The sequence below is a fragment of the Hymenobacter sp. HD11105 genome, assembly GCF_054051685.1.
In genome coordinates, this window is the sequence record NZ_JBSWBR010000011.1 from 57,672 (window position 1) to 144,350 (window position 86,679).

Consider the following 86,679-nt stretch of genomic DNA (forward strand, 5'->3'; position numbering starts at 1 on the left):
CCTGACTAAAGACCGAGCGTTTGCGCTAGTGCCTACTTCTAATATCCAAGACGCCGGGGTCTGCGTACATAGTAATATGAAATCTACTATACTTCTCCTAATTCGCGCCGTAGCAGGCTCGGCGGCAGTACTAAGCTTAAATTTTCTGTTGACAAGTTGCGACACCACGCCCCGCGAACGGCAGGAAATAGTTCGGCAGGAAGCGCGCAAGCTAGACACCCTAGCCGACCGGGCTGGCGACAAAATTGATCGGGCTAGCAGCCGCGCCGCTGATTACACGGCCACAGCCCGCGCCCGCAACCGTCAGCCTCTCGACTCGGTGGCGCTAAGGCAATTCACGAATGAATTGCTCGGCACTTATGCCAGCGTGGAGAAACTCACGCCGCTAAGCATTGAGCCCGCTTACACCCAACTTCTTCGCCAGACCCGCGCCAAGCGTCGCGAGTGGACCCAGCGCGACTGGGACTATGCTACCGGCGTGTATAAGCGCCTCAATGACCGATTCAAAGCAATTCGCTTGGACGTAGTAGGGCGCGACGAGCTTCGCATTCGGGGCTTGCAGGCCGAGTTCGTGGCTATGGAAGCGGGCCGCGACGTGAAGGATCTGGGAGAGGCGATGAAGGACTCTAACTCAAACTAACCTTACGAATTGCAACGACGCATAGCAGATTTCTCCGTCATCTTAGGGGGCATTTTTGTGCGTCGCTGCAGACTTTCAGGGACCTTCCTTGCATGAAAGCCCAGGCAGTGAATGATTGTCCATACATCACTGTTCAATACCTTGCATCAGCGCTCCTAGCCTGTTAGTGCATCATGTGAGCTGCCTCGCTCCGCTTCCCCACACTATTGCCTCCATTCCTACCTATGTCTATCTCTCCGCTAACGCCGGACTCATCTATGCTACGCGAAATCGGTGAATTCTCCACCGTGCTACAGCAACAAGGGACGCATGCTGCGCTCAAATATTTGAATGGCCGCACGCCTCACCGCTACACCGGCGTATTTCGGTTCGATGGGGACAAGCTCCGCAATGAGGTGTTATTCGACCGATACGAGCCTAACGTAGAGCAGGGCGAAGACGCGCCGATGGAGGCTACCTACTGTTCTTTGGTAGGTCGGCAGCAGGCTCCTTTAGAAATCAACGACGCTACCACTGATCAGCGCGTCATGGGTCTTATTGATACGCCCGTCATATCGTATTGTGGAGTGCTCATCCGCGACGACCAGGGTACGGCATTCGGTACTCTCTGCCACTACGATATGCAGCGTTGCCAAGAGCGCACCACCGATTTGCCTTTGCTGGAAGCAGCTGCCGCTCTACTGTACAATAAGTTGCACCCGGCTGGCGCTAAGTAGCATCAGAAAGCGACCGTGGCGCGTAGCCGCATAGCGGGGCCAGTGCTTGGTTGTGGTTTCCTGATCGGTAGGGACACTGTCGGTGTGGTTGTCCCGCGGCGTCATTCTCTTTCTGATCTCATGTTCTCTGCTAAACTTCTGCTCAGGCTACTTCTGCTATTTCAAGTCACAGTAACCTTCGCGCAAGCCCCGCTTATCGAAACCGTCGAAACGGTGCCCGCTGCTGACCAATGGCTGCTGCCCGGCGACCAGTTGAAAGTGCATCTCAAAGGCCAGCCTGGCGCTACCGCTACGTTTCTGGGGGGCAAATTAATGACGGAGCTGGCGCCTACTCTTACCGGCGGGCAGTCAGGTATCTACCAGGGCACCTACGTGGTGCAGCCCGGCGATACGCTATTTGATCGGCCTATTTCCTTTGAGCTACTCACTGCGGATAGCATACGCACGGTGGCTTTAAGCCAGAATAAAGTGCGTTTTCTAAATCAAAATGCCCCCCAGCTAGCTGTTACCAAGGGCCCGTTGACTTATCTGAATTACGGCTTGGGTGAAGATCGTCTGGGTGGCGCCAAAATGGGCTACCTCGACTCGTTGGTGGTGCTGCACATTAGCGGAAAGGTAGGCAACCAATACCGCGTGCGCCTGGCCGAAAACCAGACCGCTTGGGTGCCAGAGGATATCGTGCGTTTTTTGCCCCCCGGTGGCTTTGCGCCCGCTTCGCTCACCGGCTCCTGGAGCGTGCAGGGCGACTCGCTCTACGACTACGTGCGTGTGCCGCTTACCGCGCGTTTGCCTTACCGCTCCCAGATCCTATCGAATCCTACGCGCCTGGTCATCGACGTATTTGGGGCTACTTCCAATACCAACTGGATAACCCAGCGCGATGGACTGCAAGCGCTCGGCGACGTGCACTACGAGCAGGTGCAGCCCGACGTATTTCGGCTAGTGCTACACCTGCGCCACCCCCAGAGTTGGGGCTACAGCGTTGGCTATCAAAAGAATGTGCTGACAATCCGGGTAAAACGCCCCCCAGCCAAAATGCGCCTGCGCAATCTGACCGTAGCCGTAGATGCGGGCCACGGCGGCTCCAACACCGGCGCCGTAGGAGCTAGCGGCGCCCGCGAAAAAGACCTTACCCTAGCTATTGCCCAGCAATTGAAACGAGAGTTAGAGCGCAAAGGGGCCCGCGTACTCATGACCCGCGACGCGGACGTGAGCGTAGATAACGGCGACCGAATTCTGCGCTTGCGTCAGGATAGTCCCCATTTGCTGGTGAGTATTCACGTAAACTCCTCCGGCAATAAAACGGTACGCGGCACCAGCACTTACTACCGCTACGTAGGATTCCGACCCCTATCAACTGCTTTGTATGAGCAGATGCTGCGTACCGGTCTGCCCGGCTTTGGCAACGTAGGCAACTTCAACTTCGGCCTGAACGGACCGACCGAATACCCAAATGCTTTGGTCGAAACCGCCTTCGTCTCCAACCCCGACGATGAGCGCCTGCTCACTTCCCCCGACTTTCAGCAGCAAATGGCGAAGCGCATGACCAAGGGACTGGCAAATTTTCTGCGTGCTAGCCGCCAGCCGGGGCTGCGGGGGTGGCTCAGCCGTAAACCCGCCAAATAGTAGCGCTCTGGCATCAGCGCGCAGCTATAGCTGTTTAGCAACATTTATAGGTGGAAGGTTGATAATCTGCTACAAAAGATTCTACCTTCCTGATTCTCAACCCCCGAGACGAAGCTGTAGCCTTTGTGGCGGCCTACGTCCGCGTCAGCCTACCTATTTCCCACCAATTCCCTTTACAGCATGGCAACCTCTACTTCGTGGCTGGATCGCAGCCGTACCATTGCCGGGCCGGGCTTCAATCGCTGGCTGATTCCGCCGGCGGCCCTGGCTATTCACCTTGCCATTGGGCAGGCCTACGCTTTTAGCGTGTTCAAGAAGCCAATGGGAGCCCTTATCAGCGGAGATGTGAACGCGCCAGCCCCTACCGACTGGACACCCGGTCAGCTGGCAGTTATTTTCTCCATTGCCATTGTGCTACTGGGTTTATCGGCGGCGGTATTTGGTAAATGGCTCGAACGGGTTGGGCCGCGCAAGGCCATGCTAGCTTCGGCTTTATGCTTTGCGGGGGGCTTTTTTATCTCGGCCCTGGGCGTATCCATGCACAACATCTGGCTCGTGTATTTCGGGTATGGCTTTGTGGGCGGCATTGGGCTTGGTATCGGATACATTTCGCCGGTGAGCACGCTTATCAAGTGGTTTCCCGACAGGCCGGGGGTAGCGACGGGTATGGCCATTATGGGCTTCGGCGGGGGCGCCATGATTGGCTCGCCGCTAGCCGTAGCTCTGATGGCTTATTTCAAAGATTCGGCCCCTATGGGAGTAGCCCCTACCATGCTCACGATGGGCGCTATTTATCTGGTATTCATGATGTTTGGGGTATTCACCATTCGGGTGCCAGCGGAAGGGTGGAAACCGGAAGGCTATGTGCCCAACACCCAACAATCAACTCTTATTACGACGGCCAACGTAGATGCCGATACCGCTATTAAGACCCCGCAGTTTTGGCTCTTATGGGTGGTATTACTCACCAATGTGACGGCTGGTATTGGCGTGCTCGAAACAGCCTCTCCACTTATTCAGGAAACCTTCTCCGATACCTCTATGGGGGTGGGCTTGGGCGTAACGGCGGCCGCGGCGGCTGGCTTTGTGGGGCTGCTGAGTTTGTTCAATTTGCTGGGGCGCTTTTTTTGGTCGTCGGCCTCGGATAAGATGGGCCGCAAGCCTACCTACATGATTTACTTTGGATTAGGCATTGCACTCTATGCATTAGTACCCACGCTGGCGGCCAACCACTCGCTGGCGTTGTTCGTCATCGTGTGCTGCGTGATTCTGAGTATGTATGGGGGCGGATTTGCTACTGTTCCTGCTTACTTACGCGACTTGTTCGGCACGATGCAAGTAGGTGCCATCCACGGGCGCCTACTTACGGCCTGGTCTACGGCTGGTATCTTGGGTCCCTTGATTGTTAACTATTTACACCAAAGTCAGAAAGACAAAGGCCTGACCGGTGCTGAAGCCTACCAAACGGTATTTTATGTGATGGCTGGCGTGCTGGTAGTCGGTTTGATTGCCAATATGCTCGTGACGGCTGTAAACGAGAAATATCACTACAAAGAAGCTGCTGCCAAGAAAGTAGCTGCTTAGTGCTCGCGCTTTTCTGTATCTAATCGTTAAAAATCTTCCGCATGGATAATCGTATAAATCCTACAATTCCCGACGCCGCGCCTTCTTCTACCTTACAAACGGTGCTAGCTTGGCTCTACGTTGGCGTGCCGCTGCTTTGGGGCGTCTCTCAAACGTTTATTAAGGCACTGGACTTGTTTAAATAAGTTAGTAAGCGGCTTCCGTGACGAAGCCTGCGTATAGTTTTTACCACAAGAAGCACCTAATGGGGTGCTTCTTGTGTTTTAGTTGAAACCCTTATCCTATGTTTACCGAGCCCACCGACGGTACAGTTGTGCTGCTAGAATCGTTTGCCAACTCTATTTCAGCCCACCTAGCCAAGAATCAGCTGGAAGCGGCTGGTATTGCTTGCTTTATAAGCAACGAAAACCGACCCTACGGACCTATTTCGGGCGGCGTACGGCTGCACGTACGACAGCAGGATTTGGAGGCTGCCCAACGAGTTCTTTCCGAGCAAGCCGCCCTCATGACGGCAGTATATGATGATGACCAAGATGCCTCAACGGATGCTGCTACAGCTACTGCCTCTACTTCATCGGGTAGCTTACTTACCCGACTGCGGGCTTGGCTACTTTCGTAAGTTTTAGCTTAAATATATAAGCCAAGCGTAAGCTAATTCATCTGCATTCCACTAGGATTTGGAATATTAGGAAGCGAGTTGGTACATTTGTGCTACCAATTCTTTCCCATCAAAGGATTGTTTTTATACAGAGGCGCAGAGAGACAGGCTCCGTGAAGCGCCGGCAACCCCCACTCCCCGTGGAACGGTGCCAAGTCCTGACCATATAAAAACAAGTTACCGTGGACCTTTTCAACACCTCCGCTTTCTCTCTACCCCTCGTTGCTTCGCAACAGTGCTGTTATGCGCAGTCTGCACAGGCCGGCTGTTGTATGTGCTCGGTAGGACAAGGTTGTTGTTGATTTGCGCTTTCCCTTTCCTGCCGGCAACTTAGTCTGACGCTTTTTATAAGCGACTAGTATGCCCCTGTTCATTTCCGTTACCCACCCGTAGTTAGCCAGTTAAGCTAACTCGTGCTTGGGCTGACGGTCCGAACCTACTCCACTTTCTGCTTTTCAGCTTCTTGCTTGCAGCTACGCCTCACCGAAGCGCGTCGTGCTTGCTTCAGTTGAAAAAAGCCCCCCAGCCGAGCCAAGGGCTCCAGTTTTCACCTCACTTCCTGTTTTTTAGCGCAGACTCATAAGTGCCATGAGTGCGCAAATTCCAACCGTTTTCACTTCCATATTACATCACCTAACATGTCTGATTTACAGAAGCCTATCGGCATTTATTATGAACACCCCGAATGGTTTAAGCCGCTGTTTGCGGAGTTGGACCGCCGCGGTTTGCCCTACGAAAAAATTGACGCCGCTCACCACCTGTTTGACCCAGCCGAAAAGGAAAGCCGCTATAGTCTGGTAGTAAACCGAATGAGTTCTTCGGCTTATCTGCGCGGACACGGTCAAGGCATTTTTCATACCGCTGGCTTCGCTACTCACTTGGAGCGGCTCGGCGTGCGTATCATCAACGGCTCGGCAGCTACGGCCATTGAGACTAATAAGGCTCGCCAACTCTCGCTGTTCGAGTCGCTGGGACTGAGCTACCCGAAGTCATTCGTGATAAACCACGCCTCGCGGGCCGTGGATGCGGCTCAGCAGCTGCGCTTTCCGATTGTGGTGAAAGTGAACATTGGCGGCAGCGGCGCGGGCATTATCCGCTTCGATACACCCGAAGGCCTACAAGCGGCCGTTGACGCCAATCAAATTGACCTAGGCATCGACCAAACGGCGCTGGTTCAAGAATACGTGACGCCGCGTGGGGGGCATATTACCCGCGTAGAAACGCTGGATGGCAAGTTTTTATACGCCATGAAGGTGTACACCACCGGCGAAAGCTTTAACCTCTGCCCCGCCGAAATCTGCCAGATTCCGGACGAGCCTACAGCCGGCGACTTCTGCCTGACTGAAGCACCAAAAAAAGGAATTCAGGTAGAAGTTACTACGCCGCCCGATGAGATAATTGAGGCCGTGGAGCGCATCGTAGCTGCTGCCAAAATAGACGTGGGGGGCATTGAGTATCTGATAGATGACCGAACCGGCGAGGCGCTGTTTTACGACATCAATGCCTTGTCCAACTTCGTGGCCGACGCCGTGAACGTGGTAGGTTTTGACCCCTACGCCCGCTTTGTGGATTACCTGGAACAACAACTTGAATTGACCACTGCTAACGCTCTTACGATATGAAATTCGGGTATTGGCTTCCCATTTTTGGCGGTTGGCTCCGCAACGTTCCCGATGAGCAAATGCCTACGTCGTGGGACTATGTAAAACAGTTGGCTCAACGCAGCGAAGACTGGGGCTATAGCCTCACGCTCATTGCTGAGTTGTATTTAAATGATATAAAAGGTCAGGAAGAGCCTGCCCTAGAGGCGTGGAGCACGGCGGCAGCACTGGCAGCGGTTACCAAGGAGCTGGAAATTATGGTGGCTGTGCGGCCTACTTTCCATAACCCAGCCTTGCTGGCTAAGCAGGCCGCCAACATCGACCTGATTGCTCCGGGCCGCTTGTCCTTGAACGTGGTATCGTCGTGGTGGCGTGATGAGGCGACCAAATACGGCTTGCACTTCGAGCAGCACGACGACCGCTATGCCCGCACCAAGGAGTGGCTGGATGTTGTGACCAACGTGTGGGAGAAAGACCATTTCTCATACGAGGGCAAGTATTATCAGCTGACAGACAACGTATTGCAGCCCAAGCCAGCCAAGAAGCCGTTCCTGTACGCAGGCGGTGAATCGGAAGCGGCGAAGGACCTTATTTCGTCGCAGTGCGACGGCTATGTGATGCACGGCGACTCGCCCGAGCAAATCGGCCAACGCATTGCCGACATGCGCCGCCGCCGCGAGCAGAAGAATTTGCCCCCCATGAAGTTTGGGGTAGCTGGATACAGCATCGTGCGTGATAATGAGCAGGAAGTGAAGCGCGAACTAGACCGCATTACCAACGTGCAAGCTTCGGCCGCGGGCTACAGCAATTACCAGCAGTGGCTGGCCGGCACGCAATTGGAACAGCAAGTGTCGCTGCATGATTACTCGGTATCAAACCGTGGCTTGCGCACAGGCCTCACCGGTACGCCTGCTCAGATTCAGGACCGCATCGGAGCTTATGAGGCCGTAGGTGTTGATTTCTTCCTTTTGCAGTGCAGCCCGCAGCTGGAGGAAATGGAGCGGTTCTCTGACTCGGTAATTAGTGTATTGGCTTAATTAAGACTACCACACTAAGCTGATTACCTATTTATTTGGCGGTCATGCAGAGGCAAAGCCGAAGCATCTCGCGTGCTGATGTTGAGTTACTCACCTAACGGCGCGAGCGAGATGCTTCGGCTTTGCCTCTGCATGACCACCTTTTTGCTTAGCTTTTGAATTTTTTAATTCCGAAACCGCAGTAGTGGCCACGCTTCGCCGGCTGAGAATTCGGTTTGGTCGGGAGGCAATTCCAGGAAACCGTCGCAGTGAAGCAGGCTGGCTAAGTCGCCGGAGCCACCGGCTCGTTGGGGGTGCGCTAGCAAGCGGCCATCTGTGGCCATTTCGAGGCGGACGGGCAGGAAATAGGTGAGGCGCGGGCGGAAGCTTACTTCAGTAGCTAACACTGCATAGGCCGCTGCGGGGGGCAATTCTGACAATTGGCAGGCGTGCAGCCAGGGCTGCACGTAGCGGTAATAATTCACGAAAGTAGACACTGGGTTACCCGGCAAAGCAAAGACCACTGCCCCATTAGCTTTTTGCCCAAACCAAAACGGCTTACCTGGCCGCTGATTTACTTCGTGAAAAATCTGCTCAACGCCCAACTCGCGCAACACGCCAGGCAAAAAATCGGCCTGCCCTTTTGAAACGCCACCACTGAGCACTACTGCATCGAAGCTGCTTAGCAGTTGCGGAAGGCCTTGGCGTAGAACATCCTGATTATCATTAAAATGAAAAGCCTCGCTGATGGCACCTGTAAGGCTGGCAGCGGCATGGAGCATGGCAGCATTAGAGCGTCGAATCTGATGGGGCAGGGGTGTTTGAGTGATATCAACTAGCTCGTCGCCGGTGCTCACGATGGCTAGACGGGCCGGGCGTGCGACGGCTAATGTAGCCGCGCCGATGGTAGCGGCTACAGCAATTTCGGCGGGGCCAAGGCGCGTACCGGCGGGCACCAACAAATCGCCTTGGCGACGGTCGGCCGCCTGGGCGTGCACGTTGTGGCCTATGTGTTCGGGCAGCACTTGCACGGTGGCTACGCGTTGGCCATTCACTTCTTGAAAAGTCACATCTTCATAGCGTATCACGGTATCGGTGCCTGGCGGCAACACGGCACCCGTCATGATCTCAATGGCGGCTGTGGAATTATGCAACGGCTGCGGTGGGGCACCCGCGAACTGTGTGGCTTCAATAGGAAAGTCAATTTGCCCCCCAGCTATGGCCGCGTACGCCAACGCAATTCCATCCATAGCCACGCGGTTGAAAGGCGGGAAGTCGCGGTCTGCAGTCAGGTCTTGATGCAACACCCGGCCGGTAGCGGCGAGCAAAGGCACGTTTTCGGTCGGTAGCGTGCGGGCGGTGGCCAAGACAAGACGAGTAGCTTCGGCAACTGAAATCATAGAATGGAGGTTTTGGCAGGAACGAACCGCGGCGCGTTCCTGGTTGGGAAACGTATAAATTGCGTGTGGCAGCTAGGTTGCCAGCAAAGGTGTTATACTATTGTTCACCTTGTTTGGCGACAACCTCGGTGCGCCTTTCTGGTTTTGAGCCGAACGCACTGGAGCGCATCCCTACGATTTTCTTATGTTCAATCCTTCCCGCTCGCTCACCCATCTTAATGCCGCTGGTCAACCTGCCATGGTTGATGTGGGGGGCAAAATTCCTACCCGCCGTGTGGCCCGCGCCCGGAGCCGCGTGTTACTAGGAGCCGAAATTGTGCAGCTAGTGCAGGCCGGCGACTTACCCACCAAGAAAGGACCGGTGTTTCAGACGGCTATCCTGGCTGGGGTGATGGCCGCTAAGAAAACAGCTGACCTTATTCCCCTCTGCCATCCGCTGGGACTCGACGACTGCCAGGTTCACATTGAAGTAGCTGGCCCAGATGCTATAGTTATAGAATGCACCGCTACCGTAACGGGCAAGACCGGTGTAGAAATGGAAGCCCTCATGGGCGCTTCCGTAGCTGCCCTTACGGTATATGACATGTGTAAGGCGCTGTCCCACAACATTGTTATCAGTGAAACCCGCCTGATCGAGAAAACGGGCGGTAAGAAAGATTTTTACCATGTCGATGAATAATACGCCCGCCAATTTGCCCTCCAAGCCCCGCACCAAGCACGCCGCGCTGGCCCGTCCAAATATCGGCGAGTTTGGTCGGCACGAGCTGGCTATTCTGGGTGCGCCTTGTGGTAAGATAAAGGACCTGGTGGCTCGCCTGCTGCCCCACTTAACGCCCGCGCTGAGCATAGGCTACGTGGATGCCGACCACGCCACCGCCGATGCCGACGAGGCGGCCGGGGCTAGCCCTATTCTGCAAGCCGGCGCTGCGGCTGAGCTGACCGATAAAATTCAGTTTCGCCGGCTGGATCAGCCTAAGGCGATGGATAAGTTTAGTCAGCAGGAGTGGCTGGCTCACCAGAGCTTGGTGCTGGTCAACGGCAATCACTTCCGGGCCAAGCAGCAAATTATCATCCTCAACCCGGCCAAGCCCCTAGACCGCAAGCTCGACCGTCTGACTGATGTCCAGCTTATTTTGCGTCTAAACCAAGATCAGGAGTTGCCCGAATACTTGCGAGCACATTTGCCGCAGGCTGAGCTCATTCCGGTTCTTGACATAGCTGATGGAGCCGGTATTGCCGCTTTTATTATGCAATGGTGGCAAGCCAGTGCCCCACCGCTGCGAGGTTTAGTGCTGGCTGGGGGGCAAAGTCAGCGCATGCAGGCCGACAAAGGTCGTTTGCAGTACCACGGCCGGGAGCAACGCGAATACGCCGCCGACCTGCTCGCCGCCGTGTGCACCGACGTGCACGTATCCTGCCGCCCCGATCAAGCCGCCGAGTTACCTGCCACCCTACAGCCCCTCCCCGACCGCTTCCTCGACCTTGGCCCGCTGGGGGGCATTTTGTCCGCTTTCCAATCTGATCCTAACGCCGCCTGGCTAGTCGTAGCCTGCGACCTGCCCTTCCTCTCCGCCAACACGCTGCGGCACCTCGTAGCGCACCGCCAGCCGGACAAGATGGCCACGGCCTTCCAAAGCCCTCACAACGACTTCCCAGAGCCTCTCATCACCATCTGGGAGCCTAACAGCTACGCTACGCTACTCCGGTTTCTGAGTTTAGGCTACTCCTGCCCACGCAAAGCCCTCATCAACTCCGATGTGGCGGTACTCAAAGCGCCAGATGCGCGGGAGTTGCGCAACGTAAATACTCCTGAGGAGCGGGATGCAGCACAACGAGAATTAGCCTTACCCGTCGTTGCGCAAGCCAAAGAGTAAGGTCTACGGATGCGCGGCTACCCATACTTGCCCATCTTCAAATTCTTCCTTCTTCCAAATCGGCACTACCTTCTTAATCGTGTCGATAATAAACTGGCAGGCGGCAAACGACTCCGCCCGGTGGGGGGTGGATACGGCCACTACTACGGCCACATGGCCGATTTCCAGGGTGCCTTTGCGGTGTACGACGGCTATTTGCTGGAGCATGGGCCATTTCTCTTGGGCCTGCTCGGCTACAAGACGCATCTGGTGCAGAGCCATAGCATCGTAGGCCTCGTAGTGCAGGCGCACCACGGCCCGCCCCGTCGATTGGTTGCGGACGGTGCCGATAAAGGCATTGACGGCGCCGGCGCCATCAGCTTCCACGGCGGCAATAGTAGCGGCCACGTCGATGGGCTGGTCGGTGAGTTCGATGAGCATCAGAAGGAGGTTGCGGAAGAGAAAATCAATAGCGGAGCGAGGCTAGGGGCATTTTAACCGCCGCTAACGGGCGGAATAAGCGCTATTTCGTCGCGCTCGTGCAATTCGTACTCATCCGGGGCGTACTCGTTATTCACGGCTACGGCAAAGCTGGTTAGCTCGCCGAGCTGCGGATACTGAGCGCGGAGCTGCTCCATCAGGCCGCCTACCGACTGAGTATCAGGTGCGGTTAGCTCTACTTCTGAGCTGCCGACGATTTCTTTTGTGATGCCGAAAAGAGAAAGTTTAAGTTTCATTTGTTGAGGAGTGTCAAGGCGTGGGGCTGCTGTGCGCGATACTGCATACGCAAAGTACATCGAACCATTTTTGTTCGGAAGCCGTCCTGTTTGCGGCGCCAAACGTTATACATTGCCGCGGCTCTTTTGCTAGCTAGTTTATGTCCGTTGCTTCTTCTGTATTGTACGATAACCACGGCCGGCCGCTCGAATACGTGCGCGTGGCCGTTACAGATCGTTGCAACCTGCGCTGCTTTTACTGCATGCCCGCTGAAGGCATCGAATACGTGCCCAAGCGGGATCTTTTAAGCTACGAAGAAATGGAGCGCGTGGTCGGGATTCTGGCGGGCCTGGGCGTGCGCAAAGTGCGCCTCACCGGTGGCGAGCCTTTCGTGCGCCGCGACCTGGTGCCTTTCATGGGCCGCCTCAGCCAGATTCCAGGCATCGACGACATCAGCCTGACTACCAACGGCGTACTCACGGCGCCCCACGTGCCCGAGCTGGTGCGCCTGGGCGTGCGCAGCGTCAATCTGAGCCTCGACACGTTGGACCGCGCCCGTTTCCTGCGCATCACCCGCCGCGACGAGCTGCCGCGCGTGCTCGATACTCTGCACGCCCTGCTGGCGACCAACATCACGGTGAAGATCAACGCCGTGGTGATGGACGGGCAAAACATTGAAGATCTGATTCCGCTGGCCGAGCTTACCCGCGAGCTGCCCGTTGATGTGCGTTTTATCGAGGAGATGCCCTTCAACGGCGGCAGCCACGGCGCTATAGCGCTGCCTTGGAACCACGTGCGCATTCGGGAGCATCTGCGGGGGGCATTTCCGGGCTTGCATGCCCTGCCTACGCCCGCCGGTGCTACGGCTACAGCCTACGCCATTCCGGGCCATATGGGCCAGGTCGGGATTATTGCCGCTTACTCGCGCACGTTTTGCGGCACCTGCAACCGCATCCGCCTCACGGCGGAGGGTGGCCTCAAAACCTGCCTCTACGATCAGGGCGTGCTGGATGTGCGGGCATTATTGCGCACCGGCAGCTCCGACGAGGAAGTACGCGCAGCCCTAGTGCACGCTTTCCGGCACCGCGCCGCCGATGGCTTCGAGGCCGAGCGCCAACGGCCGGTACACCAACTCAGCTTCGAGTCGATGTCGACGATTGGGGGCTAGTTCTGAGATTTTTAAGTCGAGCTTACGAAGAATAAGCCATTAATCCGTAAGGATAAAAATTGTTTTAATTTAGATTTAATCGCTTTTTGAATCGCTTTTTGAATCGCTTTTTGAATCGCTTTTTGAATCGCTTTTTTCAACTAAAAGCTGCGATTAAGCAAGTATTTACACGTATTATGTGGGTCGGCTGAGCTTCAAAATTCAGTATTTTTTCTAGGGAAGTTGCTTTCTGATCAGCTTGTAGAAATGCAAAAGCTGACGGAGATTGCAATATGAAACCTCTACACACCTCTGACCTTAACCGCCGAGATGGTCGTGAGCGCGCCGTAGCCTGGGCCCTCACCATTACGCGTAACACACCTTTAGCCCCTAGAGACCACGAACAGCAGCTTCTGGAAAAGTTCGTGCTGGGAGAGATGTCGCTGGATGAAGTTATTAGTTCTCTGGAAGGGGACGCAAACTAGCCTGTGACAGTCCGGGGCGCTGGTAGCCTTCGTTGAGCAACGAGCAGAATACACATGGGGGCCGGTTTAGGCCCGTGCCGGGCAAACGGTATGCCTCCTCAATGCTCCGTGCGATGGGGCAAGCGTCATTGGTGTGGTATACATCTGCTACTCCGATACCTCGCACCTGTGAATGAAAAGGCAGCTCGCGCTTCATACTAAGTCCAACGGTAAACGCAGGCTTTGGTTTAGCTTGCTGATGGCTGAATACGCTCCAAGCGCTGGAGAATACTTTAACGCTTATTTGCTGACAGAGAAAAACTTACAGTAGGTTGCCGGCAGATCTGGGAGCCCGCAGCCGACCATGCTGCGTAACTTGCCGTAGTATTGGAAAGTGTACATACTCGGCCACCAGAAAATAGGCGCAAGCCTATGCCATGAAAATCATCCTCATTGCAATTGGCGTAGCTCTCGTGCTGTATGCGGCGGTATGCTGGTTGCTGTATCTCAAGCAGGAGAGCCTGTTGTTCTTTCCGCAAAAATTGCCCCCCAACTACCGGTTTACCTTCCCCGACCCGTTTGAGGAGCGCTGGATAACTACCGACGACGGCACCCGTCTGCACGGCTTGCTCTTTACTACCGACGACCCCAAAGGGCTCATCTTTTACTTGCACGGCAACGCTGGCTCATTGGCTGGTTGGGGCGATGTGGCCGCCGTGTACACGCGCCTTGGCTACGATGTGTTTATGCTCGATTACCGCGGCTACGGGAAGAGCGGAGGCGCTATCAGCAGCGAAAAACAGCTACTCAGCGACGCCGAGGCGGCTTATGAAGTTATTAGAAAGCAGTACCCAGAAGAGCAGATCGTTGTGCTGGGGTACTCGCTGGGCACGGGGCTGGCAGCTTGGCTGGCAGCGCATTATCAGCCGCGGCTACTCATTCTGCAAGCGCCCTACTACAGCTTTCAAGACTTGGCTACGCACTTTTATCCTTTGATACCGGGTGTATTGCTGCGCTATCCGATGCGTACTCACAACCTGCTGCCGCAGATAAAAGCGCCGATAGTCCTCATCCACGGTGACCAGGATGAAGTAGTGTACTACGGCTCATCCCTCAAGCTTAAGCCTCTGCTCAAACCCACCGACCGACTGATTACGCTGCCCGGAATCGGGCATAATGGCATGACGGAAACCTCCGTCTACCAAATTCTAATCCGGAATGTCCTGGGCACGCAGTAGGGGCTAAAACATGCTGTTGCCGTTTTTCGACTCTAGAGGCACGATTTGCAGCACGTCCCAGTGCTCTACGATTTTGCCCTCCTCATCGAAGCGAAAAATATCGATGCCGGCGTAGTCGTGGTCGCCGGGCCAGTGCTGATGGCAGTGCAGAATAACGTGGTGGCCGTCGGCGAAGGCGCGCTTTACTTCCACGTGCTTGCCGGGGTACTCACGCTCCATCCGCTCGAAATACTCGATGAAGCCTTGCTTGCCATCGGCCACGTGCGGGTTGTGCTGGATGTATTCATCGCCCACGTAGCGGGCGATGGCGGCCGCGGGCTGGCAGTCATTGAACATCAGTTCGTAGAAAGCAATGGCGTTGCGCTTGTTCCGGTCTTGGGTGAGCATAGGGTTCTGTGTGCTAGTGGCTACTACAACGATACGTTTTGGGCGAGCAATGCGAAGGCTACTAACAAGTGAGGCTCCGTAAAGCCGCCTTACTTGCCTAGTCCAGCCCAACCCCGCTGCATGGCATAATATACCGCCGTGCCCACCACCAGTCCCACCAGGTAGCCGTAAGGCAGTCCGCCGCAGAGCAAACCTACTAGTAAAGCTACCAGCAGATCGGCGCGGGAGTTGGTCAGGTCGCGGATGAGGGTAGCCAGAGTCAGGGCTTCAAACAGAAGCAGAATACCAAGGATAGGCAAGGGAAATATCTGCACAATCTGGGCGAAGCCTTGGCTGAAAAACAGCCCCAATACCAGAAAAAGCCCCCCATACAGAATAACCGAGCCGCCGGAGCGCGCCCCAAACGCATGGTGCCCCACTAATCCGCCTGAGCCGTGACACACCGGAATACCGCCAAAAAATGGGTTTACTAGATTCATCAGCGAATAAGTAAAGCTGATTTGCCGCACCGTGATGCGACGCTCAGGGAAGAAGTCAGTTAGTACTTGGTTGGTAGCCAAAATAGAATTGCCCAAGGACAGCGGAATCTGGGGCAGGGCCAGCAGCAGGGCACCGGTGAGAACATCGACTCGATTGGGCGTGTGCCAAGTAGGCAAATGAAAACCCAGCGCGCCGTAGGCAGAAGACAAATTGAGCTTGAAAGCCAGCGCATAAATGCCCCCCAGCGCAATAATGACCAGCGCCGCCGGCCAACGCCGGTTGCCGAGCAGCACCACCGTAACGGCAAAGGCCGCGGCGGCCAATACGTAGCCTCCCAGTCCATCGGCGGGCACGTATTCTTTAAGCGCCAGCGAAGCCAGCTGCAACGCCAGCCCCAGCTGAATGCCGCGCACCACGGGCTTAGGTACCAGCCGAGCCAGCCTATCAATCAGCCCCAGCACTGAGAGCAAAAACATAACGACTCCGATAGCCAAGCCGCCACCAAAAATCACGTTGCCGGGTAGCTTTTGGGCAATAACCAGCGCTGCAAACGCTTTCAGCGGCTGCACCGGCATCGGCAGCCCGTACCAGAACCCCGAAAACAGCTGCATAAGTCCAAACATGATGAGCACGCTGGCGCTATCCACGCCCGAGGCGGCGATGATGCCAATCAATAGCGGCAGATCGGTGCCTAAATCCCCGAAAGCTCCTGCCAACTCATTGCGGTCAAAACGGATACGGCGGGGCGGGGAAGCGACGCTGGGGGGCATTTTAATGGCAGAATGGTCATCCTAAAGGTAGCGCAGAAAGTGGGGTTGAGGGGAGCAAAAGCTACACGCCTTGCACCCGACTCGGCAGGCCAGCTTTGCCCACGTACCCCAAGTGAGTATGCTGAAAGCTGGTGGCGTACTTCAGGCCATAGCCCATTAGCCGGTCGAAGGCGGCGTGGAAGAGCAGCACCGAGCCAGCCAATAGCAACATAGGCAGGCTCAGCCACCAGCCTGCTACCCCCGCGGCTACGGCCAGGGCTTTGTGGTGAAGCAAGTTGTAGCTGAATGCCCCGGCGCGTGGTCCAATCAGGTAGCCCAACATGCCTAGATCAGGGAGTAAAAACAGTGTAGGCAGCCACCACCAAGCGTAAGGCAGCTGAGAGAAAATAACAACGGCCAATATTGCTTCGGCCAGCTCTTCAAGTTTCAGGAGGTTTTTCATGGGTTGAAGCAATTAGGTAGATGATGCTCCAAAGGTCAGTCCTGACCAGCCTTCAACTCGTTAACAAAAGCTAAGAAAAATGCCCGTCTTCCTCCGCCACCCGCGCCCGAATCCGGCTCAGCGACACGGGCGTTACGCCCAGATACGAGGCAATGTAGTGCTGCGGAATGCGCTCCATTATTTTGGTTTTGTGGCTCCCCAGTAGCGTCCGGTAGCGCTCCTCAGGGCTTTGCAGTAGCAATTCCGTCAGGCGCTGATCGGTGCCAATAAGGTTGTACTCGGCAATGAGGCGCCCAAACCGTTCGTATACCGGCCACTCATCGTAGAGGCGACGCAAGGCAGCGTACGGAAACACTAGTAACTCGGTGGCTTGCAGAGCCTGAATGCTCAGGCCGCTTGCCTGCCCGGTCAGGCAGCTGGGATAAGAAGCCATCAGATGATTTTCAAAGAAAAAATAGGTGGTTTTCTCTTCGCCATCGGGGCGGGTGTAAAACAGACGGCAGGCGCCTTCCAGCACTAGGGCAATGTCGTGGTTGGTCTGGCCTTGTTCCACAAAATACGCTTTGCGAGCCAGGTGCTGGGGGCGTAGCTCGGCGGCTAGCGGGTTCCACTCCGTATCGGTGAGGGGCGTAAAGCGGTGAATATATTGGCGGAGTGGGTGCATGGGCGCAATTGGGCTAGGCTAGCGCCGTCTGCGCGATACGGCCGGCTCTACGTTTTCCACCCAAGCTTCTAAGCCACCTTCCAGGTTTTGGAGGTTAGTGAAGCCAGCCTGCAACTGCAGCTGCGTAATCGCCTTCGCGCTACGGTTGCCCCGATGGCAGTACACCACAATGGGATGATGACGGGGCAGCAAACCTGCTCGCGCTACCACTTGGCTCAGCGGAATAAGTGTTGCTCCGGGCAAATGACCGCGGTAGTATTCTTCCGGCTCGCGCACGTCAAGCAAAAACGGCGGCGCCTCCGAGGCCAGCAGCGTCGCTAGCTCCGTGGCCGTGATGGATATCGGTGTGGGCGAGCACAGGTCGGCGTAGTCGGCTTGGGGGGCCGTGCGCAGGTTGAGCAGGGCGCGCTCGGGGTGGCGCGGAAACCGCAGAATGCGTGTCTGAAAGCTTAGCGCATCGAACATCCACAGGCGTCCGCGCAGCACTTCGCCCAGACCCAGAATCACCTTCAGCGTCTCGGTGGCTTGGGCGCAGCCGATGAGGCCAGGCAATACGCCCAGCACGCCGGTAGTATCACAGTTGGGTGCTTCGGCGGCCGAGGGAGCCGTTGGGAAAAGGCAGCGGTAGGTGGGGCCACCCTGATAATTGAAGACTGAAACCTGGCCTTCGAACTTATAAATGGCCCCCGACACCAACGGCCGCCCCACGCTCACGCAGGCGTCGTTGAGTAGGTAGCGGGTAGCAAAGTTGTCAGTGCCGTCCACCACCACATCGTAGGCGGCCACCAGATTTTCTACGCTGATACGGTCGACGCGGCGGGCGTGGACTTCGCAGCTAATCGCAGGATTGATGCGCCGGATGGCACGGGCCGCGGCTTCGGCTTTTAGCTCGCCTACGTCAGCGTTGCCAAACAGTACCTGGCGCTGCAGATTGCTGAGTTCGACGCGGTCGGAGTCGGCGATGCCGAGCGTGCCGACGCCGGCGGCGGCCAAATATTGCAAGACGGGGCAGCCCAAGCCGCCGGCCCCTACTACCAGCACCCGGGCCGCCAGCAGCCGGGCTTGGCCCTCTTCGCCAATTTCGGGGAGTTGCAGGTGGCGTTGGTAGCGTTGACGATCTTCGGGAGTGAGCATACGTAAATATAAGAACCAGACGAAAGCCTGTTGTAAGTACCCAAACTAACTTAAGGTCCTTAGAGTTAATTACCAGCGGCAAGGGTGCTTAAACTAGCTTATCTTATCAGTCGAATGTGGTAGAGACACATATTTGTGTCTCGTCGTTGAACGACAATCGTCTGCGTTTGCCAGTCTGGCATCTTGAGCCCGCGAAGGACCTTCTCACCAATGAAGGAATTCGGCAACTGGCAAAAGCTCCTTTAGCCGGATGACGGGTTTATAAGATGGTAAACAACCTTAGCATCCACACATCAGCGGAGCTACCGCAATACTCGTCTTCAAATTACTATGACAGCACCCGTTTTTTTGCCCCCCACCAGCTACGATTATGTCACTGTGCACAAAGTGCAGGGCGAAGAAATAACGGTAGCCTCCGATGTGCTGGCTGCTGAGGAGCCCCTGGAAATTCGGATCGGCTACGGGCCTAGCGGGCAGCGCGAGCATCGCACCTTGTCCATTACCATGCGCACGCCGGGCCATGACTTTGAGCTTGCCGCTGGCTTCCTGCTTACCGAAGGCATTATTCGCGGCCGCCAGGACTTGCAGGGTGTCATTTATTGCCCGGATGTAGAAAAAGAGGAAGAGCGCGAAAACGTAGTGCGGGCCGAGCTTTCCCCCACGGCCACGCCCGATTTGCCCCGCTTGGAGCGTCACTTTTACACCAGCAGCAGCTGCGGCGTCTGCGGCAAGACCAGCATCGACGCGGTGCACGCGGCTTCGTGCCCGGTGCTACCCAAAAATGCCCCCCACGTAGCTGCGGCCGTTATTCATAAGCTACCAGAGCGGCAGCGGGCGGCGCAGGCCTTATTTGAGCAAACAGGAGGCTTGCACGCGGCGGCTTTATTTTCACCCGAAGGAGAATTGCTGCTGCTGCGCGAGGATGTGGGCCGACACAATGCTTTGGATAAAGTAATTGGCGCGGCTCTGCTGCAAGAACAGTTGCCTTTGCACAACACGATATTGCTGGTGAGCGGGCGGGCGTCGTTTGAGCTGGTGCAGAAGGCCGCCGTGGCGGGCATCCCCATTATGGCTGCGGTAGGGGCCCCTAGCTCCTTGGCCGTGCAAGCCGCCCAAAACTTTGGAATGACACTCTGCGGATTCGTTCGTCAGGGTCGTTATAACGTATATTGTGGGGAATGGCGCATCCTGCCCGGCCTTAGCAATGCGGGCCAGGTTGCGCTTGGCTCTGTAAATCCGGCTCCCCATGAAACTTCGCATTGAGGATAACTCCCTTCGCCTTCGTCTGTCGGAAGCCGAGGTCCAACAGTTTGCTGATGCGGGAAGGGTGGCGGCGGTGCTGCCGCTGGGCCCTGCCACCACCGATAGCCTAACGTATGCGCTGGAGCGCGTCGAAACTGAGGATTTTCGGGTCAGCTACGGCGCCGGGGCCCTCACCGTAAAAGTGCCCGCCACCCTGGCTACCCACTGGACCAGCACCGATCAAAATGGCTTCTCGGCCACCCTGTTGCTTTCCGACACCCAATCCCTTAAAGTCTTAATTGAAAAAGACTTGGACTGCCGCCACTAAGTAGCAGGAGCTCAGCCATCATTGCTTCTGTCCTCGTAAAAAGATATCTACCGATTAAGCTCCAGGTATAGGCCTTGGTTTGATGCCTGAAAATGATTGAAAACCAAGGTTTGCCTAATTTGGTTGACTAAGAACTGAGGGCTGACTTTCAGCTAGTTCGGGCCTTTGCCTCCCCACCGATTTCACCCATATTCTTTCATTCTGCTATGGAAAAATCCTCCGCCGAAGACCCCAGCAAAGCCGGCCACACCCACCAGCAAACGGCTCAGGATAACGTGCCAAAAAGCGGGGAGCGACCTGACCAGGGTGCGGCGCCCACCAACGACCACTACAACCCTGAAGGACAGTTGAAGAAGGAAGAAGAACATATTCCGGCTCCCGAAGTAGCTCGCGCCAAGTACCTGTTTCCGGTGCTGGCCCAGCCCGTCGAAACCCTGACCGGTCTGAAGCTGGAGGAGCGCATGAAGGTGGCGGCCGGCGTCACGGCCGTTATCAAGTCCATGCAGTTTAGCTGGAGTGAGGGCGGCATGAACCGCGGCACCCGCGGCCTGCTGAAGATGAACCAAAAGGATGGCTTCGATTGCTCTAGCTGCGCTTGGCCCGACCCCGACGACCATCGCTCAGTAGCCGAATTCTGCGAGAACGGCGCCAAAGCCACCGCATCCGACGCCGACGACAAAAGCTGCGGCCCCGAATTCTTTGCTAAGCATAGCCTCGCCGACCTGTCGCGCATGACCGATCGCGACCAGAACAACGCCGGCCGTCTCACCCACCCGCTGATCAAACGTCCAGGCGGCACGCACTACGAGCCCGTGGCGTGGACCGAAGCCTTCCAGATCATTGGCCGGGAGCTGAATGCTCTGTCTTCGCCCGATGAAGCGGCATTTTATACTTCGGGCAAAGTGCCCAACGAGCCAGCTTTCCTGTACCAGCTTTTCGTGCGCGAGTTTGGCACCAACAACCTGCCCGACTGCTCCAATATGTGCCACGAGAGCAGCGGCTCGGCCCTCAGCCCCACGCTAGGCCTAGGCAAAGGCTCCGTCACGCTCAACGACATTCACGAAGCCGAAGTCATTTTGATTATTGGTCAGAACCCCGGCACCAACCACCCCCGCATGCTCACGGCTTTGCAGAAAGCCAAGCGCAACGGCGCCAAAATCATCAGCGTGAATCCCCTGATTGAAGCGGGCCTGAATCACTTTAAAAACCCCCAGGATTTTATGAATCCGGTGCGGGCTCTGGGCGCATTGATGGGCGACGGCACGCAGATTACGGACGTGTACTTGCAAGTGCGCGTGGATGGCGACATGGCGTTGCTACGCGGCATCATGAAGCATTTGTTTGAAGCCGAAGACCGCAACCCCGGCCAAGTCGTGGACCGCGCTTTCGTAGCCGAATACACTACTGGATTCGAGTCTTTTGAGCAAAACATTCGCAACACAAGCTGGGAGGATATTGAAGAAATCAGCGGCGTTTCGCGCGCCGAACTGCTGGAAGCGGCCAACCTCATTGCCAACAAGCAGAAGATCATCACCTGTTGGGCTATGGGCGTTACGCAGCAGCGTAAGGGTGTGGAAACCATCCAGGAAATCATCAACCTGCAACTCATGAAGGGCGCCATCGGCAAGCCCGGCGCGGGCACTTGCCCGGTGCGCGGACACTCCAACGTGCAGGGCGACCGGACCATGGGCATCTGGGAAAAGCCCCACAAGAACTTCCTCGATGCGCTGGAAAAGGAATTTGGCTTCTCGCCCCCTCGCGAGCAAGGCTTAGATACCGTGGAAAGCATCAAGGCTATGGTGCTGGGCAAAATCAAGGTGTACGTGAGTCTGGGGGGCAATTTACTAGCCGCCGGCCCTGATACCGAGCTGATTGCCGAAGGCATGCGCAAGCAGAAGCTGACCGTGTACATCGGCACCAAGCTTAACCGCGGCCATCTCGTAACCGGCGAAACCAGCTTGCTGCTGCCCACTTTCACTCACCTGGATATAGACATGCAGAAAGCAGGACACCAGATGACGTCTTGCGAGAACTCCATGGGTGTGGTAAGTCAGAACAAAGGCATTCTGGTACCGCTAGACGGGCAGATGCTAAGCGAAGTGGCTATTATCAGCGGAATGGCCCTGGCCACCATCGGGCACCGTACTAAAGTAGATTGGGTGGCTATGACCCAGAACTACGACAACATCCGCGACCATATCGCCCGCGTGATTCCGGGCTTCGAGAACTTCAACGAGAAGCTGCGCCGTCCGGGGGGCTTTTATCTACCGAATGGCCCTCGTGAGCGGAAGTTCACGACCGAAAATGGCAAGGCTAACTTCACCACCACTACGTTGGAAAAGCCCCACCTGGAGCCCGACCAGTTGGTGTTGATGACCGTGCGCAGCCACGACCAGTTCAACACCACCATTTACGAGTACAACGATCGTTACCGCGGCATCCACGGCGAGCGACGCGTGCTATTCATGAACAAGCAGGACATGGCCGACCGCAACATCAAGGCCAAGGACCTTATCGACATCACCAGCCACTACGAAGGCGAGCAGCGCACGGTAGAGAAGTTCGTAGCTGTACCCTACGACATTCCGAAAGGCAATGTGTGCGCGTACTTCCCCGAGGCCAATCCGCTGGTGCCCATTTCCAGCGTAGCCAAAGTGAGCAACACGCCTACCTCCAAATACGTGGTAGTGACGGTGGTATTGGCTGAGGCCTCTAATGGTGCTTCGGAAAAGGTTATGGCCCACGAAGCAATGGAAGCGTAAGCTGCTCCTTAAAGTAAAAAAGCCCCCCAGATTATTTCTGGGGGGCTTTTTTATGCAATTACAATAGCTCTAAATTAAAACGGATAGCCAATAGCAATATTCAGTCGCGTGGCTTTAAAGCCCGAGCCACGAGCCTCATAGTTGCCAACGGCAGGGCTAGGAGCCGGGAACTCCACGTTCTCGAAGGGGTATACCAAAGGATAGGCAGCATCCAAGCGAATGACGAAGAACTGCACGTCGATGCGGATACCAGCGCCGGCGCCTACAGCAAGCTCTTTCATGAATCGGTTGAACTTGAACTGTCCATTCCTGCCATCAGGTTGGCCGTTGCCATCGAAGGTGGGGCGGCTGGGGTCGGCGTTGATGAGCCAGATATTACCAGCATCCACAAACAGGGCACCTTTCACGTAGGGAAACAAATCTTGGCGGTATTCCACGTTGGCTTCCAGGCGCATATCGCCTACTTGGTCGTAGAAGCCGTTGACGTCATTTTCCGTTTGGGCCCGGTATGTGCCCGGCCCGATACCGCGGGCCGCGAAAGCACGCACGCTATTGGGGCCACCAATGCCGTACTGTTTCAGGTAAGGCAGCACCTCGGAGTTCTTATAGGGCAAGCCCACTCCGATAAGCAGACGGGTAGCAAAGCGGTTGCCGCTGGTGGGGTTGGGCGAGATGCGGAAATAGTCGCGAAACTCCAAATTGACCTTTGTGTATTGAGCGAACTCCTGTCCAAATAGCTCATAGTCGCCCTGTTCGTTCTGGGGCGCGCTGCGCAAACTTTGCAGCAGGTAAGCCAAGTTGCCCGCCAGCTCAATACCGCCATTGAAGTAAATCTGATTACGCTTCTGCTCCAGCACTTGCTGATTGTACGTGTAGCTGTAGTTGCTACCCAGGATAAACTGTTGACGGAAGCTATTTCTCAGGAAAGGCCGCTGATCCAGAAGGTCCTGAAACCGCTGTTGCACATTAGCTAAGCGCAGATACTGAATATCAATAGGCTGAAACTGCTGCTCGTTGGTAAGCTTGGTTTTCCAGCTGTACCCATACCCCAGATTGAATACATCCTGCTGGAAAAAGTTGGTGCGCAGCACATAGGTATAGCCTGCATTGAAGAAGGTGCGGGGCTGAAAGTCGGAGTTGACTAAGCGAATATTAAAAGGCGGCGTAATCAGGCGGGGCACCAGCAGTTGGGCATCTACGCCAATATTAGTGGAGGTAACACCCGATTGCACTCCGTTGCCGGTTTCAAAGGAAGCTCGTCCATTAATCAGCAGCTGCTCGGCGCCGCGTAGGGCAGAGCGGTTGCGAAACTGCACGACAAAACCCGGCCCGGTGAAAATGTTGGACGTATTCATCTGCACCTCCGCCCTGAGCGACTTCTTGGGCACCTGCGTCATGCGCACGAGCGAGTTGAGCTGCCCATATCCACCCGAATCCGGCTGGTTGGCGGCCCGGTAGCGAATGTCCACAAACTTAAACGTGCCAAGGCTCATCAGGCGGCTCAGGGTTTGGTCGGAGCGGCGGCGGCGGTAAATGCTGTCGGGATAGATGAAGGTAGCATTGGTGATAGCCTTGGCCTTGAATACCTCCTCGTCGGGGAAGTAGCGGTATCCCCGATACATGAAAGGTCCTTTAGTACCTTCCGTGGTATCCGAAAGGGTATAGTTGGTGTTCAGCGTAACGCGGTTAAGAACGTAGGGCTTGGCTGCCTGCGGTGGAATCGTGCCTTTTATTTTCAGATAAACATTGGCCTCATTATCCAGTGTGCTATCTACCTGAAACAGAATATAATCGGGAGAGAAGTAGTAATAGCCCCGGTTCTTCAGCGCCGCGTCGATACGCACTCGCTCGTTGATAAGCGTTTGTAGGTTGTAGGGGTCGCCAACTTTCAGCAGTGAGTTAGCCTCCGTGGCGCGGATGTCGCGGTCGAGCAGGGTGTCGCGGTCGGGAAAATGAATTTCCTTGATCCGGTATGGCTTGCCGACTGTAGCCAGGTAATTCACTGAGGCCGTATTGTCCTTTACCACCACCTTACTGCTCACCGCCGGCTTGAAATAGCCATTGTTATACAAGCGGTTGGTCATCAGACCTTTTACAGTGTTCGTGTCTACGGCGCTCAGCAGCACGGGCGCTTCACCGTATTTGTCGGCTAGCCACTTGCCCAAACCTTTGGTTTTGCCCTCGCCCATATGCCAGAAATACAGCTTGGGACGCAGCCCCAGAATAGAAGTGTTGGGCTTGGGCGTAATCACCGATTCCAGCTCCGTCGTTAGCACCGATTCGTTAGGAATGGGGCTATCCGACTTCACCTTGACTGTGCTGCCCGTGTATAGCTTGCTGCCTTCGGGCACGAACTTGGTGCCCGAGCAACCGGCCAAGGTCAACAGCAGGACCAAAAAGCCCCCCAGCCGCCGGTGGGGGGCTTTTTTTAGAAAAGAATGAAGCGTATAGGTGGTAGAAGGCACGGAGTAATGCTGGAATGAATACATACTGACTAATAGAACATCATGCTGAGCAGAGCCGGAGCATTACTACTGCATTGGTGACTTCAAGGAAGCGAGGTGGATAACCTCGCTTTGCTTGATGTGCGAAATGCTCAACATGACGGTCAAACCAAACTAAAAATTATCGACCCGCAGTAGTCGTGCGCCGGGCAAAGCGTCCGCCTTCACGCCGGGGCGTCGCTGCCGTTTGCACAGTGTCTTTGGCCGCTTTTTCTTCTTGTTTCTCGCGTTTGCGATTCTGCTTGCGCTCTTCTTTTACGTCCTTGTCGATGCCTTGGAAAAGCTCGGCCAGGGTCTTGTAGTCGCGCTGGTAGATAAGTGAAGCGCCATTGCGCACGTACTGCCCATCAATGTCGCCGTAGGCATTGTTGCGGTAAGCACGCAAACGTAGGCGGCCGTTTGCCAGAACATCATATTCCACGCTCACGTCGCCAGCGAAGTTGCTTACGCTTTGCTGCCCACCCGACGCCTGATTGCCACCTGCTAGGGGCACATCGGTACCCAGCCGTACGGTCACCCGGTCATTGAAAAGCTGACGGCGCACGGCCACGTTCAGGTCGGTACGGGTTTTTTCCGAGCCTGACGAGAAGTCGGCCTGAGAATTTACGCCCAGCTCCACGCCCAGGTTAGACAGGTAGCTGCCCGTGAGCTTGTTGAGCTGCGAGGTAAGCACCTGACTGGCACTGCCCCGCAGCTGGTCGGCCACTAGGCTACCCCCGCTCGACTCAAAGGGGTTGGAAGCCAGGAAGCGCTCCAGCACCAGCAGCGAGAATACTTGCTTGTTCAACTCGTCGGTTTGGGTAGGCTGGCGAAGCTGGGCCAAGCGGTTTTCAATCTGGGGCCGCAACTGAGTGCGGGCCTCTTCGGGTAATTGAATGTCAAAGCTGATAACGGGCTTGAGCAAGTCGCCATTCACCTTCAGCAGCACCTCAAATGGAAGCTGGTTGCGCCCAATGGTTTTTAGGCTTTCGTCAGCCTCACCCTGGGCTGACAGCAGTTCGGCGGGCGCCGTGCGCACATTATAGATTGCCGTTACGTTGGCCTGGGCGTTGTATGGGTCACCGCTCCAGACGATGTTGCTGCCTTCGGCAATTTCGAATTCGCGCGAAGCAAGGTCATAAAGCGACATTGCGTACTTACCCTCGGACACATCGAGGCGGCCGCTGAGCGTAATGGTGCCGGCCTGGTCAATGGCTGTGTTCAGCGTACCCTCAGCCCTAACTTGCAGGTTGTCACCCGAAGCCTGATCGATGACAATGGTGAACGGCGTTTCATCGGTTACCGTGATAGTTGCGGCAATATCGAAGCCGGACGCCGCCTGTGCCGAATCGACGCGTACCTGGCGAGCTAGCATGGTATCAAGCGGAGCACTTAGGTCAATAAACTCCACGATTCCTTCGCGCCCCACTTCTACTGGTTCGTCATTAGGCACCGCCACAGTCAGGTTGGAACCTTCCACCACCGTAGCCGTGGTGCGAATACGTGGTAGGTTCAAGTCACCAGTTATGCGCGTATCCGAATCAACGAGCAGCTTACCATAGAAAAGCTCATTGTCCCGCTGGGTGCTTTGAATGGCCAGGAAATCGTTGGTCACAGCCCGCAGGTCGAAGCGGTAGTCGTCCACGTAGTTTTGGGTGAACACGTAGCCATTGATTTCAGCCTTGTTATTCAAAGAATCCAGAATGGTGAAGTCCTGGAAGCGAATGCCGCGGTCGTCGAAGGTTAAGCTTTCGTTGGGCAAGGTGAAAGGCGCCCCAAGCTGGGTGAGGGTGAAGCCCGCATCGTTGGTATTCAGAGTGCCGCGCACCTGGGGGGCATTTGTGGTACCCTGCACCGTGAACTGGCCCGTGAGGAAGCCTTTCATTTCTTTTACTTCACCAGCGGCGAAGGGCTCGGCCGTGTTCAGATTGAGTCGAACTACGTTGATGCCCATATCCAAGGTGCCAGCAGCCAAATAGTAGCCCGTAGCGCGTACCTCGTTGTTGTTTGGGCCGCCCGTCAGGCGGGCGTCCACGTTGTAGCGGTCGGCGGTGGGATTGGTAGCTTGCAGCGACAAATCCCCAATTAATGACTTATTGTAGGCAAAGCTAGTCAGGGCCATATCGGCTGTGAAAGCCTGCCGTGGCTGGCCTAAGGCACGTACTATAGCCTGGCCGTTGAGAGTACCGCCCACGAGCGAATCCTGCAAGCCGCCAGCTTGCGCCAGCATATTCAGGTCGAGGTTGCCCAGGCGAGCCTGTAAGGGATATTCTGCGCCCGGTAAGGTTTGTAGCTCAATAAACTGCTGACCTTGGCTTAGCCGCACGTTTTCGGCCCGCACTGCGCCCGAAGCCAGCGTGTATTGCACCTGATTATCGGGGGCCACGGTCCAGCGCTGGTTGCTTACCACCAGGTTTTCGCCAAAGCTAAACGCATACGCATCACCCTGATTTAGGACTTGAAGCACGCCGGCTAGGTTGAGCAGTTGATTGTTGTCGGACTCAGCAATGCGCGCATTGAGCGCCACCTGATTGTTTGCAATATTGCCCGTCACGCTAGGGTTAGGCAAGCGCAGGCTGGTGTCCTGGCTAGCCTGGCGCATGCGCAGCGCATACTCCATCTTTTGCGCATCCGACGACAGGTTGAGCTGCGTGGAGTCGAGGCGGAAGCCGCTGTATATAATAAGAGGAATCTGGCTGTTGAGTGTCAGATTCGAGGCTTCGCTGTTGAAGCTGCCCGTGAGGCTGAAGGGCGAAATTTTGGTCAGATCCGGCACTAAGGCGGCTATGGGGCGGGGCTCGAGCACGCTCACATCGAAGGTGAAGTTGCGAGCCGGGCCGCCAGCCACGTAGCGCACATCAGGCAGATCGAAGTAACGGTCGATGTGCTGTTGCAGTACCGTAGCCAAGTCGCCCAGGGGCGTGTTGCCGTCCAGCTTCACCGTGAAAATATCCGAAGTGACATCTACGGCCGAGCGGCCGGGCTGCTGGACAATGCTACCTTGCAGCACGCCAAAAGAGAAGGGTTGGTTGTCGCGCACAATCACCACATTCTGCCCTGAGAAGGTGCCGTTGATGGAGTTGGCATCGGCCCCGCTTAAGTTGGCTGTCAGCTCGCCTTGCACTCGCAGGTCGCCGCCGGTATAGAAGCCCAGAGCCGTCAAATTTGCCCCCCGGATGTTCAGGGAAGATACTTCATAGCTGGGGTTCTTGGCATCGCGCAGGTTCACAGTGGCCAACACGTCCAAATTTAGGTTGGGATCGGTCTTGCTCTCGGCGGCAATCACATAGCGGTTGCGGTCAATGTCGACGGTGGCTGCAATGTCGCGATACGTATAGTTATTGTACTCAGCCCGCTGCACATTAGCCACCAAGCGTCCTTGCATAGTCGCTGGGTCGAGGCCCCGCGCGTTCAGACGCCCGGTAGTAATAACTCGCCCGATAGTTGGATCGCGTAAAATGGCCCCCACGTTGAAGTTTTGCACCGAGAACCGGGCCGTTACGGGCTCGCGGCCCACGGGGCCGGGCTGCATATCCACCACGGCCGTAGCATTGCCGAAGCTGGTATTTACTTTCAGATTAGTGTCAAACACCATAGCTGTCGGGCGGCCCCGAAACGTGCCGCTTACGGCTATGCGCGGGGGCAAACGGTATTCGGGTGGAATAGTACCGGCCGGCGCCAGCGTCTTAATGTCGGCGTCGGTGGTGGTAAACTGGGCGATGTTGAGGTCGGTGTATAGGCGGCGGTCAACTTCGGGCAGGCCTTGAATGCGGCCGCTGGCCCGCAGCACAGTATTGCGGAAGCCGACCACATCCAGGTTCTGCACCCGGAAGTCACCCACGCGGCCATCCACTCGCCCACTGACGAGCACCGACTGATTGCGGCCAGTTGTGAAAGGCGGCGTATCGGCCAAGTCAGGAGCGAGGTAAAGAATGTCGCGGAAGCCCAGGCGAGTCTCGCGCAGGTCACCTTCAATTCGCAATTGGCCCAACTTCTCGGTATCGGCCAGAGCATCCAGGCTTTCGTAGCCCATGGCCAGGGTGCGGCGGATACGGGTATGGGGCGTAATCAGGTCGAGGTTATCGAGACGGGTTTGCACCGAGTCGAACACGATATCAGCTGTGGCACTTTCAATCTGGAAGCCACTTTGCTCTTTGCCCGCCAGGTTCACAAGGCGAGCGGTGGTGCGGTTTTCGGAGTAAAACAGGTTCTCCGTGTTCAGGATCAGATCCGTGAACTTGAGGTGGTTGTAGTCCATGCCCGGCACGCGGGTACGCTGCTTGGGCTCGTTGAAATTATCGAAGGCCACATCCACGCCATTAATCTCGGAGCGCTTCAGCGTTACCACCCAACTAGCTTCTTGGCCCGTAGCTTTTTCCACCGACTCGTTCAGGTCGCGTACTGCCTCGGCTGGGTTTATAATGCGCTGCTCGGTGGGCACCTCTTCGTTCTGAGCGTAGGCAAACGAAGTATTGGTTAGGCGCAAGGTGTTTAAAGCTATGCGCGAATTGCGTAAATCGATGTTATCGGCCGTTACCTCAGCCTGCCCAATGCGGGTGTTGATGTACTGAGCCGAGGGACCATTTTTATAAGCCAAGCTCACATTTTCAAGTAAGGCTTTATTCAAGCCCAACTCCAACTCCAGTGGCTCACTCGTGGCCGTATCCGGGGGGGCATTTTTGCTCTGTACAATGTCGATGGCGGTATTGCGCAGGGCGGCCTCATCGATGCGGTAGGTGGAGGCGTCTACGTCCACGGCATCCATGTTCACGGCAAGCTCGCCTACCCTCGTTTTCACGGCCATGCCTTCCACCTGATCGTCGTAGGTGAGGCGGATATTGGTGAGGCGGGCATCACCAATATTATATTGAAAGCCCGCGCTGGCCGTGTCTACGGGGGCCGCGGTGGTAGTATCGCCGGCCCCGAAAGCTGCCGCGATGTAGTCGAAGTTGAAGGTGCTGTCGGGCAGGGTGCGCGTGATGCCCACGGTGCCATCATTGAGCTCAACCGACTTCACATTAATCTGCGATTTGGTGAGAGCCCACAAGTCGATATTAACACCTAAGTGCCCCACTGACAGCAGAGTATCACCTTTCTGGTCTTCTAGATACACACCATCCAGGGAAATAGCATGGCGCCAGTCGGTGCGGAACTTCCCAATGCGTACTTCGGTGCCAATCTTATCTTGCAGATAGCCGCTGGCTTTGCGGGCGGCAAAATCTTGCGCAGCCGGGAATTGCAGAGCCACCACTACCAGGATTACCAGTAGGATGACAAAAGCCAGCAGCCCCAAAATACCGTAGAGGATGCGGCGAACGTATGTTGGTAAGGATTTGATAACTCAGTTGTGCTTAAAGTGTTCAGTATCACCCAACGAAAAAAAAGGGTGCTAGGTTGGCTGGGGGGCATTTTTGATTCTAGAACACTCTATATATCCCAACTCATGCAGCGTGAAGCACTAAACCTGCAAAAAGATATCTAGGAGAGGGTAGGCTCAGGTAACATAAAAGCCCCAGCGCTAGCGCTGGGGCTTTATCTTAAGGGTATGGAAGCAAGCTGCCTTAGAAGCCTAGACCCAGAGCAAAGCCCGTGAGTGAATAGGAAGTCGTTCCAACAGTAGTTCCAGAAACAGGAAAGCCGAAGTCTCCTAGGTCTGTTGCCGCGCCAGTGGCCAAATCGATGGACCATAGATGTTCGATCCTATTAAAGCTATTCCTGGCAGAAGTGCTTAAGACAGCATAACCCTTGTTGCTGGTTCCACCGATATCAAAGCCAGCTGCTCCCTGGTTGACGCCGAGCGGGCCAATAGGGATTATTGTGCCCGCATTGGGCGGGCTTAGGAGCAGCAGCCGGTCAACATTCGTATCCATGACATATAAGTTGGTAGTAGCGGCTCCTACCACGTTGTTATCGTAAGCGGCTCCATTAATTGTAGCACCAATAACGCGGCCATCCTCAATAGCCACCCCATCCGTGGGATTCACCCGCAGGTTTTGACCTTCACTGCCTATCACGCGAATGCGGTCAGCCATAGGATTGAAGTCAAACCCAAAGACGAAACCATTTAGGGGCACACTTAATGCGGCAACCAAGGTGGCGGCACCCGTAGCTGAATTAATTGTGTACATACGGCCATTACTAGCTCTATAACGAGCGATAACCGGATCGTAGGTTCTCGTTCCCACCAGGGCATAGAGTTGACCGGTGGCCGGCCGGAAGTCTATGTCATACACGTAATCAGACGTGGCGCTCAACCCCGTAATAGGCATTTGCGCAGTAGTGGTAAGTGTGCTAGGATTAAAAATTAATAAACTGTTTAGAAAAGTATTTTGTCGATTCTCGACGGCATAAGTAGTGTAAGCTACGGGCTGGGTAGGAATGGCAATGGCTTTGTACTTCTCGGTATACTGTGCCAGGGTAGTGGCTGCCCCCGTTGTCAAGTCGACGGTGAAGAGGGTGGGAGTCAAATTGGGGGTTGTTTGAAAGAGCCCCAGCGCGGTACCAGTTTTGGCGTCTATATCCATGCCGCCCCAATTGGCTATGGGTAAATTGAGCTTACCAATAGCTTCTACAACTCCCTCCTTAGCAGAAATAACACGGTAAAGTTGTTGGTCCATTCCATTAATGGCGTACAGCGTCGTAGAACTTGTGCCAGCCACGTTGTTACTAAAGGCCATTGCTGTAATGGGGGAGAAGCTAAGGGTAGGCCGTGGACTAATGGGAGCGTCAATTGATTCAACTAAACCGGTTTCCGGATTCATCAAGCGGTTACGACCGTTGAACGCCACTACTCGAATTCGATCTGTTGTCGGGTCGAAATCTATACTGAGCGGGTCAGCGCAGATACACGCTTCTGTTTTCTCTGTTTCAGCTGACCCAATCAGACGAGCTACGCCTGTTTGGGGATTAATCACATACACGCGACTTGTTGCCGATACACCATAAAGTTGGCCCGTAGCAGGTCGAAAGTCTATTCCCAAGATTTTATCACTTGGCCGGTCACCCGTAGTCGTAATGACTACGGAGCCAGTAGGGGCTGTTGGATTTTTAGTAGAAAAAGCATCAAGTCGGCGCCCATTTTCGGCGAGAGCATAGAAGGGAATATCTAGCGTAGTTGTTGGCGGGGGAGTGGGCTTGGGGAAGTACTGTTCCAGAATGTCTTCGCAGCTACTCAGCGACGACATGAGCAACACAGCCACGCCCCATTTGGCGAGGGAAGAAGTTTTTAGCATAGAAATGATATAATAGGATGGAAGAAAGAATCGATTGAACCAAATCAATGGCCCCTCTACGCAATCCTGCCGTATTTAGATGTTACTATTTTCTTTTTTGGCCAGTAAGTATGTTCATGCTCAGTATAGTAGAAACAAAGCTCAACAGGCAGTGACAAGAGCTGAGGAATGAAGGATATCTCATTGAAAAAGCCCCCCAGACCGTTTCTGGAGGGCTTTTCAAGTAATGAATGTGAACTTGAGCTAACGAGACTTAGAAACCTAAGCCAACAGTAAATCCCCTCGGTCCCGGGACTATTAGATTGTAGTTAGTGCCCATATTCAGTTTCGTGGCCGTACCTGTAGCCAAGTCAATAGAATATAAGTCTGTGGAGCCGAAAATATTGAGAATGGCATAGCCCTTATTGCTAATGCCACCAATGTCAAAGCTACCACTCGCTAGGGCCGGTATTCCTAAATCACCAATGCTTACCAAGGTGCCCTCATTAGGAGGTGTCTGCTGGTAAAGCGTCGCGACGGAGGTAAACCGCCCGCTTGGTACTTGGCCCATAGCATATAAGGTAGTGGCCGTTGTGCCTGCAAAGTTATTGGAATAGGCAGCCGTATAGATACCCTTGCCGCTTGGATTGAGCATGGCATCTTCGATGACTGTACCATCTATGGGATTGACCCGTAGGTTCTGACCCGAACTACTCACAATGCGAATGCGGTCCGCGACAGGATTGAAGTCAAAGCCTGGATCGTTGGAATCAACTCGGACATTTAAGGTCGCTACCAGCGTAGCAGCGCCCGTTGCCGCGTTGATTGTGTATAGCCGGTTATCACCCTGCGGATTCGGAAAAGGCCTCGTTTGCACGGACAAAGCATAGAGCTGCCCATTGGCCGGCCGAAAGTCAAGTGCAATAAACAATTCATCTGGCCCCAACCCTGTGATTGGTTTATTAAGAATAGCCGAGGCAGCAGGATTCGTAAGATCAATTGTGGACAATGTGCCCGTACCTGGGTTGCTACCACCAGCCAAAGCATAGGCCACAGCTCGCGTAGGAATCGCAATTCCCAAGTAGTTCAAGCTGGCACTGTATTGGGCCAGAGCCCGCGCCGCGCCCGTGGCTAAGTCGAGGGTAAAGAGCGTTGGTTTTCCTTGTACTACATACAATCCTAAAGCTGTACCGGTCTTAGCATCAATGTCAAAGCCGCCATTCCCACTCATGGGCAAGTTCAGTGCGCCTACCGGAACTAGGGTGCCATCGTTGGGCAGGTTTACCAGATAAAGCTGCTGATTCTGCGTATTGATGGCGTACAGGGCTGTGGTGGTAGCGCCCGCTGTGTTGTTCGTGTAAGCCACGCTAGTCAAGGTCGCGCCCGCCGCTCCATTGATGACGCCATCAGTATTGGAGACAGTACCCGTCTCTGGATTGAGACGTAGATTCTGACCCGTCGAGGTCACGAGGCGAATCCGGTCGACGGTGGGGTTGAAGTCGAAGCCTACCAAATTGTCCCCCAGAGCCGGCGTAAAAGGCCCTGTCCCAATAGCGCGGGCTGCGCCGGTATTTTGATTGATTACATAGAGGCGACTGGCGCTGCTCACCCCGTAGAGCTGCCCGGTGGCAGGCCGGAAGTCAATGGCTAATAAGGTTTCGCCACTGCCTAGGCCCGTAATAGCGACGGAACCGGTGCGAGTAGCCGGGTCCTTGGTGGAGTATGCATCGAGCTTCGTGCCGCCCGCTAAGGCATAAAATGGAATTTCTTGCCCTAGTGAAGGAAATGTAGGAGTATGCTTGGGGAAATACTGCTCCAAGATGTCCTCGCAGCTAGTCAGTGACGACAACATAAGAACAGCCATACCCAACTTGGCAAAGGTGGAATTTTTTATCATTATGAATATAGTTTATGATTTAAGGAATAAATAATGTGACTTAGTTAATGAATATATTTAAGCAAATAGATTCAGATTGTCAAGCTTTTGTGAAAGCTCCAAGACTTTAAAAACCGTATTCGCTTAAATAGGTATCTATCAAAGCACGCAGACATAAACCGAGTACAACCTATCTTTCGCGCCCATCCCAATTCCCGTCAATGATCATTCGCTTCTCTCTCCCTTACTACACTGAGTTTGGGCAACGCCTGGTGGTCTGTGGCTCCGAGCCTAGCCTGGGCCAGTGGAACCTCGACCACGCTCTCCAACTGACCTTTGATGCTTCCACGGGCCAGTGGAACCAAGAAATTAGCGTACCCACCGAACACCCCGGCCCGGTAGAATACAAGTATGTTCTGCTGGATGAGCGCGACGGCGGCAAGCACTGGGAGTGGGGCCCAAATCGGGTCGTGCCGCTGACTGGGGGGCATTTTACGCGCCTTACACTGGAGGACTACTGGCGCGCCCCCGCTGAGCCCGACAACGAGCTGCACACAGCAGCCTTTACCAAGGCGCTGCTGCGCCGGCCCTCGCAGTCGGCACCGGCCGATATGGAGGCTTCCACTTCCACGCGCACTATTCTGGACGCTGGTACCGAGCCGACGGGAGCTATTCGCTTCCAGCTGGTTGCCCCGCGGGTAGCGTCTCACCACCAGCTCTGCGTGATGGGCTCTGACCCAGCGCTGGGCGCCTGGGACGCCAGTCAGGCCGTGGTGCTCTCCGATGAGGCGTATCCTACCTGGACCGCCGTCGTGACCCTACAGCAGCCCGAGCAGCCTACTCAGTATAAATATGCCGTCCGCGACCCGCAAACCGGACAAATCATTCACCTTGAAGCCGGCGACGACCGGGTGATTTTGCCCCCCACGCCGGCCAATACCCTGCGCGTGCGGGCTGACGAGGGCTTTCGCTACCCCGCCGGCAACTGGCGCGGGGCGGGCGTGGCCCTGCCAGTATTCTCCCTGCGCACCAAGCAAGGCCTGGGCGTGGGCGAGTTCTCCGACCTGAAGCAGCTGGCCGATTGGTCGGCTGAGGCGGGCCTGAAGCTCATGCAGATTCTGCCCATCAACGACACCACCGCCACGCATACCTGGGTCGATTCGTATCCATACGCGGCTATTTCGGTGTTTGCCCTGCACCCGCTCTACCTGCATTTGGGCGGCATTGCCGAGCTAAGGGAAGCCGGCGACCGCGAGGAGTTGACTCGTCTGCGTGAGGAGTTGAACGCGCGCGACTTCGTGGACTACGAGCCGGTGATGCAGGCTAAGTGGAAATATATTAAGCTGCTTTACAAGCAGGAAAAAGCCGCTTTCCTGGCCGATTCAGCCTTTCAGCAATTCTTAGAGGAGCAAAAAGAGTGGCTGGTACCATACGCCGCCTTCTCGGCGTTGCGTGATAGGTTTGGTACGGCCGACTTTCAGCAGTGGCCTAACGAGTTTCAAACGCCGCAAAACCTCAACCAGCTCACGGCCCCCGATCAGCCCGACTTTGATGAATTCGGCCTGCACTTCTTTACCCAGTTTCACCTGGATAAGCAGCTGCGCGAAGCCGTAGAGTACGCTCGCCAGCGGGGTGTAGTACTCAAAGGCGACTTGCCTATTGGTATCTATCGGCACTCTGTGGATGCCTGGACTCAGCCGGAACTCTACCACATGGACCGCCAGGCCGGTGCCCCACCGGATGATTTCTCCGTGACGGGCCAGAATTGGCGCTTCCCTACCTATAACTGGGAGCGTATGGCCGAGGATAATTATCAGTGGTGGCGCAACCGCCTCAGCCACTTAGCCCGCTACTTCGACGTGCTGCGCATCGACCATATTCTGGGCTTCTTCCGCATTTGGGAGATTCCGGGACACTCGGTAGAAGGCTTGCTAGGCCACTTTGCGCCCGCCTTGCCTATGCCCCGCCACGAGATTGAGCAGCGCTTAGGTTGGTTCGACTATGGACGCCTATGCGAGCCATATATCCGTTGGCACATGCTCCAGCAGATCTTTCATGCCCAGGCGCAGGCGGTGTTCGATGAGTTTATGGAAGACGCCGGCTACGGTGCCATCCGTCTCAAAGACTATGTGCGCACCCAGCGTCAGATAGAAGCGGTATTCGACCAAAAGATTGCCGCCGACCAGCAGAATGCCGAACACTTGAGCTGGCTGCGCACCGGCCTGTACCGGTTGGTAAATGAGGTGCTATTTGTGCCCGCCGATGAGCCTGACCACTACCATCCGCGCATCACGGTGTATCTGAGCACTTCGTTCAAAGAGTTAGATGAGCAAAATCGCCACCGCCTCCAGGAAATATACAATGACTTCTTCTTCCGTCGTCACGAGGAATTCTGGCGGCAGCAAGGCTTGGTCAAATTGCCCCCCGTGCGCTACGCCACCGACATGCTCATCTGCGGCGAAGACTTGGGCATGGTGCCCGCCTCTGTACCCGGCGTAATGCGAGAGTTGGGCATGTTGGGGCTCAATATCCAGCGTATGCCCTCCGACCCTAAGGTGGAGTTTGGCCACCCTGGCCACGCGCCTTACCTCTCCGTCGTCAGTCCTGGCTCGCATGATATGAGCACGGTGCGCGGCTGGTGGGAGGAAGACCGCGAGAAAACGCAGCGCTTTTTCGAGCATCTGCTAGGCCACTGGGGCCAATTTGCCCCCCAGCACTGCGAGCCGTGGGTGGCCCGCGAAATACTAGTGCAACACCTGCATTCGCCAGCCATGTGGGCCATCTTCCCGATTCAGGATCTGCTGGCTATTGATGCCCAGTTGCGGCGCGAAAACCCACAGGACGAGCAAATCAATGTACCTTCCAACCCGCAGCATTTCTGGAAATACCGTTTGCACTTGAACTTGGAAGATCTAACGGCTGAAACCAACTTCAGGCAGGAAGTACAGGACTTAGTGGCGAGCAGCGGACGTAGTCAAGTATACTAGTTCAGTACAAATCTCCGGTATTAGTATTAATAGCACTCAGCGCTTTATAAAACGGGACTAGCGTATTACTACTCATTTTTTTACGTAAAAAAGCCCCCCAGCCTAACCGCTAGGGGGCTTTTTGGGTATATGGCTTCTCAACTTTACACTTATGCCTGCTTCACCTCCTCTTCCGAAGGCCGCCCGTCGTCTTCGGCCGAATACCGATTATGATGTACTTATTGTAGGAGCGGGAAGTGCCGGGCTCAGTGCCGCCCTGGTGCTAGGCCGGTGCCTGCGGCGGGTGTTGGTGTGCGATGGTGGGGCGCCCCGCAACAATCCTTCTCCCGCTGTTTGGGGCTTTTTCACGCGCGACGGGGTGCAGCCCCAAGAATTACTCCGCTTGGGACTAGAGCAGCTCGTCGCATATCCCAGCGTAGAAGTTAGCTCCTTGCGCGTAACCGACCTTGCCATAAGCGAGCAGTGCTTTACAGTAACGGCCGAAACGGATGCTAATCGCACTAGGAGTATAACGTCTCGAAAGGTGCTGCTGGCTACGGGAGTCGAGGACGAATTGCCCCCCCTGGATGGTATGCGCGACTTCTGGGGTCGGGGTGTGTTGCATTGCCCTTATTGCCACGGTTGGGAAGTGCGCGACCGCCCCCTGGCCGTGTACGGACGAGGCAAAGGCGTTACGGGCCTGTCATTGCTCGTCAGTCGGTGGTCGAAGGACGTAGTGGTGTGCACAGATGGGCCCGGGGGCTTATCGGAGAACGCTCGCCGCCGCCTCCAAAACCAAGATATTAAAGTGCGAGAAGAGCCAATTGCTCGCCTGGAAGGCGTCAAGGATGGGCAACTGCAGCGCATCATGTTCAAAAACGGCGATACACTGGAGCGGGAGGCGCTATTTGTGCACCCCCACCAACATCAACGCACCAGCATCGCGGAGCAGTTGGGTTGTCGTCTAACCAGCAAAGGGGCCGTGTGGACTGATAAGAAACAACAAACGTCCATTCCTGGCCTCTATGCCGCCGGCGACACCACCGCGGGTATGCAACAGGCTATTCTGGCAGCTGCCGAAGGCTCGCTGGCGGCTATCATGATGAATGAAAAGCTAACAAAAGAGGAATGCACTTTATAAGCTGCTGCCGACCAAACAGATGCTAAAAAAGAGCCTTGTTCGACTACGGCCTGCTGAACAGGCGAAACAGCTACAAATCAGCCTGGCAGGCAGATAGTGAACTCCGTAAATTCTCCCTCCTGACTTTCCACGGTGAGCGTACCGCCGTGCCCTTTAGTAACGATGTCGTAGCTCAGAGAAAGGCCCAAGCCCGTGCCCTCACCGGTTGGTTTGGTCGTGAAAAACGGCTGAAATATTCTCTCCTTTACGTAGGCGGGCATGCCCATGCCGTTGTCGCGCACTCGCACCTCTATTTCGCCCTTAGGCGTGCGACGGGTTGTCACACTTACCGTCGGCACGTAGCCCTCGGGGTAGCATTCTTTCTTTTTATGCACTGCGTAGAATGCGTTGGTGAACAAGTTCAACAGCACGCGGCCAATATCCTGCGAAATCACGTTGACCATCCCTAAGTCGGAGGCCAGATTGGTGTAAAGAGTGGCGTTGAATGACTTGTCCTTCGCACGCAGGCCGTGGTAAGCTAAGCGCAGATACTCGTCGGCAAGAGTGTTCAAATCGGTGGGCTGCGGCTCGCCGCTGCTGGCCCGACTATGCTCGAGCATGCCCTTCACAATGGAGGCAGCCCGCTGACCGTGGTGGGTTATCTTCTGCAGATTCTGTTTAAGATCAATCAGCAGTTCTGTCTCTAGCTCCACGTCGCGCTTGGGCTTGCGTTGTTCTTCTGCTAACTCGTCGATCAGCTCGGCGCTTACGTCGGAGAAGTTGGTGACGAAGTTCAAGGGGTTCTGAATCTCGTGGGCAATGCCGGCCGTCAGCTCGCCCAGCGAGGCCATCTTTTCACTTTGAATCAGCTGCGCTTGCATCGTTTTTAGGTCGGTAAGCGCTTGCCGCAGTTCTTCCGTTTGCTGAGTAAGCGTAGCAGTTCGTTCGGCTACCTGGCGCTCCAACTCGGCGTTCTGTTCCGCTATACGCTTCTTTTCGAGTTCTTCCTCCTGCCGTACCAGCAGCTCTTTTTCCAGATTTCTCTTCTGATTGCGCGCGATTAGAAGAAAAGTAATAAGCCAGATGACTGCAAAGCCTTGGGAGGAATCGAAGGCATCATCATATCGTTTAGAGAGCTTCCATCCCGATACCTCCAGCAGCAACTCAAGAGCCGAATAAGCCACAAAAGGCACCATGGCCAAGAGCACCGTCCGGGCCGGGCGGTAGTCGCGAATAGCCACCAAGACCGCGATAATCACACTATAAACGAAGAGCATGTACACTTCGTCTAACTGGTCGCTGTGCAGCCTGAAAATCAAGGCCATAAAACCCAGCCCTACCCCCGGCACCCAAATCCACTTCAGGAATTTACCCCAGTACGGCAGGCGCACAGGTAAATTGAAGAATCGGCCCAACATCCTTACAAAGAATAAGGACAGCAGAATACTGATTACGATTTGGGCATCAAACTTCATAGGTAAAGTCTGTTCAGGCGAAGCAAAGTATACCAGAAGAAAGCATATGCAGGGATAGGTAAGCTACTGCAAAACTTGTCTTTGCCTTATTTATAGGCACATAACAAGCCAGCTGAGTTAATTTATTTATTTTCCTTAAGCAGTTTTCTAGTTATCCAATTCTTCGGAATTGGCATTGAAAAAACAAGCGTCGGATTACTAGTTCTGGGGCGTCGTCGGGTGGTTAGCTTTTTAAGCTTATCGTCTTCTTTGGAGAACAAGATCTCCGCGTAATCTCCAATAAGCCCAACGGTAGTGGGCAAAACCACACGCACCGTGAGTTCTTGGTTAGGGGAGGTAGTTGGCTTAACGCTAGTAGGTGTCTGGGCGCGGGCATGCGCCGTAGGAAGTAGCAGAGCAAGACATAAAATAAGCAATTTGGCACTAGACATTGAAGCTAATAGTAGTACACAGATGCCGCCACGTATTTATAAACGTTACTTGGAGTTTACCCTTGAATTTGTGAACAAATCTACTGGGTTTGCTTTCCGAAGCAAGCGCCTTTATAGTAGCAGGCGGTCTGTATATTGGCTTCTAACTAGTAGGGCCAGCAATATGAGTGGAAAACAACATTGTAGCTACTTCCCTAATCGCTTCTCCATACTCGGTCTGGCTGCTAAGGCAGCTAGTTTAAGCCGTATTGCTTAATTGGCACTACGTTCCACTTTGTATAGCTAGACCAAAGACGCAGCCACTGCTCGTACTCACCCAAAACGCAGATAATCTGGCCGCTCTGTAGGTAGATTCGCGTTTTGGGCTCCTGATTTTTCCACTCTATTGGGCCGGCTTCATCGGGCTCCATATCCTGTACATTTTCCCAGAGGAAGGAGCGGCGCGTTTCGTGTTCCTGGCCTAGCATATCTTGCCAGAGCCGCATAGCATGAGCGATAGGAGAAGCGGACATTTTGTGTTCGTGGGCTAATAGGGTTACTATTTGACGGTATTTTCCCAATAATTGAGCCTGATTAGAAGTTTGTGAGAGAGCTCCTTTATAATCCTAAAATATTCTAGAAATCACTCTATTTTAAGCTGTTGAAGCAAAATGTCACATAAATTTAAATTTAAAGCTTATGATTGAGGAGCTCCTTCCATATAAGGTTTAAATAATAATGTTTGCGAAATAATGACCTAATCAAGGTCGTTTTGAAATATCTGATTGCCAAAGAATTAGTAATCAATGGAGAGGCTTGTAAAGAGCCAAGAAATGCCCTCAGAAGTGGCTGCCCCACCAAATTTGATCAAAAAGACTTTGGGGCTATAACGGTCACAATTTTAGCGCGGGCATGAAAAATCAGCTTAGCGACGCTGAAACGATGACTAACAAAATTATATAGTAGCAAGTATATTTTTATGTAGCAATAACCATAAAAATTACCTGTATAATTAAAGAATATTCTACTGCGAAGTAGTACCCATCTCCCCCTCACTCAAACCCCCAACAAACATGAGAAACCGCTACATTCAAACCGGTGGGCTGTTCGGCCTGCTACTGCTGGCCAGTCCCGTATTCGGCCAGAATTATGAGCAGATCGCCAAGCAGATCGTCACCACTTCCGCCGGCGTGAAGCCCGGAGATCTGGTGATGATTACGGGCGGTAAGCATACCATGCCGCTTATGGAAGCCATTGCCGTGGAAGTAGCCCGCGCGGGTGGCCAGCCGAATATGCTAGTGAATACGGATAAGGTAACGCACGCCACTAGCGTGGAAATGCCGGAATCAGCGATTCAAGCCTCGAAATCCAGCAATTGGCTCTTAGGGGCAGATGTCCTCATCTCCCTGCCCAGCCTTGAAGACGCCAAGACCGCGCTCGCCGGCATGACGCCGGAACGCGATGCTAAATTCAGTAAAGTAGCGGCCGAAGCTGGGCTAAGCAAAAAGCTGGATGCCACCAAGCTGCGGGGCGTCTCAGTGAGCTACCCTAGTAAAAGCTTTGCGGCGAATCAGCAGCTAGACTACGCTGGCTATGAACAGATGATTTGGGCGGGCATTGGCGCCGATTATACCGCCATTGCCACGAAGGCCCAGCAAATGAAACAGCTGTTAGCGACGGGCAAAAAAGTCCATATTACCTCCCCTTCGGGCACTGACCTGACCTTTCAGCTCGCAGCGCGGCCCGTGTTTGTCGACGATGGCGTGCTGACGGCCGCCGATCAGCAAGAGAAGATGATTCTTAACCGTACCGCGGCCCTACCCGGAGGACGGGTATATGGGACCTGCCTAGAGACCTCTGGCACGGGCCGGTTAGTAGCTTCCCCCAGCACGTGGAATGGCAAACCTTTTCAAGGCTTCAAGGCCGACTTCAAAGGTGGGCAGATGGCGAACGCGAAGGCTGAGGTAGGGGACCAAGATTTTCAGAAGTGGCTGGCGTCGAATGATGCTAGCCTGATGAAGCTCGGCTACTTCTCTATAGGCTTGAACCCAGCCATGAAGGTGCAGGAACAGAAAGGCTATACCCCAGCTACAGCCGCGGGCATGGTATTAGTGGGAGCTGGGGGCAATGAACTGCAAGGCGGGCAAAACAATGGTGGGATTGGTATCAACCTCGCCATCGCTAACGCGACCGTAGAAGTCGATGGTACTGTAATTGTGCGCAATGGACAACTCGTGGCGCCAACCACGGCCAAAGCCGCCACTGGGGGCAAGAAAGCCGGGAAATAGATTGCTTCATCTGTAGACCAGATGAAAAAGTTGCCCATACGTTGATAATGCAAACCTGAAAAGGTGCGTTTTATGATAAAGCCTCGCGCTCTCGATTGAGGAACGCGGGGCTTTTGCCGTAGGTAGAGTTATCTTTTATAACGTTATGGGCTACGGATAACTCCAGCAGAAACACAAGTATAAGAAGGCGGCTTCGCAGTGGCGCTGATGAATTAGCGCTGTCCCACGCTGCCCTTAGGTGCTTCTGCGGCTTTAGGTACAGGCGTGGCGCGTGAGAGGCTTTCGGGTGGCCCCAGGTAGCTAGGCTTCACGCCTCCGCGGTCTATTACCAGCTTTTGCAACACCACACCGGGGTCAACGAGCCAGAACTTCAGCACATGCTCGCCAGGTTTTGCGAGTGTATGAGTAGAGGTTTTGATGATAATATTATTCGCCACTGCCTGCTCCCAAGGGCGGTTGCCATTATCTGGATTCAAGCCTGTGTGTAGGTTAACAAGTTGCGGTGCTTCGTCGTCGAACGATACAGCGTAGCGTAAGCCTGTGGTGTTGGTGAAATCCAATGTGGGGGACAAATATGCCTGCACTGTCACGGGGCCGCTGCCCGCCAGCTGCACTCGGTACTCTAAGTGCGGACTGTTGCCACCGGGCGTTAGGCTTGGAATAGCGCGGGGAAAAGCCGTTACGCCCGAAAGCGTGCGACCTAAATCGGGGATGGTTTGCCACTTTGCGGTACTTCCATTCACGGCTTGGCTGTAGTGCGCGGCTTCTATCGACACATAGTCATCGGTTTCTACAAAGCCTTTCGCTAGGTTAGACTTGCCAGCGGCATTATCCACTACTGCTTGCACTACGACCTTCTTGTTATTCGGGCCGCTGATAGTAATGGGCACGCGCGTAGTGCCGGCGGGCGCTTTACTCCAATCTACGCTGACTGTTAGCCGTTGCTCTTTGTCTAGTTTGGTGGGTTTAGTAACGCGCAACCACGGCATACCGGTCTCTACTGTATACTCAAAAGGTGCGGTGCCGCGATTGAACACGTCGATGTAGCGCGTCGTTTGTTGGTACGCGTTGAAAGTCGGCAGCACGGCCTCGCCTGACTGTTGGGGCCAAGCAGCTTCCGCCCCTTCAATGGCTACGCCCATGTCGGCGGTAGCGGTGGGCGTTAGCTGCTTTACTTCGGGCATTTTGTCGGCGGAAGGCTGCTGCCAGTTGGTGTAGCCAATGTGGGTTTGGTCCATCATGTGGTTCCACTTGCCCTTAGCCATCGTCTGGTTGTAGTAGCGCGAAATCTCGGCGTCGCGCTCAAAGAGCTGCTTGGCTTTGGCAGCCAAATCGTTGGTACTGGCGCGGCCTTGCTTGGCGTAGAGATGGTTCTGAGCGACTGCGTAGTACAGTTCGTTCAAGTTGGCGCTGGCTTTTACGGGATGAAGCACGAGCTGGAAATAGGCATCCTTCTGCTCGGGGGGCATTTTTTCATTTAACTGCTCGGCCTGAACTAGTAGCTTGTTATAATCACCTACCACTGTTTCAAACTCACGGTAATTCGTCAAGCTATACGTATTCTGATCCAACAGCTCCGGCTTCCGACGTGAGTTGTACTTGGCGTACTTAGCCAAAATATCAGCAATGACTGCGGCGTGTTTAGTGCCGAATTGTTGAGTAGCCCACTGCCGAGTGTAATCGTCAATTTGGTTGACCCCTATTTTATCAGGGTTCCAAGCATAATCAAGGAAGAAGCTGATGGGAAATTCCATAGGCTTCAGGTCGCCCACGTTTACTATCCAGATTTGGTTGGCGCCGTATTCGTGGGCTAGGTGCATTTGCTCCCAGATACGCGGAATTGGATTGGTATTGAGCCATTTATAGTTGCGCGGGCCTCCCACGTAATCATAGTGGTAGTAGATGCCGTAGCCGCCTTTTCGGGGCTTGTCGCCTAACTTGGGCAACTTGCGGATGTTACCCCAGTTGTCGTCGCAGAGTAAGAGGGTCACGTCGTCGGGCACGCGCATGCCTTTGTCGTAGTAGTCCTGCACTTCTTTGTAGAGGGCCCACATCTGGGGCGTTTGCTCGGCGGGCTTACCAGTTTCCTCCGCAATGATTTTGCGCTGATCGGCTACTATCTTTTCCAGCAAGGCAATGTTGCTGCCCTCGCTCATGGGCTCGTCGCCGTCGCCGCGCATACCTATGGTCACGATGTTCTCGCGGGTGCCCATGCGCTTAATACCGCCGCGCCAAAATTCCTGCAAGGCCGCCGCATTGGTTTGGTAGTTCCAAGCACCTTTGCCAGCTTTTTCCCACTCGGCATGGGCCCTGGTGAGCGGCTCATGGTGCGAGGTGCCCATCACGATACCATACTCATCGGCCAGTACGGGGTTTTGCAGGTCGTTTACGCTGAACATGTTGCCCCACATGGCGGGCCACAAGTAGTTTCCCTTGAGCCGCAGAATCAGCTCAAACATGTGGGTGTACATTTTGGAGTTGACGCCACCGAACTTCTCCTGGGCCCAGCCCTGCAACGCCGGCGCTTCATCATTGATAAAGATGCCGCGGTATTTCACTTTTGGCTCGCCCTGGGTATGCCGACCCGGCGCCACATATAGCGCCTGTTGCGGTGGTGTGGGCACATCGGCCCACCAGTGCCACGGTGACACCCCAATTTGCGCCGACAAATCATAAATGCCGAAGATGGTGCCGCGCTTGTCGCTGCCGACAATAACTAAGGCGCGATCTACGCCTGGCATGGGCTGCTCCACCACTTGCAGCAGAAAAGTTTCCCACTTGCCTACCACGCCTGATACGTCGAGCTTTTTCGCTTTTACCAACCCATCAATCAGGGGGCTTTTTCCCAGCGTCCCGATGAGCACTACTTCTTTTCCGGCCGGCGCTTTATCGGTAGTGAAAGTGGGCGTGAGTTTGGTGACGCGGTTGATGTCTGTCTGCAAATCTTTGGCGGCGCGCAATACGCCCGGCCACTCGGAGCTGCTGGCGTATAGAGCCGCCGGTTTGCCAGCAGCGGCTAGCGTGAAGCTGCCTTTCCCTTTCTGCGTCGAAACATAGACTTCAGCGCCTGGTACTGTAGGGCCTGCCAGCGTGGGCAGTGCAGCCAACAGAGCGAGCAGCATAGGCAGCTGCCACTTGCGGCGCAAATAGAAGTACAGTTGGATGGGTTTGAGTAACATAGCTTTGGGGAAAGAGGCAGCGGGACAGCAATATTTGAATCCTGGCAAAGCCAGGACCTTATGCTTTACAAACGGCAAGCGAAACAACGGCTCCATTCAACGGAACCAGCGTTTTCGATAGATCAGAGACAACAAACTAAACAGCCTCAGCAGCGACTCGCAGCCATATTTATCTTCTGCTTGCTTAGATACCTGTTCTAGCTTCTGGCCCGGCCAAAAGTTCTACATTTTATCCTTCGCTGTCTGCACCACCGCCTGGAAAGCGGGTTTTGGTTGGTAGCGGCGATCAAACAACAACGGGTAGCTGGTGCGACCGGTAATAGGCCAATCGTTTAGCCATGAATCATTGTCCGTTACGCCCCACAAGGTGACGCGATCAATTACATCGCGGTGCTTGCGGAAAAGCGCGAACAAATCAGCGTAGCGTTTTGTCAGCTTTTGCTGCACCGAGTCGGGCAGACCGGTCGTGTACACGTTATATTTTGCGTCGGTGGCAAACGTCTCGGCGATGTCCGCGCCTTGGCGCCGGCTGGGATTGGGCAGCACGTCAATATCCAGCTCCGTAAAGTTTACTTTCACACCAAGCTTCGAGAAAGCTACTATGCTTTCTTCTACCTGCTCAAGGCTAGGCTTGGTTAGGCCGTAGTGACCTTGCATGCCAATAGCTGCTACCTTGATGCCTTTGGCTTGTAAGCTTTTGACCAGTTTGATTGTCCCTGCCCGCTTTTCGGGGCGGTAGAGGCTATAATCGTTATAGTACAGCTCGGCTTTAGGATCGGCTTTGTGAGCGTACTCAAATGCTTTGGCGGCGAAATCTTCACCGAGAATTTCGAGCCACTTGGTTTTACGCAAGTCACCCTGCTGGTCGTCGATGGCCTCATTTACGACATCCCAGCCCCCAATTTTGCCTTTGTACCGTCCTACGACGGTATTGATGTGGTCTTCCAGACGCTTCAATACTACCTCTCGGGTTGCTGGTTTGCCGCTTGCATCCTCAAACACCCACTTAGGCGTCTGCTGGTGCCACATAAGCGTGTGCCCAACGATAAACATCTTGTTGTCCTGACCGAATTTTACATAATCGTCAGCAGGCTTGAAGTTATACTTATCTGGCTGGGGGTGCACTGCTTCCCACTTAAGCAGGTTTTCGGGGCTAATGGTGTTGAACTGCTGTTTGATTAGGGCAATGGCCTTGGTGTCCTGACCATTAACCTGCTTATAGTTAAGAGCGGCGCCAACGTGAAAGTCTTGCTTAAAAGCATCTTTCAGAGTTGGCTCCGACTTTTGGATAAAGCCCAGCGAAACACTAGCTACGAAGGCGTAGGTAAGAGTTTTTTTAATTCTCATAATAGTGGTGATCAGCGGAAAGACAGTTCCGCCTCGGCATGACACGCTTAAAGAGCATTTATTACTTCAGTTCGAGCACAACCACCGACTGAGGCGGCAGCTCAACGGCTAAGTTGCCGCCGCGCTTCTTGGCACCAGAAAAGCCCCCCAGCTTCACTTTGTTGGGGTTGTCGAATGAATTGTAATCGTTGACGTTGGCCGAAGTCAGAATTCGGCCAGATACAGATTTCCAAGTCACGCCGGGCAGGGCGGTTTCCAGCTTCAGCGTCTTCTTGGTATCCAAGTTGACCAGCGAGATGTGCACAGCGCCTTTAGCATCTTTGGAGGCCGAGGCGTTCAGGGCTGGTACTTTATCGTTGCCCATCACGTAATCGGGGCTGGTGAATTGCAGGGGCAGATATTGAGCATCCTGGTGCACCTGATATAAGTCGAAGACGTGATAGGTGGGCGTGAGCAGCATCTTTTCCTTGTCCGTGAGCACGAGGGCTTGCAGCACATTTACGGCTTGGGCCAAATTTGCCCCCCGCACTCGGTCGCAGTGGTTGTTGAAGATGTTGAGCGTGGTGCCAGCAACCAGCGCGTCGCGCAGGGAGTTCTGCTGATACAAAAAGCCAGGGACGGTGCCAGGCTCCACATCGGTCCACACGCCCCACTCATCTACCAGCAAGGCTACCTTTTTGTCCTTGTCGTACTTGTCCATGATGGCGGCGTGCTTGGTCACGACGGCGTCCATTTTCAGACAGTTCTTCATCGTGTTGAAGTACTCCTGCTCATTGAAGCCGGTGGCTTTGCCCTTGCTGCCGGTCCAGCTGCCGGTAGGCAGCGTGTACTGGTGCAAAGTGAGGCCCCACATCTGGTTGAGCGGAATGTTTTTCATGCATGTCTCCGTCCAGTGTGCGTCGTCGCCATTAGCGCCACTCACGATCTTCTTGAGCGGCGGGGAGGCCGGATAGTTGTGGGCGAAAGTGGCGTAGCGCTTGTACACGTCGGTGTAGTACTCGGCTGTCATATTGCCGCCGCAGCCCCAGCTTTCATTGCCAATACCCCACCAAGTCACGCCGTAGGGCTCGGCGTGGCCATTTTTGCGCCGCTCCAGCACCAGCAGGGTGTCGTCGTTGGAGTTCAGGTATTCCATCCAGCCGGCCATTTCCTGCACCGTGCCGCTGCCGACGTTGGCCGCTAAGTATGGTTCAGTGCCGAGCAATTTGCACAGCTCCAGAAACTCGTGGGTACCGAAGCTATTGTCTTCTAAGTTGTTGCCCCACCACATGTTCAGCATCTTGGGCCGCTGAGCCGTAGGCCCCACGCCGTCGCGCCAGTGATACGTATCGGCGAAGCAGCCGCCGGGCCAGCGCAGGTTGGGCACTTTAATCTTGCGTAGCGCCTCCACAATATCCATGCGGATACGGCCCTGCTTGGGCACATTCAGCTTTTCATCGACCCAGAAACCATCATAGATACAGCGGCCCAAATGCTCGGCAAAGTGCCCGTAAATGTGCTTACTGATTTGCAGCTTCGGATCGCCCGACTGCACTGTAACCTGCACCGTTTGGGCGGCAGCATGAAGCGTTAAGCCAAGTCCGAGCCCGGCAAGGAGCCCGGCCCTTCTCCCCCATTTTCGCAGGGAAAAAGATGCCTTTTTCGTCTTAAAAATGCCCCCCAGCGCTTGGTTCAAGTGCAGTTTCGTCATGTGTTTTGGTTAGGAAAGGATTTCTTTAGGTTCGGTTTCAGCCGGATTGTCTTCCAGTAATGCCTTGGCCTTCTCCACCACATTCTCCACCGTGAAGCCAAACATGGCCATCACTTCTTCACCCGGACCGGACTCGCCGAAGCGGTTCATGCTGATAACGGTGCCTTCATCAGTCGCGTACTTGTGCCACCCGATAGGCGAGCCGGCTTCAATAGTAACGCGCTTGCGCACCGACGGCGGCAGCACCTGCTGCTGATAAGCTTTGTCCTGCTGCTCAAATAGCTCCCAACTCGGCATACTCACAACCCGAGCTGCAATGCCTTGCTTTTGCAGTTCCTGCTGGGCTTGCATGGCTAATGACACTTCTGAGCCAGTAGCAATGAGAATAAGCTGGGGCTTTCCACCTTCGGCTTCGCTCAGAATGTAAGCTCCTTTGGCCACGCCTTCGCGGGCAGAGCCGTACTTTTCCTGATCCAGGGTAGGCAGCTTCTGGCGCGACAAAATCAGCACCACCGGCGAAGCAGGCTTGGTCATGGCAATGCGCCATGACTCTACCGTTTCGTTGGCGTCGGCCGGTCTAAGGACGATGATATTGGGAATGGTGCGCAGGGCGGCAGTTTGCTCTACAGGTTGGTGCGTAGGTCCATCCTCCCCTAACCCGATACTATCGTGGGTGAAGACAAATGTAGCGGCCGATTCGGCGAGGGCAGTGAGGCGAATTGCCCCCCGCATGTAGTCGGAGAAGGTTAAGAAAGTGCCGCCGTACACGCGCACGCCACCGTGGCGCGACATACCGTTGAGAGCGCCGCCCATGGCGTGCTCGCGCACCCCAAACCAGATGTTGCTTTTCTCGTAGCTGCCCGGCTGGAAGCTCAGGTCACCGCTGGGGGGCATTTCGTTGGAGCTAGCCAAGTCGGCGGAGCCCCCGAAGAGGAAGGGAATGGTTTTTTTCAACGCGCTCAGCGCCTTGCCCGAAGCTTGGCGAGTAGCCAGAGCACCGTCGGCGGGCGAGAAAACGGGCAGTTCCGCGTCCCAACCAGCGGGCAGATCGCTGGTAAAAGAAGTTAGGAACAGCTCGCTTTCCTGCTTGAACTGCTGCTGATAGGCTTCAAACTTTTGTTGCCACTCCTGCTGCAGCCGAGCGCCGCGCTGGCCGGGTTCAGCCAAGTGTTGACGTACCTCATTAGGCACGACAAACGACTCGTCTGGGTTCCAGCCAAAATACTCCTTGGCTTTGCGCAGGTTTTCGTCGCCCAGTGGGCTGCCGTGCACTTTGCTGGTGCCCTTGAGGGGACTACCGTAGCCAATAATGGTCTTTATCGAAATCAGTGAAGGGCGGTCGGTTTCGGCTTGGGCCGCGCGTATGGCCTGCTCAATGCCGTCCAGATCGTTGCCGTCCATCACGCGCTGAGTGTGCCAGCCGTAGGCCTCAAAACGCATCAATGGGTCCTCAGTATAAGACAGACTGGTAGGCCCGTCGAGGCTGATGTCGTTGTCGTCGTAGAGGTAGATGAGCTTGCCCAACTTTAGGTGACCAGCCAGCGACGCGGCTTCGGCCGCAATGCCTTCCATTAGGTCGCCGTCGCTCACAATGGAGTACGTGTAATGATTGACTACCTCGTGGCCTTCCTTATTGTACATGGCGGCCAAATGCGCTTCCGCCATGGCCATACCTACGCCATTGGCGAAACCCTGACCCAACGGGCCCGTGGTTACCTCCACGCCCGCCGTGATATTGGACTCCGGGTGGCCTGGTGTTTTGGAGTGCAGCTGGCGGAAGTTCTTGAGTTCCTCGAGCGACAAATCGTAGCCGTACAGATGCAACAGACTGTACAGCAGCGCCGAGCCGTGGCCGGCCGACAGCACAAACCGGTCGCGGTCGGGCCAGGCGGGGTCTTGCGGGTTGAAACGCAAAAATCGCGACCACAGCACGTATGCCATAGGCGCGGCTCCCAGCGGCAAGCCCGGATGGCCGGAATTAGCTTTTTGCACCATATCTACCGACAAAAGGCGGATGGTGCTTACACTTTGCTCTTCTACTGATATCTGCTGATCAATCATACTGCGCTACATTAAATAAAACGTCCCTGGCCGGCCACAAAAATTCCCACCCAAGCAGCCGGCCAGTTCTGTTTTACTCGTTTTAGATGTATTGGTTGATAATGGCTTCCAGCCACTCCTGCTTACCGCTCTTCATCACTGGCTCACCCGACTTGTGGGCGATGGTGCGTAGGTCTTCCAAGCTTAGTTGGCCTTTTTCAAAGGCAGCACCATCGCCGCTATCAAACGAGGCGTAACGCTCCGTGCGGAACTTGCGGTAGGGCGATTTTTCCAAGATTTCGTTGGCTGTTACCAGAGCGCGGGCAAACGTATCCATACCGCTGATGTGAGCCACGAAAATATCCTCTAGGTCAGTCGAATTACGGCGCGTTTTGGCGTCGAAGTTGATGCCACCGGGCGAAATGCCGCCGTGCTCCAGGATGATGAGCATGCACTCAGTCAGCTCATTGATGTTGTTGGGGAACTGGTCGGTGTCCCAGCCGTTCTGGTAGTCGCCGCGGTTGGCGTCCATGCTGCCGAGCATGTTGGCATCGGCGGCTACTTGCAGCTCGTGCTGGAAGGTGTGGCCGGCCAGCGTGGCGTGATTGGTTTCCAGGTTCAGCATGAAGTCATTCTCCAAGCCGTACTCTTTCAAGAAGCCGATAACCGTGGCCGCGTCGAAGTCATACTGGTGTTTGGTGGGCTCGGCGGGCTTAGGCTCGATGAAAAACTTGCCGGTGAAGCCTTGTTTGCGAGCGTAGTCGCGGGCCGTGCTGAGGAAGCGACCCATGTGGTCAAGCTCCCGCTTCATATTGGTGTTAAGCAGGGTCATGTAGCCCTCACGGCCACCCCAGAACGTGTAGCCCTCACCCCCCAGCGCGATGGTCGCGTCCATGGAATTCTTCACTTGCGTGGCGGCGTGAGCTACCACCTGAAAGTCAGGATTGGTGCTGGCTCCGTTCATGTAGCGCGGGTGCGAAAACACGTTAGCCGTGCCCCACAGCAGCTTTATACCGCTGGCCGCCTGGTGCTCCTTGGCGTATTCTACAATGGCTTGCAGGTTGCGCTCGTACTCAGCTAACGAATCACCTTCGTCTACCAGGTCAATGTCGTGAAAGCAATAGTAAGGCGTGCCGAGTTTGGTGAAGAACTCGAAGGCCGCATCCATTTTATCCTTGGCGCGGTTGATTATTTCGTGGTGCGAGTCCCAGGCAAAGCTCTTAGTGCCAGGGCCGAATGGGTCACCGCCGGTACCGGTGAAGGTGTGCCAATACGATACGGCGAAGCGCAGATGCTCCTTCATCGTTTTGCCCCCCACGACGCGGTTTTCGTCGTACCATTTAAAGGATAGCGGATTGTCCGACTCGCGTCCCTCGAAGCGAATGGTGTCAATGCCTTTGAAAAATTCCGTCTTAGAAAGAGTGTTGGACGACATCTGTCTGGGTGGTTGTGGTTGAAAGAATCTGTTGAGTAAGAACCTTGTGCCAGCGGGCATAGGCCATTTGATAGTGATTTTGCAGTTCCGGGGTAGGTTCCAGCGTCAGAATGCGCTCTAAGCTCCCGAAAGCTTCGGCCGGGCTGGCGTACACTCCTACTCCAATGCCAGCCCCACGGGCGGCTCCCTGGGCAGCATCGGTGTTGTAAAGTTCCAACGTCACGTTGCCAGTATTAACGAAAGCTTCGCGAAACACCGGGCTCAGAAACATATTCGCGTTACCGGCGCGCACTTTTTGCACTTGCACACCCATGCTGCGCATGATGTCCATGCCGTAGTTCAGCGCAAAGACGATTCCCTCTTGAGCCGCACGTAATACGTGGGCCTGCGAATGAATATTAAAGCTCAAACCGCGCAGTTCAGCATCGGTGGGGCGGTTTTCCAGAATACGCTCGGCGCCATTGCCGAAGGGCAAAAACAGCAGCCCCTCAGACCCAATCGGCGCTTGCGCGGCCAGCTGATTCATCTGGTCGTAGGGCATTTCGCCGACTACTTTGCGCAACCAGCTGTTCAGAATGCCCGTGCCGTTCATGCACATTAGCACGCCATTACGCGGCTGCTCGGGGGTGCTGTTCACGTGGGCAAACGCATTGACGCGCGAGTGTGGATCGGACGCTGGCTGATCGGTGATGCCGTATACGACGCCTGATGTGCCGGCCGTGGCGGCTATTTCGCCGGGCTGCAACACATTGAGCGAGAAAGCATTGTTAGGCTGGTCGCCGGCCCGGTAGCTGATGGGTGTGCCCGCGTGCAGGCCTAGCTCTAAAGCCGCTTCAGACGTGAGCTGGCCCTGGGGGGCAAATGTGTCGACTACTTCAGGCAGCAAGTCGCGGCTGATACCGTAGTAATCAAGCAAATCCTGGGCTATGCTTTGCTCCCGGAAATTCCAGAAAACACCTTCTGATAAGCCCGAAACGGTCGTTTGCATCTGACCTGTGAGCTGGTAGGCGATGTAGTCGCCGGGAAGCTGTATTTTGTAGATCTGCTCGTAAATAGCGGGCTCGTTTTCCTTCACCCACTTGAGCTTGGAGGCGGTGAAGTTGCCGGGCGAGTTCAGGAAATTTTGGAGACAATATTCCTCCCCTAGATCCGCAAATGCTTGATTACCAAATTCCACGGCGCGGCTGTCGCACCAGATTATGGCGGGGCGCAACACTTGGCCATCCTTATTCAGCAGCACGAGGCCGTGCATCTGATAGGTGATACCGATGCCCGCCACCAGCGAGGCATCGAAGCCGTACTCGCTTTTCAACTCCCGCGTAGCATTTACTACTTCCTGCCACCACCGCTCTGGCCGTTGCTCGGCCCAACCAACAGCCTCCGCTGTAATTTCCATCTCCTTCTTCGGCGACGTGACGCTGGCCACGCATTTGCCGGTATCCACGCTGAGCAAGGCTACTTTAATGGATGAACTGCCTATATCGTACCCGAGTAGGTATTTCATGGGTGGGAGGTGAAAGGTTTTGCTAGGTTAAGCCTGAATGAGAATCGGCGTTTGAAGCACAGATTTTAACAAACGTTACACTTTGTAAAATACAATTAACAAGCAGATCAACAACTTTCTATCTGCTGACTCTATCTAGCAACTGCAAGTAGCAACTTTAACGTCTGGTAATCGAATATACACCACAAACGATTACATCAAGCATTCTAAATACCATCAAAGCGCTTTGATTTTCAAATAAAAATATCGAAACCGTTTCCGAAAACGGTTTCGATAGGCAAGATCTAACCTTTTTTATTCCTTAAAATATCTTCGAATAGTCAAACGCAACAGTAACGTATAGGTACAGACAAGGCCTTTCAGTGATATGAAATAATACTATTGTCTTTGCCATTCACTTTTGCGTGTGTGACCATTCCATTTCCCTAGCCAAGCAATAATTCGCGCTTATTTAGGCTTCGCGGCGTTAAGCAGATGTAGTCCTTTGCCTTAGCTTTTTTAGGGAGTAACTACAGCGCTGGCCTGAAAGGGAGAGGCGGGCAAACCTTCTTTATTATAAAGATTCGCGCCTTCCGGATTGTCGGCCCAGGCATAGCGCACAAACATTGGGGTGGTTATTTGATCGTGCCAAATGACGACCGTGTTGCCTTCAATTCGCGTTTGCGCCCACTTAAACCTCTTATCGGCTCCAGCAATGGCAAATTGCGTCAGCGGACCGCCCTTCGCCACCAAGCCACTCCCTACGCTGGTAAAGCGCAGTACTGCTTTATTGCCCTGCACTTGCATAGACTCGAACATTGGTCCTGAGGCTACTAGATTTTTCTCTCCATAGGCCACCTTGCGGGCCACTAGGGCCAACCGCTTGCCGACCGTTTCTTTATCCAAGGGGTGGATATCGTTCCACTCGCCCACATCGATGGCAACGGCCATACCCGTGTTTGGCACCTGCAAGGTCTGGCGCTGAGCCTCGCGCAACTCGGCCCAGTTGCTTTCGCTCGGCTCGGGTTTGGCAGCCATAAAGTTGGCGAGTTGTGCGTACAAAAACGGCATCGTCGGCTGCTGCCACTGCTTGCGCCAATCGGTAATCACCGCCGAGAAAAGCCGATTATAGTCCTGAGCCTTACTCGTGTTAGACTCGCCCTGAAACCAGATAACACCCTTCACGGCGTAAGGCAGCAGCGGTGCTACCATGCCGTTAAAAAGCCCCCCAGGCTGGTTTTGAAAGGATGTAGTACCGGGCGTAGGCGGCAAGGTGGTGCCCATCTTGTACTGCCAAGGTCCTCGCAGATCCAGCGTTTGCCCCCCAGCCACTAAGCGATATTGCTTGTCTAAGGTAAAGCCTCCGCGCCCGCCGTTGCTGATGAGGCGAACCACAATCACGTTCTTACCTGGCTTCAGCACGCCTGGGCCAAAATCGTACTTACGAGGCGGATATTGGTAGCCCGTAGTGCCCACCAGCTGCCCATTGATATAAGTGGAGTCGGCATCGACGAGGGTACCCAGTTCCAGGCGGGCGGGCTTGCCTACCATATTGGCGGGTACGTCTACCTCCTTGCGAAACCACACCACGCCATTCACCGGCCCCAGCGGCGTTTGGTCAGCCCAATAGCCGGGCACATTCATGGTGGCCCAGCCGGTGGCGTTGTAGTCAGGTGACGACCACTTTGGTTGGCCGGGAGCCTCGCCCTGATCGGTCTGATATAGGCGCTTATACCAAGCGCCGGTGTTAGCCTTATCCTGCTGCTGAATGCTCGCTACTAGGGTGCTGTCTTTGTACTTCTCCCCTGCCTGCTGATACGTCGGAAACTGCTTGAGCGCATCAGCGCTTAGCCACGCTTCGGCCGGCGAGCCACCCACGGCATTTCGAATCAATCCAATAGGCACCTGATACTTGGCGTACAGATCTTTGGCAAAAAAGTACGCTACCCCTGAAAACTGACCGATGCTTTGAGGGCTCACTCCTACCCAACTGCCACCCGTTATGTCAGCTTTGGGACCCTTGAAGGCATAAGTTAAAGGCACAATGAACTGCCGAATGCGGGGGTTGTTGGCTGAGGCTACTTCTTCGGGAAACTTGTCGCGCAGGCGGCTCATAGGCGTTTCCATGTTCGACTGGCCACCGCACACCCATACGTCGCCGACCAGAATGTCTTTAAGCTCGATACGATTGCTGGCCGTGATACTCATCGTATACGGGCCACCCGCTGGCTGCACTGGCAGACTAACCGACCATTTTCCGTCGGAGCCGGTGGTAGCAGAGTAGGTTTTATTCTTGAAGGTGAGGGCAACTTTCTCACCTTTTGCCCCCCAGCCCCACACCGTCAGCTTCGCGTCGCGCTGGAGTATCATACCATCGCTGACCAGCCGCGGCAGGCGCACCTCCGCCTGTACGTCGATCGACTTTAATAGACAGCTGACTAGCAAGGTAAGTATCACGCCCTGCTGGCCCAGCGAGGCACGCCAGCGTCGCGTGGTGTTCAAAAGAGGAGTATGCATTGTGTGACAGCTGTTTATACGTGTGAGCTTTAATTACTTGAGTAAACCTAACCCTGGCGGGTGCTGAAGGGAGTAAGCGCAGAAGAACTTGTATTCCAAAAAACAACTCTAGAGCAGCTGCCTTTCATCAATCAAATTTTACCCAATCAATTTCAACGGGCGTGTTCGTTTTGGGCGAAACCAACAATGTGTGCCTGCCGGGCCTGAAGGCTGACAGGGGGGCTTTTATCTCCTGCCACTGGCCTCCCTTCGGCACGGTTACCTGGGCCAGCATTGGGCCGGTAGCCCCATCTACCCTAAGCTGCACTGTGGCGCCGGCTGCAGCGGCCACGCGCAGCGTTACTGTCTTAAGCGTCTGTTGGCCAAATGCGACGCCATTGTATTGTACCCAACCCTGGTTGTTAGCCAACACGGTTTTCCAGCCCTGAAACTTATTAGCGGTATCCAAAAAGGCTATAGAAGCCCCGCTGCTACTGAGTTGGCTGTAGCGGTCTAGCTGTATTTTCTGCTTGGCGTCGGTCAGACCAACCCCGCGCAGGGTAGGCACTACCTTCCGGATGGTGCCGTTGGGCTCGAAGAACAAGCTGTCCAGACGGATAGAGCGGTTCTTGTCGAAGCTTGGCGACAAGTCATTATGATGGTAGAACAGGTACCACTGGTTTTTGAACTCGAGCAGCGAATGGTGATTGGTCCAGCAGCCTGTGGGCGACTCGTCCATGATAACACCCTGAACCTTGAACGGCCCCAAGGGACTGGTGCTAGTGGCGTATTCGAGGCGCTCGGTTTTGTTGGCCACGTGCGGATACGTGAGGTAATACGTACCCTTTCGCTCAAATACATACGGTCCTTCTTTCAGGCCCTTTGTGGGCAACTCCCCTAAGGTTTTAGGCTCAGAGGCTAACTCCAGCATGTTTTCCTTAAGCTTGGCGCCGAAAATATCTCCCTGCGACCAATACAGATATGCCTGCCCATCCTTGTCAATAAACACGTTGGGGTCGATGCCGTGCACGTTTTTGATGGGCAGTGGCTGCGGCACAAAGGGGCCGGTAGGTTTGTCAGCCACGGCTACGCCAATGGTAAAGCCTTTGACTACTGTAGTGTCTTTCGGGGTAGTGGGGAAGTAGAAATAGTACTTGCCGTTGCGGTAGATGCAGTCCGGCGCCCACATGCTGTAGCTGTCGGGCTTCACCCAGGGCACCTTGTTTTGAGTGACGATGACTCCGTGGTCGGTCCAATCTGTGAGGTTAGTGGAGGAAAACACGTGATAGTCTTCCATGCAAAACCAGCCAATGCGGCCCCGCCCCGGCCCGCACGGAATATCGTGAGAAGGATACACGTATACCCTGTCCCCGAATACTCTCGCCGTTGGGTCGGCCGTAAACTGATTGGTGATAAAAGGATTTTGCGCGCTAGCCGTTGTGCCAAAAAAGGCAGCCAAAATCAGCAAGTACCACAGCTTATATTTTGTCATTCGTAAATAACTTTATTTAACCGACAAGGCATTATTATTTAGATTCATTATTTCTTATTAATTTGATTCGCAATTGTGAAATAATCAAAATCCACATAGCCACCCGTATTTTTTGTAGCGTAATTAAATAACCCAAAGCGGTAACCCATAAAATGCGGTAAGGTATAAGCCATTTTGAGTGGCGGGCCAATTACTTTCCAGGATTTTCCGTCGAGACTATAGAAAAAAACGGCTACGTCTTTTTGGTCCGTAAAATCACATTCTGCTTTAAAATAAATTTTATCCTGCGTTAGCGGTATGCGCTGCATTTCTACCGGTTTCTCCGACTCTGCACTCACCATGACTATGGCTTTGGTACCGTTCGTGCGTTCCACTCCTACCAACCCGTAGCGCCTCTGCAATAAGGCTAGGCCGGCAAAGTCTCCATCTTTCAACTGTGAGATATCCAGGGCAGTAGCGCCTGAGCATGTAGGGCCAATGGTGCGCTGGGTGAGCGTATTGCGGGCGAGCAGAAAGGAGGAATCCAGGCGGCCGGTTTTTAGGCGGAGGTAGCCTTTGCGGTCGGTGAGTGACCAGAGTGAGTTATCCGGGTTGTGGTTCCACTGCCACACCAGCGGCAGTACCGGCGCGCCCGGCCGGCGGTTGAAATCATCTGATGCGACAATGCCGGGAATAAGCCCTTTGCTGGCGGGCAAAGCCAGCGTCTGGGGGACTTTTCCGGCCGTACCTAGCACCGGCCAGCCGTCGGTCCACGTCATTGGCACCAGGTAGGGAACGCGCCCCACAGCCCCAAAATCGCGGAACAGGTAAGAAAACCACTGGCCATCGGGGGTGTCTATGAGGCCGCCCTGCGCCACGCCCAAATCTTGGAGCGCCACTCGGCCCTCGTAGGGACCAGTTATTTTATCAACCCGATGAATCACCACCGTGCGCATCCCGCCCTTGGGCCAAACGATATTAAAAAGGTAGTATTTGCCCTTGACTTTGAAGATCTGCGAGCCTTCGGCGGGCAGGCCAATATTGGGTCCAGCGGGCGCACTCGCATTCTCGATGAGGACCTGCTCCGTTGCGCCGGGCTTCACGCCTGAGGCATCGGCCGTTAATTCTACTAGGCGCAGCTGACCGCCACCGTACACCATGTACACCCGGCCATCGTCATCGAAAAACAAGGAATGATCGTGATAACTTGGCTCAAACGACACAGTTTTCCAAGGGCCTTTCTCGATATTCTTGGTCGAGTAGACGTAGGTTTTGCCGGTAGTTTGGGCGAAGGTGCTTACGTAGTATGTACCGTTGTGAAAGCGCAGACTGCTGGCCCATGAGCCCCGGCCGTAGGTGCTTTTGCCGTTGGTAAGCGTTAATTCGTCTAAGCTCGCCAGCGTATCGTACGCGTAGTTCACTAATCGCCAATTCACTAAATCAGTAGATTTCATAATCGGCACGCCCGGACTCATGTGCATGGTCGTGCTGCTCATGTAATAATTGCCCCCCACCCGAATTATTGATATATCCGGCACGTCGGCATAAATGATGGGGTTCTGCGCCTGCTTTGTTTGCGCAAACAGCGGCGATACAAAAACTGACGCGGAAATTATTCCGCAGAATAAAACAATTTTATTAAAAAAGCCCCCTAGAAGAAAACAATACATAGCTCCGAGTATTTATTTAGCGCGCCTGCGGTTTTATAGCCTGGTATTTTCCACTCAAATGCATTAAGCTGAATAAGTATAAAATACCGTCGTAATAAGGATCGAAGTAGCCATCCTCGTACGGCTCCAGCTTGGCTTTCCAGAGGGCGTGCACAAAATCCAGCTCGTTCGTATTTCGCCGGATCAGGGAAGCCGAAGCGGCCGTGGCTACCAGTCCCAGCGAGTGCCGCAGCTTCTTGACGTTACCAGCTTGCAGAATGAAATCGGGCCGCGAGCCGTCCACGTTGAATTGGTCCTCGAAGGTGTTGATGCCCTTACTGCGCAGAAACCCCTGAAAACGCTGAGCATACTGTTCCTGCCAGGCTTTGTCCTTGCCAAACCAGACGTAGTCCATGGCAATGTTCATAGGCACCCGCCAAGAGTCGTAGCGGAAGGCAGGCGGCGCCCATTTGGTAGCGTGGGGCTTTCCGCTAAACTCGGTGTAGTCGTAATTGAGGCCGGTAACCGGGTCGCAGGCGCGGTGCAGAAATGCCCGCGACGTATCAGCGCAGGCCCGGTAAAATTGCTCGTGTCCGTCCTTGGCGTACTCGGCCCACACTTCCATAAAAGCGGGCACGTGGTAGGAAGGATCGGTCCAGTTGTACATGTCGCCGACCGGCACGAAGCTGATTTGCTTGTGCTGGGTGTTGATCAGGTTATACACGTCGCCGGTGCCATCCTTTTTCCACATGGCATCCAGAATGTTGCGAGCTTCTTGGTAGTAATTGATACCAGTAGCATTGCCCCAGCGGTTGGAGGCAAATAATAGACTGGTGACGAAGTACAGCTCGCCATCAGAGGCCGGTCCTTCGGCGTTGCGCTTCATCGTAGCCGGATTGATGCTCCAGGCAAAATAGCCTTTCAAGGGGCCCTCCTGATGTTGCAGGTACCTCTTCGACCAGCGCCAAATGCGGTCAAACTCTTGCTTTTTGTTTAGCTGCACAGCTATCATCATCCCGTACGAAACTCCTTCGGTCCGGACATCGTGATTCTTCAGGTCCGACACGTAGGCCATTGAATCGCCTACTTCAAAGTAAATTCGGTTGGGTCCCTCAAATAGTGCCTGGTAGGTTTGGGTTACCTTTTTGTCTATGTCGGCCTGGCTATAGCCAGCCTCCCGAAGCAGATTGGGATACTGCCCGGTATAGAAGGCACCTTTTTGAGTTGGCTTTGCCTGCTTGGGTGGCCGCTGCGCCAAGCTGCTACCCAGGCCTATATGCAACCCCAAGAGCAGCAACAGGCCGCTCCTTATGGGGCTGTGCAGAAATCTGAAGAATAAATTCATCGACATATCATCTGGAGGTGACTTGGTATGGGATGCTTTATGGGCGCTACTAACTTGCTGCGCAGGTGGAATGAGCGGCCTTTGGGGTAGTCTGAGCAGCGGCGAATACTTGCGCCAGCAGAAACCAGGGAGTGGGAAGAAGCGCGCAAGCGGTTAGGGTGGCGCGCTGCATTTTACTTCTTGTACATGGGGTCATTCCCTTCGTATTTCAGCCACTTAAAGGAGGCTGTGTTGGCGGTGGGTTGCCCAGCTGACGTGCCATACATGCCGAACAGACAGCCAATAAAGCCCCCCGCTGTTTGCGTGCTCAGGAAGCGCGCGTCTACTTTGTCTTTGAGCAGCGTCCAGGCTTTGCCATTTTCAGAAAAATGGAAGCTGTAGGTATCACCTTCGGTCCTGATGCGTAGCTGAACCTTGCCCGCAACTGCTTTTAGTGGTGCTTTTGCCAGCGGCTCCATCTTCTTTGGCTCATCGGTACTCTTGAGAAGCTGTATTACCGGCTGGCCCTTTTCCACCGATTTGCAGAGGTAATAGAAGTGCTTTTCATCCTGAAAGACCACTAGGCCCGCCGTTTCATTCTCCGCTTTAGCCGAGAATGTCAGTTCAGTTTCGGTGCTGCCGTACAGGTGCTGCTGCCGCTTACCGATGAAGGCTGGGTTGCCGAGTTCCGAGCAGGTTTCCGGTTTCAGCTTTAAGGTAAGTCCCTTAGCCTTGCTCAGCGAAAAATTTGTACTGTCCACCGTACGCAAGAACAGCAGCGCCGGGTCGAGCTGCTTGTCGAAGGTGAGGGTATAGCTGAAATTGCCGCTTTGAGGCCGGGCGCCTGCCTGCTTTACTTCTGGAAACTTCGCCGTGTACGAATACTGCACGCCGCCAGGGCCGGGGTTCATAACCGGCCACTCGTCTTTCCACTCTACGGGCACGATAAACGTCTCCCGGCCCGTGTTGTAGTGGTTGTCGTCGTAGGGCCGCACGGCCAGGAAAATGGCGTAGGTCTGCCCATCCGGCCCGTCCACAAACTGCGCGTGCCCGGCCGACGTAATGGGGTCTTTGCGGTCTTTGGGAAGCTCGCGTTGCGAGAGAATGGGGTTGTTTTCATAGGGCGCGTAAGGCCCCTGGGGTGACTTGCTGCGGAAAACGACCTCTGTATGATTCACGGATGTGCCGCCTTCAGCTGCATACAGGTAATACCAGTTGTTGCGCTTCATGATATGCGGCCCTTCAATCCAGACCGGCTTCTTACTTATATCCACGCCGCCGTTGACCAAGATTTTCGCCTCGCCTACGGTTTGCAGCTTCACTGGATCCAGCTCTATGATTTTGATTGTACGGTGCCCAGAATACAGAGATACATTGTCCGGTGGGTCGCTGTTGTAGATAACGTAGGCTTTGTCGCCCTCAAAAAACAACGAAGGATCAATGCCCTTTACCTCGGGCAGAAAAATCGGGTCGCTCCACGGGCCGGCGGGGTTTTTGGCCGTTACTACAAAATTGCCCTTGTGGTCGATGAGGGTGCAGGTGACGTAAAACGTGCCGTTATGGTGCTCAATGGCCGGCGCAAACAACCCGCGGGTCATTCGGTCGCCCATAAAGTTCATCTGAGAGGGCCGGCTGATGACGTTGCCAATCTGCTTCCAGTTCTTGAGGTCTTTGCTGTGCATGACCGGAATGCCGGGGAAGTAGGAAAAAGTGGAATTCACCAGGTAGTAATCCGAGCCGACGCGAATCACGCTGGGGTCGGGGTAGAAACCTGATAGAATAGGGTTGACCAACTCAATCGATTGTGCATAGAGAGCTGTATTTTGCAGCAACAAGGTCACCAAGGCGGCAAAGAAGATTCTTAGTTGGGCTGGCAGCATGCGGCGTTCGAGTAGAAAAATGTCTTGAGTCTTTGGAAGGAAAACTTCTGGTCAATAAGGCAAGCAAGCTAAAATCAGCAGCGAGCGCCACGGTACCCTTGTCGATCTACTTCCCAGCCACCGTTTTGATAGAAAACGTAGTTTCCGTGAGGCCACTGGATTGCGCTTTTAACTTAATGGTACCCGGTTGGCCCTTCTTACCGCGAACAATAACCAGACACTTGCCGCTGAAAGCTTCGCGGACCGGGGAAGCGAACGAGACCATACTGGCCGCGTCGCCGTTGTCGGTGGCCACTATTTCGCCGGGGCCTTCTAAGCTGAATTCGAGCTTGTTCTGAGCATCGGGCACGGGCAGACCGTTTTTGTCCAGAAGCTGCACCGTCACGAAGCTCAGGTCCTGGTCGTCGGCGGTTATTATCTTACGGTCGGCGGAAAGCTGCACAGCGGCGGGTGCGCCGGTCGTTTTGATACCATCTTCGGCCCAACGCTTGCCGTTTTTGTAGGCTACTACTTTCAGCTCGCCCGGCGTGTACACTACCTCATCCCAGCGCAGGCGGTACTCGTAGGGGGCTTTTTTCTTGCGACCCAAAGACTTGCCATTCAGAAACAGTTCGGCCTCATCGCCGGAGGTGAACACGTGTACGGGCGTTGCCTGCCCCACGCGCTCGGGCCAGTTCCAGTGGGGCAGAATATGCGCCATGGGCAGTTGCGGACGCCAGTGGGCCTGGTAGAGATAGTACCGATTTTTGGGGAAGCCCGCCAGGTCGATGATGCCCGAGTAGGAGCTGCGCGCCGAGTAGTAGGGCGTGGGCTCGCCCAGGTAGTCCCAGCCGGTCCAGGCGAAGCCGCCCGCTACGAAGGGGTGCTGCGCCAGGGTGGCAAACACCTTATCGGCCGAGGAGCCAAACGCCACTGAGTACAGCTCGTAAGCGCTAACCTGTTGGGTCTTGGAATTGCCCCCCAGCAGGTCGCTCACCGGGGCGCTGTTGCCTTCGAACACTGGAAATACGTACTGGCCGCGGCTGCTCAGAGCCGAAGCGTTTTCGGTGCTCAGAATCAGCTTACTGGGAAAGTTCTCGTGAAATTTCGGAAACAGTGGCGGCGTGGTGATGCCCTTCAGGCCCTTGTAGGCTCCGTCGTAGCGGATGCCTTCGCCCTGATAGTTGAGGCTGACAACGTCGGCCACGGCGGGCAGGGGCATGTCGGGCTTGGCGTAGTTCATGGCCACGGTGGTAGGGCGGGTGGGGTCTTCTTCCTTAGTGATGCGGTACAGCATTTTAGCCACGGCAGCGCCTTCTTCGCCCGTGTACTGCTCGCCTACCTCGTTGCCAAAGCTCCAGAGCACGACGGACGGGTTGTTCCGGTCGCGGCGTACCAGGGCCCGCAGGTCCTGCTCGTGCCAGTCGGGGAAAATGAGGTGAAAGTCGAGCGGCGTCTTTTTCAGATTCCAGGAGTCGTAGATTTCATCAATCACCAGAAAGCCCATGCGGTCAGTTAGCTCCAGCAACTCGGGTGCCGGCGGATTATGCGACATGCGAATGGCGTTGCAGCCCATGTCGCGCAGCACCTCCAGCTGCCGCTCGGCCGCCCGCACATTGAAAGCGGCTCCCAGGGCGCCCAGATCGTGGTGCTGATTCACGCCCTGAATAAAAATCCGCTCACCGTTTACAAAAAGTCCTTTCTCAGCATCAAAACGCACCTCCCGAATGCCGAATGGCGTTTCGTAAGTATCGAGCACAGATGCGTGGGACATAATTGTCGTGACGGCCACGTACCGGTTAGGCTGCTGAGTGGGCAGCGGCCCCCACAGCTTTGGATTGCGCAGTACAACCGAGCTCGTAATTGTATCGGTGGCGCCAGCGCCCACCGTGGGGGCGGCACCCAGAAAACCAGCCACCGCCCGGCCGGTTTTCTGGCCCTGGGCGTTCAGCCGATAGATTTGCGTAGTTACCATCAAGTTGGCGGCAGCCTGACCGGTGTTCTTTACAGCCACAGCAAGCTTGATGGTAGCGGCCGTTTTGCTCACGTTGCTGGTCGTTATGGTGGTGCCCCAGTGGCCCACGTGTACGCGGTTTACCTTGGTCAGCCACACGTTGCGGTAGATGCCGCCACCAGGGTACCAGCGCGATGAGCTGGGCGGATTATCCAAGCGAATGGCTAGCTGGTTGGCAGCGCCTGGCTTGAGATAGGGCGTTAGGTCGAGTCGAAAGGAGGAGTAGCCGTAGGGCCAGCCGCCTACCAGTTGCCCGTTCAGCCAGACTATAGCATAGGACATGGCGCCATCCACATCAAGGTACACTTTTTTGCCCGCGTCGGTGGCTGGAATATCCAGCTTGCGGCGGTACCAGGCTACGCCCTGCACAGGCAGCCGGCCCATACCTCCGCCAATGGGTACACCTTCGCCCACGTAAAACGGTCCCTTGATGGCCCAGTCGTGGGGCAGGGTTACGCTTTCCCAGGCATTATCATCAAAGCCAGCCTGTACAAAGGGGAAATTGCCCCCCGGATTGCCGACCGGCCGCTTGTGCCGTTTCGCGGGGTCTTTTATGAAGTCGTTGCCCGAGGGCAGAATCCAAGGCTTGAGAACGGTTCGCTTGGCGGTTACGGCTACGGCCTCGGTGGGGCGGGAGTCGGCGTCCTTGCTGTCCTGCTCGTTGCGCACTTCGGGCCGTACGTCGTAGAGAAGGCTATCGGCTTTTTCCGGCGAGTCGTAACGGTAAAACTTCCAGCCTTCATTGATGGAAATGCGTTCACGGCCGATCTTCGCGGCTGCCACCCTCAACTGTACTTGTTCACCTTCAATAGTTGCGGGGCCCGCAGCAGGCTGTGTATCATTATGGCCGGGCCTCGTTGCTACTACTGAAGCAGGCAGCAGACTGGACCCAAGCGGCGAGTTCCAGGTCGATGGCCCGTTATTAAGGACAAACGTCAGCAGAACGCTGGCACCGACAACGGGTAGCAGAGCGGATAATCTGGTCATTGACTTTGTTGTTTATTCTCCTGCGTCGCTTGCACGACGGCCTGAAAGGCGGGCTCTGACCTGCTAGTGGTAGCCAGATGGTAGTGGGGTGCTAATGCAGCCTCGAATATGCCAGCCGTTGATCCAGAAATCACTGTCGGTTACGCTCTACAGCGCGACGCGATAATGCGTTATAACGGCGAAGTACTTGTGGATGAGAGTGAACAGAAAGGCGTAACGCTCGGTCAGTTGGCGCCGCACGGATTAGGCAGGCTGATCCGTCATTTGCCGTCTGCGCCGGAGTCTGGGGGGCAAATTGTACTCAACCTAAAGCAGACAAAAACGGCCGGGCTGCCGTAAGACTGCCCGGCCGTTTGTCGCCTATTGCTCTATTAATACTTGTCGTTCTGGGTAATCTTACCGTTGGTGCGGTCTATTTCCGTCTGCGGAATGGGCCGCAATACATGGAAGTCCTGGATATTGAGAGCGGCACGAGAGCCATAAACACCACTTGCGCGGGTCGTTAGGGGTGGATTATAGGCTTTCACACGCTCCACTAGCTTGCCAGTGCGTTTCAAGTCGTACCAGCGCATCATTTCGCCGGCTAATTCGCGCGTACGCTCATCTAGGATGAAGTCGATGTTTACCTGGGCAGGCGTTATTTGCATCTGAGCGGTCCGGCCTTGGGCCGCAGCACGGGTGCGCACCACATTGATGTAGGTAGCCGCCTGAGCCGGATTATTCAGGTAGAAGTAAGCCTCAGCGGCTATCAGATACGTTTCGGCCAGACGATAAATAATGTTTGGGCGGGTAGAGAAACCATTGACCGATGTGCGGTTCCGCGAGTCGTATTTGTTGAGTGTCGGGAAAAACTCCGTGGTGTACTGGCTAGGCTGAAATACCCGATAAGGCACCGGCTGGCGGGCAGCAATACGGGCAAGCTGTGCAGCTGGCAGTTCGCGGCCTGGATACCAAACAGCAGTATCGCCAACTACAGCCCGTGCGCTACCGCTGTTGTTACCAGGCGAATTCACTCGATATATGGTAGTGAACCACTTATTGTAACGCGTGTCGGTAGTGCGTAGCGAAGCGCCCGACTCTAGCGCGTTGCCGCTGGCATCGCGCAGAATGAAGGAGTTCTCTAGGTATGGTGTGGGCACGTGGCGAGCGAAAGGTCGTCCATTATTGATGTCACGCACCATGTTGGGCAGCAAGTCGTAGCGGCTGCGGAAGTTGAAGCCAGCTACGTTTTCCCCACCAAAGGTGAAGCCATCGACGCGGTTGAAGGTTGCGTCGCCGCTGAACTGCACATTAAAAAGAACTTCCTTTCCGTTCTCGTTGCCTTCAGCAAATACAGTAGCCGGATCAGCCTCCAAGCCTACTCCGTAGCGGGCTTGGTTGTCGATGAGTTCTTTGGCAAACTTCGCAGCATTGGCATAGTCACCGGCGTCCCGAGCCGAAGAGGTTGCCCGGGCCAGGTGTACTTTGGCCAACTCATGCAGCGCAGTAGCACGGGTCACGCGACCGGGCTGCGCAGGCTTGTCAGCAATATCATTCATGCCTTCCGTCAGATCTTTGATGATCTGAGCGTACACATCGGCTAAAGGCGCCCGTACGATGTCCTTGGTGGGGGCATCCACAAATTCTAGCATCAGCGGCACATCGCCGAACTGGCGTACGAGCGTAAAGTAGTAGTGCGCCCGCAACAGCTTTGTTTCGGCCGTCAATTGCTTTATGCGAGCTGCATCAAGCCCTTGTACCGTGGAAATGCTTCTTAATACGCCATTAGCCGTGTTGATCATCTGGTAGCACACGGTCCAGATGAATGAGGTAGATCCGGCATTGACAGGGGTAAGGTCAGTGGGGCTGTAGTCATTTAGCCCGCTGCTCGACGAAATACCATTCGTCCACAGGTCGGTACCGGCTTCGGTGGTAAAAAACGCGGCGTCGTTGCCATGAATCTGGCGCAGACCCGAGTAAACTCCCGTCACGCCCAGTTCTACACCCTGCGCGGTGCCGAGGAAGGCAGGCGTCAGGATGGCTTGTGGATTTTCATCCAGGATGTCTTTATTACACCCCGCAGTAGCGAGGAGCAAAGAGGTTCCTACGGTGAATAATACTATCTTTTTCATATACAGGTAGCGCGCTGCGCTGAAAGTTTGAGTGATTTTTTGAGGAAGGATGAGCTATGAAGGGTCAGGAAGTAGAAGTGCGCAAGTAAAACCTAGCCAGTTCCAACTCATTCTTCTAACTGCTAACCATTTATTTCAGTATCCTTAAAAGCCCACGTTAACGCCTACGATGAAGGCCCGTGTCACAGGGTAGTTTACACCCACGCCGGCAAGGCCACCGCCAGTATTGTTGGGGTTGCCGCCCGTAAACTCGATGCCACCAGGGTTAGCTGCGTTGAAGCGGCTCGAGTACGACAGTGCATCCGGATCAATGGCTTTATTATCCTTGAAGAACTGATCCTTAGACCAGATAAGGGGATTCTGTACTTGCAGGTAAATGCGGGCCGAGCTCATGAACGCCGCTTTGGCCCAGGCTGCTGGCAGCGTATAGCCTAAGTCGATGCTGCGCACCTTGATAAAGGTACCGTTACGATAAGCTAGCGTCTGGCCATAGGTAGGCCATTCCGTAGCGCGAGCCGATTGGTCAGGCTGGGGATATTCGTTGGTGGGATTAGTTGGCGTCCAGTAATCGAGGTTCAATTGGTTGCGGCGACCTGTATTCGTGGTGAAATATGCTGGTCCAAACAACGTAGGATCTACTACCGTGGCGCCTACCCGCGTCAGGGCCACTACGTTCATATCAAAGCCTTTGAAGCGAAAACGGTTGGTCAGACCAGCCTCGAACTTCGGCTGGCGCGAACCGATAATCTGGCGGTCATTGGCGTTGATTACACCATTGCCATCCAAATCTTCCACCTTGATTTGGCCTGGCTTTGAGCCGTACCGCCGAGCCTCATCTGCTTCCTCTGTCTGCCAGATGCCGAGCTTCTTAAAGTCATAGATAACGTAGAGGGGCTGACCAATAAAGCGCTGGTTGCCGATGTCGCTCAACTCGTTACCGTCAGCATCAGTTCCGCGGGCCAACGAAAGCACTTTCTCGCGGTTTACTGTGAAGTTCCAGTCGGTGCTCCACTCAAATCCATCGTTGGCATTCGACCGCACGTTTGCAGTGGTCAACGATAGCTCTATACCGCGGTTCTGGGTTTGACCCGCGTTGCGGGTAAACGAGCCGTAACCACTGGCAGTAGGCAGAGCGTCGGGCAGCAATAGGTCACTGGTACGCTGCTCGTACACTTCTACCGAACCCGAGAAGCGGTTATCTAGGAAACCAAAGTCAAGACCAAAGTTGGTGGTCGCGGTGTATTCCCAGCCTAGGTTAGGATTTGGAATGCTGGTTGGAATCACGCCCACGGCTCCCGTTGAGCCGAAGTTGTAGAAGCCCGAGCCAATACCCGACGAGAGCAAGCCTAGCGTCTGGTAGGGGTTCACGGCGGTACTGCCCACGCGACCATAGCTGGCCCGCAGCTTCAGGATGTTAAGCCAGCCATAATCTTGCATGAACGACTCATTGGCCACATTCCAGGCCACAGCCGCCGAAGGGAAGGCTTTGTATTTGTTGCCAGGTGCCAGACGCGACGAGCCGTCGACGCGCATTGTCAGCGTAGCTGAGTAGCGGTCGTTGTAGGCGTAGTTGATGCGGCCCATGTAAGAGATAATATCCCACCGCTGCTGTCCGCTAGAGGCTGAGCTCGGCGTACCAGCACCTATATTATTGTCAAGCTGGTAATTGGCGGGCAGGTTGCGTACGGCAGTGCTAAAGTTGTCGAAGCGGAACTGCTGGGCGCTATACAAGCCAGTAAAGTTTACGTCGTGCTCGCCGAAGCTGCGGTTGTATGTCAGGATGTTTTCAGCCAGCAAATTGAAGGCCAGACTGTTAGATCGACCAGCAGTACTTTGCCCCCCACCGTTCTGTGGCGTTTGAGAAGCGAAGAAGTTGCCATTGTTTTCCGAGCGCACATCAAGACCTAAATTGAGGCGATAATCTAACCCTTCAAGGATGTTAACTTGCCCATAAAGGCTATTGAAGGTGCGTAGGCGCCGGGTCACGTCTTTGTGAGCGTCGGTGGTATAAAGGGTCAACGGATTGGCCATACCGGTATCAGAGTTGGGATACAGGACGGGCACACCGTTGGCATCGTAGGGAGAGGCTAGTGGGCTGGTAGCTAGAATCTGGTACAGGATGTTGACGTTGGGGTCATCTGCCTGATTGAAGTTGTTAAGCGTATTCAAACCAACTTTAATCCGCTTGCCAATCTGTTGGTCGAGGGTACCACGCAGCGAATAGCGCCGGAAACGCTGCACCGGTACGATGCCCGTTTCGTCGTAGTACCCCATGGAGGCGGAATACTGGGTTTGGTCGGTGCCACCGCTCACGCCTAGTACGTGGTTCTGAATGTGGCCTTTCTGGAACATCAGATCCTGGTAGTCTGTCGTGATGCCGGCGGCGTAGTTGGCCCGCTCATCGGCCGTCAGGAAGGTCGTGTTCGTTTCTGGGTTGAAGTTCGGGCTTTGCGCACGGTATGCCTCCAAACGGTAGTCGTAGTACTGTGAGCCGTTCTGAAGGTCATAGAGGCCATACGCTCCCTTCGTGCCGTAGTAGCCGCTATACGTAGCTTTGGGTGCTCCACTCTTGCCCCGGCGGGTGGTAATCAGGATAACGCCATTTGCCCCCCGGGCACCATAGATAGCCGTGGAGGAGGCATCTTTCAGTACTTCCAGCGAGGTGATATCATCGGGGTTCAGGTCATTGAGGCTACCGTCGAAAGGTATACCATCAACAACTAGCAGCGGGTCGTTGGAGCCCGAAAACGAGCGGTTGCCACGTATACGAATTACTGGAGTCTGACCGGGCGTGGTGCTGGCGCTAGATACAGTAATACCCGCCGCGCGACCCTGCAAGGCCTGTCCAACGTTGGCTACTGGCACGTCACGCAGTGCTTGCTCATCAACCGACGAAATGGCACCCGTCACCTGACTTTTCTTTTGCACGCCGTAGCCCGTAACGACTACTTCATTCAACTGCTTGGTATCCTCGGCTAGCGTCACATTTAATGTGGTCTGATTACCTACAGCTACTTCGCGAGGGGTGTAGCCTACGAAGGAGAATACCAATGTTGAGCCCGGTGCGGCATTTACCGTAAACCGGCCGTCGGCATCAGTTGCAGCCCCCGTGCTCGAGCCTTTCACAACCACGTTTACCCCGGGCAACCCGGTACCATCAGCCGCTATCACACGACCGGAAATAGATTGGGCTGCCTGGGCGTGTACCTGAACAGGGACGAGCATGGCCCCGACTAGGGGTAGGCCAGTGGCCACCGCTAGCGGCCAGCTCAGCCCAAAGACCGTTTTTCGTAATGATGAGTGCATGGAAGTGGGATGTTTGAGTTATGAGAGTAAGCTTAATTTTTAGTGGACATGGCTGCTAAAAGCCAATGGAATTGCCCCCATCGACGGGTAAGGAAACGCCGGTGATATAGCGAGCCGCGTCGGAGGCCAGGAACACGGCCGCGTGGCCGATATCCGTGGGCTGACCGAACTTGCCCATAGGTGTGCGTCGCATGGCCCGGTCGCGGCGGTCGGGGTCGCTGTTCATGGCTTTGCGGCTCATTTCTGTTTCAATGAACCCTGGTGCAATGGCATTCACCCGCACGTTGTCCTTAGAGAACTCGGAGGCCAATACCTTCACCATGCCTTCCACCGCCGACTTGGAAGCCGCGTAGGCTACTACCCGGTCGATGCCGTAGTAGGCCGCCATAGACGAAATCATCAGAATCACGCCGCTACGCCGCTCAATCATGCGCTTGGCGCAGGCCCGGGTTAGGGAGAAAACGGCGTTCAGGTTTGTGTGAATAATGCGGTTGAACTCTTCGTCCGTCACTTCTAGGGCGGGCTTTTTCATGTTCACCCCGGCATTGTTTACTAGAATATCCAGCGGACCATGCGTAGACTCTATTTGAGCTACTAAGTCTTCCAGCGTATCCAGCTCACAAACATCATTGGTGAGGTAATGGACCGAATTGCCTATGTCGGCTACGGCTTCCTGCAGTACCGCCTCACGGCGGCCTGTGATGATAACCGTAGCGCCGGCCGTCGCCATGCAGCGGGCTATTTCTAGTCCAATGCCAGTGCCACCGCCGGTAACAAGAGCCAGCTTTCCTTCTAAGGAAAATGGGTTAATCTGATGTTGCGCCTCGGGTTGAGTTGCAGTAGAGGTAAGGTGCTCGATGTGTGCCATACGAGAAGTGATAAAGCTGATGAATTAGCGTAGCTGATAGATATCGACCAGCTCTTTGATTTCGGCCAGGGGGCGCGTTGGAGGGGTAAGAGAGGGCGGAATGGGTCGCTTCGAATAAGTCTGGAAGTAGAGCACGCAGGCGTCGCGCCACCAGATGGCCTCGCGGTGCTGAATGCGAAGGCGGGAGGCCACATCGGTATGGACTTCGGCATCTACATTGGGCTTTACCTGAGCCCACTGCTGCTGCATCCACAGCACAGAGTCGGCTCCAGAGTAGTATCGGGTAGTTAGCTCGTCCCACAGGGTATTGCCTGTGCTTAGCCGCTGCCCCCAAGGCACGTGGTGAAACCACAGCAAATAGTCAGGTGGGCAGGTGGCCGGATTACCCCAGAGCTGGCGAACCTGCGGGGCATATAGGCCAAGGGCATTGGAGCCTTTGGCAGTACGATCGAAGCCCAGGCCGATGGAATCTGCTTTGTGGTAATACACCGAAGTCCAGTCGGGGCGTGCGCTTTTTTCCAACCAAGGCTCGGGGCCGTAGTGCAGGCTTTGACCCATAATATGGTGCAGACCCAGCGGCGTGGTGTAGCGCACATAGATGTTGCGCGACTGGTTGAGCACCTGGGCAATAGTGCGCACGGCTTGTGGCTCGGTGGTCAGCGTCATTTTCGTCCACTCTTCCGCAATAGCATCCGAGTTCAGGGTATGATCCCAGGCCAGGCGCCCGAAGGCGTACCAGTTGGCCTGACCTACAGGGTGGCCGGTCCAGTTGCGGTCGGAGCCGATGTTGGCAACGCCGGCAATGCCACTGATGCTGTGCTTTTCCAGCGTGCCATCAACCACTTTCGCTACCGTCGAGCCTTTGCCTTGGGAATAAGTATCGGATTCCAAGCACTCTTTAATGAGCGGGCCCAGGTATACCAAGTGGGTTGCAAAACCCAGGTATTCTTGCGTTAGCTGTACTTCCAATACCAGCGGCGTGCGCGGCATCGCGCCAAATAGCGGATGAAAAGGCTCGCGCGACTGAAAATCTATCGGACCGTTTTTTACCTGCACCAGCACCTTCGGGGCAAACTTGCCGTCGAGAGGTTGAAACTCTTCGTAAGCTTCTTTGAATCTGTCGCCCTTGGAGTTGGCTTTGTACACAAAGGCCCGCCACATCACGATGCCGTCGTGCTGACCCAAGGATTCGGCGAGCATATTGGCCCCGTCGGCGTGGTTGCGGCCGTAGTCTTGGGGGCCGGGCTCACCTTCTGAGTTGGCTTTTACTAGAAAGCCGCCGAAGTCGGGAATAGTCTTGTAGATCTCATCGGTTCTAGTCTTCCACCACTGCCGCACTTTGGGGTCAAGCGGATCGGAGTTAGAAAGCCCCCCAATGAGCTTCGGCGCCGCCCACATTACCGACAGATACACCCGAATGCCGTAGGGCCGCATGACATCAGCTACTGCGGCTACCTTGCGTAAATACTCAGGCGTGAGATAGCGGGCGCTGGCATTTACGTTGTTGACTACGATACCATTAATACCAATGGAAGCGTTGGCGCGAGCATAGTCCTTATAGCGAGGGTCAATGACTTCGGGCAATTCCTGCCACTTCCAGATAGAGGAACCCGCATAGCCGCGCTCCACGGTGCCATTGGGATTATCCCAGTGGTTGAGCATACGGTACTGAATTCGGGGCTGACTGGTCAGGACTGCCGTGGGGGGCATTTGTCCGGTCTGAATATGGCGAAGCAGGGCGAAGCAGCCGTAAAGCACGGCCGCGTCGGTGGGGCCGGTTATAACCAAGCTGCCGTTTTGCTCCGATATGCGATAGCCTTCTTTGCCCAACGTAGGGTCGGCGGCCACTTGCAAGCGGATACGTCCCTTACCGCCCGATGCCCCCACCGGCACCGGGCGACCCAACAAGCCTTGCAGCCCGAGTTGCAGCTCGTGGGCGGCTGTTTGCAAAATGGGCGAGGACGCGTTTTCTACTACAATCCCTTTGGCTCGCCCCTGCCAAGCTGAGCGCAGGCGAGCCTCTGGTAATTGGTCGTACTTCAGCCACAAGCGGTAGCCATCATCGGCCCGGCCCTGAGAGTGGGCTCCGACGCACAGTACTACAAGCAAGAGCAGAAAGCGTAATAACATAGGTGGTAAGGCAGGTGGAAAGGATTAGTTGAAGCGAGCAGAATAAGAATCGTTAGTAGAATGCTCTGGGGGGCTTTTTTCAGCATCCAGCAGTCCGCGACGGATACCCAGCTCTAGGCCTCGCAGCTCGGCCAGCCCGCGCAGCCGCCCGATGGCGGAGTAGCCCGGGTAGGTGCGCTTGTCCAGGTCGTCGAGCATCTGGTGGCCGTGGTCGGGGCGCATGGGAATGGCTGCGTTGCCGTCCCCCGTTTGGGCCCGACGCAGTTCTTCGCGCACCAGCTCCTGCACCACCGCGTACATGTCCACGTCGCCGGTGAGGTGGTCGGCCTCGTGGAAGTTGCGCGGGTTTTCCTCGCGCTTGGTGGCCCGCAGGTGAATGAAATGAATGCGGGGGGCAAAGCGGCGGGCCATGCCGGGCAAGTCGTTGTCCGGGCGCACCCCCAAGGAGCCTGTGCAGAAGCACAAGCCATTGGCCGGCGAGTCGTAGGCCTGCAACAGGCCCGCCAGGTCGGCTTCCGTGCTCACCACCCGGGGCAGGCCTAAGAGGGGGAACGGCGGGTCATCGGGGTGAATAGTCAAGTTAATGCCCACTTCTTCGGCTACTGGGCCTACGTGCCGCAGAAAGTAGTAGAGGTTTTCGCGCAGCTCCGGTGCGCCAATCGCCGCATACTGATCTAATAGGCCTTGAAATTGGCTTAGCTGGAAGGCTTCCTCCGAGCCGGGCAAGCCGAGCAGCACGATGTCCGACAACGTTTGCACCTGAGCCGGCGACATGGTCGCAAACTGGGCGCGGGCCGCGGCAGCGACGGTTGAGTCGTAATCGTTTTCGGCGCCAGGACGACACAGAATACAGAGGTCGAAAACCGCGAAATCTTGCCACACGAAGCGCAGGGCCTTAGAGCCGTCGGGCATCTGGTAGCTGAGGTTGGTACGCGACCAATCCAGCACGGGCATAAAGTTGTAGCACACAGTGCCAATCCCGCACGCGGCCAGATTACGCAACGACTCCTGATAGTTCGCTATATACTGAGTGCGCGTGGGCAAGCCTTTTTTAATGTCCTCGTGCACGGGCAGGCTTTCGACTACCGCCCACTGCAAAGGAGAATGGGTCGCGTTATCGGCCTCTACTAGCTGCTGGCGCGCCTGAATTTCCTCTATTGGCCATACTGCTCCCACCGGCATTTGGTGCAGGGCCGTCACGACGCCCGCACAGCCAGCCTGGCGAAGCGAATGAAGGGAAACTGGGTCTTGAGGCCCGAACCAGCGCATAGTATGTAGCATGAGGCTATACTTATGATAATAATGCAATTTAAAATCACTGCTTCTGCTTGAGTTTCGAGGTCTGCTAAAAAACCTGCAACAAGCTATCTGCAGCGACTTGCTCTCGAAGATAGAACAAGTATTGCAACCGGAACACAAAAAAAATAGGCCCTAACTCGCTGATTTCTAAATAAAAATATCGGAAACGATACCGGAAACGGTTTCGATAGGTAATTTTAAATCTAAGAAAGACAAAAAATAATTTTAGATTATCTTCGAATAATCAAGGGAGATATTTTACGCTTCCGCTTTACGTACAAGAGACCGTTCTAAAATAATACCATTCTCATTATGATGAAATGCACGAAGTGCACCTCCGCAGATGCGGTGATGCGAGCGGGGTTTATCCGAGGACGGCAACGGTTCTTTTGTAAATCCTGTGATTATCATTTTACAGATACTAAAACGTTACCGGCGCCAGAACGCAAACGTCACCAAACCACAATCAGCGACGTGGCCAAAGTGCTCGGGGTAGCACCCTCCACGGTGTCGCGGGCGCTGAATGGCCATTCCGACATTAACTCTAATACTAGGCAGGCCATTATTGACGTAGCTCGCCAACTGGACTACCAACCCAACTTGCTGGCCCAGAGCTTAAAGAGCAGTGAAACCAAGACCATTGGCGTTGTTATTCCAGACATTGAGCGGCCGTTTTTTGCTACTGCTATCAGCGGCATTCAACAGGTAGTCACGGAGGCTGGCTACCGTGTCATGATCTGCCAATCAAAAGAGTCCTATGATGTAGAAGTCAGTAACGTTCAGGCACTTATTGCCAGCCGCGTGGATGGGCTGCTTATCTGTCACTCGCGCGAAACGGAGAACTTTGATCACGTGAAGCCGCTGGCGTGTCGCGGTATTCCAATTGTGCACTTCGATCGGGTGAGTAACGAGGTGGATAGCGATAAGGTGATTCTGGACGACTGGAATGGCGCGTTTACTGTAACCGAGCATTTGATCGAGCAGGGCGCACGGCGCATTGCTATCCTAGCGGGCCCCGAATCGCTGCTCATTAGCCGCAATCGGCTAGCTGGCTATCAACACGCGCTCAAACGCAACCAAATTCCGCTGCGCAAGGAGTACGAGATTCACATTGAGTTTCAAACCGAGGAAGCCGTAGCCGCCCTAGACACGTGGCTGGCTCTCCCTGAGCCGCCCGATGCCATCTTTGCCATCAACTACACCAATGCCTTCGACTTGCTGGTGGCCCTGAAAAAGCGTGGCGTACGAGTACCCGAGGATATGGCTGTGGTCGGCTTCGGCGACGAGTTTATGGCTTCTATGATCGAGCCAGGCCTCACAACCGTCGACCTCCACCCCTACCGCATTGGGCAGCAAGCCGCTCGGCTTTTCTTGGAACAGGTGCGGCAGAAAGAGGATTTTCGCCCGCGCACGTTTGTCATATCCGGCGACTTGGTCATTCGGCAGTCGTCGTTAAAGGGAAAAGGTGGCTTCTTTAAACTGGAAATCTAAATCGGAAGATCCGCGTCGATCCCACTGTTCAGCTTTATGCTTGTTTCTTAACAATACAGTTTTCTGATTAGGCGACCATCCACGATTACTTAGCATCCTTCATATAAGCTAATGATGTAATTGATGCGCTCAACTGAGGCCCTTTTTGTACCAGACTTGGAATCGAAATTGGAGGTTGCCTCATCTTATAGTATTTGCCTTCCTTATAGCAACATGTCTTTTAACGAGACATTAAGGAATGCTCCCTGGTAGTAAGGGCGCCAGCAGAAATTGATCAAAAAAAACTTTGGGACTATGACGCTCACAATTTTAGTGCGGATATGAAAAACCGGCTTAGTGACTCTCAAACAATGATTAGTAAAAGTATATAGTAGCAAGTATATTTTTATGTAGCAATAACCATAAAAATTACCTGTATAATTAAAGAATGTTCTACTTCGAAGTAGTACCCATTTTACTGCTAACGACTAAAAGGTCTGGGGCGACTGTGGCTGCCCCAGACCTTTCTTTTTCACTTACCCCTCACTCATATTTCCAAACAACATGAAAAACCGCTACACGTCAACAGGCTGGCTACTGGGCCTGCTATTGCTGGCTAGTCCTGTATTCGGACAAGATTATGAGCAGATAGCCAAACAGATAGTTAATACCTCTGCTGGCGTGAAGCCCGGAGAGCTTGTGATGATTACAGGTGGCAAGCACACCCTGCCGCTAATGGAAGCCATTGCCGTGGAAGTAGCCCGCGCGGGCGGAGAACCAGAGATGATGCTGAATACGGATAAGGTGGCGCGTGCCATCAACGTCGAAATGCCGGAATCGGCCATTCAAGCTTCAAAAGCTGGTCACTGGCTCCTAGACGCTGATGTCCTCATTCAACTGCCCAGTCTAGAAGACGGAAAGGCCGTACTAGCCGGCGTCACGCCCGAACGCCAGGCCAAATTTACCAAAGTGGCAGCCGATGCCGGACTAAACAAGAAGCTGGATGGCTCAAAAGTGCGCGGCGTCTTCGTGACTTATCCTAGCAAAAGCTTTGCGGCGAATCAGCAGTTGGACTACGCTGGCTATGAACAGATGATTTGGGCGGGCGTTGGCGCCGATTATACCGCCATCGCCACGCAGGCCCAGCAACTTAAACAACTGCTGGCTACGGGTAAGAAAGTACATATCACTTCCCCCACGGGCACGGACCTAACCTTTCAGCTCGTCGCCCGTCCGGTCTTTGTCGACGATGGCGTGCTGACAGCTGCCGATCAGCAAGAAAAGCTGATTTATAACCGCACGGCAGCCTTACCTGGTGGACGAATCTTTGGCACCTGCGACGAAACTTCTGCCACGGGCCGGTTAGCAGCATCACCCGGTACATGGAATGGCAAACCATTTCAAGGATTTAAAGCCGACTTTAAAAGTGGGCAGATGGCGAACGCGAAAGCGGACGTCGGGGACGAGGATTTGCAGAAGTATCTCGCAACGTATGATCCTAGTGTGATGCAGCTCAGCTACTTCTCTATAGGCCTAAACCCAGCCATGAAAGTGCAGGAGCAGAAAGGCTATAACCCGAGTACGGCTGCGGGTATGGTATTAGTAGGAGTTGGAAGCAATGAACTCCAGGGCGGCCAGAACAAGGCCGCGACAGGCAATGCCTTCCCCATCGCCAACGCAACAGTGGAAGTGGACGGCACCGTGATTGTTCGCAACGGTCAACTGGTGTCGCCGACGGTGGCCAAGGCACCTGCTGCGAGCAAGAAAGCTCGGAAGTAGGTTAACAAGCCTATAGCTTAGATGCGAAAGCTGTCTTTATGCTAAGCTGAAAAGATATCGATTGATAATAAGCCCCGCGCCCTTTTAAAAAGGAACGCGGGGCTTTTGCTGTTGGGGTAGAGCGAGCAACTACAAACTTTCTGGCTACAGATAAACAGCTAGGCTAAAGGCTACATCCTTATACGTAAAGTTATCTGCCCTCCGTAACCCTTGCTGGCCGGTACTATAGGTCGTCTCGAGGCTGATACCTGGCAGGTTTGGTAGGTCAAAGTATAACCCGGCGCCTCCCTGCAACCCTAATGCCTGCCGACGAGGCCAAAGGATAGACCGCTCCGTAATAGTTTCTTGATCGGAACGCTTGTCTTTGATACTTGTCGTGTGAGAAAGTTCGTAGCTCAAATGCGGTCCTGCGATTACAAAGGGGCGTAACAAGCCGTGTCCAGCTTGATAGCGCAACAGCATGGGTACTCGGAGTTGCTGAAATTTGAATTCTGCTTCGCGATTAATAGTGTACAGAGTCGTGCCTGAGTAAACATTTTGCGAAAAACTGCCCTGCAACTGTACTAAAATCAATTCGCCTTAAACGGCAAAACCGTTCCAATTGGCAAGCGTGCCAAATACGCCGGCTTGCCAGTTGCTACTCGGGCCTGACTTAGCATCACTAAGATTAATAAAGCCAACAGGGGTGGTCAGGCGGGTAGAATTGATGCCAGCTTTTGCCCCCCAAGATGTGTACCAGCCCCGGTAAGGCGCCTCCACTTCTAGGGGCGTGGTGGCATAACGACAGGTGGAGTATGCGTTGACAGTTTGCTTTAGAAAAGCGGTATTATATTTTTTACGCTTCGCTGTTATTTGTTGAACACCCTCGGGCGAAAGACAAGCGCCAAGCGACTGCACTAGCGAAGCTTGATTAACTGAGGTTAAATGCGCCGAATCAAGAAATTGCAAATAATAGCGGATATCCGGCGAATAACGTACGTCTTGCGTGGCAGCTTCATAGCCCTTGTATAAGCTAACAGGGTCTTTAATTAATGTTTCTGCCAGAATGGGGGTATTGGCTTTACCATAAGTCTTGCTTTCAGTAAGGGGCCGATTTAGTCGACCTATCCCTTGCAGAGTGGCGGCTGTATAAGTTGCGGCCTGTTGACCAACAGGCTTGATGTGTATGGTCTGCTTTCGCGCGTCTCGCTCTGACTGAAACAGTTCACCTCGAATCGTGTCACCAGGTGCAGTAATAATAAACCCTTGAACAGGACGCTGAGCAAAGCTTTTGGTAGCCAGCAGTAAGAGTGTTAGGCTAGTTAGAGTAAAGGTTTTAATCTAAATGGAAGTGATTTTATAAGTTGATTATACTATGACAGCTTAAAAATAAGCAAGTATATACTGATCCAACTATTCAATTGCTTGATCAAGGCTTCTTTTGTCCAATAAACAGCAATCGTGCATTGAGCATAATTGAGCGCTTGCAAATAATGAATTGTAGAAGACCATGGCTATATAAGCCACGCTTGTTTAAGCCAAGTTCAGCAGTGATCCTTCAGGAGCGATTTAATGCGCCCAGTGACGACACAATCTATATTCTACTACTATCAAAAGCTAGGCACAGACATACCTAAATAGATAGATAGGGGGCAAATACTGCCTTGCAAACAAAAAAAGGGCGTCTCCATATTGGAAACGCCCTTTTAGGTAGCGGGGATAGGATTGCAACCTATATTTTCAGACCGACTGCATGACTATTTAAAACAGTCATCAAATGGCTGAAAAAGACTTTTTAGATTCTGTACTGTAAGTACAAGTAGATATAAATACGGTAGAAACCGGCTTTTTTGTCCTACAAAGTGTCCTACGTAGGACATGCCTGCTATCTTTGAAGAGGCAACTACATACCCCTTCAACGTGGCAAAAATCTCTTATCTGCTGAACGCGCCCGGCGCGGATAAGCCAACCCCAATCTTCACCTTTCTAAGCTTTGACGGGCGACGGGTGAAAGTGTACGCGAACCGTTCTATTCACCCCCGTCAATGGGACGCCAATGAGCGCCGCGCTCTGACACGGGGCTATCCCCGCAACGGGGCGCTTAACGACTGGTTAGATATGCTGGCTGACCGGCTCACCACCTGCTGCGACACCCACGCCGCCGCCGGCACCGCACCCACCGCAGCTGAACTACGGGCGCTAGCTGAAACAGAGGTACCAGCCGCCGAGCTAGAACCCGTCGCTGCCCCCGGCGGGCTATTCTGGCAACGTTATGAGGAATGGGTAAGCTATACCCGCGCTGCTGGCACCGTACGCACCGCGCAAGCCCACGCCACCGCTGGCCGGCACCTACGGGAATTTGCCGACCTGAACGGTTACGCGGTAAATTTTGACACCCTTACTACCACAGTAGGCGACCGTTGGGCGGCCTACTTGCTGAACGTGGTTGGCCTAACAGATAATACTATCAACAAGCACCTAGGGCGGCTTAAATCTTTTATGAAGTGGGCCAGCAAGCGGGGCTACACCGAAAGCACGGCTCTTGACCGGGTAAGTTGGGCACGGCGGGAGCCGGACATAGTTGCCTTAAGCGCCGCTGAGCTTCACGCCCTCGAAAACCTGTTATTGGCCCCAAGTTCCCGCCTGGATAAAGCCCGCGCTTGGTTTCTGCTGGCCTGCTACACCGGCCTACGGTATTCTGACCTAGTGAGCATCCGGTCCCAACACTTACGGCCCGCTACCGATAAGCTACCTGCCCACCTACGCCTGACTGCCAAGAAAACACGCGCCGTCGTAAACGTGCCCTTGAGTGCCCCCGCCTTGGCTATTGTGAACCGCCTGCTGGCTGGCGAGCTTGCTACAACGAAAAGCCAGCCGATTACCAATCCTGTTTTGAATCGGTTTCTAAAGGAGCTGGGGCAACTGGCTGGCATAGATTCACCAATTGAAGTAATCCGCTACCGAGGCGGAATAGCCGACGTTACCACTTGCCCGAAGTGGCAAAAGCTAACCGTACATACCGCCCGCCGCACCTTTGTAACCCTGAACTTAGGCAAGGGCATGAGCGCCGAGTTCGTCATGAAGCTGACCGGGCACGCATCCTATAAATCATTTCAGCGGTACGTAAACCTCACACCTCAACGAGTAGCGGAGGAATTTGCAAAATTTCACGAAATGCCCAGCCAGCCTGAGTAATTTGCTTGTATTTACTTAGAGCTGGCAAGCCGTGATACCCTCAGACGCAACAAACGATACTTTCAACACCCAACCTCATACCATCCGTCTTATCAGCAAGTACTATCCTGATTTGGGTAAGCATCTGCTTTCGCCCAACCTGGCTGATTTAGCCTCAGAATGGTATTCTGACCTTGCAGTAATAGGGGTTGAAGGTATTGAGTACTTCGTAACGGACCGATACGAGCACGCGAGCAATAAAGAGGAGTTTCTAAGATGCTTGGCTGAGCTACTGGCTGAAGCCGAAAAACATGCTCATATTCCCGGCTATGGTTACAGACGACACTATGTGCCTAATGAACTCACCACATAGAGAGAAGCAGAAATAGAGGCTAGTGGCAAATTCACTTTGCGTGCTGTCAGGAATTGGTATGCTATTGCAAGTCTTACTCCTATTGAGAGGTTTTTAGACCGTGCCCGCAAAATAGAGCTATGGCAGAATAATGCCCATCAATTAGCTACGCGTAGTGAAACCGCCGACGAGTGGCAAGAAGAATACGGCGCCGCTTATCTATCCTTTAAACAGGGTACCCTCCGCAAAAAAGCGATTGCTACGCGCCTCTTATGCTGAGCTGACTCAGCTGCTGCCTACACTACAGCCCGCTTGGCTACTTCGCAAACAAAAGAAAGAGGATGAACAGAAAGTCCCCTTTTTTCGCCACCGACTTAACCGCCGTTTTTGCCTTTTCTGAATTTAAACCCCTTCGTCCAACGCGGAACACTGTAAGCCAACGTATCGAATGTTTTTTTTATCACTTGCACGAGCACATTATTGTAAAGGAGTGGTACGTCTGGCAGGCTATAATTTTATTGGCTCAGACATTAGGCGAGCCTACTTCGGAAGTTCCAGACTCCTTCAAACCCCCTGTGCCCAAGCCCGCTTATGTGGCCGGGCGGAATAGCAGTAAAGACAATACAACTGCCTCGAGTTTTTCCATTGATCCCTTAGCCAGCCCTGTTCCTAAGCGCATGCCTGTTGATAATGTGCTGGCTACCCTCTTCGCGCCGCTACTACTGAACTACTCCCTGCCCGACTTAATTGCACTCCTGACTGAATTAGAGCTACTTGATGCCACGACCAAGCGGGCTACTCCAGCAGCCAGTTCTGGGGCTTGGGTAGGAATAATCTATGCGTTACTCGATGAGAAGCGGCCACGCCTTAGAGGAAGCAAGGCTGCTATCTGGCGAGCGTTTAGTAAGGGATTTAAAGCTGTAGGGAGTGAGAGAGCTGTTCAAAATGGATTAGGAACACGCCAAAGCGAGGCTGAACAGTTCAGGGACAGGGCATTACGCTTACTCAACGTGTAGCCTAGTATTGCGGACTATTGCGCGCGCAAGGTTCCGCAATGCTTGTTTCCGCCCTTTGTGGCAGAGCTGGCCGGCGCACCTATCCGGCAGTTCTGCTGCAAATGGATAGAGCTATTATTCCAATTGGCGTTGCGTACGCCCAACTACTCGAAGACGTGCGAGCAGTTGTCAGGCATGAGTTACACCACGCCCCGGCTGTACCCACTAGTCCCATAGCCCCGGCTGATGAGTTGCTGAGCATCCGCGAAGCCGCTGAATTACTGGGGGTAACGGTACAAACAATCCACTGTTGGAAACAGAAAGGGCTGCTTAAATACCACAAGCTAGGCAGCCGGTCGTACCTGAAGCGGGCCGATGTGCTGGCTGCTTTGCAGGGGCACCAGCGAACCGTAAAAGTTGGGAAGGGAGCCGCCCGTGCTTAAGCTGCCTAACCAAAATTTGGTGACCGGCCGGGCGCTGCTTATTACCCGCCGGGGGCTGTCCGTCATTCTGGACACCCTGCCTAGCCTCGACTTTTCCGAAAAGGGACGCAACAACGTGGCACGCCGTTTCGGCTTATCGGATGCGGAGCTATCGGCCGTGCTGGCTGCTTATCGGAAAGGCCGCAACCGATGAGCGCCGCTGTACTGCCCACCCCCGCCCGGTCCTTCGGAGCCGACACGCTGGCCTGCGCCCTTACCTTGACGGGCAAAGCCACGCCCACGGCCGTTGAGTTAGCTATGGCTCTGGCTAAAATGTACCCCGCCGGCACTGCCCCCACCGTGCCTGACCTACTGGCTGCTGGGTGGCTCGTGCCTACTGTCGACGGGCGCAGCCTTCGCCAACCACCCTTGACCTCCGCCAAAATAGATGCCCGCTTGGCAGGGGCAGAAGCCTTAGGCAATTCGCCGGATGAAAAACGGAATAAAAACGGAATAGAATTGCCCGAAAGCAGAAGGAAAGCAGAAGGAAAACCTGACTTTTCTGACTTTATAAAAAACGCGGAAAGCAGGAATAAAGCAGGAATAGATTCGCCCGTTGCAGAAGTCAATAGCAGGCGTAAAGCAGGCGTAGAGTTACCACCCGATAGCAGGGAAATAGCAGGGAAAAACACGCCTTCCGTCCCTCTGTTCAGCTACTACCGTGGCGGCATTGCCGCCACGGTTCCCTACGCGGCTATTAACCCGGCCCAACTGCATGCCGTGCTGATTTCGCCCCGTCACCGCGCCTTAACTGAAGCCCTCCGCGCAGCCCCGGTTGGCAGTCCCCAGCGGGCCGAATTGAAAAAGCGCCTCGATTACGTCACGCCCGCTGGCACCTTTGCCCGCCGCGCCAACGAGGGGCTGGCTTCCCTGTCGGGGCTGCTGGCCCTGGACTTTGATCATCTGCCCGATGTGGGCGCGGCCCGTGCCGCCCTGCTGGTCGATGAGTTGCTGGCCCCGGAACTGGTGCTACTATTCACCAGCCCCAGCGGCGACGGGCTGAAAGCTTTGGTACGTACCGACCCCACGGCCGCCCACCTCGACAACTTTCGCGCCTATGCCGCTTACCTGGCCACCCACTATGCCCTGCTGGGCTTGCGGGCCGATGAGGCCGGCAAAGACGTGGCCCGTGCCTGCTTTGTGCCTTACGCCCCCGATGCCTGGCTGGTCCCGGCCTACGCGGCCTGAGGCCTACTACCCTCAACATTTTCCTAGCTGGCAACGCAATGAACATTCATAAGCTACGGGCAGCAACTCCGCCCGCACCCGACCCGATACAACCCAATACCTCTCCGCACCGGACAGATCAGGACACCTCTACCCATGCGGGCGCACAGGCGTACTGGTCCCAGAATGATGCCCTAGACGCGCTGAGATGGTGCCTGATGCAATACGAGGCCCACCACGGCAGCTTTCCCCCGAAAGGCGGGCGTAACCAGTGGCTGATCGCGCTGGGCTACTTTTGCAATGAGAAAGGCGTATCCCTGGCAGAGCTGGAACGTCAGGCCGTCGGTAGCTACGCGGCTCCCGATTTTAACGCCCGGGAGATAAGCCAAACCCTACGCGGTATTTATCAGCGCGAAGCCGCTGCCCACGGTACCAAGCGCTACACCACTCCTGACCCCGCCAGGTATAAATCAGATTTTTTAGCCTCTTTCCGACAAAAGGGAAAGGAGCCGCCACCTAGCAAAAACTGGTTACCGCAGCTACTCGACACCCGTCAGCAGCTGCGAACGCGAAGCACCGAAACCGTCACCTTCGCCCCGCCGCTATTCTTTCAAGATGACGAGCCCGTTATCTGGCCCCGCACCATTAACCTGATTCAGGGACAGACAGGAGCCCACAAAAGTCGGGTTGCCGAGTTGTTTAGCACAGTGCTGATTGCCGAGCAAAGCCCGGCCTGTGATACGGTAGGGCTAAGCCGGTACGGAGAGGACGGGCTAGCCTATACCCTGTGCTACGTGGACACCGAACGCACCACGTCAGAGCAATTGCCATATGCGCTACAACAAATCCGCGAGCGCGCCGGCTACCCCCGCGACGCCCACCCGTCCACATTCGATTATATCTCCCTAGAGCCCGTGCCCCGAGCCGAGCGGCTGACCGCCCTGGAGCAATACCTTACTCATGTTCGCACCACCCACGCTGGGCACTTGCTAATCGTATTGGACGTGCTCACGGATTGTATTGGCAGCTTCAACGATGAGAAAGAGAGCTTGCTGCTAGTGGATATGCTGAACCGGCTCATTAACAGGCAAAATGTGACGTTTCTGTGTGTCATTCACGAAAATCCGGGCGGTATGAAAGCACGGGGACACTTGGGGACAGAGGCCGCCAACAAGGCCAGCACGGTGCTGCAGGTCGGCTACCTGAAGCAAGCCAGCGGGGAACTGACCGACGTGGTGGAAATGCATTATCTGAAGCGCCGCAACGGCCGGCCGGGGCTGACGTTTCACGTTCGCTACGATGAGGCCAGCAAGGGGTTAATAAGAGCTGATCCCGCGGCCGTGGCGGCGGCGGCCGCCCGCCGCCGCACCGTTGCTGCCCCCGCCGCCCTGGCCGCTGCCTTGGCGACGGAATTAGCGTTTGGTCCTCTGGCCGCGGGGGAGCTAGAGCGACGGCTAGAAAAGCGGTTGGACGCGTCGTTGCGAACCGTGCGCGAACGCTTGGCTGAATTGCTAACCACAGCCACGGTGCTGGCCGATGTGAGTGGACGAGAGTGCCTGCTGAGCAAGACCCGCGAAGGCAGAGAACACCGCTATGCGCTGACTCCAACTGAAGCGCCGTAGGGCGTGTGAACGTTGGCAAGTTGGCAGACCCCCTATAGGACCATTGCCAACTTGCCAACATTGTTTTCCTTCATACCCACGCCTGCTACATTGGCAATTGCCAACGTGCCAACAATGCACCACCCCCTCACTTACCAATCTTGGCGACAACATAAACGCTGTCAACTTAGGACTGATAACCGGCCCTTATCAGTACGGACTTTTGACGCTGTATACTTGTGAAACGAGTGTTCATCAACTGTACAGCCTTCCTATGCGGACTGATAAGTCCCT

Annotated in this window: 61 protein-coding genes and 1 riboswitch; of the genes, 28 read left to right on the forward strand and 33 right to left on the reverse strand. The window is 54.7% G+C overall.

Features of this window, described 5'->3' with window-relative positions:
• Positions 1-76: 76 nt before the first annotated feature.
• From ACW9KT_RS20760 to ACW9KT_RS20795, 8 genes are all read left to right on the forward strand, one after another.
• Positions 77-640 (forward strand): hypothetical protein, encoded by a 564-nt coding sequence (locus ACW9KT_RS20760; protein WP_457084007.1) that lies wholly within the window; start codon positions 77-79, stop codon positions 638-640.
• A gap of 224 nt (positions 641-864) precedes the next feature.
• The gene (locus ACW9KT_RS20765; RefSeq protein WP_457084009.1) at positions 865-1,356 is read left to right on the forward strand and encodes a hypothetical protein; all 492 of its coding nucleotides are present in this window, start codon (positions 865-867) and stop codon (positions 1,354-1,356) included.
• 120 nt (positions 1,357-1,476) lie between these two features.
• A complete protein-coding gene (locus ACW9KT_RS20770) occupies positions 1,477-2,982 on the forward strand; it encodes an N-acetylmuramoyl-L-alanine amidase (RefSeq protein ID WP_457084011.1) in 1,506 nt (501 codons plus the stop codon).
• 180 nt (positions 2,983-3,162) lie between these two features.
• Positions 3,163-4,566, forward strand: coding sequence for an L-lactate MFS transporter (locus tag ACW9KT_RS20775; RefSeq protein ID WP_457084013.1), 1,404 nt, complete (start codon positions 3,163-3,165; stop codon positions 4,564-4,566).
• Between the two features lie 41 nt (positions 4,567-4,607).
• Positions 4,608-4,751, forward strand: coding sequence for an MFS transporter small subunit (locus tag ACW9KT_RS20780; protein ID WP_457084015.1), 144 nt, complete (start codon positions 4,608-4,610; stop codon positions 4,749-4,751).
• 98 nt (positions 4,752-4,849) lie between these two features.
• Positions 4,850-5,185 carry a putative signal transducing protein gene (locus ACW9KT_RS20785; protein ID WP_457084017.1) on the forward strand — a complete coding sequence of 112 codons (336 nt, stop codon included), beginning with the start codon at positions 4,850-4,852 and terminating at the stop codon, positions 5,183-5,185.
• Positions 5,186-5,305: 120 nt separating this feature from the next.
• A riboswitch (SAM riboswitch) is annotated at positions 5,306-5,397 on the forward strand.
• 465 nt (positions 5,398-5,862) lie between these two features.
• Positions 5,863-6,846 (forward strand): ATP-grasp domain-containing protein, encoded by a 984-nt coding sequence (locus ACW9KT_RS20790; protein ID WP_457084019.1) that lies wholly within the window; start codon positions 5,863-5,865, stop codon positions 6,844-6,846.
• Positions 6,843-7,862, forward strand: a complete 1,020-nt coding sequence (locus tag ACW9KT_RS20795) for an LLM class flavin-dependent oxidoreductase (RefSeq protein WP_457084021.1) — start codon at positions 6,843-6,845, stop codon at positions 7,860-7,862. Before ACW9KT_RS20790 ends, ACW9KT_RS20795 begins: the two co-directional genes overlap by 4 nt.
• Before the next feature lie 164 nt (positions 7,863-8,026).
• On the opposite strand, the gene ACW9KT_RS20800 is transcribed toward ACW9KT_RS20795, so the two are convergent.
• Positions 8,027-9,241 (reverse strand): molybdopterin molybdotransferase MoeA, encoded by a 1,215-nt coding sequence (locus tag ACW9KT_RS20800; protein ID WP_457084023.1) that lies wholly within the window; start codon positions 9,239-9,241, stop codon positions 8,027-8,029.
• 184 nt (positions 9,242-9,425) lie between these two features.
• On the opposite strand from ACW9KT_RS20800, the gene moaC reads away from it, so the two are divergent.
• Positions 9,426-9,920: a cyclic pyranopterin monophosphate synthase MoaC gene (gene moaC, locus ACW9KT_RS20805; RefSeq protein WP_457084025.1), complete on the forward strand. Its 495-nt coding sequence runs from the start codon at positions 9,426-9,428 to the stop codon at positions 9,918-9,920.
• The gene (locus ACW9KT_RS20810; RefSeq protein WP_457084027.1) at positions 9,913-11,115 is read left to right on the forward strand and encodes an NTP transferase domain-containing protein; all 1,203 of its coding nucleotides are present in this window, start codon (positions 9,913-9,915) and stop codon (positions 11,113-11,115) included. The genes moaC and ACW9KT_RS20810 overlap by 8 nt, the downstream gene beginning before the upstream one ends.
• A 3-nt stretch (positions 11,116-11,118) precedes the next feature.
• On the opposite strand, the gene ACW9KT_RS20815 is transcribed toward ACW9KT_RS20810, so the two are convergent.
• Together ACW9KT_RS20815 and ACW9KT_RS20820 are read right to left on the reverse strand one after the other, a co-directional pair.
• Positions 11,119-11,535: a molybdenum cofactor biosynthesis protein MoaE gene (locus ACW9KT_RS20815; RefSeq protein WP_457084029.1), complete on the reverse strand. Its 417-nt coding sequence runs from the start codon at positions 11,533-11,535 to the stop codon at positions 11,119-11,121.
• Between the two features lie 53 nt (positions 11,536-11,588).
• On the reverse strand, positions 11,589-11,831 hold the full coding sequence (locus ACW9KT_RS20820) for a MoaD/ThiS family protein (RefSeq protein WP_457084031.1): 243 nt from the start codon (positions 11,829-11,831) through the stop codon (positions 11,589-11,591).
• A gap of 140 nt (positions 11,832-11,971) precedes the next feature.
• Between ACW9KT_RS20820 and moaA the strand changes: the two genes are divergently transcribed.
• From moaA to ACW9KT_RS20835, 3 genes are all read left to right on the forward strand, one after another.
• Positions 11,972-12,979, forward strand: coding sequence for a GTP 3',8-cyclase MoaA (gene moaA, locus ACW9KT_RS20825; protein WP_457084033.1), 1,008 nt, complete (start codon positions 11,972-11,974; stop codon positions 12,977-12,979).
• Between the two features lie 272 nt (positions 12,980-13,251).
• Positions 13,252-13,443 (forward strand): hypothetical protein, encoded by a 192-nt coding sequence (locus ACW9KT_RS20830; protein ID WP_457084035.1) that lies wholly within the window; start codon positions 13,252-13,254, stop codon positions 13,441-13,443.
• Positions 13,444-13,859: 416 nt separating this feature from the next.
• Positions 13,860-14,660 (forward strand): alpha/beta hydrolase, encoded by an 801-nt coding sequence (locus ACW9KT_RS20835; RefSeq protein ID WP_457084037.1) that lies wholly within the window; start codon positions 13,860-13,862, stop codon positions 14,658-14,660.
• Positions 14,661-14,663: 3 nt separating this feature from the next.
• Here ACW9KT_RS20835 and ACW9KT_RS20840 read toward each other — a convergent pair whose 3' ends face one another.
• The 5 genes from ACW9KT_RS20840 to moeB form a co-directional block, all read right to left on the reverse strand.
• Positions 14,664-15,047 carry a nuclear transport factor 2 family protein gene (locus tag ACW9KT_RS20840; protein ID WP_457084039.1) on the reverse strand — a complete coding sequence of 128 codons (384 nt, stop codon included), beginning with the start codon at positions 15,045-15,047 and terminating at the stop codon, positions 14,664-14,666.
• 89 nt (positions 15,048-15,136) lie between these two features.
• Positions 15,137-16,297: a putative sulfate/molybdate transporter gene (locus ACW9KT_RS20845; protein ID WP_457084041.1), complete on the reverse strand. Its 1,161-nt coding sequence runs from the start codon at positions 16,295-16,297 to the stop codon at positions 15,137-15,139.
• 61 nt (positions 16,298-16,358) lie between these two features.
• Positions 16,359-16,739: a DUF4260 domain-containing protein gene (locus tag ACW9KT_RS20850; protein WP_457084043.1), complete on the reverse strand. Its 381-nt coding sequence runs from the start codon at positions 16,737-16,739 to the stop codon at positions 16,359-16,361.
• 70 nt (positions 16,740-16,809) lie between these two features.
• Complete coding sequence (locus ACW9KT_RS20855; RefSeq protein WP_457084045.1) at positions 16,810-17,403, reverse strand: Crp/Fnr family transcriptional regulator; 594 nt, start codon at positions 17,401-17,403, stop codon at positions 16,810-16,812.
• An 18-nt stretch (positions 17,404-17,421) separates the two neighbouring features.
• A complete protein-coding gene (gene moeB / locus ACW9KT_RS20860; protein ID WP_457084047.1) occupies positions 17,422-18,537 on the reverse strand; it encodes a molybdopterin-synthase adenylyltransferase MoeB in 1,116 nt (371 codons plus the stop codon).
• Between the two features lie 330 nt (positions 18,538-18,867).
• On the opposite strand from moeB, the gene fdhD reads away from it, so the two are divergent.
• The 3 genes from fdhD (at position 18,868) to ACW9KT_RS20875 (ending at position 22,869) form a co-directional block, all read left to right on the forward strand.
• Entirely contained in the window at positions 18,868-19,800 is a 933-nt protein-coding gene (fdhD, locus tag ACW9KT_RS20865; protein WP_457084049.1) for a formate dehydrogenase accessory sulfurtransferase FdhD, read from the forward strand.
• Complete coding sequence (locus tag ACW9KT_RS20870; protein ID WP_457084051.1) at positions 19,784-20,107, forward strand: DUF7009 family protein; 324 nt, start codon at positions 19,784-19,786, stop codon at positions 20,105-20,107. Before fdhD ends, ACW9KT_RS20870 begins: the two co-directional genes overlap by 17 nt.
• 206 nt (positions 20,108-20,313) lie before the next feature.
• Positions 20,314-22,869, forward strand: a complete 2,556-nt coding sequence (locus ACW9KT_RS20875; protein WP_457084053.1) for an FdhF/YdeP family oxidoreductase — start codon at positions 20,314-20,316, stop codon at positions 22,867-22,869.
• Positions 22,870-22,943: 74 nt separating this feature from the next.
• Here ACW9KT_RS20875 and tamL read toward each other — a convergent pair whose 3' ends face one another.
• From tamL to ACW9KT_RS20895, 4 genes are all read right to left on the reverse strand, one after another.
• A complete protein-coding gene (gene tamL, locus ACW9KT_RS20880; RefSeq protein WP_457084055.1) occupies positions 22,944-25,358 on the reverse strand; it encodes a translocation and assembly module lipoprotein TamL in 2,415 nt (804 codons plus the stop codon).
• A gap of 136 nt (positions 25,359-25,494) precedes the next feature.
• Complete coding sequence (locus ACW9KT_RS20885; RefSeq protein ID WP_457084057.1) at positions 25,495-30,645, reverse strand: translocation/assembly module TamB domain-containing protein; 5,151 nt, start codon at positions 30,643-30,645, stop codon at positions 25,495-25,497.
• Between the two features lie 268 nt (positions 30,646-30,913).
• A complete protein-coding gene (locus tag ACW9KT_RS20890) occupies positions 30,914-32,584 on the reverse strand; it encodes a DUF4394 domain-containing protein (RefSeq protein ID WP_457084059.1) in 1,671 nt (556 codons plus the stop codon).
• 253 nt (positions 32,585-32,837) lie between these two features.
• The gene (locus ACW9KT_RS20895) at positions 32,838-34,460 is read right to left on the reverse strand and encodes a DUF4394 domain-containing protein (RefSeq protein ID WP_457084061.1); all 1,623 of its coding nucleotides are present in this window, start codon (positions 34,458-34,460) and stop codon (positions 32,838-32,840) included.
• Positions 34,461-34,660: 200 nt separating this feature from the next.
• On the opposite strand from ACW9KT_RS20895, the gene ACW9KT_RS20900 reads away from it, so the two are divergent.
• Both ACW9KT_RS20900 and ACW9KT_RS20905 read left to right on the forward strand, forming a co-directional pair.
• The gene (locus ACW9KT_RS20900; protein ID WP_457084063.1) at positions 34,661-37,426 is read left to right on the forward strand and encodes a 4-alpha-glucanotransferase; all 2,766 of its coding nucleotides are present in this window, start codon (positions 34,661-34,663) and stop codon (positions 37,424-37,426) included.
• Positions 37,427-37,577: 151 nt separating this feature from the next.
• Positions 37,578-38,546 (forward strand): NAD(P)/FAD-dependent oxidoreductase, encoded by a 969-nt coding sequence (locus tag ACW9KT_RS20905; protein WP_457084065.1) that lies wholly within the window; start codon positions 37,578-37,580, stop codon positions 38,544-38,546.
• Positions 38,547-38,623: 77 nt separating this feature from the next.
• On the opposite strand, the gene ACW9KT_RS20910 is transcribed toward ACW9KT_RS20905, so the two are convergent.
• Entirely contained in the window at positions 38,624-40,000 is a 1,377-nt protein-coding gene (locus ACW9KT_RS20910) for an ATP-binding protein (protein ID WP_457084067.1), read from the reverse strand.
• Between the two features lie 664 nt (positions 40,001-40,664).
• A complete protein-coding gene (locus tag ACW9KT_RS20915) occupies positions 40,665-40,916 on the reverse strand; it encodes a hypothetical protein (protein ID WP_457084069.1) in 252 nt (83 codons plus the stop codon).
• 567 nt (positions 40,917-41,483) lie between these two features.
• Between ACW9KT_RS20915 and ACW9KT_RS20920 the strand changes: the two genes are divergently transcribed.
• Entirely contained in the window at positions 41,484-42,698 is a 1,215-nt protein-coding gene (locus tag ACW9KT_RS20920; RefSeq protein ID WP_457084071.1) for an aminopeptidase, read from the forward strand.
• A 212-nt stretch (positions 42,699-42,910) separates the two neighbouring features.
• Here ACW9KT_RS20920 and ACW9KT_RS20925 read toward each other — a convergent pair whose 3' ends face one another.
• From ACW9KT_RS20925 to uxuA, 17 genes are all read right to left on the reverse strand, one after another.
• Positions 42,911-45,877, reverse strand: coding sequence for a glycosyl hydrolase 115 family protein (locus ACW9KT_RS20925; RefSeq protein WP_457084073.1), 2,967 nt, complete (start codon positions 45,875-45,877; stop codon positions 42,911-42,913).
• Positions 45,878-46,099: 222 nt separating this feature from the next.
• Positions 46,100-47,224, reverse strand: coding sequence for an endo-1,4-beta-xylanase (locus ACW9KT_RS20930; RefSeq protein WP_457084075.1), 1,125 nt, complete (start codon positions 47,222-47,224; stop codon positions 46,100-46,102).
• Positions 47,225-47,285: 61 nt separating this feature from the next.
• Positions 47,286-48,914 (reverse strand): alpha-N-arabinofuranosidase, encoded by a 1,629-nt coding sequence (locus tag ACW9KT_RS20935; protein ID WP_457084077.1) that lies wholly within the window; start codon positions 48,912-48,914, stop codon positions 47,286-47,288.
• A gap of 9 nt (positions 48,915-48,923) precedes the next feature.
• A complete protein-coding gene (gene tkt / locus ACW9KT_RS20940) occupies positions 48,924-50,975 on the reverse strand; it encodes a transketolase (RefSeq protein WP_457084079.1) in 2,052 nt (683 codons plus the stop codon).
• Positions 50,976-51,057: 82 nt separating this feature from the next.
• On the reverse strand, positions 51,058-52,389 hold the full coding sequence (gene xylA, locus ACW9KT_RS20945) for a xylose isomerase (protein WP_457084081.1): 1,332 nt from the start codon (positions 52,387-52,389) through the stop codon (positions 51,058-51,060).
• The gene (locus ACW9KT_RS20950; protein ID WP_457084083.1) at positions 52,367-53,893 is read right to left on the reverse strand and encodes a xylulokinase; all 1,527 of its coding nucleotides are present in this window, start codon (positions 53,891-53,893) and stop codon (positions 52,367-52,369) included. The genes xylA and ACW9KT_RS20950 overlap by 23 nt, the downstream gene beginning before the upstream one ends.
• Positions 53,894-54,391: 498 nt before the next feature.
• Complete coding sequence (locus ACW9KT_RS20955) at positions 54,392-56,389, reverse strand: sialate O-acetylesterase (RefSeq protein WP_457084085.1); 1,998 nt, start codon at positions 56,387-56,389, stop codon at positions 54,392-54,394.
• 127 nt (positions 56,390-56,516) lie between these two features.
• Positions 56,517-57,860 (reverse strand): family 43 glycosylhydrolase, encoded by a 1,344-nt coding sequence (locus ACW9KT_RS20960; protein ID WP_457084087.1) that lies wholly within the window; start codon positions 57,858-57,860, stop codon positions 56,517-56,519.
• Between the two features lie 47 nt (positions 57,861-57,907).
• Positions 57,908-59,509: a glycoside hydrolase family 43 protein gene (locus ACW9KT_RS20965; RefSeq protein WP_457084089.1), complete on the reverse strand. Its 1,602-nt coding sequence runs from the start codon at positions 59,507-59,509 to the stop codon at positions 57,908-57,910.
• A gap of 16 nt (positions 59,510-59,525) precedes the next feature.
• Complete coding sequence (locus ACW9KT_RS20970) at positions 59,526-60,776, reverse strand: glycosyl hydrolase family 8 (protein WP_457084091.1); 1,251 nt, start codon at positions 60,774-60,776, stop codon at positions 59,526-59,528.
• Between the two features lie 230 nt (positions 60,777-61,006).
• Positions 61,007-62,692, reverse strand: a complete 1,686-nt coding sequence (locus ACW9KT_RS20975; protein WP_457084093.1) for a glycoside hydrolase family 43 protein — start codon at positions 62,690-62,692, stop codon at positions 61,007-61,009.
• 106 nt (positions 62,693-62,798) lie between these two features.
• Positions 62,799-65,672 (reverse strand): beta-galactosidase GalB, encoded by a 2,874-nt coding sequence (galB, locus tag ACW9KT_RS20980; RefSeq protein ID WP_457084095.1) that lies wholly within the window; start codon positions 65,670-65,672, stop codon positions 62,799-62,801.
• A 371-nt stretch (positions 65,673-66,043) separates the two neighbouring features.
• The gene (locus ACW9KT_RS20985; RefSeq protein ID WP_457084097.1) at positions 66,044-67,783 is read right to left on the reverse strand and encodes a RagB/SusD family nutrient uptake outer membrane protein; all 1,740 of its coding nucleotides are present in this window, start codon (positions 67,781-67,783) and stop codon (positions 66,044-66,046) included.
• Between the two features lie 144 nt (positions 67,784-67,927).
• Entirely contained in the window at positions 67,928-71,089 is a 3,162-nt protein-coding gene (locus ACW9KT_RS20990) for a SusC/RagA family TonB-linked outer membrane protein (protein ID WP_457084099.1), read from the reverse strand.
• Between the two features lie 55 nt (positions 71,090-71,144).
• Positions 71,145-71,957 (reverse strand): SDR family NAD(P)-dependent oxidoreductase, encoded by an 813-nt coding sequence (locus ACW9KT_RS20995; protein ID WP_457084101.1) that lies wholly within the window; start codon positions 71,955-71,957, stop codon positions 71,145-71,147.
• Between the two features lie 24 nt (positions 71,958-71,981).
• On the reverse strand, positions 71,982-74,087 hold the full coding sequence (locus tag ACW9KT_RS21000; RefSeq protein WP_457084103.1) for an alpha-glucuronidase family glycosyl hydrolase: 2,106 nt from the start codon (positions 74,085-74,087) through the stop codon (positions 71,982-71,984).
• A gap of 24 nt (positions 74,088-74,111) precedes the next feature.
• Entirely contained in the window at positions 74,112-75,368 is a 1,257-nt protein-coding gene (gene uxuA, locus ACW9KT_RS21005) for a mannonate dehydratase (protein WP_457084105.1), read from the reverse strand.
• Between the two features lie 492 nt (positions 75,369-75,860).
• Between uxuA and ACW9KT_RS21010 the strand changes: the two genes are divergently transcribed.
• Together ACW9KT_RS21010 and ACW9KT_RS21015 are read left to right on the forward strand one after the other, a co-directional pair.
• Positions 75,861-76,877 carry a LacI family DNA-binding transcriptional regulator gene (locus ACW9KT_RS21010; protein WP_457084107.1) on the forward strand — a complete coding sequence of 339 codons (1,017 nt, stop codon included), beginning with the start codon at positions 75,861-75,863 and terminating at the stop codon, positions 76,875-76,877.
• A 543-nt stretch (positions 76,878-77,420) separates the two neighbouring features.
• Positions 77,421-78,635 (forward strand): aminopeptidase, encoded by a 1,215-nt coding sequence (locus ACW9KT_RS21015; RefSeq protein WP_457084109.1) that lies wholly within the window; start codon positions 77,421-77,423, stop codon positions 78,633-78,635.
• Positions 78,636-78,779: 144 nt separating this feature from the next.
• Here the strand turns inward: ACW9KT_RS21015 and ACW9KT_RS21020 are convergent, their stop codons facing one another.
• Together ACW9KT_RS21020 and ACW9KT_RS21025 are read right to left on the reverse strand one after the other, a co-directional pair.
• Positions 78,780-79,208, reverse strand: coding sequence for an outer membrane beta-barrel protein (locus ACW9KT_RS21020; RefSeq protein ID WP_457084111.1), 429 nt, complete (start codon positions 79,206-79,208; stop codon positions 78,780-78,782).
• A gap of 6 nt (positions 79,209-79,214) precedes the next feature.
• Entirely contained in the window at positions 79,215-79,583 is a 369-nt protein-coding gene (locus tag ACW9KT_RS21025; RefSeq protein ID WP_457084113.1) for a hypothetical protein, read from the reverse strand.
• Between the two features lie 951 nt (positions 79,584-80,534).
• Between ACW9KT_RS21025 and ACW9KT_RS21030 the strand changes: the two genes are divergently transcribed.
• From ACW9KT_RS21030 to ACW9KT_RS21060, 7 genes are all read left to right on the forward strand, one after another.
• Positions 80,535-81,809, forward strand: a complete 1,275-nt coding sequence (locus ACW9KT_RS21030) for a tyrosine-type recombinase/integrase (RefSeq protein ID WP_457084115.1) — start codon at positions 80,535-80,537, stop codon at positions 81,807-81,809.
• Positions 81,810-81,840: 31 nt separating this feature from the next.
• A complete protein-coding gene (locus ACW9KT_RS21035) occupies positions 81,841-82,161 on the forward strand; it encodes a hypothetical protein (protein WP_457084117.1) in 321 nt (106 codons plus the stop codon).
• Positions 82,162-82,481: 320 nt separating this feature from the next.
• Positions 82,482-83,156: a hypothetical protein gene (locus ACW9KT_RS21040; RefSeq protein ID WP_457084119.1), complete on the forward strand. Its 675-nt coding sequence runs from the start codon at positions 82,482-82,484 to the stop codon at positions 83,154-83,156.
• A 38-nt stretch (positions 83,157-83,194) separates the two neighbouring features.
• Positions 83,195-83,578 (forward strand): helix-turn-helix domain-containing protein, encoded by a 384-nt coding sequence (locus ACW9KT_RS21045; protein WP_457084121.1) that lies wholly within the window; start codon positions 83,195-83,197, stop codon positions 83,576-83,578.
• Complete coding sequence (locus ACW9KT_RS21050; RefSeq protein ID WP_457084123.1) at positions 83,571-83,771, forward strand: hypothetical protein; 201 nt, start codon at positions 83,571-83,573, stop codon at positions 83,769-83,771. Before ACW9KT_RS21045 ends, ACW9KT_RS21050 begins: the two co-directional genes overlap by 8 nt.
• Positions 83,768-84,805: a BT4734/BF3469 family protein gene (locus tag ACW9KT_RS21055; protein ID WP_457084125.1), complete on the forward strand. Its 1,038-nt coding sequence runs from the start codon at positions 83,768-83,770 to the stop codon at positions 84,803-84,805. Before ACW9KT_RS21050 ends, ACW9KT_RS21055 begins: the two co-directional genes overlap by 4 nt.
• 38 nt (positions 84,806-84,843) lie before the next feature.
• The gene (locus ACW9KT_RS21060) at positions 84,844-86,406 is read left to right on the forward strand and encodes a hypothetical protein (RefSeq protein WP_457084127.1); all 1,563 of its coding nucleotides are present in this window, start codon (positions 84,844-84,846) and stop codon (positions 86,404-86,406) included.
• Positions 86,407-86,679: the final 273 nt, after the last annotated feature.

Coding starts and splice junctions, on each gene's coding strand:
- ACW9KT_RS20785 (WP_457084017.1), top strand. CDS start 4,850: ATGTTTACCGAGCCCACCGACGGTACAGTTGTGCTGCTAGAATCGTTT.
- ACW9KT_RS20830 (WP_457084035.1), top strand. CDS start 13,252: ATGAAACCTCTACACACCTCTGACCTTAACCGCCGAGATGGTCGTGAG.
- ACW9KT_RS21015 (WP_457084109.1), top strand. CDS start 77,421: ATGAAAAACCGCTACACGTCAACAGGCTGGCTACTGGGCCTGCTATTG.
- fdhD (WP_457084049.1), top strand. CDS start 18,868: ATGACAGCACCCGTTTTTTTGCCCCCCACCAGCTACGATTATGTCACT.
- moeB (WP_457084047.1), bottom strand. CDS start 18,537: ATGCTCACTCCCGAAGATCGTCAACGCTACCAACGCCACCTGCAACTC.
- ACW9KT_RS20965 (WP_457084089.1), bottom strand. CDS start 59,509: ATGTATTGTTTTCTTCTAGGGGGCTTTTTTAATAAAATTGTTTTATTC.
- ACW9KT_RS21045 (WP_457084121.1), top strand. CDS start 83,195: ATGCTTGTTTCCGCCCTTTGTGGCAGAGCTGGCCGGCGCACCTATCCG.
- ACW9KT_RS20935 (WP_457084077.1), bottom strand. CDS start 48,914: ATGACGAAACTGCACTTGAACCAAGCGCTGGGGGGCATTTTTAAGACG.
- ACW9KT_RS21000 (WP_457084103.1), bottom strand. CDS start 74,087: ATGTTATTACGCTTTCTGCTCTTGCTTGTAGTACTGTGCGTCGGAGCC.
- ACW9KT_RS20955 (WP_457084085.1), bottom strand. CDS start 56,389: ATGCATACTCCTCTTTTGAACACCACGCGACGCTGGCGTGCCTCGCTG.
- ACW9KT_RS20835 (WP_457084037.1), top strand. CDS start 13,860: ATGAAAATCATCCTCATTGCAATTGGCGTAGCTCTCGTGCTGTATGCG.
- ACW9KT_RS20875 (WP_457084053.1), top strand. CDS start 20,314: ATGGAAAAATCCTCCGCCGAAGACCCCAGCAAAGCCGGCCACACCCAC.
- ACW9KT_RS21040 (WP_457084119.1), top strand. CDS start 82,482: ATGAACAGAAAGTCCCCTTTTTTCGCCACCGACTTAACCGCCGTTTTT.
- xylA (WP_457084081.1), bottom strand. CDS start 52,389: ATGTCGTCCAACACTCTTTCTAAGACGGAATTTTTCAAAGGCATTGAC.
- ACW9KT_RS20950 (WP_457084083.1), bottom strand. CDS start 53,893: ATGAAATACCTACTCGGGTACGATATAGGCAGTTCATCCATTAAAGTA.
- ACW9KT_RS20845 (WP_457084041.1), bottom strand. CDS start 16,297: ATGCCCCCCAGCGTCGCTTCCCCGCCCCGCCGTATCCGTTTTGACCGC.
- ACW9KT_RS20795 (WP_457084021.1), top strand. CDS start 6,843: ATGAAATTCGGGTATTGGCTTCCCATTTTTGGCGGTTGGCTCCGCAAC.
- ACW9KT_RS20820 (WP_457084031.1), bottom strand. CDS start 11,831: ATGAAACTTAAACTTTCTCTTTTCGGCATCACAAAAGAAATCGTCGGC.
- ACW9KT_RS20855 (WP_457084045.1), bottom strand. CDS start 17,403: ATGCACCCACTCCGCCAATATATTCACCGCTTTACGCCCCTCACCGAT.
- ACW9KT_RS20995 (WP_457084101.1), bottom strand. CDS start 71,957: ATGGCACACATCGAGCACCTTACCTCTACTGCAACTCAACCCGAGGCG.
- ACW9KT_RS20910 (WP_457084067.1), bottom strand. CDS start 40,000: ATGAAGTTTGATGCCCAAATCGTAATCAGTATTCTGCTGTCCTTATTC.
- ACW9KT_RS20790 (WP_457084019.1), top strand. CDS start 5,863: ATGTCTGATTTACAGAAGCCTATCGGCATTTATTATGAACACCCCGAA.
- ACW9KT_RS20850 (WP_457084043.1), bottom strand. CDS start 16,739: ATGAAAAACCTCCTGAAACTTGAAGAGCTGGCCGAAGCAATATTGGCC.
- ACW9KT_RS20765 (WP_457084009.1), top strand. CDS start 865: ATGTCTATCTCTCCGCTAACGCCGGACTCATCTATGCTACGCGAAATC.
- moaA (WP_457084033.1), top strand. CDS start 11,972: ATGTCCGTTGCTTCTTCTGTATTGTACGATAACCACGGCCGGCCGCTC.
- ACW9KT_RS20915 (WP_457084069.1), bottom strand. CDS start 40,916: ATGCGGCTCTGGCAAGATATGCTAGGCCAGGAACACGAAACGCGCCGC.
- ACW9KT_RS21055 (WP_457084125.1), top strand. CDS start 83,768: ATGAGCGCCGCTGTACTGCCCACCCCCGCCCGGTCCTTCGGAGCCGAC.
- tamL (WP_457084055.1), bottom strand. CDS start 25,358: ATGTATTCATTCCAGCATTACTCCGTGCCTTCTACCACCTATACGCTT.
- ACW9KT_RS20780 (WP_457084015.1), top strand. CDS start 4,608: ATGGATAATCGTATAAATCCTACAATTCCCGACGCCGCGCCTTCTTCT.
- uxuA (WP_457084105.1), bottom strand. CDS start 75,368: ATGCTACATACTATGCGCTGGTTCGGGCCTCAAGACCCAGTTTCCCTT.
- ACW9KT_RS20810 (WP_457084027.1), top strand. CDS start 9,913: ATGAATAATACGCCCGCCAATTTGCCCTCCAAGCCCCGCACCAAGCAC.
- ACW9KT_RS20895 (WP_457084061.1), bottom strand. CDS start 34,460: ATGATAAAAAATTCCACCTTTGCCAAGTTGGGTATGGCTGTTCTTATG.
- ACW9KT_RS20925 (WP_457084073.1), bottom strand. CDS start 45,877: ATGTTACTCAAACCCATCCAACTGTACTTCTATTTGCGCCGCAAGTGG.
- ACW9KT_RS21060 (WP_457084127.1), top strand. CDS start 84,844: ATGAACATTCATAAGCTACGGGCAGCAACTCCGCCCGCACCCGACCCG.
- ACW9KT_RS20775 (WP_457084013.1), top strand. CDS start 3,163: ATGGCAACCTCTACTTCGTGGCTGGATCGCAGCCGTACCATTGCCGGG.
- ACW9KT_RS20890 (WP_457084059.1), bottom strand. CDS start 32,584: ATGCTAAAAACTTCTTCCCTCGCCAAATGGGGCGTGGCTGTGTTGCTC.
- ACW9KT_RS20840 (WP_457084039.1), bottom strand. CDS start 15,047: ATGCTCACCCAAGACCGGAACAAGCGCAACGCCATTGCTTTCTACGAA.
- ACW9KT_RS20930 (WP_457084075.1), bottom strand. CDS start 47,224: ATGAGAATTAAAAAAACTCTTACCTACGCCTTCGTAGCTAGTGTTTCG.
- ACW9KT_RS20870 (WP_457084051.1), top strand. CDS start 19,784: ATGAAACTTCGCATTGAGGATAACTCCCTTCGCCTTCGTCTGTCGGAA.
- ACW9KT_RS20770 (WP_457084011.1), top strand. CDS start 1,477: ATGTTCTCTGCTAAACTTCTGCTCAGGCTACTTCTGCTATTTCAAGTC.
- ACW9KT_RS20800 (WP_457084023.1), bottom strand. CDS start 9,241: ATGATTTCAGTTGCCGAAGCTACTCGTCTTGTCTTGGCCACCGCCCGC.
- ACW9KT_RS20920 (WP_457084071.1), top strand. CDS start 41,484: ATGAGAAACCGCTACATTCAAACCGGTGGGCTGTTCGGCCTGCTACTG.
- ACW9KT_RS20905 (WP_457084065.1), top strand. CDS start 37,578: ATGCCTGCTTCACCTCCTCTTCCGAAGGCCGCCCGTCGTCTTCGGCCG.
- galB (WP_457084095.1), bottom strand. CDS start 65,672: ATGACCAGATTATCCGCTCTGCTACCCGTTGTCGGTGCCAGCGTTCTG.
- ACW9KT_RS20990 (WP_457084099.1), bottom strand. CDS start 71,089: ATGCACTCATCATTACGAAAAACGGTCTTTGGGCTGAGCTGGCCGCTA.
- moaC (WP_457084025.1), top strand. CDS start 9,426: ATGTTCAATCCTTCCCGCTCGCTCACCCATCTTAATGCCGCTGGTCAA.
- ACW9KT_RS20815 (WP_457084029.1), bottom strand. CDS start 11,535: ATGCTCATCGAACTCACCGACCAGCCCATCGACGTGGCCGCTACTATT.
- ACW9KT_RS20760 (WP_457084007.1), top strand. CDS start 77: ATGAAATCTACTATACTTCTCCTAATTCGCGCCGTAGCAGGCTCGGCG.
- tkt (WP_457084079.1), bottom strand. CDS start 50,975: ATGATTGATCAGCAGATATCAGTAGAAGAGCAAAGTGTAAGCACCATC.
- ACW9KT_RS20985 (WP_457084097.1), bottom strand. CDS start 67,783: ATGAAAAAGATAGTATTATTCACCGTAGGAACCTCTTTGCTCCTCGCT.
- ACW9KT_RS20960 (WP_457084087.1), bottom strand. CDS start 57,860: ATGACAAAATATAAGCTGTGGTACTTGCTGATTTTGGCTGCCTTTTTT.
- ACW9KT_RS20900 (WP_457084063.1), top strand. CDS start 34,661: ATGATCATTCGCTTCTCTCTCCCTTACTACACTGAGTTTGGGCAACGC.
- ACW9KT_RS20975 (WP_457084093.1), bottom strand. CDS start 62,692: ATGCTGCCAGCCCAACTAAGAATCTTCTTTGCCGCCTTGGTGACCTTG.